The following is a 114,544-nucleotide window of genomic DNA, read 5'->3' on the forward strand; positions in this document are numbered from 1 at the left end:
CCCGCATCGAGCGCGATTTCGGGGTCGAGCGCGGCACGCTGCTGGCGCTATGGGGCGTCGAGTCCGCCTATGGCGATCCGCTGGTGCAGCAGAACCACATGCGGCCGGTGTTTCCCTCGCTCGCCGCGCTCGCCTGGAACGAGCCGCGCCGCAAGGCCTATTGGGAGACCGAGCTGATCAATGCACTGCGCATCGTCGACAAGGGCTGGTCCACGCCTGAGGACATGCGCGGATCATGGGCCGGCGCGATGGGTCATTCGCAATGGATGCCGGAGGTCTGGCTCAATGTCGGTATCGACTATGACGGCGACGGCAAGGTCTCGCCATTCGGCAAGCCCGACGATGCGCTGGGCTCGACCGCAAAATATCTCGTCAATCGCGGCAAGTGGCACCGCGGCGAGCATTGGGGCTACGAGGTGCGCGCGCCCGCCAACATGAGCGGCAGCCGGACGTTTGCGGCCTGGCAGGCGGCCGGCGTGACTCGTGCCGACGGCCAATCATTTCCGCAGCCCAATGCATCCGCGCAGATGTGGACGCCGGTTGCGGGCGGGCCGACCTTCCTGCTCGGGCCGAATTTCTACTCGGTGAAGAGCTACAACCCTTCCATGAACTACGCGCTGGCGATCTGCCATCTCGGGGATCGCTGCCTGGGAGCCCCGCCCTTCATCCAGCCCTTCCCGGGCTCCGAGCGGGCGTTGACGCTCGCCGAAGTGCAGGAGATGCAGACGCGCCTGACCAAGGCCGGCTTCGACACGGGCGGCACCGACGGCCGGGTTGGCAACGACACCATGAAGGCAGTCAAGGAGTTTCAGCAGAAGGTCGGGATCGCGCCCGCCGACGGCTACGGCGGGCTGAAGGTGCTGGCCAAGCTGCGGCAAACCAACTAGCACGGCTGGGAGCTCGGCGCTGGCGCCTCCGCCGCAGCTGCAGCCGACCCTTAAGCCGCGTTTCGCTGTTCTGTGAGCTTCAGCAGCTCGTCGACGAGGTCATCCACGGCACGCTCGGCCGCGGCAATCGACGCCTGCAACCGATCGTCGGCGAATTCGTCGTACTCGACTGCGATGCTGTGGAAGGCCGTGATCCCGATGAAAGCAAACACGTCCCGGACGGCTCCTTCGGCATGATTGACGGCGGCCATGCGCCCGCCCGGATCGTACCCGTAGTCTCCGCGCGAGCCGAGCAGGACAAGACGCTTGTCCATGCCCGCAAGCAGCGCCGAATATGGATCGTCCGGGCGTGATCGGTCGAAGCCGAACGTGCGTCCGACCCGAACGACGTTGTCTATGTATGCCTTGAACTGCGCTGGCACACCGAAGTTGTACATTGGCACGCCCGCGACGATCAGATCAGCTGAGATCAACTCGTCGACCAGCGCATCGCTTTCCGCCAAAGCCTCGCTCATCCATGGCTCGCGCCGATCGGGCTTCGCGAAGGCCGCTTTGACCCAGCCGTCCGTCACCGGGCCCGGTGCGAAGCGACCGAGGTCGCGGCTGACGACGCGATCCCCCGGCCGCGACTGTAGCCATCGCTGGACGAAACGCTGAGTTAGACGCCTGGTGTGCGAACCGCGCGGATTTGCATCTGAAGGCTCCAACCGCGCGCTTGAATCGATTTGTAGCAGTTGCATTGCAGCACTCCTCTCATCTGTTTGCCCAATAGATCGGTTCAGGCCCCGTCGTTGACAAACGAAAGTTGCTCAGCTTATGGATGAACTGCATTCATCCTCGAGTTCGCGATGAGAAGGCTTCCTCCGCTGGCGGGATTGCGTGCATTTGAAGCGGCGGCACGTCACCTCAGCTTCAAGCGCGCGGCCGACGAGCTTCACGTCACGCCGACCGCGATCAGCCATCAGGTGCGACAGCTGGAGCAGACGGTCGGGGTCAGGCTGTTCGAGCGCCGGACCCGGCAGGTTCTGCTCACCGCGGAAGGACAGGTCCTGCTTCCAGTCCTGCGCGACGGCTTTGATGCGTTTGCGCGTGTTCTGGAAGGATTGAGCCGGAAGCGACGCCGGGCGGTGGTCACACTTTCGGCGACGCCGGCTTTCACAGCCAAATGGCTGGTGCCGCGTCTTGCTGGGCTCCGAAAGAGCAGAGCCGACATTGATCTCACATTGCTTGCGAGCTTGGAGGTGGCCGATCTCAATTCGACCGCGGACCTCGCACTTCGCTACGGTTCCGGTCCTTATCCCGATCTGATTGCCGAGCCGCTCACGGTCGATCGTTTCGCGCCGGTGGTCAGTCCGCGCTTGGGCATCCGAAGACCGAGCGACCTGCGCTCAGCAACGCTGCTACATTTCGACTGGCACCGTCGTGATGCCCGAAATCCGACCTGGCGGCGCTGGCTCAAGACGGCCGGCATTAACGACGTTGATGCGCGCGCCGGCGTGCGTTTCAGCGATGAAACCCATGCCATCCAGGCAACCGTCGCGGGTGCTGGTATCGCTTTGCACAGTCTTGTGCTCGTCGCCGACGAACTTTCGCAGGGAACGTTGATCGCACCATTCGGGCCGGAGCTGGAAGGCTCTTCGCTGCACTTGGTCCGCAGCCGCGACCGGCCGCTCACCGAGCCGGTCGAGGCTGTACGACACTGGCTGAAGTCAGAGTTCAACGCGGCCCGCTGATACGCAGCGCAGCTCGCGCGCCGCGGAATGACATCGTGGTCAGTGCCGATATTGCGGCTCCACCGCATCGAGCTGCCGCCGGATCGCGGCGAGATGCAGCCGCGCGGATTCGGAATCGCCCTCGCGCATCTGCCTGTAGGTCTCCGCCGCAACGGCGGGATCGACCGGCAGCACCTTCCGCCCCGTCGACATCGCCAGCACCTGCACCTCAGCGGCGCGCTCGAGATAATACAAATCGTCCCAGGCCTCCGCGATGGTCGGCGCCAGCACCATCACGCCGTGATGCTTCATAAAAACGATGTCGGCATCGCCGACGGCGGACGCGATGCGGGCACCTTCGCGGCTGTCGAGCGCGAGGCCGCTGTAGTCGCGGTCGACCGCGGTGCGGCCGTAGAATTTCAGCGCGGTCTGGCCGGCCCAGATCAGGGGCTCGCCCTCGGTCATCGACAGCGCCGTCGCATAGGGCATGTGGGTGTGGAAGGCGGCCTTGGCGCGCGGCAGCAGCCTGTGCATCTCGGCATGGATGTAGAACGCGGTCGCCTCGGGCACGCCCTCGCCGTCGAGGACATTGCCGTGGAAGTCGCAGATCAACAGCTTCGACGCGGTTAGCTCGCGGAAGGCGTAGCCGTAGGGATTGACGAGGAACAGGTCGTCATGGCCCGGCACCACCGCCGAGAAGTGGTTGCAGATGCCCTCCTCAAAGCCGTTGCGCGCGGCCATGCGGAAGCAGGCGGCGAGATCCTCGCGCGCGGTGCGGATCGCGTCGGTGGCGAGATCGGGCCGGTTCGAACGATGCGGCGCGGGCGAGGACGCGTGAAGGCTGTGCGCCATGGCGAGTAAAACCTCTGTCGGTTGGCAGTTGCTCATCTTGTACAGGGGCAACGCCTGCGCGTCAGCCCCTGTGGCAGCCACCCTGCCCTGCGCAGCTCAAGCGCGCCGCGGCACGCCGCCGGCGTTCATGCCGCCGTCGATGACGAGCTCGCTGCCGGTGACGTAGCGCGAGGCATCGGAAGCGAGATACAGCACGCCCGAAGCGATCTCCGCGGCGTGGCCGGCGCGGCCAAGCGGCGTGACGACGCGGGCGCGCTCCTCCGGATCGATCGGAGCGTTCTGGCCGGCGCCGGCCGCCCCCGTCGGGATCTTGCCCCAGATCGGGGTGTCGATGATGCCGGGGTGAACCGAGTTGACCCGGATGCCATCGCCCGCAGCCGCGCATTCCATCGCGATCGACTTGGCGAACAGCCGCACGCCGCCCTTCGTCGCCGAATAGGCCGACAATCCGGGCGAGCCGCGCAGGCCCGCGAGCGAGGACATCATGATGATCGAGCCGCCGCCGGTCCTGCGCATCAAAGGCAGGCAATGCTTGACCGAGAGGAACACGCCATCGAGGTTGATCGCGTTCTGCTTGCGCCAGTCGGCGAGCGTCATGTCGACGATCGACGGCACGGAAATGCCGATACCCGCATTGGAGACGAGCACGTCGAGCCGGCCGAAGCGCTTTGCGATCTCGGCGACGATCTCGATCCAGCGCTCTTCGCTGGTGACATCCTGCTCCAGGAAGATCGCCTTGCCGCCCACGTTTGTTACGCGCCTAGCGAGCTCCGGGCCGCGCAGCTCGTCGATATCGGTGACGACGACACTCGCGCCCTCGCGCGCGAACAGCTCGACGATGGCCTCGCCTATGCCGGAGGCGCCACCCGTCACCAGCGCGACCTTGCCCTCAACCTGCCCTGCCATGCTCACTCCCTTTTCTTGTCGTTCGAGGCCGTTATTTTTTGCGCATGATCTTTGTCGGAAAACCGCTTCGCACTTTTCCGGATCATGCGTCATCTAATCACGGATGGCCCCTGGTCCGGTAGCGCGACGTCGACGACACGGAATTGCACACGCTCGGCGCCCTGGTAGCGATCGACCGAGAGCGAGCCCGCAACGTGCATCGGCTGGCCGCGATTGGCGAGCAGCGCATTGCCGAGCTTCTGGCCGACCGAACGGAACGCGATGCCGTTGACGATGGCGCCGTCGCCCGCCTTGAAGCGCAGGCGCAGATGCGCCTGCCCGACCTCGTCGGCAAACACGAGCTGGTGCGACGGCAGCGCCAGCACCGGCTCCGGATTGCCGCTGCCGAAGGGACCGGCGCGGTTGAGCGTCGTCGCCAGCTCCGGCGTCACCGCACGGGCGGTGACCGCGCCGTCAATATAGAGCTCGTTGACGTGGCGCGCCTCGGCGACGTCGCGCGCCAGCGCGCTCTCGATATAGGCGCGGAATTCGGCGAGCTTCTCCTTCCGCAGCGTCACGCCCGCAGCCATCGCGTGGCCGCCGCCCTTGAGCAGAATGCCGTCGGCGACCGCCTGCCGCACTGCTTTGCCGAGATCGACGCCGGCGATCGAACGGCCCGAGCCCGTGCCGATGCCGCCCGGCTCCAGCGCAATGGCAAAGGCGGGCCGCGAGAACTTCTCCTTCAGGCGGGAGGCAACGAGGCCGACCACGCCGGGATGCCAGCCTTCCGAGGCCGTGACGATCACGGCGAGCTTGTCCTCCAGCCCGATCGAGGCCAGCGCTTCGGCTTCGGCCTGGGCTTCCGCCGCCTGCTCGATGACGCGACGTTCGCTGTTGAGACGGTCGAGCTCGGCCGCGATCCGCGCCGCCTCGACGCTGTCGCCTTCGAGCAGCAGCCGCACGCCGAGATCGGCGCGGCCAATACGGCCGCCGGCATTGACGCGCGGGCCCAGCATGAAGCCGAGATGCCAGGCCTCCGGCGGGCCGTTGAGCCGCGCCACGTCCATCAGCGCCGTGTGGCCGACATGGTCGCGCCGACGCATCGCGATCAGCCCCTTGGCGACGAAAGCGCGGTTGAGGCCGATCAGCGGCGCGACGTCGGCGACGGTGCCGAGCGCGACGTGATGCAGCATGCCCAGGAGATCGGGCTCCGGCATTTCGCTGGTCCAGAAGCCACGCTGCCGCAGCTCGCGATTGACCGCGACCAGCGTCACCAGCACGAGGCCGACAGCGGCGAGATGACCGAGGCCGGAGAGATCGTCGAGCCGGTTCGGATTGACCAGCGCATCCACCACCGGCAGCTCCGTGCCAGCCTGGTGATGGTCGATCACGACCACGGACATGCCGAGGCGCTTGGCCTCGGCGAGTGGCTCGATGCTGGTGGTGCCGCAATCGACGGTCACGAGCAGCGTGGCGCCCTTGCCCGCGAGCGCGCGCACCGCTTCCGTGTTGGGGCCGTAGCCCTCGAAAATCCGGTCGGGAATGTGGATCAGCGGATCGAGCCCGCAATGGCGCAGATGCCAGGCCAGCAGCGCCGCCGAGGTCGCGCCATCAACGTCGTAGTCTCCGAAGATCGCGACCTTCTCGCCCCTGGTCGCGGCATCCGCGATGCGTTTGGCGGCGGCCTCCATTTCCGTCACCGTGAACGGGTCCGGCAGCAGCTTTCGGATGGTCGGATCGAGGAAGTCGGCGACGGCATCGATGTCGACACCGCGGCCGGCCAGCACCCGCGCCAGCAGTTCCGGCAATTGGTGCCGCTGCACGATGGCGAGCGCCTGGGCTGCCCCGCGCGCATCGAGCCGGTCGCGCCACAGCTTGTCGGTGAGCGAGCGCGCCACGCCCAGGAAGGCCTGGGGCGCTTCGACGGGGAGCGCGGATGCGGGAGGCGTCATGACGAGGGCTATCGATTGGGAACTCGGGTCCGGGCGACACGCTCGGGGCCGCGACTGGCTTGAAAGGATTGGCTGGGAAACCCCGGCGATTTGCAACGGCCGGGACGCACAAAGCGGTGGATGGCCAGCAGGCAGGCCGGAGTGACTATCATTTAGGCATCCCGCCAAACAGCAAATTAAGCAGGCGTTAGGCGGAATCCTCGAAAAAGAATCGTATTCGATCTGTAAGTCGTTGTTCCCCGTTCATTGCAGATCAGACCTCATTGCCAAGGGAAGTTCCCGATGTCTGCTGCGCTGGGTCTGAAAGCCAAGCCGATCGCCACCGAACCCGCGGACGATGATTCCGACGTCTCCGCGCTGATCAACCGTCTCACCGCCGAGGTCAACCAGATCGCGGTCGACAAGACCAAGTCGATCCAGCAGATCACCAACCAGATGAAGATGCTGGCGCTGAACGCGCTGATCGAGAGCTCCCGCGCCGGCGCGCAAGGCGCGGGCTTTGCGGTGGTGGCACAGGAGGTGCGCGGCGTCGGCCAGCAGGTCGAAACCATCGCCCGCGAGCTCGAGACCCAATTGACGAAACGCACCGGCGATCTCGTCGCCTCGATCGACCGCATGAGCCAGCGCTCCCGCGGCGAGCGGATGGTCGACCTGTCGCTCAACGCGATCGAGCTGATCGACCGCAATCTCTACGAACGCACCTGCGACGTGCGCTGGTGGGCCACCGATTCCGCCGTGGTCGATTGCGCAGCCTCGTCCAATGCTGCGGCCGTCTCCCATGCCTCGCAGCGCCTCGGCGTGATCCTCGGGGCCTACACCGTCTATCTCGATCTCTGGCTCTGCGACCTCGATGGCAACGTCGTCGCCAACGGCCGCGCCGACCGCTTCCGCGTCGTCGGCCAGAACGTCGCCCACACCAAATGGTTTCGCGACGCGAGAGCCCTTCGCTCCGGCGACGACTATGTCGCCGGGGACGTCGAGAACCAACCGCTGCTCGGCAATGCGCAGGTCGCGACCTATTGCGCCAGCGTCCGCGCCGGCGGCCAGGCCCATGGCGCGCCGATCGGGGTTCTCGCCATCCATTTCGACTGGGAGCCGCAGGCCCGCGCCATCGTGCAGGGCGTGCGCGTCGGCGACAGCGACAAGGCGCGCGTATTGCTGGTCGATTCGAATTTCCGCGTGATCGCGGCGTCCGACGGCCAGGGCATCCTCAGCGAGCGCATCTCGCTGTCGCTGAACGGCCAGCGCTCCGGCTTCTATCAGGAACGCACGGGCACACTGGTCGCGTTCCATGCCACGCCGGGCTACGAGACCTATCGAGGGCTCGGCTGGTACGGCGTGATCGTCTGCGGGTCGTGAGGCGAGCAGCGGCCGCCTCCCGGAATCGGAGGCCGTCGCCCGTCCCATCCAAAACTGCGAAACAACCCCATGCACAGTAGCCTGGGGATTGTTTTCATTAGCATTTTCAAGGGCCAGTCCGCCGCTTGCGGCGACCAAACATTTTGACACGTCGGGCAAAACGCTGGCAGCATTTTCCGGCAAGGTAAGCCCGCTACAGGCAAGAGCCTGCGCCATGGATCGGCTAGAGTCACTTCGCACCACATGAGTGACGTGGGAGGCGTGAGTTTCGATTGGCTTCGATCATCTCCCGCCCCACAATCGCAAGGAGACAAGCCATGAAGATCGTCGTGATCGGCGGAACCGGATTGATCGGATCAAGACTGGTGGCGAAGCTCAAGCAGCAGGGCCACGAAGCGGTGGCAGCTTCGCCGAAATCGGGCGTGAACGCCGTAACCGGGGAAGGCCTTGCCGCAGCGCTTTCGGGCGCAGATGTGGTCGTCGACGTCGCCAACGCGCCGTCCTGGGAGCCGGCAGCGGTGCTCGCATTCTTCCAGCAATCGAGCGAGAATCTCGTCGCGGCAGAAACCGCAGCAGGCGTGAAGCATCACGTGGCGCTCTCGATCGTCGGCACCGACCGCTCGCCCGACAACGCCTATTTCCGTGCCAAGCTGGCGCAGGAAACCGTCATCAAGTCCGCCTCGGTGCCCTACTCGATCGTGCGCGCCACCCAGTTCTTCGAATTCCTCGCGGCCATTGCCGACACAAGCGCAATCGAGGGGAAGATCGTCGTTCCCACGGCTCAGTTTCAGCCGATCGCGGCCGACGACGTCGTCGATCGCCTCGCGGAGGTCGCAAGCGGCCGGCCGCTCAACGGCACGATCGATATCGCCGGCCCCGAGAAGGCCCCCTTCAATGAATTCATCGCGCGCCGCCTGAAGGCGTCCGGCGACCCACGCCCCGTGATCGGAGATCGGACGGCGCTGTACTACGGCACTCCCATCGACGACACGTCGTTGAACCCACTCGGCGAAGCACGGCTCGGGGCGACGCCGCTCGCAAAATGGCTCGCGAGCCGCTGAGGCACCGGCGGGCACGCTAGATCAGCATGCGATCAGCCGGTGCGCCGCGCCATCTCCGCGGCGAGCAGCAGCGCGGCACGGCTGGCGCCGATCGAGGCGATGCCCTGCCCCGCGATGTCGTAGGCGGTGCCATGCGCGGGCGTGCAGATCGGGAACGGGAAGCCGCCGAGCAAGGTCACGCCGCGATCGAAACCCATTAGCTTCATCGCGATCTGGCCCTGGTCGTGATACATCGTCAGCACGGCATCGAAGGCGCCCGCCTTGGCGCGCAGGAACACGGTGTCGGCCGGAAACGGTCCCTCCGCGGCAATGCCCTCGCGCTGGCTTGCTGCGACCATCGGCGCGATCACGTCGATCTCCTCGCGGCCGAAATTGCCACCGTCCCCGGCATGGGGATTGAGGCCTGCGACCGCGATGCGCGGCCGCGCAAAGCCGGCGTTCCGCATGCAGAAATCGGTCAGCTTGAGCGCGCGATGGATGCGTTCGCCGGATAGATTCGCAGCGACGTCCTTGAGCGGGATGTGCGAGGTGACCCGTGCGTTCCAGAGCCGGTCGAGCACGTTGAATTCGCTTGCCGGCGTCTTGAGACCGACGACCTCGGCCGAGAACGCGATCTCGTCCTCGTACTCGGCGCGGGCAAGGCGCATCGCCTGCTTGTTGAAGGGCGTGAAGCAGACCGCGTCGACATGGCCGTCGCGGCCGAGCTCGAGCGCATGCCTGTAATTGGCCAGCGCGAATTTTCCGCCGGCAAGGGTCGCAGTCTTGGGCTCGACCTCCCTGGGAGCAAGGTGGCGGAGATCGACGAACAGCGCATCTTCCTGCGCTGCGCGAAGATCGGCGCCCTGCTCTAGCATCTTCAGCTCCGGCTTGACGCCCGCAATGCGCGCGCCCTCGTCGAAAATGCGGCGGTCGCCGATAACGACGAGCCGGCAGCCCGCGCGGATGTCGTCCTGCGCCACGAGCTTGGCCGTCAGCTCCGGGCTGATGCCGGCGGGATCTCCCATGGCCAGCGCAATCAGCGGCTTTGCGGTCATATGATCGCCCTTTCCTGGACTGGCGCATCGGTCGCGGGCGACGCAGGTTTGCGCCACAGCCGCGGCAGCTGCAACAGAAGCGGAAGCAGCAGCAGCGCGATGCCGCCCACGATCAGGCACGTCACCAGCTTGTTCGCAAAGAAAATGCCGAGAGATCCCTTGGAGATCAGCATCGACTGCCGGAAGGCGTCCTCGGCCTTGTCGCCGATGACGATCGCGAGCACGAGCGGCGCCAGCGGATAGAACAGCTTCTTGAAGAGATAGCCGACGACCCCGAAGCCGAGCATCATGACGACGTCGAGATAGGAGTTCGACACCGAATAAGCGCCGACGACGCAGATGATCACGATCAGCGGCGCGATCACCACGAAGGGAATCCGCATCAGGGCGGCGAACACCGGGACCGTCAGCAGCACCAGGGCGACGGCGACAATGTTGCCGACATACATCGAGGCGATCAGGCCCCAGACAAAATCCTTTTGGTCCACGAACAGCATGGGCCCGGGATTGAGGCCCCAGATCATCAACCCGCCCATCATCACGGCCGCGGTCGCCGAGCCGGGAATGCCAAGCGAGAGCATCGGCAGCAGCGCGCTGGTCCCGGCGGCATGATCGGCCGTCTCCGGCGAGACGATGCCTTCGACCTCGCCCGTGCCGAAATGTCGGCCGCGCCGTGAAAAGCGCCGCGCGATACCGTAGCTCATGAAGGAGGCCGCGGTCGGGCCGCCCGGCGTGATGCCCATCCAGCATCCGATCGCGGCACTGCGCAGCAGCGCAACGCCGTGCCGCGGCAGGCGGCCGACGGCGCGAAACACCTCGCGCCAATCGATCTTGGAAGAGACCGCGCGGGCGTGAAACTCCTCCTCGACGGCGACCAGCAGTTCGCCAATGCCGAACAGGCCCATGACCGCCACGACGAAGCTGACGCCCTTGACGAGTTCGTCCACGCCCATGGTGAGGCGGACGCTTCCGGAGACCGTGTCGATGCCGATGGCGGCGATGGCGAAGCCGAGCGCCAGCGCCACGACGGTCTTGATCGGCGCCGCACCGCCCATGCCGACGAAGCTGGCAAAGGCGAGAAAATAGACGGCAAAATACTCGGCCGGCCCGAACGCGAGCGCAGCCTGCGCCACCCAGGAGGCGAGGAAGGTGATCAGGATGACGCCGACCAGCGCGCCGAACGCCGCCGAACCGAAGGCGGTCGCGAGCGCGGTGGTCGGCCTGCCGTCGCGCGCCATCGGATAGCCGTCGAAGGTGGTCGCCACCGACGACGGCTCCCCCGGGATATTGAACAGGATGGAGGTCACCGATCCCCCGAACAGCGCGCCCCAATACATGCTGGAGAGCAGGATGATGGCCGAGACCGGCTGCATGCCGAAGGTGAGCGGCAGGAGCAGCGACACGCCGTTCGGCGCGCCCAGCCCCGGCAGCACGCCGACGAGAATGCCGAGCAGCACGCCGACCACCATCAGGACCAGATGCGGCACCGTGACCGCGATGGTGAAGCCGTGCAGGAGCTCCTGGAGATTGTCCATCCCGCCGCTCCCTCAGAACCCGAGCGCGGAAGCGAGCGCGCCGTGCGGCAGGCTGACCTGGAACATGCGCTCGAACACGAGGTAGAGCGCGAGCGCCGTGGCACCTGCCATGGCGAGCGCGCGCGGCACCGATTGGTGCTGGGGGATCGCCAGCACGGTGAAGACGTAGAGAGCCGAGGCGACGTACATCCCGGCGAGCGGGATCGCGGCGACGAAGATGGCAGCCGGCACGAACAGGCCGGCGAGCCGACGCAGCTCGATGGACGTGATCGCGATGGGAACGTTTGCGAGCGTCGCGGCCGGCAGCACGCCTCGTACCAGATTGGTGAGGCTCCCGACCACGATGATGATCCCGGTCAGGAACGGGAACGTGCCGGCGTCCACGCCTGCGCTCGACCAGCCGATGCCATTGTCGAGGCTGGAGACGACGACGGCCACGCCGAAGCTGCCGGTGAGCACGGCTGTCGCAAGTTCAAGCGTGCGGCGTGAGATCATGGCGTAATGCCTTACTTCACCAGCCAGCCCTGCTCGCCCGCGACCTGCTTGACGCGCTCGAGGTCCTCCTTGATGAATTTTTCGAGCTCGGCACCGGTGAGGAACGTGTCGACCTGGGAGGTCTTCTCGATGTAGTCCTTCCACTCCGGCGTCGCCTGCACCTTCTTCATGAGGTCGACATAGAACGCGGCCTGTTCCGGCGTGACCTTGCCGGGCAGCCACACCGTGCGCGGCTGCTCATATTGCTTGATGTCGAGGCCCTGCTCGACGCAAGTTGGAACGTCGCCCCAGCCATCCGTCGCAGTGACCTTCGGCCCCTGCGGCAGCCGCTTCGGGCTGAACACGCAGAGCGGTCGCTGCGTGCCCCCGCGCCATTGCCCGAGGCTTTCGCTCGGGTTGTTGACGTGGGAGTCGAGATGCCCGCCGGCGAGCTGCACGGCGGTCTCGGCGCCGCTCTTGAAGGGGATGTAGGTCAGCTTGACCTTGCCGGTCTTCTCGATCATGCGCGTCAGCACCTCGTCGGTGTCCTTCGACTGCGCGCCGCCCATCTTGAATTCGCCCGCTGCGGCCGCCTTCAGATAATCGCCTGCGGTCTTGTAAGGCGCGTCCTGCTTGACCCAGAGCAGGAATTCGTCCTGCGCCATCGCCGCGATCGGCGTGAGATCGGTGTAGTTGAAGGCGACCTTGGAGACGAGCGGTTGCTGCCAGGCGTTCGACGTGCCGAAGATGACCTTGTAGGGATCGCCCGCGGAGGCCTTTCCGTAGACATAGCCTTCGGCGCCGCTACCGCCGCCCTTGTTGACGACGACGATCGGCTGCTCGATCAGCTTGTGCTTAGTGATGATGTTCTGCACCGCGCGCGCGAGATTGTCGGTGCCGCCGCCGGGACCGGCGGTGGCGATGAACTCGATCGGCTTTTGCGGCTGCCAGGCGGCGAGCGCCGGCATGGTGCCGGCGAGCAGGACTGCGGCTGCCGAGAGCAGAAATGTTGACGTCCGACCCATGATTTCCTCCAGCTGATTTTTTGTCTTTTGTTGTTGTCGTATCGGCGTCCGGTCAGGCGACGTGTTCCTCACGTATTTCCTGGGCCGAGACGATCGCGCCTTCTTTTTCGAGCGCTTCGATTCGTGACTGGTCGAACCCGTGCTCGGCCAGAACCTCTCGCGTGTGCTCACCATAGACCGGTGCGCCTGATCGCACTTTCCCCGGGGTCTCCGAAAACTTGATGGGAAGCCCGATCGTCTTGACGGGACCGAGCGTGGAGTGCTCGACCTCGACGACCATCTCGCGCGCCAGCGTCTGCGGATCGCCGAGCGCCTCCAGCATGTCGTGCACGGGGCCGCACGGCACGCCCTTCTCGTCCAGCGCCGCCAGCCAATGCGCCCGCGACTTCGTGCGGAAGCGCTCGCTCAGGACGGCTTCGAGCTCTTTCAGGTTGGCCATGCGATCGGCACCGGTGACGAAGCGCGGATCGTCGGCGAGCTCGCTCGCGCCGAGCGCTTCCAGCATCAACAGCCAATGCTTCTTGTTGGCGCCGCCGACCACGAGCCAGCCGTCCGAGGCTTCGAACGCCTGATACGGCGCGTTGAGTGGATGCGCCGAGCCCATCGCGCGCGGCGCAGTGCCCGCGGCGAGCGCGATGGTCGACTGCCAATAGGTTTGCACCAGCGCAGCTTCATACAGCGAGGTCTCGACCCACTGCCCTTCACCGGTCTTGAGGCGATGCGTGTAGGCCGCCAGGATACCCATGCTCGCGAGCAGGCCGGCGGTGATGTCGGACAGCGGCGGTCCACATTTGACGGGCGGACCGTCGGGCCGCTCGCCGGTAAAGCTCATGATGCCGCTCATGGCTTGCGCGACGAGATCGAATCCCCTGCGATGCTTGTACGGGCCGGTGCGGCCGAAGCCCGACAGCGAGCAATAGATCAGCGCCGGGAATTCCGCGTGCAGCGCCTCGTAGCCGAAGCCGAGGCGTTCCATGGCGCCCGGCGCAAAGTTCTCGACCAGCACGTCGGCATTCGCGATCAGCCGGCGCAGCACCTCTTTGCCACCGTCGGTCTTCAGATCCAGCACGATGCCGCGCTTGTTGCGATTCATCATCAGGAACGAGGCCGCCTCGTCGCCGATCTTCGGCGGCACCGAATGACGGGTGTCGTCGCCGTTCGGCCATTTCTCGATCTTGATGACGTCGGCGCCCATGTCGGCGAGCATCAGGGTGCAGGTCGGTCCCGCCATGACGTGGGTGAGGTCAATGACCTTGAGGCCGGCCAGCGGGCCCGAGCGGCGGGAGGTGGATTGCGACGGATCGCTTTGCATCGGCTCGTCCTATTGGCCGCGCCATTGCGGCGCGCGCTTGTTGAGGAAAGCATCGAGCCCTTCGCGAAAATCCTGGCTCGTGTAGCACATCAGGATGAGGTCTTCGCCCTCGTCCTGCGTCAGCCGGCGTTGCAGACGCGCCACCGCCTGCTTGATCGCATTCAGCGTCAACGGCGCATGGCTCGCGACGAGCCGGGCGACCTCGTCTGCGCGTCGTTCAAGGGCGGCAAGATCGTCGACGACCTCGCCGAGCAGCCCGACGCTTGCGGCCTCCGCGGCGTCGACGAGGCGCGCGGTGAAGATGAGATCCTTGACGCGCGCGGCGCCGATCAGCGCGGTGAGACGGCTGACATTGGACATCGAAAGGCAATTGCCGAGCGTCCTGGCGATGGGGAATCCGATCTTCGCAGCTTTCGTGCCGATGCGGAGGTCGCAGGCCGCGGCAATGCCCGCCCCGCCGCCGGTACAGAAGCCGTTGATCGCCGCGATCGTCGGCACCCGGCACTGCTCGAGCGTGGTCAGCACGCGGTCGATGCGGTTCTCGTAATCGATGGCGTCCTGCGGCGACTTGAACTCGCGAAACTGGTTGATGTCGGTGCCGGACGCGAAGGCCTTGTCGCCGGCTCCGCGCAGCACCAGCACCTTGATGTCATGGTCGCGGTTGACCTCCTCGCAGATCGCGGCAAGCCGCTCGTACATGGCAAAAGTGAAGGCATTGCGGGCCTGCGGGCGGTTGAAGGTGATCCGCCCGATGCCGCCGTCGCGCTCGAACACGAGGTCTCCAGCCTCCACTTGCAGGTCCATTTCCTCACACCTTTCTGTTTTTTACATTTTTGAATGCAAAACTTGGAATTTTCAAGCTGGAACTTGACAGTTTCTGCATATAAGCTCGATTTTGCATTCAAAACTGAGCTCAGAGCCATGCTTCACGACGAGGTCGTCAACCGCATCCGCGCCATCCTGCTCGACGGCGAGATCCCGCCGGGCGCGCGGATTCCCGAGCGCGAGCTGTGCGAGCGGCTCGAAATCTCGCGGACGCCGCTGCGCGAGGCGCTCAAGGTGCTGGCGGCGGAAGGGCTCGTGCAGCTGCTGCCGCATCGCGGCTCGCGGGCAGCAAAGCTGACCGACAAGGACATGCGCGACCTGTTCGAGGTCTGCCAGGGCTTGGAGGCTCTCGCGGGCGAACTCGCCTGCGAGCGCATCAGCGACGCCGAGATCGACGCGATCGCCGCCGCACATGCGGACATGGTGCAGCATTATCGTGAGCGCGACCTGATCCAGTACTACCGTGGCAATCGCGCCATTCACGAAGCCATCGTGACTGCGGCAGGAAATCCCGTGCTCGCCGGGCTTTACGCCTCGGTGACCGCGCGCATCCGGCGCGCGCGCTATGTCACGCCGATGACGGCGCAGCGCTGGGCGCTCGCCGTGAAGGAGCACGAGGCGATCCTGAACGCGCTTCAGCGCCGCGACGGCGTTGGCCTCTCGCATATTCTGCGAGCACATCTCCGTCACAAGCGCGAAGAGGTGCTGCAGGCGGGCTTCGCCGAGACGGAAGGCAGTGAGCCCACGTTGCGTATTGCGTGAGTGGCGAGACACCGGCGGGTGGTCGCGCTGCCCGGAAAACAAGCAACCTTCTGTTGCCCCGCAATCACACCGCCCCGAAATCGTCAGTGAGGTCGGCGACGAGAAGTGGCGCCGGTGGTCCGCCGGCGGCGAAACAGCTACGTATGTCTCGCTCGGAACATTTGGCCACGCATTGCATCGGGGCGCCCTGTGGAATTGGCAATTGAGGTTGGCGGCTCGCGTACGAGGCGGAGAACGAGTTTAATCAAGGCGCTGTTGACGAGTACCGCATTGACGGCGGCGCTACCCGCCGTGGCGGCAATTCTGCTCACGGCGATCTCCGGCCAGGCGGCCGCCCAGACCTGGAATGGCGGCCCCGGATTTTGGGCCGTAGGCGGAAGCTGGACGCCGGCCATCGTTCCCAACGCAGTCGACGCTGTTGCGACATTCAATGCGACGGTCCCGAATCAAGGTCCACAAGTCAATCTGCAGGCCGGGACGTTCACGATTGGCACGTTGAATCTGAACTCTTCGGCCACGAACAGCAATTTCGGTTTCGTCAACGGCACCCTGATCATGCAGACCAGCGCGGGCTCGGCCGCGATCAATGTGCAATCAAGCAATCCGTTCCTGACCGGCGATATTACGGCCGGCGGCGTTCTTCAGCTCAATTCTAACACCGTCATCACGACGGCCTCCGCGAGTGCGGAGTTCCTGGTCGACAGCACCGGCCAGATCACAGGTCCCGGCAGCTTGACGGTCGCCGGTCCCGGCAGAGTCACGCTGAACAGCACCAACACCTATGCGGGCGGCACCGCGGTCACTGGCGGGACACTGACCGGCGGTCACGCAACGGCGGGCGCGATCGACGCGTTCGGGGGCGGTGCCATCACCATGAGCGGCGGCACATTACGCACGACCGTCACCGGGACGCTAGCGAACGATATCACCTTCACGACCGCCACGACCTCGACCCTGGCGGCGGGCGCCGGCACGACTCTGTTGGCCGCGGGCGGCATGAGCATGAACGACGCTCATGTGCAGTTCGGATCCGCAACGGATACGGGAACCGTTCAAGTGCAGTTCGCGGTCGGCACATCCGTCAGCACCGGTACGACGCTCGCGGTCAACGGCGGCACGTTGCAGGCAACCGACAGCATCCTATCGTTTCTTACAGGCAACGCCGGCTCAACGACGGTGGCCGCAGGCGCGGTCCTCGATTACAACGACCATACCAGCGCCCTGCGACCTGCTCGGCGCAGGAACGGTAAACACCGGATCCAGTGCCGCGACCACCATATCCATCATGAACGGCGATTTCGGTGGTGTCATCCAGGGCGCCGGGCGCCTGAGCCTGAGCTTCGGCCCATCCGGCACTGTGACGTTGACCGGCGCCAACACCTACACCGGTGGGACCAGCATCAATTCCGGCCACACGTTGCAGCTCGGCAATGGCGGCACGACCGGTTCGATTGTCGGCAACGTCGTCAACAACGGCACTTTCGCCGTCAATCGCTCGAACGTTCTCACCTTCACAGGCGTGATCAGCGGCACCGGCGCCTTCCAGCAGAATGGCAACAGCGCAACGAGCGTGACATTGCTGACGGCTGCGAACACCTACACCGGGTCAACAACCGTCAATAGCGGCGTCCTCGCCGTGATTGGCTCGATTGCATCCTCGGTCCTCACCACGGTGAACGCAAGCGGCCAACTGGTCGGCAGCGGCACCGTTGGCGCCACCCAGATCAACGCGGGTGGGCTTTTGTCGCCGGGCATTGTAGCCGCGCCAGGCACGTCCATGACCGTGGCAAGCCTCGCGATGCAGTCCGGGGCGCTGTATCTTGTCTACGTGGACCCCACGACGTCGACTTTTGCCAATGTGACCGGCAATGCGACCCTCGGCGGTGCCACGGTAGCTGCGAGCTTCGCGGCCGGAAGCTATGTCGCCAAGCAGTACACCATTCTCAACGCAGGCAGCGTCAGCGGCACATTCGATCCGACGGTCCTGAATGTCGGCCTGCCTTCGGGCTTCAATACCACGCTGAGCTACGACGCAACCCACGCCTATCTGAACCTTGCGCTGAACTTCGTGCCTCCATCGGGCAACCTCAACGTCAATCAGCAGAACGTCGGCAACGCGATCATCAACTATTTCAACACCAATGGCACGATCCCGCTGGTGTTCGGTAGCCTGACGCCCGCCGGCCTGACCCAGCTCTCCGGCGAGGTCGGCAGCGCGCCGCAGCAGACGACCTTCAACGCGATGAACCAGTTCATGGGCGTGATGACCGATCCGTTCATTGCGGGCCGCGGCGATCCCGTCAGTGCGGGCGGCACGCCGAATGCCTATGCGGATGAGACCGCCTTGGCGTACGCGCGCAAGCGCAAGCCGAACGACGCACTGGCTGCGATCTACACCAAGGCACCGGTTGCACCGTCGTTCGAGCAGCGGTGGAGCGTCTGGGCGGCAGGCTTCGGCGGCGCGCAGCAGACCGACGGCAACGCCATCGTCGGATCGAACACCACCACAAGCAACCTCTATGGCACCGCCGTCGGTGCGGATTATCGCATCTCGCCGGATACGCTGGTTGGCTTCGCGCTCGCCGGCGGCGGCACCAACTTTACCGTGGCGAACGCGCTCGGCGGCGGCCGGTCCGACCTGTTCCAGGCCGGCGCCTTCCTCCGGCACATCGTCGGCCCTGCCTACATCACCGGTGCGCTGGCCTATGGATGGCAGGACATCACCACAGATCGCACCGTGACGGTTGCCGGCGTCGATCGCCTGCGCGCCGAGTTCAACGCCAACGCCTATTCCGGCCGCCTCGAGGGCGGCTACCGCTTCGTCACGCAGGGCGTCGGCCTTACGCCTTACGCCGCAGCGCAGTTCACGACGTTCGACCTGCCGGCTTACGCCGAACAGGCCATCGTCGGCGGCAACCTGTTCGCGCTGGCCTATGGTGCCAAGAGCGTCACTAACACCCGCACCGAGCTCGGCCTGCGCACGGACAAATCCTTCGCCCAGGCTGACGGGATCGTCACCTTGCGCGGGCGGCTCGCCTGGGCGCACGACTTCAATCCGGACCGCGTCATCGGAGCTACGTTCCAAGCTCTTCCCGGCGCGAGCTTTGTCGTAAACGGTGCGGCGATGGCCTCGGACTCCGCGCTGGTGACGGGATCGGTCGAGAAGAAATGGCTCACCGGCTGGTCGGCTGCCGGGACGTTCGAGGGTGAGTTCTCGAACGTCACGCGCTCCTACGCAGGCAAGGGCGTGGTCCGATACAGCTGGTGATGCCGCGGGCACACGATCACCAGACACACCAGACACAAAGGTGACACAATTATTGGCGGGCAGCCGGAATGGCTTTCGCTTCGGCAGGCGGCTCTCATCGTCAAAACCAATTCCACTTGCTAGCTCATCTGAACCGGAGCAGCATCCGCCTATCGGCGCGCGCCGAACACAACGCGCACAACGCGTTGTGAAAAACGAAAGCGGAGAAAAAGGATGACATTCGACGTCTCGCGTCGGTCCCTACTCGCACTCGGCGCCGGCCTCGGCGCCAGCGCCATGCTCGGCAGCAGCGCGATGGCGCGGGCGCCCAAGCTCGGCACCCAGACGCCCTACTGGCACCGCTTCATTCTCGGCGATGCCGAGAGGTGACCGTCGTATCCGACGGACCACTTCCGCTCGGCGATCCCTCCGGGACCTTCACCGGCGTTTCCAAGGAAGAGGTCAAGAAGATGCTGGCCGACAATTTCCTGTCGCCGGACAATGTCGTGCTCGAACAGAATTCCCCGATCGTCAACACCGGAGACAAGCTCATCCTGTTCGACACCGGCATGGGCTCATCGAAAATGTTCGGTGCCAGCACCGGCCGCCAGCAAAAGAGCATGACCGAGGCCGGCATCAAACCCGGCGACATCGACGCCGTGGTGTGCTCGCATGCCCATATCGATCATATCGGCGGCATCGTCGACGAGGGCGGCAAGCCGCTGTTCCCTAACGCGCAAGTCTACATCGCCCAGAGCGATTTCGACTTCTGGACCGACGAAGGCAAGCTCGGCAGCGCGGCCAAGGACTTCGTCGTCCACGCCCGCAAGAACCTGCTGCCGGTCCGAGACCGGATCAAGTTCTTCAAGGACGGCGAGGAATTCCTGCCTGGCGTGCAGGCGATCGCTGCGCCCGGCCACACCGTCGGCCACACCATCTTCATGGTCTCGTCGGCAGGCAAGTCGTTCGCCTTCCTCGGCGATCTCTCGCACCATTCGGTGCTGCTGCTGGAGAAGCCACGGATGGAGTTCTCCTACGATTCCGACCCGAAGCAGGCGGCCGAATCGCGCGTCAAGCTGCTGACGATGCTGGCCGCGAACAAGATCCCGGTGATGTCCTATCACTTCGCCTGGCCAGGCTATGGTCATGTCGCCAAGGCCGGAGATGGTTTCCGCTACTATCCGGAGCCGATGAAGATGACGTTGTAGCCGTCAGTTCAGATCCGGGCGGCGCGGGGACCTGTGCGGTCCCTCGCGGCGAACCTTACAGGCACTCCAGGCGGGCCCGCAGCTGAGCGTCGGTCTCACGGCCCAATGCAAGCAATTCGGAATACGGGTCCCCGGCAATGCCGAGCGCGGCGGCAAACGCGGGCTCGGTCTTCATCCCGCGCGCCCTATGGTCGGCCACGGCTTTGCGCAGACGCCCGTCGCCGAGCGCGAGCAATCTGCGCTCGATCTCGAAGTGCAGCCAGCCTTCCTGCTGATCGACCGGCCTCGGGTCCCCGAACAGCTCGAACGGCCAGCCGCCCCATTCGAAGCGGGCCACCACCGGCCGTTGGCTGGAGCACCATTGGTAGAGCGCAAACCCGTCACAGGCGCGGTACCGTCGCCAAACCACTTCGGCGAAAGCCGCCGCGTCCGGAACGTGGCAGACGACATCGATGTCGCTCAATGGCGTCGAGAGCCCCAAGGGCAGCGTCCCGACCACGCGTGGATCGAACTCCCGCAGCTCATCGAGCAATCCCGAACTGCCGATCGCCGCTTCGTAGCTATCGATCGTTCCCGGCATCGCCGAAGACCTCGACCAGGCGAAAACGCTCGCACATCAGCATCATGTCGTCGCTATAGCGCCCGAGCCTGCCGAAATAGGATTGATGGGCACGGCGCCAATGACCCAGGCTCCGGTCGCCTTCTCCCTCATCATGTGCAAAGGCTGCGTCGACTTCATTGAAGCGCCGATATGTCACCTCGATGGTTTCGATGACGCAGCGCGGCTCTGCTCGCCCGTCGAGCACGACCCAGCGCTCACCTGGCGTAGACGTGTTCGGCTCATCTTCGGTGCTGCACGTCGCGGTCTTGATGCCCATGACGACGAGCTCGACCAATTCGTCAGCCAGCGCAGGATTGTCACCGAACGCGAAGGTTCGCAGATGCTGATACGGCTCGGGAATCCCCTTGCCCATCCTAGCAGCCGAGCTTGTCCGCGATGCCGCCAAAATCCCTCGCGACGATGTCCCATTGGCCGGTTGCTTCGAAATCGACCTTCTGAAGCGGGCCGTATTCGGTCGGCCGCGCCACGAAGGCGGTCTTCAACCCGTTCTTCTGCGCGGCGGCGAGATCGCCATTGTGGGCCGCGACCATCATCACCTCTTCCGGCCTGAGGCAGAGCAGCTTTGCTGCGCCGAGATAGGTCTCGGGATCGGGCTTGTAGTGCTCGAACAGCTCAGCCGACATGATGAGGTCCCACGGCAGGCCGGCGAACTTCGCCATGTTGGTGAGCAGCGCGACGTTCCCGTTCGAGAGCGGCGAGATCACGAATTTTGATTTCAGACGCCTCAAGCCGGCGACGCTGTCGGGCCAGGGATGCAGGCGGTGCCAGCCTTTGGTGAGGTAATCGAGATCGGCCTCGGTGAGGCCCTTGATCGCGAATTTCGCGACGAGCTGCTCCAGCGAGCGGCGGTGCAGGTCATCGAGCATGACGTAGCCGCGCTCTGGATGTTGGCGCACGTCGTCCATCGAGGCCATGTACATGCCACGCCAGCCGTCGACGAGCGCGGTCCAATCCGCGCTGATGCCGCGCTGCTTGCTCCACCACATGAAGTCGGTGATCAGGCTGGTGCGCCAGTCGACGACCGTGCCGAACACGTCGAACACCAGGGCTTTGACGGCGGAGAGATCGGACATGGGCGCTTCCTCCGATTGTTCTTATTGTCATTCCGGGGCGATGCGCAGCATCGAGCCCGGAATCCATTTCGCGTCGGAGTCTGCCGCCCGATGGATTCCGGGCTCTCGCTTCGCGAGCCCCGGAATGACGGCAGTTGGCGTGCCTGGATCAATCCAGATGGAACTTGGCCAGCTCGCGGTGCTCGGCCTTGATGTAGCGCACGGTGCCGGTGACCGAGCGCATCACCACCGTCTCGGTCTCGATCACGCCGTCCTTGCGGAACTTGACGCCCGAGAGCAGCGAGCCCGTGGTGACGCCGGTGGCGGCGAACAGGCAGTCGCCGCGCGCCATGTCCTCGATGCCGTAGATCATCTTGGGATCGTTGACGCCCATCTTGGCAGCGCGCTCGCGCTTCTCGTCGGAATCGAGGATGAGGCGGCACTGCATCTGGCCGCCGATGCAGCGCAGCGCCACGGCGGCGAGCACGCCTTCCGGTGCACCGCCGGTGCCGAGATACATGTCGACGCCGGTGTTGTCGGGGTCGGCGCAATGGATGACGCCGGCGACGTCGCCGTCGGTGATCAGGCGCACGGCAGCGCCGGTCGAGCGCACGCTCGATATGATGTCGGCATGGCGCGGACGGTCGAGCACGAGAACGGTGATGCCCTCAGGCTTCACGCCCTTGGCCTTGGCGAGGCGGCGGACATTGTCGGCCGGCGAGGCATCGAGATCGACGACACCCCTGTCGTAGCCGGGGCCGATCGCGAGCTTCTGCATGTAGACGTCGGGGGCGTGCAGCAGCGTGCCGCCGTCGGCCATCGCCATGGTGGCGATCGAGCCCGGCATGTTCTTGGCGCACAGCGTGGTGCCTTCGAGCGGGTCGACCGCGATATCGACCTCGGGACCGGCCTTGAGGCCGACCTGCTCGCCGATATAGAGCATCGGCGCCTCGTCGCGCTCGCCCTCGCCGATCACGATGGTGCCCTGGATCGGCAGCTTGTTGAGCTCGCGCCGCATGGCGTCGACGGCGGCCTGGTCGGCCGCCTTCTCGTTGCCGTGGCCGCGCAACCGCGCCGACGACACCGCCGCCCGCTCCGTCACCCGCACGATCTCCAGCGTGAGAATTCGCTCGAGCAAGGCGTGCGGGGGGACTTCAATATGGGTCGACATCGGCTTACTCCTTCGAAACGTTTCTGGGCGGGATTCCTGCCCGCGCTAACTCACAACGCCCACGGTTCGTTCGACCGAACGACCGCCTTATGGCTTGAGCATGACCTTTCCGGAAAAACGCTCAACACTTTGCGCTGCGCGGCCCTCCGGGTCCGAGGTCATGCTCTAGTTCTTCTCGATCCGGATCACCTGCGGCCGTCCGCTGATCACCTTGTCCTTCTGCACGGCGGCGAGCGCACGGCGCACGGCATCCTCGTGTGTGGCATAGGTGATCAGGATGACGGGCACGGGGACCGCCTTGCCGTCAGTGGGCGCAGCGCCGCCATTGGGATGACGCTGCACGATCGACTCGATCGAGATCTTCTGCTCGGCAAGCCGCGTCGCGATCGCGGCCGCAGTGCCGGGGAAATCGCGCGCGAGCAGGCGAATGTAATAGCCGCCCTCGTGGCGCTCCATCGGCGCCTTCTTGGTGTCGCGCAGCTGCCCGATCGGCCGGCCGAACGGATTGGCGCGGATGCCGCGCGCGACGTCGGCGATGTCGGCGACGACGGCGGATGCGGTCGCAGCACCGCCCGCGCCGGGGCCGACCAGCGTGATCGGCGGAATGCCTTCGCCATCGATCGTGACCGCATTGGTGACACCCATCACCTGCGCGATCGAGGAGGATTTCGGCACCATGGTCGGATGCACGCGCTGCTCGATGCCCTTGGCGGTGCGCACGGCAACACCGAGCAGTTTGAGCCGATAACCGAGATCGTCGGCGGCGCGAAGATCTTCCGGCGCGATGGAGGAGATGCCTTCGACATACACCGCACTTTGAGCAACTTTCGTGCCGAAAGCGAGGCTGGCGAGAATGGCGAGCTTTTGCGCGGTATCGTGGCCATCGACGTCGAAGGACGGATTGGCCTCGGCATAGCCGAGCCGCTGCGCATCCTTGAGGCATTCGGCGAAGGACAGGCCCTCCTGCTCCATCCGGGTCAGGATGTAATTGCAGGTGCCGTTGAGGATGCCGTAGACGCGGTTGATGCCGGTTCCGGCAAGGCCTTCACGTAACGTCTTGATGACGGGGATCGCGGCGCCGACCGCTGCCTCGAAATTCAGCGCACCGCCGTGCTTTTCAGCCGCCTTGGCCAGCTTGAGGCCGTGCTTGGCGAGCAGCGCCTTGTTGGCTGTGACGACCGACTTGCCGGCGCCGAGCGCGGCGTCCACCGCCGACAGCGCGGGATCGCCGGCGCCGCCCATCAGCTCGACGAAGCAATCGACCTCCGGATGCGTGGCGAGCGCGATCGGGTCCTTCGCCCAATCGAAGCCGCGCAGGTCGATGCCGCGCTTCTTCGCCTTCGAACGCGCGGTGACCGCAACCACGCGGATGCCCCGGCCGCTGCGCCCTGCGAGCACGCGCGCCTGTGTTTCGATCAAACGGATAACCTCGGCCCCCACGGTGCCGAGCCCCGCTATGCCCACTTTCAGCGGTGCGACCATGATACTTCAGAAAACCTGCAGAAGAGAATTACCGCCGATTGGCGAGAGGAACCACGTTGTGCAACGTTTCGATCCCGCTTTCAAGGAAGCGGCGGACGCCGCGCGCGGCCTGCCTGATCCGTTGCTCGTTTTCCACCATGGCGATGCGGACATATCCTTCACCATGCTCGCCGAAGCCGACGCCGGGCGAGACCGCAACGCCGGATTTCTCCACCAACAGGGTCGCGAACTGCATGCTGCCGACGCTGCGGAAGGCTTCCGGCAGCGGCACCCAGGCGAACATCGAGGCCTCCGGCGGCGGGATTTCCCACCCCGCGCGGCCGAACGATTCAACCAGCGCGTCGCGGCGCTTGCGGTAGGTGTCGCGCATCTCCTTGATGCAATCGTCCGGACCGTTCAGCGCCGCGGTCGCCGCGACCTGGACTGGCGTGAAGGCGCCGTAATCGAGGTAGGATTTGACACGGGCGAGCGCGGCGATCACGCGCTCATTGCCAACCGCAAAGCCCATGCGCCAGCCGGCCATCGAATAGGTCTTCGACATCGAGGTGAACTCGACGGTGCAGTCCATCGCGCCCGGCACCTGCAGCACCGAGGGCGGCGGGTTGCTCTCGTCGAAATAGACCTCGGCATAGGCGAGATCGGACAGGATCAGAATCTCGTGCTTCTTCGCGAAGGCGACGAGGTCCTTGTAGAAGTCCAGGCTTGCGACATAGGCAGTCGGGTTCGAGGGATAGCAGACGACGAGCGCGAGCGGCTTGGGGATCGAATGCACGATCGCCCGCTCAGCCGTCTCGAAGAATTGCGGCGTCGGCTCCGACGGCACCGAGCGGATGACGCCGCCCGCCATCAAGAAACCGAAGGCGTGAATCGGGTAGCTCGGGTTCGGACAGAGGATGACGTCGCCCGGCGCGGTGATCGCCTGCGCCACATTGGCGAAACCCTCCTTCGAACCCAGCGTCGCCACGACCTGGGTGTCGGGGTTCAGCTTCACGCCGAAGCGGCGGGCGTAATAGGCGGCCTGGGCCCGGCGCAGCCCGGGGATGCCGCGGGAGGCCGAGTAGCGGTCGGTGCGCGGCTTGCCGAGCGTCTCCTTCAGCTTCTCCAGCACATGCGCTGGCGCCGGCAGGTCCGGATTGCCCATGCCGAGGTCGATGATGTCGGCGCCGGCATTGCGCGCAGCCGCCTTGGCCCGGTTGACCTGCTCGAACACGTAAGGCGGAAGGCGGCGAATGCGGTAAAATTCTTCCATGGCTCTCTGGGCTCCGGGCAACCGGTCAGGACAGAATCGACAGGCCGCGAGGGCCGGCACGAAAGCACTCAGGCTCCATTGCGAAAATTACTCAAAATCAGATACTTAGAGCAATCGTCGGCAACGAAGATTGAAGTCGTTAGCCCTGACTCCAGGCTGAACCGAGGTCTTTTAGCACGGCAAAGCGGAGGCGCCAGCGATTACCTTGCCGGTCTCCCGGCCACGGGCCTATTTGGCGTCCTTGGCGGCGGCGGCCTGGCGATCGCGCGCGGCGGCGAGCTCGGCCTCGATCTTGGCGCGCTGCTCCAGCGGGATAATCGCCTGATCGCGATCCGGCGGCAGATCATGCACCGGCAGATAGGTCCCGGGCTCCCTGGCGCGCGGCGGCGCATCCGCGGGCGCCAGATCCGCGAGTTGACTCGAACACCCGCCCAGGGCGAGCGCGGCCATCAGCACCGCGCCGGAGATCGGCAGCGTCTTTTGCAGGTCCCATAACGCCAACACTTGGGAAATCCCCTACTCGTCCCAAAGCACGGCCCCGGGCAAGCTTACCCAAGACCGTGCGCAAGCTCAAACCATTGCTGCCCAAATGGTGCGAGCGAGAAAACAGCCGATGCCCAACAAACCGAGCCGTGCGGCCCGATTGTGACGGAACCAAGAAGATTTGTCGCAGTGCAACACATCTTCGAGAGTGTTTAACGTCAAACCTGCGAGCTTCGCGGTGACGAATACGGAATGAATCGTTACTGTTCTGCTCATGAGTATGGCCACGACCGATACGCCGAAACCCGAGACGAAGTTCGACGCCGAAGCCTTTGCGATGAACGTCGCGCGGGCGATGGAGAGCGGCGGCAAGGCGCTCGCCGCCTACCTCAAGCCGCGCGAGAGCGGCGAGGTGCAGGACCGTCCGCCGGCCGAGCTTGCCGAGGTCGTCAAGACGTTCACGTCGGTCGCCGAATATTGGCTGTCGGACACGTCCCGCTCGTCCGATCTCCAGACCAAGCTCGCCAAGGACTATCTCGACCTGTGGGGCTCGGCGGTGCGTCGCATGGCCGGCCAGGACGCCGAGCCGGCGATCGCCCCCTCGCCGCGCGACAAGCGCTTTGCCGATCCGGAATGGAAGTCGAACCAGTTCTTCGACTTCGTCATGCAGCTCTATCTGCTCACGACCAAATGGGCGCAGGAGCTGGTGCGCGACGCCGAAGGGCTCGATCCGCACACGCGCCGCAAGGCCGAGTTCTACGTCCAGCAGGTCACCAACGCGCTCTCGCCGTCGAACTTCGTGCTGACCAACCCCGAAGTGCTGCGCGAGACGGTGGCGTCCAGCGGCGAGAACCTCGCGCGCGGCCTGAAGATGCTGGCCGAGGACATCGCCGCCGGCAAGGGCATGCTGAAGATCCGCCAGTCCAACCCGGACAATCTCGTCGTCGGCGTCAACATGGCGACGACGCCGGGCAAGGTGATCTACCAGAACGAGATGATGCAGCTGATCCAGTATTCGCCGACGACGGAGAAGGTGCTGCGCACGCCGCTCCTAATCGTGCCGCCCTGGATCAACAAGTTCTACATCCTCGATCTCAAGCCGGAGAAATCCTACATCAAGTGGTGCGTCGACCAGGGCATCACCGTCTTCGTGATCTCATGGGTCAATCCCGACAAGCGGCTCGGCAACAAGGGCTGGGAAGACTACATGAAGGAAGGCCCGCTCACGGCGATGGACGTGATCGAGAAGATCACCGGCGAGATGAAGGTGCATACCGCCGGCTATTGCGTCGGCGGCACGATGCTCGCGACCACGCTGGCCTGGCTCGCCGAGAAGCGCCGCCAGCGCGTGTCGTCCGCGACGTTCTTCGCGGCCCAGGTCGACTTCACCCATGCCGGTGATCTGCTCGTGTTCGTCGACGAGGAGCAGATCGCGGCACTCGAGCAGGACATGAAAACGGTCGGCGTGCTCGAAGGCTCGAAGATGGCCATGGCCTTCAACATGCTGCGGTCCAACGACCTGATCTGGTCCTACGTGGTCAGCAACTATCTGAAGGGCCAGCAGCCGAGCGCATTCGACCTATTGCATTGGAACTCCGATGCGACACGGATGACCCAGGCCAACCATTCCTATTACCTGCGCAATTGCTACCTGGAGAACCGGCTCTCCACCGGCACGATGGCGCTCGACAACACCCTGCTCGATCTCTCCAAGGTGAAGGTGCCGGTCTACAATCTCGCCACCCGCGAGGATCACATCGCGCCCGCGGAATCGGTGCTCTACGGCTCGCAATTCTTCGGCGGCCCGGTGAAATACGTGCTGTCCGGCTCGGGCCACATCGCGGGCGTGGTCAATCCGCCTGCCGCGAACAAGTACCAGTATTGGACCAACGACAACATCAAGAACGTCAGCGTCGCGCAGTGGATGAAGGGCGCCGTGGAGCACAAGGGCTCGTGGTGGCCGGACTGGCGGGAGTGGCTCGGCGAGCTCGATCCCGAGGAAGTCCCGGCGCGCGCGGTCGGCAGCGACGCATTCCCGCCGATCGAGGACGCGCCCGGCAGCTATGTCAGAGTTCGCGCGTAGCGGAATCCGGCGCGCTTTCGTATAGGATAATTGTTTGAGCATGATCTTTTCGGAAAATCGCTACTCACTTTTCCGGATCATGCTCTCTCCTCAATCCAGCGACGACACAGGGGACCGGCACTATGACACGCGAATTGTTCTGGCTGACACTGACGGTGATCCTGACGGGAGTTCTGTGGGTTCCCTACATCATCAACCGCTGCCAGGTTCGCGGTTTGAGCGGTGCCATGGCCAACCCCGCGCGCGGCGACAAGCCGCAGGCGGAGTGGGCAAACCGGCTGATGTTCGCCCATGACAACGCGGTCGAGAACCTCGTCATCTTCGCCCCGCTGGTGCTGATCCTGAACGCGATCGACTATTCCACGAAATGGACGGTGCTTGCCTGCGCGGTCTATTTCTGGTCGCGCGTCGCGCACATCATCGTCTATGCGCTCGGAATTCCGGTGTTCCGCACCCTCGCCTTCACCGTCGGCTTCTTCGCCCAGGCCGTGCTGGTGCTGGCGATCTTCAGGGTGGTTTAGTCTCGTGTCCCGGACAAGGCGCGGCACATTGGTGACGTGCCGTAGAGCCGGGACCCAGAACGCAACAAGCGAAGCATAGATGGGCCCCGGCTCTGCAGCGCATCACTGAAGAAGTGCTGCGCTGCGTCCGGGGCACGAGCAGTGCCTGCCTCACTCCTCCGGCAGGCCGAGCATCAGCCGCATGTTCTGCACGGCTGCGCCGGATGCCCCCTTGCCGAGATTGTCGAGCCGGGCGACCAATAGCGCCTGGTGATATTTGTCGCTGGCGAAGACGTAGAGCTCGAGCATGTTGGTCTCGTTGAGCGCCTCCGGCTCGAGCCGGCCGCCCTTGCTCGCCTCGTTCTGCAGCGGCATCACCTTGACGTATTTCGAGCCGGCGTAACGCTTTGCCATCGCGGCCTGCAGGTCGGCGCCGCCTGGCTTGCCCGGCAACGTGTCGAGCTGGAGCGGCACCGAGACCAGCATGCCCTGGCGATAATTGCCGACCGAGGGAATGAAGATCGGCCGCCGTGTCAGGTTCGAATAGAGCTGCATCTCCGGCAGATGCTTGTGCTCGAAGCCGAGGCCGTAGAGCTCGAAGGACGGCGCGCTACCATCCTCGAAGCTTGCGATCATCGACTTGCCACCGCCGGAATAGCCGCTCACCGCGTTGACGGTGACGGGATAATCAGGCGGCAGCAGGCCGGCATCGACGATCGGCCGCAGCAGCGCGATCGCGCCGGTCGGATAGCAGCCGGGATTGGAAACCTTCTTCGCGGCCTTGATCTTGCCGGCCTGGTCAGGCGTCAGCTCCGCAAAGCCGTAAGCCCAGTCCGGCGCGACCCGGTAGGCGGTCGAGGCATCCAGCACCTTCGGCGCGTGAGCCCCCATGCCGTCGACCAGGGCAACGGTTTCCTTGGCGGCATCGTCGGGAAGGCAGAGGATGACAAGATCCACCTCCTCCATCAGCGCCTTCTTGGCCGCGGGATCCTTGCGCTTGTCGTCGGCAATGGTCTTCACCGCGACGTCGCTTTGGAGCTTCAGCCGCTCGTTGATGCCGAGCCCGGTGGTGCCGGAGCCGCCGTCGACGAAGACGGTGGCCGGCTTCTTGGCCGCGCTGGTGGCCGGAGCTTTGGTGGTGTCAGCGAGGCTCATGATGCGCTCCCTTCGAGCATGTTCGTGTCGTCTGCGAAAATCTGCGGCCTTGCCTGCCGCATCAATTGTGAGATCCGCTTGGCATCGGCATCGCCGCCGTCAAGCGCATTCGCGATCGCTGCATAATCGGCATCCGACTTGTGCTGGTTCAGCTTGAAGCTGCCTTCGACCTCCTCAACGGTCATGACCAGCCCAACGATCCCTTTCTTCATCGTCTCCAGCCGACCCGCCGTCATCTTGGCCGACGTCCACGGCTTTTTCGGCAACAGCCAGCTCTCGAACTTGGCGCTAAGCGTCTCGAGCTGCACCGCCAGCTCGTCATCCGACAACAGCCGAACCGGCCCGCTCAGATGCACCGACTGGTAGAGCCAGGTCGGAACCTGATCCGGCGAGACGTACCAGTCCGGCGATACATAGGCATCCGGGCCGTTGACCGCGAGCAGCCACGACGCCTCGCCGCCCGCCAGCTTTAGCAGCGGATTGTGACGGGCGAGATGAAAGGCAGCCTGCGGGGTGCCGTCCGCGGCATAGGTCAAATAGAACGGCAGCGGCGAGGCGATCGGCCGCTTGCCATCGAAGGCGCACATCGTACCGAAGCCGCGCTCCTCGGCAAATTTCAGGCTCGTGGCGCGGTCCTGCTTGAAAAAGGGTGGCGTGTACATCGTGGTCTCCTGCTGGGCCTCCTCGGGGGGCCGCCGGATCAGATCGCGCTGACAGGAGAGAGGATGCCGCGGATCGGGTCCAGCGGCAAAGACGATGATCTCAAACGCGATCGACCGCCCAAACCGCTAAGCTGCGGCGGCGGCGACGGGCGAACAGAATGGTCGCGGCGTTGATCATGGCGCGCGGCTATAATGCCAGCTGGTTCCATGGTCAAGAGTAAATCGGTTCAGTGGGACGGCAGGATGCGCACAGATGTCATCGGACCGCCGTGGAATTTCTACTAAAAGTAGGGGTTTTCGAGAACGACCGGCGGGACACAACCTCTTCGCCGGCCCCGAGCCGTTCGCACCCAGCCTCAGGACATCACCATGACCGAGATTACTCGTCGCGCAACGCTAGCAGGCGCCGCCGCATCGGCGCTCCTGCCTTTCGTGAAGATTTCGCCCGCGGGCGCCGCCGCGCCGCTGGCCGAGAAGCAGAATGCGAGCTTCTATCGCTACAATGTCGGCACCCACCAGGTCACGGTGGTCTGCGACGGCGTTGCGACCGTCAATCTGACCGACAATTACGCCGCCGGCGCCAGCAAGGATGACATCAACAAAGTGTTCGCCGAGCACCACCTGCCGGCCGACAAGGTCACCCACACCTTCAACCCGGTGGTGGTCAACACCGGACCGAAGCTCGTCGTCATCGATACCGGGCTCGGTCCCGACCAGTTCACACAGTCGAAGGGCAAGGTCGGCCAATTCCAAAACAATCTCGCCGCCGCCGGCATCGACCGCGCGGCGGTCGATACCGTCATCATCTCCCATTTCCATGGCGACCACATCAACGGCCTGCTGGCGGCCGAGAACAAGCCCGCCTTCCCCAATGCCGAGATCATGGTTCCGGCGGTGGAATGGAAGTTCTGGATGGATGACGGCGAGATGAGCAAGGGGATGGGCAATCCGATCCTCGAGAACAATTTCAAGAACATCCGCCGCGTGTTCGATGCCCTGGGCCGCAAGGTCACGCAATATGAGGCCGGCAAGGAAGTCGCGCCCGGGATCACCTCCATGGCGAGCCCCGGCCACACGCCGGGCCACAATTCCTTCATCGTCGCCTCCGGCGCCGAGAAGGTGCTGGTGCAGGTGGACATCACCGCGGGCGCAGCGTTCCTGTTCGTGAAGCATCCCGAATGGAACATCGCATCCGATGTAGACAAACCGCTGGCCCAGCAAACGCGCCGCAAGCTCTACGACATGGCGATTGCCGAGAAGATGCCGATCCAGGCCTTCCACGCCGCCTTCCCCGGTCTCGTCCGGGTCGAGAAGGAAAAGGACGGCTCCGGCTACCGCTGGATCCCCGCGATCTGGAACGCATCGCTGTAGGCTTGCGCAGTAGGCTTGGCCTGACGCCCTGACCGGGCAGCCCCGGTTGCCCGGTCAGATCACGCGCCAGATCCATTCCATGATCTTGGCGAGCACGTCGCCGAACAGCAGGAGCACGGCGGACCAGATCAGGGCCGAGACAAAGTTTGCGGCCTGGAAGGTCCAATAGGGCATCTCGAAGATGCCGGCCGCAAGCGGCACCGAGGCGCGCAAGGGGCCGAAGAAGCGCCCGATGAAGATGCTGGGAATGCCCCAGCTGCGCACGAAAGCCTCGCCCCTGGGCAGGAGTTCCGGATAGCGCGAGAGCGGCCACATCTGCGCGACCCGCTCCTTGTAGCGGAAGCCGAACCAATAGGAGACCCAATCGCCCAGCGCCGCACCGAGTGCGCCGGCAATCCAGACCGGGAAGAAATTGATGCCGCTGGCCCCGATCAGCGCACCGATCGCCACCAGCGCGCCCCAGGCCGGGACCAAAATCGAAATGAAGGCAAGCGACTCCCCGAATGCGAGCAGGAATACGATCGGCGCGGCCCAAGCCTGGTGAGCGCGCACGAATTCGACGAGGGCGTGCGCAAACTGCTCCATACCAGATTAGCCTTCCCGCCCCGTCTCAAGGTGCTGCTCGATGAAAAGGACTGGTAAGCCAAGGACTTGTGTGACATCAAGTCACATAACCCGACATCACCAGGCCGGAGCGTCAAATTGCCGGGAAATGGCGAGGCTGCGGCGTAAAATCGCCGGGATTGCCTCCCAACCCACAGCGCCCGACCGCCCTGCGGTAACCTTTCCAAGTCAGAAGTGGCATAGTCGGCCTAACCGATTCGCTGCCTCTGCAGCCCTCAAACCGCATCAAGATATATGTCCAAACAGTTGAAGCCAAAAGCAAAAGACGATTTTTTCGGCGGTGACGAGCCGAAGGCCCGCGCCGCCGTCAAGGCGGCGCCGCGCAGTGGCGGGGAAGCCGATTACACGGCAGCCGACATCGAGGTGCTCGAAGGGTTGGAACCGGTGCGGCGCCGGCCGGGCATGTATATCGGCGGCACCGACGAGAAGGCGCTGCATCATCTGTTCGCCGAAGTCATCGACAACTCGATGGACGAGGCGCTGGCCGGGCACGCGACCTTCATCGGAGTCGAGCTGAGTGCGGACGGTTTCCTGACCGTCACCGACAACGGCCGCGGCATCCCGATCGATCCGCATCCGAAATTCCCGAAGAAGTCGGCGCTCGAAGTCATCATGTGCACGCTGCATTCGGGCGGCAAGTTCGACAGCAAGGTCTACGAGACCTCGGGCGGTCTGCACGGCGTCGGCATCTCGGTGGTGAACGCCCTCTCCTCGCGTCTCGAGGTCGAGGTTGCGCGCAGCCAGAAGCTCTACCGCATGACCTTCGAGCGCGGCCATCCCAAGGGCGAGCTTGAGGACCTCGGCAAGGTCAACAATCGCCGCGGCACGCGCGTGCGCTTCAAGCCCGACACCGACATCTTCGGGCAGAAGGCCGCGTTCAAGCCGCAGCGCCTGTTCAAGATGACGCGCTCGAAGGCCTACCTGTTCGGCGGTGTCGAGATCCGCTGGAACTGCGCGCCCGAGCTGCTCAAAGGCGTCGAGGACGTGCCGGCGGAAGCGACGTTCCACTTCCCGGGCGGCCTCAAGGACTATCTCGCTGCCGCGATCCACGCCGACACGCTGGTGCATCCGGACATCTTCTCCGGCAAGTCAGGACGCAACGGCGCGCACGGCGCCTGCGAATGGGCGGTGGCCTGGACCGCGGATGCCGACGGCTTCCTCTCCTCCTACACCAACACCGTGCCGACGCCCGACGGCGGCACCCACGAATCCGGCCTGCGCAGCGCGCTGCTGCGCGGCTTGAAGGATCACGCCGAGCGCGTCGGCCAGGGCAAGCGCGCCGCCTCCGTCACCTCGGAAGACGTGATGGTGGGCGCCGCCGTGATGCTGTCGGTGTTCGTGCGCGAGCCCGAATTCCAGGGCCAGACCAAGGATCGCCTCGCCACCGCCGAAGCGCAGCGCATCGTCGAGCAGGCAATGAAGGACCCGTTCGACCATTGGCTGTCGGGCAATCCGAACATGGCCAACCGGCTGCTCGACTTCGTCATCGACCGCGCCGAGGAGCGGCTGCGGCGGCGGCAGGAGAAGGAGACCGCGCGCAAGACGGCCGGCAAGAAGCTGCGCCTGCCCGGCAAGCTCGCCGACTGCACCGATGCCGGCACCGAGGGCTCGGAGCTGTTCATCGTCGAGGGCGACTCGGCCGGCGGCAGCGCCAAGCAGGCGCGCGACCGCAAGACCCAGGCCGTGCTGCCGCTGCGCGGCAAGATCCTCAACGTCGCCTCCGCCGGCAAGGACAAGCTGACGGCGAATGCGCAGCTCTCCGACCTCGTGCAGGCGATCGGCTGCGGCACGCTCGCGCAATATCGCGAGGAGGATCTGCGCTACCAGCGCATCATCATCATGACCGACGCCGACGTCGACGGCGCCCACATCGCCTCGCTCCTGATCACCTTCTTCTACCGCCAGATGCCGCGGCTGATCGACGAAGGCCACCTCTTCCTCGCGGTGCCGCCGCTCTACAAGCTGACCCACGGCTCCAAGTCGGTCTACGCCCGCGACGACGCCCACAAGGAGGCGCTGCTCAAGAGCGCGTTCAACGCCAACGCCAAGGTCGAGGTGAACCGCTTCAAGGGGCTCGGCGAGATGATGCCTGCGCAGCTCAAGGAGACCACCATGGACCCGGCCAAGCGGACGCTGCTCAAGGTGGTGCTGCTGGCCGACGACCGCGACACCACGGCGGATTCGGTCGAGCGGCTGATGGGCACCAAGGCCGAGGCGCGCTTTGCCTTCATCTCGGACAAGGCCGAGTTTGCCAGCGACGAGCTGCTGGACGTTTGAGGCGGCAACCAAACCGGCTGCACGCCAACACAGCCCCGGCCCAAAGCCGGGGCTGTGTCTTTGGGGCAACGGCCGTTGTTTCGGACCAGTTTACCTTGTGTGCTGCCGGGATCTTCGTTGCTTCCGGGGATGCGCCTCGCGGCGACTCGGCCAGCGACTCAGCGGATGTTGCGGCCGGGAGCAGGATTGCCTCCGTCTCGGACAAAACCGAATTTGCTAACGAAACCTTACTCAAGATCAAGTCGCCAAAACTTGCTCAAGCCATTGAAATATAACAATTTTTCTAGATCTAGGAGACGCCGCCGCAAAATACCCGCGCACCGGCGTTTTCCGGCGACTGTGCCTGTCCGGCAACAGCATTTCGGCAAGAACCGTCTATAGTTCAGGCATCAGATGACACGGACTTCAGTGCGCTCGCGCCGACAAGGTTTGGGGATTTAAAATGAAGAAGACATTGCTCGCTTTGACCGCGCTCGCGGCGATGACCGGTTCGGCCTCGGCTGCCGACTTGGGCGCTCGTCCCTATGCGAAGGCTCCGATGCCGGCGCCCGTCGCCAACTGGACCGGCTTCTACGTCTTCGGCGGCGGCGGCGGCGGTCTCTCCAACACCGACCAGCATGTGCAGACCACGGTGGGCGCGGTTCCGCTGACGATCAATCAGCGTCAGGGCGGCTCGGGTTGGTTCGGCACCGTCGGCGCCGGTTACGACTGGCAGTTCAGCGGCACCTGGGTTGCCGGTGTGTTCGCTGACGGTCAGTTCGGCAGCATCAAGGGCACCATCCAGGATCCTATCTTTGGCCTCACGGGCAGCCAGAAGCTGGAAACCTCGTGGGCTGCTGGTGTTCGCCTCGGCTGGCTGGTCGCACCGAACGTTCTCTCCTACGTGAACGGCGGTTACTCGGGCGCGCATTTCGGCCGCACCAACTTCACCAACCTCGCCGGCACGCCCGCTGGTATCCACCTCGACGGTTACGATCGTCACGGCTGGTTCGTCGGCGGCGGCGTCGAGAACAGCCTGAACTTCTTCGGCATCACCTCGCCTGGCTGGTTCATGAAGACCGAGTATCGTTCGGCCTTCTACAGCGGCAAGACCAACACGGAGCTGACCGACGTCGGCAACGTTCCGCTCGCCAACAGCATCCGCACCACCCACTGGAACCAGACCATCAGCACCTCGCTGGTCTACCGCTTCAACTGGACCGGTCCGGTCGTCGCGAAGTACTGATCCGATCTCACGATCAAGCGTCAAAGCCCCGGCATCGCCGGGGCTTTTTCGTTTTGGGCTCTAGCGTCCTTGCGGCCACGGCCCATTGTGTCCGTACCAGAGCTACGGCTAGTCTGTCGGCAAGTTTTCGTGGCTGCGGCAGTCGTTGATGCCGTGGAGCGCGACAGAAGCGGACCGATGGGAGGAAGGCATGCGCAGATTTCTGCTGGTGGCAGGCCTGTTTGCAACCGCTCTCGGGCTGCTCTGGATCGGACAGGGCACGGGCACGGTTCCGTGGCCTCGATCGAGCTTCATGGTCAACCAGCTGCACTGGGCCGGCTATGGCGCAGCCATGGCCGGCTTCGGGCTGGTGCTGATCTGGCAGAGCAACCAATAGAAGAAACCAGGGAATACAAGCATGACATCCAGCCGGTTCGATCTCCGCGGCAAGGTCGCGATCGTCACGGGAGGCAATGGCGGCATCGGGCTCGGCATGGCGCGCGGCCTCGCCGATGCCGGCGCCGACATCGCCGTGGTCGGACGCAACGAGAGCAAGTCCGCCACCGCCGTGGCCGATCTCAGGCAGCGCGGCGTGAAGGCGATCGCCGTCGCCACCGACGTGACCGACAAGGCGGCGGTCGCAGCCATGATCGACCGTGTCGTCAAGGAGCTCGGCCGCATCGACATCCTCGTCAACAATGCCGGCATGAGCATCCGCAAGCCGCCGCACGAGCTCGAGCTCGACGAGTGGAACAAGGTGATCGACAACAATCTCACCAGCGCCTTCGTGTGCTCGAAGCTGGCCTATCCGGCGCTGAAGGCGTCCGGCAACGGCAAGGTGATCAACATCGGCTCGATGATGTCGATCTTCGGCGCGAGCTTCGCGACCGCCTATGCGGCCAGCAAGGGCGGCATCGTGCAGTACACCCGCGCCTGCGCCAATGCCTGGGCGCCCGACAACATCCAGGTCAACGCCATCCTGCCGGGCTGGATCGACACCGATCTCACCCGCGGCGCGCGGCAGCAGGTCTCGGGGCTGCACGAACGCGTGCTGGCGCGCACGCCTGCGGGGCGCTGGGGCGACATCGACGACTTCGCCGGCATCGCCGTGTTCCTGGCATCGCCCGCGTCGAATTTCGTCACGGGCACCGCGATCCCGGTCGACGGCGGATTCTCGGTAATGGCCTGAGGCCGGTCTGCGCGCCATCCAACAACGCAAAAAAAAGCCCCGGACGACGCCGGGGCTTTTGAATTGAGACAGTGCTTTTCTTGATCGTTGGTCGCGTTGCGTCGACGTGCTCAGTAGCGGGCGATGGTGGGTGCGTCGAACTTGTAGCTCGCGCGCACCACGGCCCATTGGATGTCGCGCGGCTTGGCATCGAAGGTGTAGTTTCCGGAGGTGCCGCCGAGCTGATAGGTCTGGCTGGTGAAGGCCGCGTAGTTGTATTCGAGGCCGACGATCCAATTGCGGGTGACGCCGTACTCCCAGCCGGCGCCCACGGTCCAGCCGTTGGCCCAGTGGGTTTGTCCGCCCGAACCCGTCGCCACACCGACGGTGTCGGTGACCGAGAGGCGGTTGTTCGCGCCGGCATAGCCGCCCTTGAAATAGAACAGGTTGTTCTGCACGGCGAATCCGGCGCGGCCGACCACGGTGGCGAGCACGTTGGTACGCCAGGAGAACACGTCATCCCCGGCGCCAAACGCGGTGTTCGTGAACGAGCCCTTGTTGTCGAGACCCGAAATCGTGCCTTCCACGCCGAACACATAGTTGTTGGCTTGCCAGTTGTAGCCGATCTGGGCGCCGCCCATGACGCCCGCGTTGCGCTGGCGATAGCCCTCTCCCGGCAGCAGATCGCCGAACGCCGCGCCGGTGCCGTTGTTGATGAACTGCTGGTTGGTCCATGCGCCACCGATATGGCCGCCGACATAGAAGCCGGTCCAGTTGAACAGCGGCTCGACATAGGCGGGCGCCTTCGTGTAGCGCGCACCGAGATCGGCGGCGGAGGCCGCACCGGTCGAAACCAGAGCCGTCGTGCAGGCGAAGGCGGCAATCAACTTATTACGCATGGTACACCCCGTGTCCTTGGATGGGCGCACGGTCACATCAGGCTCTTACTAAAATTGAAATCAACACGGTTAACGTGGCGGTTGGGCCAGCATCACGCCGTGAATCCGATGGCGATGTTGCAAGCGTGCAACGCATCGCGCGCGAATTCACGCCGCGTTATCCCTACCGAAGTCCTACGCTAGGATTGCGGTGCGGCGCGCGAATGCACGTGCTCGGGCCGCACGCCGAGCGCAAGCAGGCGCGCCGGGATGCCCTGCAGCCATGGCAGCGCGGTGATGAGACGCACGACCAGCGGCACCTTCAGCGGCCGATCGCCGCCCTGCAGGGCGCCACTGATGATGTTGTTCTGCACGACCACCTGCATGCGCTGTGTCATCTTCACCGGGAACGCGCGACGGCGCCTGATGGCATCGAGCTCGTGCTCGGACGGGCAGCCATGCTGCAGCTTGTCCGCCAGGAGGTTCGCGGTTGCAACCGCATCCTGCACGGCGAGATTGACGCCGACGCCGCCGATTGGCGACATCGCATGGGCGGCATCGCCGATGCACAACAGGCCTGGCTGCGTCCAGCGCGTCAGACGGTTGATCGCGACGGTGAGCAGCTTGACGTCGTCGAAGCTCTTCACCTCGGCGATGCCGGAGCGGAGGATCGGCGCCATGCGCACGACGTCGTCGAGCAGCGCCGAAAGTCCCCTCGCCTTCACCGCATCGTACTGTCCCTTGGCGATGACATAGGCGCACTGCCAATAATCGCCGCGGTCGAAGGTGATCATCATCTTGCCGGGCTCGACCCGCGCGAACACGTTCTCGGTCTCTTCGGGTCTGCGGCCGGCGCGAAACCACAGCACGTCCATGGGCGCGCCGATCTCCTCGACGCTAAGGCCGGCGCGCTCGCGCACCGTCGAATGCCGGCCGTCGCAGGCGATGGTGAGATCGGCCTCGATGTCGATGATGCCCTCAGGCGTCTTCGCCCGCACGCCGGCGATCGTCTCGCCGCGGCGGATCAGATCGGTCGCCTCCATGCTCATCATCACCTCGAGCGAGGCGAAGCGCCTGCCCGCCTCGCGCAGAAAATTCAAGAAGTCCCATTGCGGCATGAAGGCGATGAAGGGGTATTTGGTATGGAGCCGGCTGAGATCGGCAATGCGCACCGGCGTGCCGCCGAACAGGCCGTCCATCTTTTGCAGGCGCTGGTGCGGCAGCTTCAGGAAGCCGTCGATCAGGCCGAGCTCATCCATCACTTCAAGCGTCGAGGGATGCACGGTATCGCCGCGGAAGTCGCGGAAGAAATCGGCATGCTTCTCCAGCACCACGACGTCAATGCCGGCGCGTCCCAGGAGGTAGCCGAGCATCATGCCGGCAGGTCCCCCGCCGACGATGCAGCAGCGGACCTTCATGGTCTTCGCAGGTTGTTGGTCGGGTGTCACTGCAGACGCGAACCGCGAGGTGAGTATCGATGAAGAGATGTCCGCCGATACTAGCGCGATTCAGGTCAAAGACAGTCCTAATTATGCAGGGCGCAGGTGGATCAATGCCGGTTGGGAGCAGCAGACCGGCGTCAAATGAAAGGCCCGTTTCGTGCGAGCCTTCCGTGACAATCGCGTTCGACTATTTCTGATCCTCGCTGCTGGTCCCGGACCCCGGACTGCCGATCGGCACCCCATTCGGAGCGCGCCCGGCACCCATGTTTCGCTCGGCCTGAGCTGCCGTGGGCGACTTGCCGGCGGCAGTCGGCGCCTGAACGTTGGGATTGGTCGGGCTGTTATTGGTGTTGATGTTGGCGCCTGTGGTGGTGCCCTGCGTTCCCATCCCAGAGGGAGCCGACGGCCCGGAATTGGCACTGCTGGATGACGTCCCCATTCCGGCACCCGATGAGGCCGCAGATCCGCCGCTGGCTCCGCCGGTCCCCGTGCCTGCCGCGGCACCGGCGCCCGCACCTGCGCCACCACCACCGCCTCCGCCACCACCGCCTCCTTGAGCAAGGGCGGCCGTCGAAAGCGCAGCACAAGCGATCGTGACGAGGATGGATTTACGGATCATGGATCGTCTCCCTGGTTTGGCAGACAATCCAGCCCGGCAGGAGTTGTTCCTTCCGCAGGGGAAGCGAGCTTCTCGTCTCAGGACTTTGGCGGCTTGCGGTCCCACGGCCGTTTGCCCTCGGCGTCGCGATCCCATGGTCGCGTGGCCGGAGCCCCCTTCTCATCCTCGGCGGCCTTCGCGCGGTCCGCCTGGACGCGTTCGCGATCGGTGAGAGGTGGGGCTGTGGGAACTGGATTCGTTTGAGCCAGAACCGGAAGCGTCGTAAGGAGCGCGACAATAATGAATTTTGTCATTCCCGGCTCTAGCACTTTCACCTTGGCTTGTCCGATTTAAGTTCGGCCGCTGCGCAAGATCATCCCGTCACAATCGAACAGCGCATCAATTATTGCTCCGGTTCGCGCTGCGAAAGCTCTTGATCTCCGACACGCTGCCGTCGCGATAGGTCAGCTCCACCGAGACGGATTTCGTGCTTGGCGCGAGCTTCATGTAGAGCGGCATGCCGGCGCTGACCGCGCTGGGGTCGCGCATGTCGCAGGGCGGCATCTTCAGCACCTGGTTGGGCACGGCGGTGTCGACGCCGATGCGCACCTCGCGAATGGCGCAGCGGTAGGAGACGAGATGCGTGTAGTAGACGAGCAGCCCGTTGAACTCGCGGAACGACAGCCAGCTCGTCGAGGTCATGTCGAGGATCTTGCGCTGGTCGCGGATCAGCGCGGCCTCGGGATCGAACCTGATCGGGAACGGGCCCTGCATGTCGCCGGACTGATCGACATAACGGACCTCGATGGTCCCGGCCTGCGCATCCGGCGGCAGCTCGATCGACGGGTTCGGCATCCGCTTGCGGGTGCGCGGATCGAGTGTGTCGATGAAGCCGGTCTCGCGGAAATCGCCCGCGCCGGCCATGCGCCAGGAAATGCCGAGCGTCGGATCGGCGAAAGAGAAGGTCACGCTCCAGCCGCCATTGTGACGCGAGAAGCTCGCAATCGGCGCGTTGAGGGTCTCCTCCTTGGGCATCTGCGGCACCGACACCGGCGGCAGAGCCGCAAGCTTCGTGGGCGGCGGATCGTCCGAACGCGCGGCGATGTCCTTGGCGAGGCCGCTGAGGAAGACATCGTCGACCATCTGGTCGAAATAAACAGGCACCTGCCTGTGCTTCACGGTGTCGGCGAGCTCGCTGACGGCACGGCGGGTACGCTGCGCCACCTGCACCAGATTCTCGCCGGGCTTGAGCAGCTCCTTGGCGAAGGTGCGAGTAAACACTGAGTTTGGATTGGCGTCGTCATTGGAGAGCCGATCGAGCGCGGTCTGGCGGGGACCCGCGGAGAACACCGAGAACACGCCCTCGGGCAGCTGGGTCATCGGTGCGAGACCGCCGGCGCCGGCGACCGCACGGGTGCCCTTGCGCTCGAACGGATTGTTGCGGCAGGCGTCGAACACCAGGATCGAGGTCCGCGCCTTCTTGTTCTGCAGCCGCTCGACGATGCGGTCGGCCAGGATCGAGGCGTCACGCACCAGCTCCTCCTGCCCTTCCGTCGCAGCCGGCACGTCGGTCGGCAGCAGATAGTTCTGGCCCGCGATCTCGAAGCCGTGGCCGGCATAGAAGAAGAACGCGGTGTCGCCGGGCTCGATCGCCTTGTCGAAGGCGAGCAGCGTCTCGGAGAATTGCTGCCGGCTCTGGTTCTCGGCGACCATCACCGAGAAGCCGAGCTGCCTCAGCGTGTCGCCCATGGTGCGGGCGTCGTTGACCGCCTTGAGCAGCTTCGGCACGTTCCTGTAATCGTTGTTGCCGACGACCAGCGCGACGCGCTTCTCGGCACAGGCGGGCACTGCGAAGCCGCTCAGGCCTACCGCGAGGCCAAGGGCCGCCAGAATTCTGAAAAGCCGACGCGTCATCGCAAAATTTCCCGTTGCAGAACCGGCCCTGCCGCCGATCTTCGAACGGCAGTTCATGGGACCCCCTGCCGCTGTGTGATAGTCGGCCCAGACCTGACGACGGTTCAAGGACGCTGGGGCTCCGATTGTACGATCCGACTATGGCCGATTCCGCTGGAATCTGTTTCCTTTTGGACAATTTCGCCGGAAGCGAGGGGCTGCAGTGTTGCACTGGTGTACGGACGAGGTCGACCCGAAGGATCGATTCGACTATTGGCGCGAGGTGCGCGCCAAGGGTTTGTTCGGCGTCACCGCCGAGCTCGCGCGCGAACGGCGCGCGGACTTCTTCGGCGAATTCTCGCTGCGTAAGCTGGGCGGCGCCGGCCTCGTCGAGCTGAAGGCCTCGCCCTACGCGGTCGAGCGCAGCGCGTCGGACATCGCCTATGCCCCGGGTGAGGCGATCTGCGTCTATCAGCAGCTCGGCAGCGGCGGCTGGTTCGGCGGCATGCGCGCAAGCGACTTTGCCATTGCCAATGGCAGCTTCGCCACCAGCCATACCGACCTGCCGTACCGCACCGCCCCGCTGGGCACCGGGGGCTTCCACCTGCGGATCCTCAAGATCCCCGTGAGCCACATCCCGGTACAGGACAAGCGCATGCGCGAGCTGGCGCCCCGGACCTTCAACGATCTGGCCCTGGCGCCCCTGCTCGCGGCCTGCTTCGCCGATCTCGGCGAAATCGCCGCGGACGATACGGCCTCTGCCGTCCAGACCTCGTTGGTCCAGGCGTTGGCCCACCTGGCGCTGATCGAGCGCGGCATCGTGCGGCCCGGAAGCCGGCGAGGACAGGAGGCACTGCGGACCGCCCGCCTCTCGCAGGCCCGGCGGCTGATCGCGCGCCACCTTCAGGACCCCAATCTTGCGCCGGCCATGGTGGCCGACCTGCTCGGCGTCTCCGTTCGTCACCTGCACATGCTGTTCGAGATGGCGGAGAAGAGCTTTTCCCAGACGGTGACCGACGAGCGCCTGAAACAGAGCCGCCGCCTGCTGCGCGAGGCGCCGGAACGGCTGATCGCCGACATCGCGTCGTCGTGCGGCTTCGAGAGCCTGGCGACCTATTACCGGGTGTTCAACGCCGCTTATGGCATGGCCCCAGGTGATTTCCGGGCAAAAGGCTCGGACGGGCCTCAACTGCTGTCTTGGCGGTTGTGGCCAGGCGGAGGGGCTCGGGGGAAAACCCCAGCCGCGCCCGTGATTTGGGCAAAAACCTCAGGCTTTTTAGGCTCTTCCCGCGCCCGCTCCATTGACTTTGGCCAATTCCCGCCTATGTTCCGGGTCGACGCGGCTCAGATCGAAGAGCGATTCCTGAGCCTTGCGCTTTGTCCGCGTGAGTCAGCACCCCCAGCTTCTTCGAAAGCGCGCCGTTTCGGGGTGGAACGCGACAGCCTTATTACCCTCGATTCCGAACGGCGGTTTCGACCAGAGGCTCAATGTCCTTTTCAGATCTCGGACTGTCCGAAAAAGTCCTCGCCGCAGTGGCGGCCACCGGTTACACCACCCCCACCCCCATTCAGGAACAGGCGATCCCCCACGTCCTCGCACGCAAGGACGTGCTCGGCATCGCCCAGACCGGCACCGGCAAGACCGCGGCCTTCGTGCTGCCGATGCTCACCATCCTCGAAAAGGGCCGCGCCCGGGCGCGCATGCCGCGCACGCTGATCCTCGAGCCAACCCGCGAGCTCGCGGCCCAGGTGAAGGAAAACTTCGACCGCTACGGCGCCGGCCAGAAGCTCAACGTCGCCCTCCTGATCGGCGGCGTCTCCTTCGGCGACCAGGATGCCAAGCTGATGCGCGGTGTCGACGTGCTGATCGCCACCCCCGGCCGGCTGCTCGACCATACCGAGCGCGGCGGCCTGTTGCTCACCGGCGTCGAACTGCTCGTCATCGACGAAGCCGACCGCATGCTGGACATGGGCTTCATCCCCGACATCGAGCGCATCTGCAAGCTCGTCCCCTTCACGCGGCAGACCCTGTTCTTCACCGCGACCATGCCGCCGGAAATCCGGCGCATCACCGAAGCCTTCCTGCACAATCCGCAGAAGGTCGAGGTCTCCAGGCCCGCCACGACCGCCGTCACCGTGACGCAAGCCCAGGTGCCCGCCGGCCGCGAGGCGCACGAGAAGCGCGAATTGCTCCGCCGTTTGCTACGCGAGGCCAAGGACCTCAAGAACGCGATCATCTTCTGCAATCGGAAGCGCGAGGTCGCGATCGTTCACAAATCGCTGCAGAAGCACGGCTTCAGCGTCGGCGCCCTGCACGGCGACATGGACCAGCCGGCCCGCATGGCCGCGCTCGACCAGTTCCGCAAGGGTGAGCTGCCCCTCCTCGTCGCCTCCGACGTCGCCGCCCGCGGCCTCGACATTCCCGAGGTCAGCCACGTCTTCAATTTCGACGTTCCCCACCACGCCGACGATTACGTCCACCGCATCGGCCGCACCGGCCGCGCCGGCCGAACCGGCACCGCGATCTCGATCGTGACACCGCTCGACCAGAAGTCGATGGCGGCAATCGAGAAGCTGATCGGACAGAGCATTCCGCCCGCCGAGGGCGATTTCGAAATCCACACCGAAGCCTCCGATGCGACCGAGCGTCCGCGCGAGTCGCGTGGTCGCGAACGTTCACGCGGCGGGCGCGGCAAGCCGCAGCGCGGCCGCGACCGCGAGCGCAGCTCCGAGCCGCGCGAGTCGCGTGGCGAGGCAAGGCACGCTTCCGAAGCAAGGCCTTCAGCCGAAGCACGGCCCGCTGCCGATGCCAGGCCGGCGCGCGCGGCAAGGCAGCCGCGTGACGCCCGGCCATCATCCGAGCCGCGTCACGGCGCCCGCCAGCAAGCCAATAATTCGCATGTGCCCTCGATCGGCCGTCCCGAGCCGCGCCGCCAGCGCGAGATCGACAGCGAGCCGGGCGATCACTCGCATCTGCCGGCGTTTCTTCTGCGGCCGGTGCGCTCCCCCGCCGGCGCCTGAAGCGCGCACTGGCGCTCCAGATTTCGGTTGAAAATCCTCGATCTGCAATTTTTTGGATGCCCCGTGAACGTATATTTACGGGGCGTTCATGATCGTCCCTTAGCCTACGAACATAATTTAAGGATTGCTGCGGTCGATGGCGCGTCGGCCGCCGTGGGGATGTTCAGTGATCAAGGTACTCGACGAACACGAACGCACGCTGGCGTTCGCCGAGGTGGCGCTCGGTCAGATCCGATCGCTTCGACAGACGGCCATTCCCCGCAATTACGAGATCTGGTACGTCTACGCCACCGGCTACAACGCACCGCTCAACAAGATCATCAATGAGACGCTGGCGCGCAGCGGCAAGCTGACCGAGGCCGATCTCGAGCAGATCTACGAGACCTATCTCTCCCACATCAAGACCACCGACCGCATCGACAAGGTCGGCGCGCGCGTCGTCGGCGAGATCGACGACGTGGTGAAGGTGTTGGGCGAGGCGCTCGGCATGACCGGTGCCTACGATACCAGTCTGTCGGATGCGACCAAGAAACTGTCGTCGGCCGAGAACCGCGACCAGGTCAAAGCGATCGTCGAGGCGCTGCTGCGCTCCACCAGCGAGATGCGCGAGACCAACAAGGCGCTGGAAGACCGGCTGACGCTGTCGAAGAACGAGATCAGCAATCTCCAGCAGAGCCTGGAGGCGATCCGCGCCGAAAGCCTGACCGATCCGCTCACGGGCCTGGGAAATCGCAAATATTTCGACCGCATGATCGGCATGGCGGTGCAGAGCGCGCTCGCCTCGGGCGAGCCGCTATCGCTGCTGCTGTTCGACATCGATCACTTCAAGTCGTTCAACGATTCCTACGGCCATCTCACCGGCGACCAGGTGCTGCGGCTCGTCGGCCTTTCCCTGAAGCAGACCATCAAGGGCCAGGACATCACGGCGCGCTACGGCGGCGAGGAATTCGCGGTCGTTCTCCCCAACACCGCGATGCGCCAGGCACTGACGGTGGCCGATCACATTCGCCGCGCCGTGATGGCGAAGGAATTGAAGAAGAAATCGACCGGCGAGATCCTCGGCCGCGTCACCATCTCCGTCGGCGTTTCCATGCTCAGGGAGGGCGACGACACCGACGCGCTGATCGAGCGTGCCGATGCCTGCCTCTATGCCGCCAAGCGCAACGGCCGCAACCGGGTGATCTGCGAAGCCGATCCGGAATTCGCGATCGAGAGCCACAGCCGGGTGGCGTAGCGCCAAATTCATCTACCGCCGTCATTCCGGGGCGCACCTCTTGGTGCGAGCCCGGAATCCATACTCACGACGGTGGTTATGGATTCCGGGCTCGCGGCTATGCCGCGCCCCGGAATGACGGTGACAAGGAAGCGAGAGCTTGGCCTCAACAACGGGCGAGCTTCCGCCGTCGCTTTATGAGCTACGGCGACCCGCCTTACGCGCCGTTTTCTTGGCCGGTCGCTTCTTTGCAAGGGGCTTCTTCGCCGCCGCCTTCTTCGCCTTCGGTCGTTTCTTCACCTTGGCGCGCTGCGCGGCAGTGAGCGCCGCCCTCGCCCATTGCGCAAGCTCCTGGGAATCGTCGAACAGACGCGCCGGCAGCTCCCAGTAGGAATTCACAACCACGGTCTTGGCGCGAGTCGAATACTGGAACGGCTTTGAGCCTTCGGCTTCGAAGTCGGGAATGGTCGTCTCGTCGGCGCGAAAGAACAGGCCGGCGCGCAGTGACAGCGCGAAATTGACGCCGTCGGCGGAGATGCCGTAGCCGGAGAACATTTTCCGGATGGTGACCGGGCCGAAATCAGCGAACAGGTCGATCAGGAATTCGCGGTCCATGCTGACGCTCTCTCGTGCCCCGGACGCAGCGCAGCGTATCACGCTGCGCTGCTGAGCCGGGGCCCAGCCACTCCACAGCGAAGACTATAGCGTGGGTCCCGGCTCGGCGCAGCAGCGCAAGCGCGCTGCAGCGCGTCCGGGACAAGAGAGCAGAGCGTAGGCCGAAACTACCCGTCGATCTTTGCCGGCCGCAGCTCGACCGATTCGCCGCAACCGCAGGCGGAGACCTGGTTGGGATTGTTGAACACGAACTGGGCCTGCATCTTGTCGGCCTTGTAGTCCATCTCGGTGCCGAGCAGGAACAGCACGGCCTTGGGATCGACCAGGATCTTGACGCCCTTGTCTTCGACGACCTCGTCGGTCGGGCGGATGTCGTGGGCGTATTCGACCGTGTAGGACTGGCCCGCGCAGCCGCCGTTCTTCACGCCGACGCGCAAGCCCACGATTTCCGAGTCCGCACGCTGGGTCAGCTCGGTGATGCGCTGGGCAGCGGCGTCCGTCAGCCGCATCACCTGCGGGCGCGGCCGCCGCGGCTTCGGCGTGGATGCTGGTGTCGAGCCTGACGAAATCTGGGTCATGTTGTCTATGTGGTCCGTTGCGGAGCGAATTCAATGCGGGCCGAGGCCGTCACCACATGTTCAGCACGAGGCGGGCCTCGTCGCTCATGCGCTCGGGCGACCACGGCGGCTCCCAGACGACCTTGACATCGACCACGCCGACGCCGGGCACGCTCGCCACCGCGTTCTCGACCATGGTCGGCAGCTCGCCGGCGGCCGGACAGTTCGGGGTCGTCAGCGTCATCTGCACGTCGACGGAACGGTCGTCCTTGATCTCGACCTTGTAGATCAGGCCGAGTTCGTAGATGTCGGCCGGGATTTCCGGGTCGAACACGGTCTTGAGCCCGGCGATGATCTCGCGGGTCAGCCGCTCAGTCTCCTCCGGCGGCAATGCCGAATGGGTCTCCATCGGATTGGCTTTGATTTCGGCCGTGTCACTCATGCAAACAAATCCCGCGCCTTCAGCAGCGCCTGTGCCAGATGATCGACTTCTTCCCGCGTATTATACATGCCGAACGAGGCCCGGCATGTGGCCGTGACGTTGAACCGCTCTAAAAGCGGCATGACGCAATGGGTGCCGGCGCGCACCGCGATGCCCTGGCGGTCGATCACGGTGGCGACATCGTGGGCGTGTGCGCCCTTGAGCTCGAAGGAAATCACGGGGCCCTTGCCCCGCGCCGTGCCGATCAGCCGCAGCGAGTTGATCTCGCGCAGGCGCTCCTGGGCGTAGGCGGTGAGGTCGGCCTCGTAGGCGGCGATGCGCTCCTTGCCGATCGAATTGACGTAGTCGATGGCGGCACCAAGGCCGACGGCTTCGACGATGGGCGGGGTGCCGGCTTCGAACTTGTGCGGCGGATCGCCATAGGTGACCCAGTCCTTCGCAACCTCGCGGATCATCTCGCCGCCGCCGTTGAAGGGCCGCATCGCGACGAGGTGCTCATGCTTGGCATAGAGCGCGCCGATGCCGGTCGGGCCGTAGATCTTGTGGCCGGTGAACGCGTAGAAATCGCAGTCGAGATCCTGCACGTCGACGGGCAGATGCACCGCGCCTTGCGCACCGTCGACCAGTACCGGAATGCCGCGATCGTGGGCCAGCCGCACCACCTCCTTGATCGGAACGAACGTTCCGAGCGCGTTCGACATCTGGGTGATGGCGACAAGCTTGGTCTTCGGCGTGAGCAGCTTCTCGAACTCGTCGATCAGGAAATTGCCCTCATCATCGACGGGCGCCCACTTGATCACTGCGCCATGGCGTTCCCTGAGGAAATGCCAGGGCACGATGTTGGAATGGTGCTCCATAATCGAGAGGACGATCTCGTCGCCTTGCTTGATGTTCGGCTCGCCCCAGGACGACGCCACGAGGTTGATCGCCTCGGTGACGTTGCGGGTGAAGATGATTTCCTCTGTCCGACGGGCGTTGACGAACTGCGCGACTTTTGCCCGCGCGCCCTCATAGGCCTCCGTCGCCGCATTGGCGAGGTAGTGCAGGCCGCGATGCACGTTGGCGTATTCGGACGTATAGGCCTGCGTCATCCGGTCGAGCACAGCGCTCGGCTTTTGCGCCGAGGCGGCGTTGTCGAGATAGACGAGCGGCTTGCCGTAGACCTGCATGGCGAGCGCCGGAAAATCCTGGCGCACGCGCGCAACGTCATAGGCGCCGTTCTTGACCGCCGGATGCGTGCTCATGACCGCCGCTCCAGCCAGCGCTCGGCGATGCCGATCACGTGCTCGCGCAAAGTATCATCGGCGATCTGCTCGATCGCCTCGCCGACAAAGGCCTGGATCAGCAGCGCCTGGGCCTGCTTCTCCGGCAGGCCACGGGCCTTCAGGTAGAACAGCAGGCTGTCGTCGAGCGCGCCGGCGGTGGCGCCGTGGCCGCAGGAGACGTCGTCGGCAAAAATCTCGAGCTCGGGCTTGTTGTCGGCCTCGGCCTCGTCCGAGAGCAGCAGCGCGCGCGTCATCATCTTGCCGTCGGTCTTCTGCGCGTCGGGACGGACAATGATGCGGCCCTGGAACACCGAATGGGCGCGGTCGTCGATCACCGCGCGGAAGATCTCGCGGCTGACGCAGTTCGGCACGGCATGGTCGACCACCAGTGTGGTGTCGCCATGCTCGGTCTTCTTCAGGAGGTTGACGCCGTTGACCGAGAGCTCGCTGCCCTCGCCCGCCAGCGTAATGAAGCCCTGCAAGCGGCTGACCGCAGCGCCGCTGGTCATGTTGAAGACGTTCAGCTTGGTGTTGGCGCCGACGGTGACGAACTGCGAGGTGATGTTCACCGCATCGGCCGCATCGTCCATCAGGCGGATATGCGCGACGTCGGCGTCGTCGCCGATCGAGACGATGACGGCGTCGTTGACCTGGTAGGCCGCAGCGCCGGCGGCGACGAAGCTCTCGATGATGGTGGCGCGGGCGCCCTTCCCGATCGCCACCTGCGAGCGGGTGAAAGCCGAGGCCGATGCGGCGGTCGCAACATGGATGATCTGGACCGGCGCAGAGAGCTGCGTTCCATCCGCGATCGACAGCACCACGCCGTCGGTCGCCAGCGCCGCGTTGACCGCGATCACGGCATCGGTGGACGCGGTCTTGAGGAGACCGGCATCCTTATCCAGCGTCTCGCGCAGAGTCTTGAAGCTGACCTCGGACGCAAGCGCCTTCACGTCTGAAAGCTCGGCCGCGAACACGCCATCGACCAGCACCAGCTTGTAGGCGCCCGCGATTGCATGCGCCTTGACCGCGTCCGCGGCGCGCTTCAGCGCGGTCGCATCGGGCACGGCGGCCAGCGGCAGCACCTCGCCGACCAGCGCGCGCAGGTCGGTGTATTTCCATTCCTCGATCCGGCGGTGCGGCAGACCGAGACGCTCATAGGTCTCGAATGCCTCGCGGCGCACTGCTGCCACATCAGGCGAACCCGGCAGGCGGCCTTCGGCGCTGGCGAAGAGATCGCTCACCGCGCGGCCGCTCCCGGTCTTTGCCACAGCAACGTTCATCTTAAGAATTCCTTACGCGGCATCCTCGAACTGGGCATAGCCGGAGGCTTCCAGCTCCAGCGCCAGTTCCTTGCCGCCGCTCTTCACGACGCGGCCCCTGGACATCACGTGCACGAAATCGGGCACGATGTAGTTCAGCAGCCGCTGATAGTGGGTGATGACGACCATCGCGCGCCCCGGCGAGCGCAGTGCGTTGACGCCGTCGGCCGCGATGCGCAGCGCGTCGATGTCGAGGCCGGAATCCATCTCGTCGAGGATGCACAGGCTCGGCTCGAACAGCGCCATCTGCAGCACCTCGTTGCGCTTCTTCTCGCCGCCGGAGAAGCCGACATTGACGCCGCGCTTGAGCATGTCCTGCGGGATGTTCAGCGACTTCGAGACTTCGCGGACCTTCTTGAGGAAATCAGGCACCATCAGCTCGCTCTCGCCGCGCGCCTTGCGCTGCGCATTGAGAGCGGTGCGCAGGAAATTCATGGTGGTGACGCCGGGAATCTCGACCGGATACTGGAACGCCAGGAACACGCCCTTGGCGGCGCGCTCGTCGGGATCCATCTCCAGCAGGTCCTCGCCCCTGAACAGGATCTGGCCGTCGGTGACCTCGTAGCCGGGCTTGCCGGCGATGACATGCGAGAGCGTCGACTTGCCGGAGCCGTTCGGCCCCATGATCGCGTGCACCTCGCCCTCGTTCACGGTCAGCGTCAGCCCGTGGAGGATCTCACGCTCCTCGACACGAACCTTGAGGTCTTTCACTTCAAGCAAAGCCATAATGTTTTTCCATCTATCCCCTCATCCTGAGGAGCGCCGCAGGCGCTTCTCGAAGGATTGAGGCCACCAATCTTTCCGGTATCCATCCTTCGAGACGGCCGCGTGCGCGGCCTCCTCAGGATGAGGTCCGAGCTAGCCGACCGATCCTTCCAGCGAGATCGAGATCAGCTTCTGCGCTTCCACCGCGAATTCCATCGGCAGCTGCTGCAGCACGTCCTTGACGAAGCCGTTGACGACGAGGCCGACCGCTTCTTCCTGGCTGAGCCCGCGCTGGATGCAGTAGAACAGCACGTCCTCGGAGATCTTCGAGGTCGTCGCCTCGTGCTCGAACGTCGCGGACGAGTTCTTCGCCTCGATGTACGGCACGGTGTGCGCGCCGCATTTGTCGCCGATCAGCAGCGAGTCGCAGGCGGTAAAGTTGCGCGCGCCCGTCGCCTTGCGATGCGCGGTGACGAGACCGCGATAGGTGTTCTGCGACTTGCCGGCGGCGATGCCCTTGGAGATGATCCGGCTCGACGTGTTCTTGCCGAGATGGATCATCTTGGTGCCGCTATCAACCTGCTGGAAGCCGTTCGAGATCGCGATCGAATAGAACTCGCCGCGCGAATTGTCGCCGCGCAGAATGCAGCTCGGATACTTCCAGGTGATCGCAGATCCCGTCTCGACCTGGGTCCAGGAAATCTTCGAGTTGGCGCCCCGGCAGTCGCCACGCTTGGTGACGAAATTGTAGATGCCGCCCTTCCCTTCGGAATTGCCGGGATACCAGTTCTGCACCGTCGAATATTTGATCTCGGCGTCGTCGAGGGCGACGAGCTCGACCACGGCGGCATGCAGCTGGTTTTCGTCGCGCTGCGGCGCGGTGCAGCCTTCGAGATAGGAAACGTAGGAGCCCTTGTCGGCGATGATCAGCGTGCGCTCGAACTGGCCGGTGTTGCGCTCGTTGATGCGGAAATAGGTCGACAGCTCCATCGGGCAGCGCACGCCCGGCGGCACGTAGACGAACGAGCCGTCGGAGAACACCGCCGAGTTCAGCGTGGCATAGAAATTGTCCGAGGTCGGAACCACCGAGCCCAGATATTTCTGCACCAATTCAGGATGCTCGCGGATGGCTTCCGAGATCGGCATGAAGATCACGCCGGCCTTCTTCAGCTCGGCCTTGAACGTGGTCGCAACCGAGACCGAATCGAACACGGCATCGACCGCGATCTTGCGGCGGGCGGGATCCTCTTCGCCGGGCTTCGGCTCGACGCCTTCGAGCATCGCGACTTCCCGCAAGGGAATGCCGAGCTTCTCGTAGGTCTTCAGGATCTCCGGATCGATCTCATCCAGTGACGAGACCGTCTTCTTCGGCTTCGGCGCCGCATAATAATAGAGGTCCTGGAAGTCGATCTTGGGATAGTCGACGCGGGCCCAAGTCGGCTCCTGCATGGTCAGCCAGCGCCGATAGGCCTCCAGCCGCCACTGCAGCATCCAGGCGGGCTCGTTCTTCTTCTCGGAGATGAACTTGACGGTCTCTTCCGACAAACCCTTGGGGGCCTTGTCGGACTCGATCAGGGTCTCAAACCCATAACGATATTGGTCGACGTCGATGCGCTTCACGCGCTCGACCGTCTCTTGTACGGCTGGCATTCCATCCTCCGCTCGCGGTTTCAAGGACCGCGGTGGATCAAACTCGGACGAGTATTACGATATTTCTCTGCGGAAAGCACGGGCTTAGAACCGTTCAAGCCGTGTTTCATCGCTCAACCCTTAAGTAGGGTATTACCAAGCTTTCGCCAAGCCTCTAACGCCCTATTGATGTCATCCGGTTCCGTGGACCAGCCCAGACTGAGACGCACCGCTCCCTGGGCCACCGCGGGATCATAGCCCATCGCCGACAGGACGTGAGAAGGCTGGACCTTTCCCGAGGAACAGGCGGAGCCGGAAGAGACCGCGATGCCCTCCAGATCGAAGCCGATCACGGCGGTTTCGGCCTTCAAACCCGGCGCCGTGAAAAGCACGGTATTCGGCAACCGTGCCACGTCTTTCGCAAAGACAGTCGTCCTGGGAATATCACGAAGGCCATTTTCCATGCGATCTCTGAGACTTGCCATACGCTTCACATCCTCCGGCAGAGCCTGAAGCGCAGCCTTCACCGCCGCGCCAAAGGCGGCGATCCCGACAATGTTCTCGGTTCCAGCCCGGCGGCTCTGCTCTTGCCCCCCGCCCCGCAGCACCGGCTCCAGCCCGCCTATCCCCTCAGTCATCGCCAGGGCGCCGACCCCCTTGGGCCCGCCGATCTTGTGCGCAGAAAAGGTCGCAAGGTCTGCGCCTACCGAATTGATATCGAACGGGATTTTGCCCATCGCCTGGATCGCGTCGACATGCAGCAGGCCGCCGGCCTCGTGGACGATGGTTGCAGCCTCCGTGACGGGCTGAAGGGCGCCGGTCTCGTTGTTGGCGGCCATGATCGAGACCAAGGCCGGCGGGCCGCCCTTCAGCAGCGCCTTCAGATGATCGAGGTCGACCACGCCGGAGCGCGTGACCTGGATCAGGCCGATCTTGTCCGCCGGGAACCGGCCGCCTGATAGCACCGAGGCGTGCTCGACCGCCGAGACCAACAGCCGCTCGACAGGTCCTCCGGACGGGCCCCGCAAACCCGGCGAGAGCGCCAGCGCATTGGCCTCGGTTCCAGCGGAGGTGAAGACGACGTTGCGCGGCTGCGCCCCGACCGCGGCCGCAACCCTCGCGCGGGCTTCTTCGACCAAACGCCGCGCCTCCCGCCCCTCGGCATGGACCGAGGATGGATTGCCGACCAGGTCGAAGGCCGCGACCATCGCCGCCCGCGCCTCGGGGCGCAGCGGCGTGGTCGCATTCCAGTCGAGATAGACACGGTTCGGCATCTGGCCCTCTTAGCACCTTTTGTCGTCCGGCCAATCGGAGGGCGCGCGCTCGTCAGGCCGGTTGATGCTGCTCCATCCTTGCAACGCTTCGCGGCACCGCCTGCAATCCGAACAGCGGCCGCAGCCAGGCAACGCGCCGGACGATCTCATAGGTCGCCACACATGTGAGCGCGGTTCCGGCGATGACAATGGACGCTTCGATCCCAGCCGACAGACCGCTGTCATGCAATTGATGCGCGATCACGATGATCGCGGTCTGATGCACGATGTAGTACGGGAAGATCGCGTCGGTCAGATAGCGCCGTGCCGGGCTGTCGGCTGTGAAGGTGCGCCGCGCAAAGCCCAGCACAACGGCGATCGCGAGCCATTGATAACAGCCATAGGCCGAGGCGGCGAACCACTTCAGCATGGGCGACGGCGCAAACAGGCCGGCGCGTACCAGGATGAAACCAGCGAAGCAGGCGGCGGCCGCCAGCAGGGCCGCCCAGCGCAGGCGTTCGAGTTCGCGCCAGATCCCGTCCTGCTTGGCCAGCAGGAAACCGATCAGGAAGGCCGTGGCGTGGTCCGCGTGGTTGTACCAATCGTCGAACAGCGCGTGTGTCGACGGGAAAGCCGGGAACAGCACCAGGCGCCAGGCCGCATACAGCAGGCAGGGCGCGATCAGGAGCCATGGGCCGGTGAGCGCACGAGCCAACTTTCGGCCAAGCCAGTCAGCGCCGGCCGGCCATAACGCGAGCACGCCGATCAACGCCATGGTGTAGACCCACAGATAGACCACGAACCAGAGATGGTTCCAGGTCGGCAACACGATGCACGGCTTCGGACAGAATTGCGCGCCGAAGGCAAAGTAGTGCCTGGCGTAGAAATCGAAGAAGCCCGCGGGGTAGCCGAGGCTTTCGACGATCTGGAGATAGGCCTGCGGCGGCACGATCACGAGCATGCCGAAGATCAGCGGGATCAGGAGCCGTGCCGACCGCGCGCCGGCGAGCGAGGCGAGGCTCCACTTCCCGAGCATGAAGCGGGTGGCAACCCCTGACACCAGGAACAGCAGCGACAGCCGCCATGGGTTGAGGAAGAGCATCACGGGTTCCAGCCACGTCAGCCGGTGCGCGCTCTTGATGTGAAATCCCCAGGACACGTAGAGCATGCCGACGTGGTAGAAGATGAGCAGCGCGAAGGCTAAAATCCGCACCCAATCCAGGTCGATACGCCTTTCAGAGCTTTGGGATTGCTGTGGTGTTGTCATGGTTTTCTGCTCCTTGACGGGACGACAAACGCGGTTTTGGGGCCAGGGCTGACATCGAAAATGGCTGACACCGAAAATGCTCCGCCTGCGGCGCGCGTCGAGCCGGTTTGGGATCAGAATCGGACAGGAGGGGATGAGCCGCCGGCGGCTGGGACGAGTCGCGGGTCTTTCGGGATCAGCGGCGGCGACCGGATGATGTTCGCAGCGATCGCGGCCGTCGCGCTCGTGATCGGAGTAGTCAATGCGTTTTCGTTCGCCCAGGACGCGGCCTGGCGCGGCGACAGCTACGACATCGGCCGGCGGCTGTTCTGGGAGATGTCGAGCATCGCCGTCATCCTGCTGTTGCTGCCGATCCTGGTCTTGGCGGTCCGCCGCATGCGCCGGACACCCGGCCTCGCCGCCCAGGCGGCCATCGGGGCGATCGCCCTGCTCGGCTTCTCCACCCTTCACATCACCGGCATGGTCTGGGTGCGGAAGCTCGCGCTCTGGCTCGCCGGCGGCGCCTACGATTTCCGTTTTTCGCTCGCGACGGTCCTATACGAATTCCGCAAAGACGCCGTGGCCTTTGTCCTGATCGCCGCCACGATCTGGCTGCTCGAAAGCCGGCGTGAGCTGAAGAGCGCGGCAGTCGCACCGTCGGCGCCGCCCACCCCGCCGCAGCCATCGTCCCCCGATCTGATCTGGCTGCGCGACGGCACCAGCCGCATTCGCGTGGTGCCGCGCGATATCCTCTGGGTCGCGTCAGCCGGCAATTACATCGAATACAGCCTCGCCGACGGCACCCAGCACCTCATACGGGGCACGCTGGCGGCGGCGGAAAGCGAGCTGGCGCGCTTTTCCATCGTTCGTGTCCACCGGACCAAGCTCGCCAATCTCGACCGGGTGCGCGGCGTAGAGCTCAAGCCATCAGGGGATTTCGAGCTCGCCTTCGACAATGGCCAGACGCTCGGCGGCAGCCGGCGCTACCGGCCGGCGGTCGCCTCGCTCGGAAGCCGAACCGCGCCGGCGGGAATCGCCCCAGGCGCCCCCTAAACAATCGTGATTTCAATGAGTTGGATAGCGCCCTTCGGCAGGACGGCCGGCTCTTGCCGTGCTTCGGTTGATTCAGGCGGGTCCAGGTCGCGGCAGGCACCCAGAGATGACATTGGAATGACTGGCTAAGCTCTTGAGCTGATTGAGAGATGTCGAAGAAGCTTGCTTTTTGACCCTGGCCTTGTGTTAGAAGCGCGCGTCAGTTCACCTGCGCGCCACTCGCGCATCATCCGAGGGCGCGCCTCTCCACCCTTCATCCGTGCTCTCGTCGGCGGCAACGCTGCGAGAGCCACAATCGGACGATTGCGCAGGGATCACCTCCAAGGGACTTAAATCAGAGATCATCGATGCCTGAAGTCATTTTCACCGGCCCTGCCGGCCGCCTCGAAGGCCGCTATCACCCGGCCAAGCAGAAGAACGCGCCGATTGCGATGATCCTGCATCCGCATCCGCAGTTCCACGGCACGATGAACCATCAGATCGTGTACCAGTGCTACTACGCCTTCGCCCATCGCGGCTTCTCGGTGCTGCGCTTCAACTTTCGCGGCGTCGGCCGCAGCCAAGGCTCGTTCGACCACGGCACCGGCGAATTGTCCGATGCGGCCGCCGCGCTCGACTGGGCGCAGACCATCAATCCCGAGGCGCGCGCCTGCTGGGTAGCCGGCTTCTCCTTCGGCGCCTGGATCGGCATGCAGCTCTTGATGCGCCGCCCCGAGGTCGAGGGCTTCATCTCGATCGCGCCGCCGGCCAACCTCTACGACTTCTCGTTCCTCGCGCCCTGCCCGTCCTCAGGCCTGATCGTGCATGGCGAGAAGGATGCGGTGGTGCCGCCCAAGGACGTTAACACGCTGGTCGAGAAGCTGAAGACGCAGAAGGGCATCGTGATCGATCAGCAGATCATCCCCGGCGCCAACCACTTCTTCGATTCCAAGCTCGAGCCGCTGATGGAAACCATCACGGCGTATCTGGACATGCGGCTCGCCAACGTGCGGTAATATCTTCCGACGTGGATGGGTTCGCGGCATGGCTGCGGACCCATCACGCTGGAGATTGCGAGCGATGAAGGCGTATCTGGTTCTTGATCTCTCGGTGAACGACTACGCCGGATTCAAGACTTACATCGCTGAAGTTTCGGCGTTCATCGCCAAGCACGCAGGGCGATACCTCGTCCGCGGCGTCGAGCCGACAACGATTGAGGGCGACTGGGCGCCCGAACGTCTCGTCATCATCGAATTTGCGGACCGCGAGAAGGCTCAGGCCTTCTTGGATGATCCTGACATTCAACCCCTGTTCAAACTGCGTCAGGCGACGACGACCAGCAGGCTGCTGCTCGCGGATGGGTGCATCTGATCGCAGCAACTGACTACGCCAGCTTGAGCGCGACGATCCCCATCAAGACGAGCGCGATGCCGGCAAGCTTCATCGCGCTCAAGGTCTCACCGAACAGCACCACGCCCATCAGGAAGGTGCCGGCCGCGCCAATGCCGGTCCACACCGAATAGGCGACGCCGACCTCGAGCACCTTCAAGGCGCGCCCGAGCAGGAACACGAAGGCGGCGAGCAGCACGAGCGAAACGATGCTCCATCCTGCGCGCGTGTAGCCTTCCGCGTATTTCATCGAGATCGCCCAGCCGACATCGAGCGCGCCGGCGATCACCAGCATCAGCCAAGCCATCGACGGTGACATCGGCGTGGCCTCAGGCCGCCAGCTTCAACAGATGGGCGTCGTGCTGCACGAGGAAGGCCCGCAGCAATTGCGGATAGTCCGTGCCCACTGCCGTGCGCACGCTCTGCCGTTTGGCGAGTTCGGCGCGCCAGGCACGGACCTTCGGCACGTCACGGAAGATGCCGTGCTCGGTCAGCTCGTCGAACAGGTCGAAATAGCGGAAGACAGGTGCGAACACCGCATCGACCAGACTGAACGCCTCGCCGGCGAAGTACGGGCCCGCGCCGAGCGCGGCCTCGACCCGCGCGAACTTTGCGACGAGCGCCTGGCGCTTGCTCTCGAAGATCGCCGGATCGGTCGTGGTTTCCAAGCCCCAGAGGTCGCCGAGGATCGCCGAGCCGAACTCCATCCAGGCGCGGTGCTCGGCCCGCTTCAGCGCGTCGACCGGATGCAGCTTCGCGGCGCCTTGGGTTTCTTCGATGTATTCGCAAATCACGTTGCTCTCGAACAGCGCGACCTCGCCCTGCTCCGTCGTCACCACCAGCACCGGCACCTTGCCGAGCGGCGAGAGCTTCAAGAACCAGTCGGGCTTGTTGCCGAGATCGATGTCGATCCGCTCGAACGGCACGCCCTTCTCCTTCAGCGCGATCACCGCGCGCTGCACGTAGGGACAAAGCTTGTGGCTGATCAGTTTCAGTGAAGCGGGCGTATTAAGCGAAGATGTCATGGCAACGATCCCGGCTGTTAGATGCAATTGCATCCAATATAGATGCATCTGCATTAACTCGTCAAGATCAATGCATTCGCATCAACCGAGCGTGATCCTCAGGCAGTCATCTTCAGGGCCTGGCGATCACCCCGCCGGTCATCGGCATCGGCACGCCGGTGGTCGCCGGATAGGACAGCGGCAGGCCTTTCATGCCGCGGACGGCGAGAAAGCCGAAGGCCTGCGCCTCGATCGCGTCCGAGGCCCAGCCGAGCGTTTCGGCCGCCTCGACGGTGGCCGAGCCCACCCGCTCCCGCAGCATCCGCAGCATGGTGAGGTTGCGGGCACCGCCGCCGCAGACGATCCAGCTCCGCGGCCGCCGCGGCAACAGCGGAATGATTCGGGCGATCGCGGCGGCGGTGAAGGCGGTCAGCGTCGCCGCGCCGTCGGCAGGCAGCACGTCGCCAAGCCGCAGGGCCGCGAAATCGTTGCGGTCGAGCGATTTCGGCGGCGGGCTTGCGAAGAAGGGCAGCTCCAGCGCCCGCGCAATCCAGGCATCATCCACCTTGCCGAGCGCAGCGAATTTGCCTTCGGCATCGAATGCCTGGTTCATGGTGCGGTACATGAAATCGTCCAGCAACGCGTTGCCGGGGCCGGTGTCGCAGGCGATCAACGCATCGTTGCCGTCGATATAGGTGATGTTGGAGACGCCGCCGATATTGACCACGACGATGGGCCCTTCGCGCTCCAGCGAATGGGCGAGCGCGCGGTGATAGACCGGCACGAGCGGGGCGCCCTGCCCGCCGGCCTCGACATCGGCGGCGCGGAAGTCGTGCATCACGGGTATATGGATGGCCCTTGCCAGCGCCGGCCCATCGCCGATCTGCACCGTCAGCCGTCTTTCGGGCCGGTGCAGCACGGTCTGGCCGTGGAAGCCGACAATGTCGACGTCCTCCGCCCTCATCCGGTTCTGGGCGAGGAAGGCGGCGACCGCCTCGGCATGGGCCTGCGTCACTGCGCGCTCGGCATCGCCCAGAATGCCCGGGCGGGCGTCGCGTTGCTGCAGATGCACGGCTTCGCTCAAGGCCTGGCGCAGCAGGTTGCGCTCGGCCGGGCCGTAGGGCCGGTAACTGGATGGCCCGAACGCCTTCACCTGCTTTCCGTCGGTCTCGATCAGCGCGACATCCACCCCGTCCAGCGAGGTGCCGCTCATCAAACCGAGTGCTGTCAACATCATGGACCAGCATCCTCAAGAGACCCGCGCTGGCATGCCGATCTTGTGCCAGAGGGGCACATCTTATAATGCCAACGCGCCAAGTGGCGGGCGGCCAACCGGGTTCCCGCGGAAGACCCTTAAATTGCCCCCAAAACGGTAAACCAAGAATTGTCAGGCACGCCGACAGATGACTGCATTTAAATCGGATTTCCTCAACACCCTGCAGGAACGTGGATTCATCCATCAGTGCTCCGATTTCGAGGGGCTGGACGCGCTCGCCGCCAAGGGCGAGGCCACCACCTATGTCGGCTACGATTGCACCGCCCGTTCGCTGCACATCGGCAACTACCTGACCATGATGATGCTGCATTGGCTGCAGCAGTCCGGCAACAAGCCGATCACACTGATGGGCGGCGGCACCACCATGGTGGGCGATCCCTCCGGCAAGGATGAGACGCGCGCGATGCGCACCATCGCCGAGATCGAGGCCAACAAGGAATCGATCCGCGGCGTGTTCGCGAAGGTGCTGCGCTACGGCGAGGGCAAGAGCGACGCGGTCATGCTCGACAATGCGGAATGGCTGACCAAGCTGAACTGGATCGAGATGCTGCGCGACGTCGGCCGGCACTTCTCGGTCAACCGCATGCTGACCATGGATTCCGTGCGGCTGCGCCTCGAGCGCGAGCAGGAGATGAGCTTCATCGAGTTCAATTACATGGTCTGCCAGGCCTACGACTTCGTCGAGCTGGCCAAGCGCACCGGCTGCCGCCTCCAGATGGGCGGCTCGGACCAGTGGGGCAACATCATCATGGGCGTCGATCTCGGCCGCCGCATGGGCACCCACCAGCTGTTCGCGCTGACGACGCCGCTGCTGACGACCGCCTCGGGCGCCAAGATGGGCAAGACCGCGCAAGGCGCGGTGTGGCTCAACGCCGACCAGTTCAGCCCCTACGACTTCTGGCAATACTGGCGCAACACCGAGGACGCCGACGTCGGCAAGTTCCTGAAACTGTTCACGACGCTGCCGATGGCCGAGATCAGGAAGCTCGAGGCGCTCGGCGGCTCGGAGATCAACGAGGCCAAGAAGGTGCTCGCAACCGAAGCGACCGCGCTGCTGCACGGCCGCGACGCCGCAAACGAAGCCGCGGAGACCGCGCGCCGCACCTTCGAGGAAAGGGCAACCGCGGAGACTTTGCCTACGGTCCTAATACCCGAACACGAGCAGAAGTACCTGTTTGGTGAGGGGCTATCGGTTCTCATTGCGGTTCAACTCACCAAACTGGTTCGATCGAACGGCGAAGCTCGCCGCCTGATCGATTCCCGCGGCGTGAAAATCAATGACGAGACGGTCGATAGCATCATGAAAATGCTCACTTCGGCGGACCTCAAGGACGGGGCTATCAAAGTCTCACTAGGCAAAAAGAAGCACGTGCTACTCAAGCCTGCATAGGCGTATGAGCTTTTCACTGCTTGTCAGGGCGCACGGATGCGCGCTCCCTGACGGCAATGGACCAGAACACGCCCAGGGAAACGAAAGCGGGAACGACAGCGGAAACGAGCAAGGAACGGATCGGTAGCACCGGGCGGGACGCGGTGCGCACCGCACTCGTCGTGCTCGGCCTCTGCTTCACGCTGGCTGTTCTTGGTCGGGGCTTGAGCGAGAGCTTCACGGTCTTCCTCAAGCCGATCTCAGAAAGCCTGGGCTGGGACCGCGCCCAGGCCGTCTCGATCTACTCCCTCACCTGGCTCGTCAGCGGGCTGACCGCACCCTTGGTCGGGCGCCTGTTCGATCATTCCGGGCCACGGCTCGTCTATGCGGTCGGCTTGCTCCTGCTCGGTTCGGCCTTTCTGATCGCGAGCCATGCGCAAGCGCTCTGGCAATTCCAGCTTTCGATCGGCATCTGCGTCGGCATCGGCGTTGGCTTCATCGGCAATGTGCCCAATTCGATCCTGCTCGGCCGCTGGTTCGGACCACGCCTGCCGACCGCCATGGCGGTGGTCTATTCGGCGATGGGCGGCGGCGTGCTGGCCTTGCTGCCGGCCTCGCAGCTCCTGATCGATCATCTCGGCTGGCGCGAGACCTATCAGCTGTTCGGCCTCGCCGCGCTCGCCCTGCTGGTGCCGCTGCTGCTGCTGCCCTGGCGCATGTTCGCGGCCGGCTCGCCGCACATCGCCAAGAAGAGCGATCCTGACTTCGTCGACAGCGGCTGGACGCTCGCGAGCGCGATGCGCCACCACGCATTCTGGGCGCTGTTCTCGACCTTCTTCTTCACCGCGGTCGGCATGTATGCGATCGCGGCGCAGATCGTGGCCTATCTGATCGACGCCGGCTTTCCGCCGCTCCAGGCTGCGACCGCCTGGGGCTTCTCCGGAATCGTGCTGGTATTCGGCATGCTCGGCGTCTCCGCGCTCGACGGACTGATCGGACGCCGGCCGTCGGTGCTGCTCAGCTACGCGATCTCGATTCTCGGCATCGTTCTGCTCTGGCTGCTGCAGTACTATCCCAACGTCATTCTGCTCACCGGCTTCGTCATCTGCTTCGGCAGCATGATGGGCTCCCGCGGGCCGCTGATCAGCGCCACCGCGATGAAGATCTTTCGCGGAGAACGCGTCGGCACCATCTTCGGCACGATCTCGATCGGCAGCGGCCTCGGCTCGGCCTTCGGCTCATGGAGCGGCGGCTTGATCCACGATGTCACACACGGCTACGATCTCCTGCTCGCCTTCGCACTTGCGAGCGTGATCCTCGGAATGATTCCGTTCCTGGTCGTCCCTGCTTTGCGGGAGTAGGTCTCCCCGACGTAACCTGCACACCCTGGTTTCACCGGAATCCTACGGACGAGCGCGAGGCGAACATGCGCCAAAAGGAGGGTCGCGTGCCGCTGGCGGCGGGCCTTGCGGTGTTTTGTCCGACATGACGAAAATGTCAGTGCTGAATTGATCCGGGGTGGCTTGCGAGGCGGAAGCGAATGCGGTCCAAGTCGCAGCATTGGGTCCAGCATTGGATGGAGGGCAAACCAATGGACTTTCCTTATCTCACTCGCTTTCAACCGGTTCTCCTGAGCCTGTTTCGCTTCATCACCGGCCTGTTGCTGTTCCAGTACGGCGTCGCCAAGCTGTTCAAGTTTCCGGCTGTTCCGATGTTCGCCAAGGTCGAGCTGATGTCGCTTTACGGCGCGGCCGGCGCGCTCGAACTGGTGCTCGGCGGGCTGCTCATGATCGGCCTGTTCTCGCGACTGTCGGCCTTCATCCTGTCCGGTGAAATGGCGTTCGCCTATTTCATGGGCCACATGTTCAGGGGCGAGACGCCGGTGTTCCTGCCGCTGCTGAACAACGGCACCCTGGCGATCCTGTTTTGCTTCGCCTGCCTGTATCTCTCGGCGGCGGGCGGAGGCCCGGTCAGCGTCGACGCAGCGATGGGCAAGAAATAGCCGCGGGACCGGCCGCGCATCCGCGCCCGCTGAAGCACATCTCATCCGCTAAGCACGACGACGGCACCGGCAGATCTCCGGTGCCGTCTCAGCGCGTCCCCAGCACGTTCCAGATCAGAACGAGGGCGGCGACGAGCAGCAGAGACATGATGATGCGATGAACGAATCGATTCATTGCAGGTCCGTCCAGACGGTCTAGCTGCCAAAACCCAAGACCGATTCCCTTCTCCCGGAAGGACTGGAGCCCATCGGCAAGGCGATTGGCCTGCACGATTGCGCACGCGCCTGCGCCGTCCTCGCAGCAGGCCGCCGCATGCCTCCATTCATGATTGGTAAGAACTTCATGCTACCGGTGCGAGCAATAACAACCATTCCGTAGGGGCTGTGATGAAACTGCTGAGTCATCTGAAGATCCGTACCAAGCTTGCCAGCATGGTCTGCCTTGCGGCTCTCACGGTCACAGCCATCATCGGCGTATCGGCCGTGCTCAGCAAGAGCCGGATGATGGAAGACCGCGTCCAGCAGATGCGGACCGCCGTCGAGCTCCTCTACAACTACGCCCAAGCGCTCCAGGACGAAGTGACTGCCGGCAAGCTGACGGTGGCCGAGGCCAAGAGCCTGTTCCACCAGCGCGGCCGCCGCATGAACTTCAACGGCAACCAGGGCTATCCGGTGGTTTACAATCCGGACGGCTCCCTGGTCGTGAACGGCGCCAATCAGCAGCTCGAAGGCAAGATCACCGGCACCAAGGATTCCAACGGCGTGCTGATCGCCGACGCCATCATCAAGGCCGGCAGCGAGACTGCGCAGGGCGGCGTCACCTCCTATCTCTATCCCCGTCCCGGCCAGACCGAGCCGGTCCGCAAGACCGTGTTCGCGCGCAAGTTCGCGCCCTGGAACGTGATCATCAGCTACGGCCTATATGTCGACGACATCGACGCCGACGTGCGCGCCCTGACGCTGGAGCTTGGCGCCATCGGCATCGGCCTGATGCTGCTGATGGCGGCGCTGTCCTGGCTGATCGCGCGCGACGTGCTCGGCGCGCTCGACCGTCAGAAGAGCCGCATGCAGGCGATTTCCGAAGGCGCCATCGACAAGCCGGTCGAGGAGACCGACCGCGGCGATGAGATCGGCCGCATGGCCGAGACGCTCGAAATCCTCAGGCAGACCGCGCTCACGGCCCGCACGCTGGAGGCCGAGCAGGTCGCGGCCAAGGCCCGCAGCGAGCAGGAGAAGCGCGAGGCCCTGATCGCCCTTGCCGACCGCTTCGATGCCTCCGTCGGCCAGCTCGTCGGCCTGATGGCTTCCGGCTCCGGTGAATTGGAGACCACGGCCAAGTCGATGTCGTCGACCGCCGAAGGCACCAATCGCCGCGCCGCATTGGTCGGCTCGGCCGCCAATGAGGCCAGCCAGCGTGTCCAGACCGTCGCCTCCGCCGCCGAGGAGCTCTCCTCCTCCATCACCGAGATCAGCCGCCAGGTCGCCCAATCCGCCGAGGTCACGGGACGTGCGGTGGACAGCGCCCGCCGCACCGACACCATCGTCCGCGCACTCTCGGACGGCGCCCAGCAGATCGAGCATGTCGCCGAGCTGATCTCCAACATCGCGGCGCAGACCAACCTGCTCGCGCTCAACGCCACCATCGAGGCTGCGCGCGCCGGCGAAGCCGGCCGCGGCTTTGCCGTGGTCGCCTCCGAGGTGAAGTCGCTGGCGAGCCAGACCGCGGAAGCCACCCGCGAGATCGGCGACAAGATCGCCCAGATTCAGGGCGCCACCAAGGAAGCTGTCGATGCGATCGGCGGCATCACCGCCACCATCGAGGAGGTCAGCCGCATCGCCACCTCGATCGGCGCGGCCATCGAGGAGCAAGGCGCCGCCACCGCCGAGATCGCCCGCAGCGTCTCGCAGACCGCGGAGGCGACCAAGGAGGTCACCACCAATATCGGCGGCGTCTCCACCGCAGCCAACGAGACCGGCAACGCTGCCGGCATGGTGCTCGCGGCAGCCAGCAACCTCTCCAAGCAGGCCGAGCAGCTCTCCGGCGAGGTCGGCACGTTCCTGAAGGGCGTGCGCGCAGCGTAGCCTTCAGGCCCGAATATCTCCACTTGCGTCATGGCCGGGCTTGTCCCGGCCATCCACGTTTTTGGCTCCCCGCACGAAGAGCGTGGATGCCCGGCTTTCGCCGCGCCGAAGCGGCTTCGGCCGCGCAGGCGGGACAAGCCCGGCCATGACGTCGGAGAGAAGCAGATCGCCGCTACCGCCGCGCGAGGGTGCAACCGCTCGACAGCTGGCGCGTCGATCCGGTCGAGCCGTCGTTCGAATGCGAGGGGAATTCCTCGAACGGCGAGTTCTGCTTGCCGGTGTTGAACTCGAAGATCTTGCGGAACAGGCCCGGCGCCATCGCCGAGATCGGATTGACGCGCATCACGGGCGCGGCTGGCGTGCCGACGACCTCGTAGGTCACGCCGATCAGCCCCTCATTGTTGCCGCCACCGAGGAAGATGCCGAACAGCGGGATCTGGCCGAAGATGTTGTTGACGCCGTACATCGGCACGAAGGTGCCGCTCATGCAGACCTGGTTGCCGGGATAGTCGATCGAGCCCTCGATGGTGGCGCCGATCATCGGCCCCTTGACCACGCCATCGCGGATCGTGAGTGCGCCGTTTTGCCGGGTGAACTCGGCGCGCAGCGCGCTGAAGGAGACACCGTTGCCGGTGCCGTTGGGCGCGCCGGCAGCCACGCGCTCGAGCTGCGCCTCGCCCTTCACGGTGAAGTCGCGCACGTTGATCAGGCCTTCACGCGCGGTGTTCGGCTCGGAGGCCGGCGGCTCCATCGCCACCACCATCTGGCCGCCGACCGCCTTGGTGTAGGTGTCGGTGAAGCGCAGCAGCGCGCCGGCATCATTGGTCTGCAGGTAGATCACCTCGCGGCTGCCCTGGGCGCGGCCACCGCGCAGATCTGCCGCGACAGGCGTGTCGCGGCCGATCTTGCCGCTCAGCGTCAACGCCTTGATGGCACCGTTGCGCTTCGACATCTTGGCGTCGAGGCTGCGCATGGCTTCGCCGTTGAAGCCGGCGACCGCACCGAGCTTCACATCGATGTCGAAATCGACGTTCTTCAGCTTGTTCTTGTCGTCCTTGGAATTGCCCGAGATCGCCGACTTCAGGAAGCCGCGGCCGTCGAACACGTCGCCACGCATGGTGCCGCGCAGCACACCGTCCTGGCTGCGCTCCACCCTGAGCGAGGCCTTGTCGCCGTCGGACGGCGCGTAGGTCGGGAAGTTCGCGTTCACGAGATCGCTGTTCGCGTCGAGCTCGAGCGAGCCCTTGATCGAGGCGCCGCCGCCTTCGATGACGATGTCCTCGAAACGCGTCGATTGCGCCGTCGGCACCACCTTGAAGCTGGCCTTGCCGGACTTGCCCGGCAGCTTGACCCAGCCAGGCAGGATGTTGTCGAGCCTGACCGAGGTCAGATCGGCCTCGACGCCGAGCTTCGTCGTCTGATCCGCGCCGCTCGCGATCTTGCCCGACAGCTTGATCGGCAACGATCCGATGACGGCGGGGCTGAGATCGAAGCCGAGCCGCGCGCGGCTGGCATCGTCCAGCGTCGCCTGCAGCCTGACATCCGCGTCGCCCTCGGCCGGCTTGCGATAATCGAGCGAGGCCGCCTGGCCGTTGATCTTGACGTCGCCCTTGACCTGATAGCCCTGGTTGTTGGCTGATATCTTGAGGTTGTTGGCTTCCAGCTTCTGGTTCATCACCAGCTTGTCGGCGGCAAAGCCGTTGAGATCGGCGGTGACGGCGTAGGTGGTGTCGGCCTTGGTCAGCTCGCCCTTGACCGGCATGCCAAGCTGAATGTTCGCCGAGAACGTTCCCTTGCTGGTGTTGGGATCGACGACGGTCGCCGACAGGTCGCTCAGCCGATCATTGGCGAGCATTTCAGCGGCCGCGGGCACCGGCCCCTCCACACGGAACCTGCTCCGCGACGGCGACGGCTTGGGCGCCATGTCCGGCACCTCGAAGACGAAGTCGGAGATAGTGACCTTGCGGCCCGCGGGGGTATCGGCAATGCCCTGCCCGATGTTGACAGTCGCGGTACGACCGGTCACGCGCGCCTTCAGATCGGCATCGCGCACCACCGGCATGCCGTCCACGGGCCGGACCGCAACGCCGCTCGCCACGATGTTGACCGACAGGCCGTCGTCCGGAATGGGCGGACCCTTGCGCGGCAGGTTCCTGGTCGGCGAGTTGACGCCGATCTCGATGCGCTGGAGCGTGCCGCGCTCGATCCGCTCGATCACCCATTCACGCAATTCGGGGACGATCAGCGTCGGCCACATCCGCTTCAAGGCCGAGGCCGACATCGGCGTGCCCGCAAAACCGAGGGTGAGCCGCGGCTCGCCCGAATAGTCGATGGCGCCGGTGCCGGCGACGCCGATCTCGCCGTTGGAGACGTCGGCCTGTGTCAGCAGGATGCGCTTGTGGTCGGTGTCGAAGCGGAAGCCGATCGCGATGCGGTTGAAGACGAGCGGCGGCTCGTTGTCGATGCCGCCGAGCAGGATCGAACCGCCGCTGAAGCCGAGCTGCCAGTCGTTGATGTTGCCGTTGGGTGGCTCGACATGGGCCAGCAGCGTCAGGCGGTTCGCGCCGGAGAGAACCTTGAACGGCGCGACCAGCACCCGCCGGTTCGCATCCCACTCGACGTTGATCTCGGCCGAGTCGATTGCCATCGGGTAGTCGGGCGTGTCGGTATCGATGATGTTGCCGGCGCCGACCGCGATCTTGCCGCGGAAGAAGGTCGGCACGCCGTCGCGGCCGAGCTCGCCCTTGAGCTCGCCCGTCAGCGGCAGGTCGGCAGTGTAGGTGAGGTCCTTCACCCGCAGCGCCAGCAGGATGTTGGAGGTCGAGACCTTGTCGGCCTTGATGTCGACCGAGCGCACGCCGTTCTCGGCCGGGCCGATCGTGGCGCGCAGCATCCACGGGCGCGCGCCCTGCTCGCCGAGGCTGAGCGCGACGCCGCCGCGGCTCGGCCGGCGCAGGCTGAGCGTGATGTTCTCGAACGACCATTTGCTGCCGCGCTGCTGATCGTCGACGATCAGGACGCCGTTCTTCAGACCGATCTCGTTGAGGTTCTGACCGTCGAGGCCCGTCATGCTCAGGCTGTCGAGCCAGTCGAGGCCCTGAAGGATGCCGCTCTGCGCGGTCGCCTGCGGTGCAGCCTGCGATGCGTCCGGGCTCGCAGGCGCGGTCGCGAATGGCGGCGGGGGGACACCGCTGCGTGGGAATGTCGGCGGCAGGCCCGCGTCCTTCTTGGACGCGACACCGGTCGCCAGCGGCTTTGCGGTGTCGCCGGCCGACACGGTGACGGTGCCGTCGGGCGCAATGCGGATGGCGAGCTCGGCATCGACCAGGTTGAGACTCTCGGCACGCAGGTGCCCCATCAGGAGGGCCGCACCCGACAGCCTCACCTCGGCCTTCGGCGCGCTGGCGACGACGGCGTGATCGCGGTCGCGAACGATGATGTCTCGGATGCGGACGGCGACGCGGACCCGGCCCGCCCGCTCGATCTGAGTGCCGCCGACCTCAACGGTGTTGCCGTGGCCGATATTGTCCTCGATCGCGGCTGCGAGCCACGGGGTTGCGATGTCCAGACTGATGGGACCGGCACCGAGCCGCCACCACAGCGCACCGAAACAGCCGATGAAAATGACGATGACGGTGGCGACGGCCACCGCAAGGCGCTTCAGCCAGCGTCCCCCACCCGTCCAGCGGCGCAGCGCGCCAAATCCACCACCGAAGCGAAGAAAGCCCGAGCCGGAACGCGCCAGCAACCGGCGTGCGCGATTGCGTGCAGCCGCTTCCTGATCCGGATCCCAGTCGGCGTCGTCCCACTCCTGCGGCTCGAATTGGCCGCCGCGCCGATCAAAATCCCGGTTGTAGTCCTGGGGCGACGTATTCCTTGCCATTGCCTCTCGATACAGGCGCCCGTCATAGGATTGAGCGCCGCCGGGACCGCAGCCGTTCGCGGGAAGTGACGCTCCCTGCGCCGGCACTGCCGCCATACCTCGAATATTCCTGCTGTTCGTCATTTCGCCCCGGGAGCGCGTTCAACGAGCAGTGGGGTGGTGCGTGGAATTCCTTGTAACCATACTCCGGCGTCGCCAGACTTGCCCAGCCGAGGGCACGATTCCGGCTCGCCGGACAAGAGCTGCAATACCGCTTCGGTTGACCTGTCGAAAGCGTCGAAAGGAAGGCGTATGTCCAAGAAATCCCGAAAGAAATCGTCCAAAACGCCCTCCGGCAGTCCGACCGCTACAACGAAGTCCGCAAAAACGCGGGCATCGACTCAAACAAGATCCGCGAAAACGCAGCGGACACCGGCACGCAAATCAGCTGCGACCATAGCAAAAGCAGGATCACATAAGGCCCCATCGAAACAGTTAAAATCCTCCAAATCCGCCTCCTCTCCGGCTGCGGTCAAGTCGGGCTTGAAGTCCGGCTTGAAGTCCGGCTTGGCCGAGGGCCAAAAGGCCCCGGCCTTCCGCCTGCCGCGCGATGGCGGCGACGTGGTCACGCTGGCCGACTATGCCGGCCGAAAGCTCGTCCTGTTCTTCTACCCCCGCGCAGACACCCCCGGCTGCACGCGGGAGGCGATCGACTTCACGCGCCTCGCGGGCGCCTTCGCTGCCGCCGGCACCGCCGTGCTCGGCATCTCCGCCGATCCGTTAAAGGCCCAGGAGAAGTTCCGCGACAAGCACAAGCTCGGCGTGCCCCTCATCTCGGACGAGACGCATGAGATGCTGGAGGCGTATGGGGCCTGGGGCGAAAAGTCCATGTATGGCAAGAGCTTCCTTGGGATTCTTCGCACCACGATCCTGGTTGGGACCGACGGTAAGATAGCGCGGATCTGGCGCAATGTCCGGGTCGATGGCCATGCCGACGAAGTGCTGGAGGCGGCAAGGAGCCTTTAACCAATCCTTTAAATTCGCGCGTTCCCATTTGCGGAAAATTAACCATGCGCGGCCCAGATTGCGGCGGCAATTGAGCCGCAAGGAACCCATCCGACCGGCGCGGGAGTGCCGATGTCGAAAAGTTCTGCCCAATACTCGCAGTACCCCCAACATCATCCTCACGACCACGGACGGGCTTTCCGGCGCCCCCTGGGTGCCCCGGCGGCGGTGACCGCGATTCCCCTGCCCGCCACCGACGATGCCTACACCATCGTGCATGCCGGCAAGCAGGTCCGCTTCGGGCCCGTGGTGTTCTGGATCGTGGTCGGCACCGTCGTGCTGCTCGGACTGTGGTCGGCCGCCACCGCCACCTATTTCGCGTTCCGTGACGACGTCCTGACCCGGCTGATCGCCCGCCAGGCCGAGATGCAATACGCCTATGAGGACCGCATCGCCGAGCTGCGCGCCAAGATCGATCGCACCACCAGCCGTCAATTGCTCGACCAGGAACAGTTCGACCAGAAGCTCGACCAGATCATGAAGCGCCAGACGGCGCTGGAGTCCCGGGCCACGGCGCTTGGCGCCATGCCCGACGTGACCGGCTCGATTCCCCGCACCGCCCCGCAGCGGAGCGATGCAAGCCCGACCACGCCAAAACCGTCGCCGATCAGCGACACCGTGATCTTCGTGGCGCCGCCGGATCGCGAAGCGCGCCTCGAATCGCGCGCGCCGAACGTATTGGCGGCGCCGACCAGACAGTTCGCCAAGAACCAGGGGTTCGACAACGTGCTGGTACGGCTCACGGCCTCGCTTGATCAGGTTGAGCGTCGCCAGATGGCGGCGCTCAACGCGGCCGAGGAAAGCATGGATTCGCGCATGCGCCGGATGCGCAGCGTGGTCAGCGATCTCGGCCTGAACCTTGCCCATCTCGAAGCCGCGGTGCCGCGCAGCGCGATGGGCGGACCGTTCGTCCCCGTCAAGCTGACGGCGAATGCCGGACCGTTCGAGAAGCAGCTTCACCGCATCCACACCACGCGCGCCGAGATGGACCGTCTCAACCGCACGCTGGCGCTGGTGCCGTATCGCAAGCCCGTCATCGGCGAGGTCGAGTTCACGTCCGGCTTCGGTGTGCGCAGCGATCCTTTCCTGGGTCGGCCCGCGATGCACACCGGCCTCGATTTCCGCGCCGCCAGCGGTGATCCCGTCCGCGTCACCGCCTACGGCAAGGTGGTTTCCGCCGGCTGGTCCGGCGGCTACGGCCGCATGGTCGAGGTCGACCACGGCAACGGGCTTTCGACCCGCTACGGCCATCTCTCCGAGATCAACGTCAGGGTCGGCGAAGTCGTGAAGATCGGCCAGGTCATCGGCCTCGTCGGCTCGACCGGCCGCTCCACCGGTCCGCACCTGCACTATGAGACCCGCATCGAAGGCGAAGCGGTGGATCCGCAGAAGTTCTTGCGCGCCGGCGTACGGCTCAGCGCGGGTTAGGCCCGCCCCTTTCAGTTTCGCAGCGCCGGGTTTCCCGAGAGCCAGAGGAGCGACCGGCGGCCGAGAGCCTGCGCAGTGAGCCGAGTGCACGCCCGTCGATCACCAGCAGCGCGCTGCCGATGACGATTGCGCCCGCGATCTCGCGCGCGGAGATCGGCTCATCCAGCAGCAGCCATCCCAACAGGATGGCGGTTACGGGAATGAGCAGCGTCACCAGCATCACGTTGCTCGCACCCGAGCGCCGCACGATCTGAAAGAAGACGATGTAGGCGAGCGCCGTCGAAAGCGCGGCGAGGCCGAGCACGGCGAGCCAGGTCGTGAGGCGCGGCATCGGTAGCTGCCAAGGCCGCTCCACCACGCCAGCGACGACCGCCATCATGACGGTCGATGCCATCAGTTGGAACGTGGCGGTCCCGAGCGGCACTGCGTCCTTCGGCAAGCGCCGCGCCGCCAGCGCCGCAAAGCCGTAGCTCAGTGCGCCGCCGAGGCAGAGCAGGATGCCGAGCCCCTGCCCCGGCCTCGTCTCAAAACCCCATCCGCGCAGAAGGATCACGCCGGCAAGGCCGAGCGCCACCCCGGCCGTGCGGCGAACCTGGAAGCCCTCCTGGCCCGCCGCAATCATCACCACCACCGTGAACATCGGCGTGGTCGCGTTCAGAATCGAGGCCAGCCCACTCGGAATGAAAGTCTGGCCGATCGCGATGAGCGAGAACGGGATGACGTTGTTGAGCAGCCCGATCGCGATGAACGGCGCCCAGCCCGCCGCGCCCTTGGGGAAGCCGATCCCCTGCATGCGGAGCAACAGAACGAGAATGGCCGCGCCAAGCGCGACACGCAGGAACACCAGCGTTAGCGGCGGCAATTCCCGCAGAGCCGCGCCGTTGAAGAAGAACGAGCCGCCCCAGAGGATCGAGAGCACCGCGAGGAGCGACCAGTCGCGCGCGTCGATCCTGTGGTCGCTTGGGGGCATGAGGTCTTACATCCCTTGGCCGAGCCCGCTGACCTAGGGCGACGGGGCGAACAGTGCCACCCGATTTCCGATGCAGAGCCGTTTTACGAAGCTGATGCCGGCAATGAATTGGGTGATCGAATTGTCCCACGCGATGCTGGCCGACCAGGACTCGAACCCATACACCCCATTCGCGAATCGAGCGGCAAGAACGGAGCCGTGCTGCTCGCCTCGCCTTATCGAACCGTCACCGGCAGACTCGTGAACCCCCGCAGCACGTTGTTGACGGCCCTGGTTGGCATCCCCAGTTCAAAGCGGGATACCCGGCGTGCGAAAGCCGTCATCAACGCAGTGATCTCCAGGCGCGCTAGATGCATCCCGGCGCAAACATGCGCTCCGATTCCGAAACCGAGGTGATCACGGACATCCCGTCTCACGTTGAATTTCTCTGGTTCTTCCCACTTACGCTCGTCGCGATTTGCTGACGCGTAAAGCACGAGGACTCGCGATCCGGCGGAGAGTTTCACTCCGTCCAAAACCGTGTCTTCCGCCACGACCCGGGTGAAGCCCCGAATCGGAGACTCCAGCCTTACGGCTTCGTTGATGGCTGCGGAGATCAGCGACGGATCCCGTCGCACCAAGTCCCACTGGTCGGGATTCTCGCCGAAGAACCAGATCAGGCTGCCCGTGGCGAAGATCGTGGTGTCCAGGCTCGGGCTGATATAATCACGCATCATCGCCGGGCATTTCTCCATCGAAATTTCTCCGCCTTTTGCAGCCTTCCAGATCGCGGCCGCCCAGCCGTCGGGTCTGAGACGGGCGATGGTGGAAGGATCGCGACAATAAGCGTGAAGCTCCTGTATCTGCGGCAAGGCCGCCGTGCCGCGCGAATTCATGGCACCAAGCGCATCGAACGTCGCAGCCGCCCAGCGCAGCATGTTCGCACGTCCATCCTCGGGCAGCCCCACCAGATCGGACACGATCGACACCGGTAAATGTCGAGCACAATCTTCTATCGCATCGAAACTCCCCCGCTTCACCAGACGCGCGACCAGCGCATCGGCTTCGGCCTCGATCCGCGGGGCAACATCCTTTAGCGCTGGCGCCGTCAACGGCGCGCGTATGATTCGTCGCATTTTGGTGTGTTCGGGTGGATCACTGGTGATCGTGTTGCCGATCGAAGAAGAATTGATCAATTCATTGGCGGCGACCCCGCGGGCTGAGGAGAACTTCGTGTGATTCATCAACACCGAGCGTACATCGGCAAAGCGGCCGACCGCCCACAGTCCGTTCCTGGGCAGCCATACCGCCGGGCCTGCATCGCGAATGGCCTGATAATGGCCGTAGGGCTCGGCGATCACCTCATCGCTGTAGATGTCGACGTCGTATGACGCAGCATCAACAAGGGTATGTTTCGTAACCTCCGCGGGTGGAGCGAAGCGCATGCCAGGGTCAGACACCATCGCACCACCGATCGATCTTCGCGCCGTCGAGATTGTCGCGCAGGCGATTTGCGAGCCGGCTCGAATCGACGTCGTGTAGGGACTTGCCGCCGGAAATATCCAGAGCGTGGGCAGCTGCCTGCCCCATCGCAAAGCAGGGTCCCATGACACGGACCGAGGCCAGAGCCGCGACGTCGCCATCTATACATCGGCCTGCCGCGATCAAGTTGTCGCTATCCCGATGCACGAGGCTGCCCAACGGCACATAGTGCATGTGGTTGCGATCCTCGAAAGTTTCCCAATGCACTGTCTCGGCGCTGTCATGCGCCTCGACCGGCCATGAGCAGCGCGCTACGGCATCGGCGGGGCGATGGCCGGTCCGGACTTCATCGATGGTGAGTTGGTGCGCGCCGACGAACCAGCGGGTTTGCCTGATTCCGGGCAAACCGTAGGCCCGGATACGGACCTGGCCCATCGACCTCGGAAACTCCCGCCGCAAAAATTCCAGCACCTTGTCGGCTTGGTCCCTGCCCTCGAGCGTAGCGCGCGTGGCCGCGATTGGCTCGGTCGGATTGGGCATGTGCGTCATGTTGACGGTCGCCACGCCGCGGCCGGGAAATGCGAAGATGAATCCATCCTCGCGGCTCAGACCGTATTCGGCCTTCTTGTTCTTCAGAACCTCTGCGACATGGAATCCGTCGAAATTGGGGATCGCATCTTCCGCGAAGCCCTCTAGCAAGATCATCTGCGTGCCCCATTGGGGTTGATGGGGTTCGCGCACAGGTAATCCGGCGTGCCATGCAACGGCAGCATCGCCCGAGGCGTCGACAAATCCATCCGCGCGGACGGCCAAATCGCCCCATCGCGTCGACACATCAAGCTCGACAACGCGACGACTTTCAACACGGGCCGAGCGCAGGACGGCACCCAGCACCAGGTTCACATTTGCACGCGAGAGTGCCCGTTCGCTCCAGCGACCGCATAGCATCTCGTCGTACTGTAGAACGATCGTGTCCAGCGCACGGCGGGCGTGGATTGCGCCGGCGCGATGCAGTTCGTTCAGCATATCGTCGACCGCGCCGAACGTAACGCGGTATGGCCGCGGGCCGTTGGAATAGAGGCCGCATATCGTGCCGAGCAACGTCCCGACAAGCTGGCCGCCGATCGTCGGCATGGCGTCGAGCAGGACGGTCTTGCGGCCTAGGCTGGCTGCCGTCAGGGCCGCCATGATTCCTGCGGCACCGCCTCCAACGACGCAGACTTCCGCGTCCAGGGTCATTCGTTCTCGCGCCCTGGTGACAGTGCGGGTGGCAAGATTAAGGGTCATGGACTTACTCGGCGGAGATGCCGCGGGCTTTCACCAACGCGGTTGACTTGCCGGCTTCGTTCTTGACGAATTCGCGGAATTCCGCGCGCGTCATGTTGAGAATCTGAAAGCCGAGATCGAGAAATCGCTTGGTGACCTGCGGCTGCCGCATCGCATAGCCGACCTCTTCGCTGAGCCGCTGGACAACTGGCTCGGGTGTACCCGCCCGTACCACAACCCCGAGCCACAAAGACATCACGACATTGGGCAGCCTGACCTCGTCTGCAGTGGGTACGTTCGGTAATTGCGGCAAGCGCTGAGGCCCCGCAACGAAGAGCGCCTTGATATTGTTCGCACTGACGTTAGGCAGCCCGGGTCCCAAACCGTCGAACAGCAGGTCAACTTGCGAACCTATCAGGTCTTGCATCGCCGGCGCTGAACCTCTGTAGGGGACATGAACCAGCTGGATGGCCGCGTCCGCCTTGAGCATTTCCCCGAGCAGGTGGCCTAGGCTGCCGTTGCCTTGCGAAGCATAATTCAGCGCCTTGGACTTTGCTGCGGCAACAAGATCGGCGGTTGAATTGAACGGGCTGGATTTTGGCACATAAAGCAGCATCGGCATCAACATCAGTGGAGCAACCGGCTCCAGATCTGTCAGCGGGTCGTAGCTGAAATTCGCATAGACGGCCTTGTTGATTCCGAGCGAAGCGGTGTCACCGATGAGAAGCGTGTGTCCGTCCGCCGGCGCGCGGATCAGGGCGGTGCCCGCGATCTGACCGCCGGCACCCGGCTTTGTTTTCGACGATTACTGGCTGGCCGAGGCGCTCTCGCAATACTTCCGCCAGCGCACGAGCCATCAGATCGGCGGGACCACCGGCAGGATAGATCACCAGGATGGATAGCGGTCGCGACGGAAATTCCTGCGCCTTCGCCCTGCCCGGCACCGTCATGGCAATTGCGAGCATCAGTGCCGTTGAAATCGCTCCTGCGCGCGTAAGCATTAGCGCCTCCCCTTGCTGAAGTTCGGCTCGAACGGCCGATTTTCAGTTTCCTCAAATGCCGCCCTTCGTTGGCACGTGACGTCAGGACTCTAGGAGCAGTATGAGTTATCCTTATAATGCCAATTGACTATGACTGTTATTCACTGGCTGTATAACCCTCGAGGTCGTGATGACTGTTGAAGTACGCCTGCTGGAATTGTTCCTGCGCGTGGCTGAACTCGGCAGCATCAACAAGGCAGCTGCGAGCGTGCATCTGTCGCAGCCGGCGTTGTCGCGGCACATTGCGCTCCTCGAACACCAGATGGGCAACAAGCTGTTCATCCGCACTCCGGGCGGCGTCGACCTCACGGAGGCTGGCAAGATGCTCTCTGATCGCGCCCGTCCTCTGTTGCGCCAGCTTACTCTCCTCAGAGAGCAGGTCGGCGAAAAGGCCTCGGGCCAACTTGCCATCGGCACGCCGCCCGCATGGCAACAGGTGGTGACATCCCCCTTCGTGGAGAAGCTTGCGGAGCGGCACCCCGGTATCACGCTCCGTGTCTACGAGGGTGTCAGCAATATCTTGCGCGAGTACATGTCCGCGCGCCTGCTCGACATTGCCATTGTGCCGTACGACTCCTCGCCTACCGCCAGCTACCGCAAGACGCCGGTGGTGCGCGAACCGATGGTGCTGGTCGGTCGAAGAGAGGATGCACTACACCCCGAAAAACCGGTCGCACTTTCTAGGCTTGACGGCTTGCGGCTGGTGCTTCCGGGACGTCCGAATGTGGCGCGGATCCAGATCGAGCACGCCCTGGAACGCAAAGGTATGCAGTTTCGATTGGCCGTCGAGACCGACACGCTGAGCCTTTGCCTCGACCTTGCACGCCGCGGAGTCGGATATGCCGTCGTGCCAGCCTCTTCGGTCTTTGAGCATGGCTTGGGGGATGCAATCAGTTGGGGACCGATTAAGGGGCAATTCGTAACCTGGGCACTCTGCGAGAATTTGGACCGAACTCACTCGCAAGCGGTGCGCGAGGGCCGCGCGCTCCTGATCAAGGCGGTGTCCGACGCGCTCGAGCTCAAGGTCTGGGCGCGCGCCGAACGTCCAAAAGCCAAAGCCTAGCGAAGCGTACGCGCCGATCCATGGGAACGTCCGTTTTGGATCCACAAGCCGCCGAACACCTGAAGGCGGAGACTTCCGCTCTGCGTTGCTAATCTGAAGTATGAGGACACGCCCTAGCCAGGCTTCTTCGGCCGCGACACCAGCTCGATCATCTGCCTTCATCCTCATCAGGCATCACCGCGTGCGCGTAGGCTCCTCACGAATATCCAGCGCGCCAGCAGCACTTGCACCGCAACCGCGTGCGGACCTCTACGCGGCCAGAAACGGTATCTGGACCGCCAGTGTGAAGCCGTTGACCATCAGCAGGCCACCCGCAGCACCGACAATGCCGCCGACGATCGCAAGCCACGGCAGCGTCGCGACAATCGAGACCGAGATCAGCACGATGGCGATCTGCAGGAGAGCTTCGGCATAGTCGAAGTAGGGATCCTGCTTCAGTGCATGGTCGCGCTTGCCCTCGTAGTCCTTGGCCTGCGCCATCAGTTCTTTCTTGCCCTCCTGCGTCTCGGGCTCGGACTCGTAGCGTGCTGCCGTCTTGCGATAGGCCTCCGCTTTTGCCTTCAGGGCCGTCCTGGCCTCGGCATTGAGGCTTTCGTCCTGCAGGAACGCCAGTTCGATCGCGTCGGCCGCGAGGTTATAGTCGGTCTGGCGAATGGTCTTGGCCTGGTAGAAGGCATAGTGGTTCGCGGCATAGATGTTGTTGTTGGTCGCCTCCTTGCCGGCGTTGGCTCCGCCAAGCGCGGTGATGGCGAGCAGCATCGCCAGAATGGCGATGCCGACCGCCGCGCGCTGCTTGAAGCGGTCGTTCACCTGCTCCTGATCCATCATATCCGCGGCGTCTTCAGCTTTCATCGATCGGCTCCTCCTCGCTCCTAAAAAGCGCAGGCACGATAAACAACGGCGTTATGTCACTATCGCGACGAACGAGCCCGGGTCAGAAGCCGAACACCTGCAAGGCCGGAGTCCGCCGCCTTGCGTTGCTAGGCCGAAATTATGAGGCAGGCGTCTTTGGCCGCGACACCAGCTCGATCATCCTGCCTTCGTCCTCATCCGGCATCGCCGCTTTCGCCTGCGCGTAGGCCTCGACTGCGGCGCGCGCGACTAGCGGCTTGCCCGCGAGCAGGCTCTCGGCGAGCTTCACGGCATAGGCGGCATCCTTGTGCCGCAGCGCTGCAGTGAAGGTCGCTCCGGAAAAATCCCGGGCGACCATGCGCTTGGAGTGACGCGCGACCTGCGGGCTTGCCGCGACGCCTGCCTGGATCGATTCCAGCACCAGGTTCATGTCGAGCCCGGCCTGCTCGGCAATCGCAAGACCCTCGGCGAGGCCGGCGATCTGGATCGCGCCCATGAGATTGTTGATGAGCTTGTAGACCGTGCCGGAGCCGACCGCGCCGAAATGGCGGATGGTCGCGCCGATCGGCGTCAGATAGGGCCGCGCGCGCTCGAGATCGGCCGCGTCGGCGCCAACCAAGAGCGTCAACTTCCCGGCCGCCGCCGCGTCCGGCAATCCCGTCACGGGGCAATCGATGTAGATCAGCCCGCGCGCGTTGAACTCGCGGCCCATCTCACGGGCATGGTCATAGGAGACGGTGGAGCATTCAATCGCGATGGTGCCGGCCTTCGCCGTCTTGGCCGCTCCTTGCGGCGCCAGCCAAACCGCGCGCGAGGCCTCGTCGTCGGCGACCATGGTCACGACCGCGTCGGCATCGATCGCGGCGTCCTCCGGCGAGGTCGCCCAAATCGCGCCGCGCGCGATCAGGTCCGCTGCCTTTGTCTTGCTGCGATTCCACACCGTCACCGTGAAGCCGGCATCGAGATAGCGGCCGGCCATGCCATGGCCCATCCGCCCGAGCCCGATGAAGGCGACACGCGGCACGGCTAGTCTACGTCCTCGATGTCGCCGGTCGTGGTGCCGAAGGCACGCTGCGCCAGCGTCGCGGCCATGAACTCGTCGAGCTCGCCATTGAGTACACCCGACGTGTCGGAGGTCTGCACGCCCGTGCGCAGATCTTTCACCATCTGGTAGGGCTGCAGCACGTAGGAGCGGATCTGGTGGCCCCAGCCGATGTCGGTCTTGGCGGCCTGGTCGGCGGCGGCCTTCTCCTCGCGCTTCTTGAGCTCGATCTCGTACAGGCGCGCGCGCAGCATGTCCCAGGCCTGCGCCCGGTTCTTGTGCTGGGAGCGGCCGGCCTGGCAGACCACGGCAACGCCGGTCGGGATATGCGTCAGGCGCACCGCGGATTCGGTCTTGTTGACGTGCTGGCCGCCGGCACCGCCCGAACGCATCGTGTCGACGCGGACGTCGGATTCCTTGATGTCGATCTTGATGCTGTCGTCGATGACGGGGAACACCTGCACGCTCGAGAACGAGGTGTGCCGCCGCGCGTTGGAATCGAACGGCGAGATGCGCACCAGGCGATGCACGCCGGCTTCGGTCTTGAGCCAGCCATAGGCGTTGTGGCCGGAGACCTGGATGGTCGCCGACTTGATGCCGGCCTCTTCGCCCTCGGACTCTTCGAGGTACTCGACCTTGAAGCCGTGGGTTTCGGCCCAGCGCGTGTACATGCGCAGGAGCATCTGCGCCCAGTCCTGGCTCTCGGTGCCGCCGGCGCCGGCATGGACTTCGAGATAGGAATCGAAGCGGTCGGCCTCGCCCGACAGCAGCGCCTCGAGCTCGCGCCGCGCCACTTCCTTCTTGAGGTTCTTCAGCGCAGCTTCGGCTTCGGCGACGACGCCGTCATCGCCCTCGGCCTCGCCGAGCTCGATCATGCCGATGTCGTCTTCGAGCTCCTGCTCGACCTTGCCGATTCCGCTGAGCGCATCCTCCAGCGAGGTGCGCTCCTGCATCAGCTTCTGAGCTTTCTGGGGATCGTTCCAGAGGTTGGGATCTTCTGCGAGCTTGTTCAGCTCAGCGAGGCGCGCCGTCGATTTCTCGACGTCAAAGATGCCTCCTCAGCAGCCCGACCGACTGCTTGATCTCTTCTACCAACCGTTCGATTTCGGCGCGCATGTTGTTCTCTGTCTTGCGGAATCCCGCGTGCAGTTCGAGAGGGGATGTAGCGGCGGCAGCCGCAAAGCGCAACTGCCCGAACCGTGATCGTCGGTCTTATCCGCGGCCTACCACAACCCGCCAGTGCCCGGCCGGAAGAGGAAGCCGGAATCCGGCTGCTGCTGCTGCACCGGCATGCCGCGTCCGTCGGCGTCGGCAACGCCGATGACCGAATAATTGTCCGGCGGCGCCGTGCCGGGCTTGAAGGCTTCGAGGATGGTTCCGCCGGTCTCGCCGGGGCCGGCGCGCATGCCGGTCTTGGCGACGACGCGGACGAGCTTGATGCCGGCGGGCACCTTGAACGGGACCGCAGGCTTGTCGGCGAGCGCGAGCTTGAGGAAGTCGCGCACGATCGGAGCGGCGAGATGGCCGCCGGTCGCGGCATTGCCCTTGCCGAGCGGGCGCGGCTTGTCGTAGCCCATGTAGACTGCGACTGCGATGTCCGGCGAGAAGCCGACGAACCAGGCATCCTTCGCCTCGTTGGTGGTGCCAGTCTTGCCGGCGACGGGCTTGCCGACCTCCTTGATCACCGTGGCCGTACCGGACTGCACCACACCCTCCATCAGCTCCGTGATCTGATAGGCGGTCATGGAATCCAGCACCTGCTCGCGGCGATCGATCAGCTGCGGCTCGGGCTGGTTCTTCCAGCCGCCCGGCGCGTCGCAGCCGCGGCATTCGCGCTGGTCGTGCTTGAAGATGGTGCGGCCGTAACGGTCCTGGATACGGTCGATCAGCGTCGGCTTCACGCGGCGGCCGCCATTGGCGAGCATCGAGTACGCCGTGACCATGCGCATCGCCGTCGTCTCGCCGGCGCCGAGCGCGTAGGAAAGATAGTTCGGCAGTTCGTCATAGACCCCGAAGCGGCGGGAATATTCGCCGATCAAGGGCATGCCGATGTCCTGCGCGAGCCGCACCGTCACGGTGTTGAGCGACTGCCGCAGCGCATTGCGCAGCGTCACCGGTCCCTGGAACTTGCCGGAGGAGAAGTTTTCAGGCCGCCACACGCCGGCGCCCTGCCCCTGGTCGATCTCGATCGGCGCGTCGAGCACGACGGTCGAGGGCGTGTAGCCGTTGTCGAGCGCGGCCGAATAGACGATCGGCTTGAACGACGAACCGGGCTGCCGGTAGGCCTGCGTGGCGCGATTGAACTGGCTCTGGTCGAACGAGAAACCGCCGACCATCGCGAGCACGCGGCCGGTCCAGGGATCCATCGCCACCATCGCGCCGGAGACTTCCGGAATCTGGCGAAGCCGGTACTGGCCCTCGACGGGGTGGCCGTCCTTGTAGAGGGGATCGGCATAGATGACGTCGCCGGGCTGGAGCACCTGCGACACCGCTGTCGGCGTCTTGCCTCTCGTGCCGCCCTGCAGCGCCCGCGCCCAGCGCACGCCGTCGACCGTGATGATGCCGGTCTCGCGCTGCTTGCTCACCGCGCCGCCGAGCTCGCGGCCAGGCTGAAAGCCGATCCGTGCCGACTGATCGCTGGTCTCCAGCACCACCGCCATGCGCCAAGGCGAGATGTCGGACAGCGACTTGATCTCGGCGAGCTTCACGCCCCAGTCGCCCGAAATGTCGAGCTTGCTGATGGCGCCGCGATAACCCTGCTGCTCGTCGTAGTTCACGAGGCCGGCGACCATGGCCTTGCGCGCCATGACCTGGATCTTCGGATCGAGCGTGGTGCGAACCGACAGGCCGCCCTCGTAGAGCTTCTTCTCGCCGTAGCGCTCGAAAATGTCGCGGCGGACTTCCTCGGCGAAATATTCGCCGGCAAAGGTGTGGGCGCCGTTGGAACGGCTGGTGACGGCGAGCGGCTCCTTGCGCGACTTGTCGGCGTCGGCCTGCTTGATCCAGCCGTTTTCCAGGAGACGGTCGATCACGTAATTGCGGCGCTCGATGGCGCGGTCGCGGTTGCGGACCGGATGCAGCGTCGCCGGCATCTTCGGCAGCGCCGCCAGATAGGACGCTTCCGCCACTGTCAGCTCGTTCACCGACTTGTCGAAATAGACCAGCGAGGCCGCCGCGATGCCGTAGGCGCCGAGGCCGAGATAGATCTCGTTGAGATACAGTTCGAGGATCTTGTCCTTCGAATAGGTCTTCTCGATGCGCATCGCCAGCAAGGCTTCCTTGATCTTGCGCGAGAATGAGACCTCGTTGGTGAGCAGGAAGTTCTTGGCGACCTGCTGGGTGATCGTGGACGCACCCTGCGGCCGGCGGTTGGAGCCGTAGTTCTGCAGATAGAGCAGGCCCGCGCGCGCCATGCCGGTGTAGTCGATGCCGCCATGCTCGTAGAAATTCTTGTCCTCGGCCGCGAGGAAGGCGTTGATCACGAGCTTCGGCACCGCCTGGATCGGCAGATACAGCCGCCGCTCCTTGGCGTATTCGCCGACCAGCGAACCGTCGACCGCGTGCACACGCGTCATCACCGGCGGCTCGTAATCCTGAAGCTGAGAGTAGTCCGGCAAGTCTTTGGAGAAATGCCAGATCAGGCCTGCCACGGCCCCGACGCCAACAAGGAACACCACTGTTCCCGCGGCGAACAGGAAGCCCATGAACCGCACCAGCAAGCGCATTATCTGTTTATCCGTTCAAACTCTGGATCAGCCCAGTATCAGCCCTTTGGCACACAAAACGGCACCAATCTCACGTCGCGAATTCACCGGCTTACGCAATCACATCGAGGCCGGACTTAAGACGCTTGCCGAACAGGTTCTCGCCGATTCCGGAACCCTCTACCGGTTTCTATAAAGCGTCCGCTGTGGCCAAACTAGGGCCTTTGGGCCGGGACGAACAAACCGGCTCAGTTCGACGTCCCGGCCGTGGCCATCCGCTTGGTCAAAAATCCGTCGATCGCCTGGGCCATCGAGCCCACGGCGCGGGACCGCCAGCCCTCGGAGACCAGGTGCTCGAGATCTGCCTTGTTGGAGACGTAGCCGATCTCGACCAGCACCGATGGCACGTCGGGCGCCTTCAGGACCCGGAAGCCGGCGGATTTCAGAGGATGCTTGTGCATCCGCACGGTCTGCTTCATTTCGCTCATCAAATGGCGAGCAAAACGGTTTGAAAAGGTGCGGGTTTCCCGCTGTGTGAGGTCGATCAGGATGTCGGCGACGTCGGTCGGCTCTTCCGCGAGGTTGAAGCCGGCGATCGCATCGGCGCGGTTCTCCGCATCCGCCAGCCGCTGGGCCTCGGCGTCGGAGGCCTTGTCGGAGAGCGTATAGATGGTCGCGCCCTGCGCATCCCCTTCCGCCCGCGGCAGCGCATCGGCGTGGATCGAGACGAACAAGGCCGCCTTGAGATTGCGGGCGATCTTGGTGCGGTCATTGAGCGGAACGAAGGTGTCGTCGTCCCGCGTCATGACCACGCGGTACTTGCCGGCTTTTTCCAGCTTGTCGCGGAGCGCCAGGCCAAAGGCCAGCACCAGGTTTTTCTCGCTCTCGCCGCTCGACTGCGTCCCGTTGTCGATGCCGCCGTGGCCGGGATCGATCACCACCACCGGTCGAGTATCACCCTTCTGCTGCGCGCCATCCGGGGCCGCGGCGCTGGGAACCGTGGCAGGCGGCGCTTCAGCGATCGCGGGCCGCAGCTCGGGACGGTTTTCGGGGCCACGTGACGACACGAAGGCGGTGCGGTCGACCTCCTCCAGCTCGAGCACGAGCCGGGCCGGTTGGCCGTTGGCCGCCTCCAGCACGTAGGATTTGGCGATCTTCGCCGGTCCGGACAGGTCGAACACGATTCGCGAGCCGCCGGGCATGACGAGCCCGTAGCGGAAGGCCTTGACCAGCCCCCGCCCCCCACTTCCGGTCCCCGCGGGCAGCTGAAAATTGACCTGCGGCACGTCCACCACCACGCGGTAGGGGTCGGCCAGCGTGACGGCGCGGAAGGTGACGGTCTGGTCGAGGTCGAGGATGAAGCGGGTCTGCTTGCCGTCGCCGGCCAGGCGGGCGGCCGAGGCGACCGGAAAATTCGCCGCAACCGCAGCAGGTTGCAGCCGGCTCTCCGCAGCGATCAGGCGCGCGGAATCGGCACAGGGCAATGCCGCAGTGCACAGCAACACGCCCCCCAGCAAAATCCGTCGATTTGTGCGGCTCGCCACCGATTCCGTGCCTCCGAGCAGCTCTCTTAACGCAATAGAACCACAGGGTTAATCGATCCTTAATGACGGAAACGCGAAACTCGGCGACTGTGACCGCCGTGCGACGCTCCCTTGCACGGATGGCTCATTCCTCGTATGTACGGAATGCTGACGGCCGATATTTCCGGTTGTGTCGCATTCAGCCTCCCGGTGCAGCGCCGGAACTCTCAAGGTTTGAGAATTCCAGCGTTTTCCGCTTCCCTCTATGACCAGCGCGGTGCGCGGCAGCGAGGTGGAGCGGGTCAAGCCCCGGCGGCGGACGGTCTCGGGCTACCACTCATGTTGCCGGGACGGTTCTGACAGCGGCGTAACCCATTACCCGGTCCCTTGATCCCAAGGGGGCGGTTCGTGATCCCCAAGGCGAGCGCGCGCGCCGTGCCTGGCCAGCAGCAACTGATTGAAGGGCGGCCTCGCCGCCCAGTGTTTCATACGGGCCGACGCTTGATGCGCCAGACTGTGCCGACGAAATCTGAAGGAGCATTCGCGACGCTGCGGAGTGACAATCCCGTGCGTCGCAATGGTCCTGAAGCTTCCGGTTCGGCAAGGCGCGAGAGACGGCGTTTCGGCCTTCCCCTCAGCCCCGAATCAGGTGGACCGTCGCGTCACCCGCCGGCGCGATACGCGCCCACGGCTTATCGCGTCCGCCGCCGCCAAGAGTTAAGACATGCCCAACAAGATGTTGATCGATGCCACCCACCCGGAGGAGACCCGGGTCGTCGTGGTCCGCGGCAATCGCGTCGAAGAGTTTGATTTCGAGACCGCGCAACGCAAGCAATTGCGCGGGAATATCTACCTCGCCAAGGTCACAAGGGTCGAACCCTCGCTCCAGGCCGCTTTCGTCGAATATGGCGGCAATCGCCACGGCTTTCTCGCCTTCAGCGAAATCCATCCCGACTACTACCAGATCCCGGTCGCCGACCGGCAGGCGCTGATCGAGGCCGAGGAACAGGCCCATCGCGAGGCCGAGGAAGAAAGCGAGAACCGCTCGCACGGCCGTCGCCGCTCGCGGCACCGCAACGCCCGCCGCCGCGGTCATGGCGAGCGCGTGCGCAGCGACATCGTCGAAGGTCTCGAAGCCGGCGCCGATCCCGCCGCCCAGCCGGTCGACGGCGCCGCGCTGCCGGAGCATGCCGAGGGCGAGCATCTGCACGCCGATAGCGAGCATCACGGCGAGCACGAGGGCCACGATCATGGCGACCACGATCATGGCGACCATGATCATGACGAACATCGTCATGCCCGCGATGACGAGCACCATCACGCTCACGATGATGCCCACGGCCGCGAGGACGAACGCGATCATCACGATCATGAACACGCCGACGAGACGCCCGCGCCTGTCGCGGCGGTCGGCGCCGAGCCCGCGGTCGAGACCGTTGCCGAGCCGCAGCCGGCTCCAACCTTCGAGACTTCCGCTCCCGAGGCTCATGCCGCGGAAGCGCAGGCGGAGCCTCTGGCGGAAGCCGAGACATCGGCCGCCGAACCGGCCGATGCCGTCTACGCCGCCGGCGAAAGCACGGAAGCCCCGCAAGCGGACGCCGGGGAAGCAGCCGAGGAGGACGACGAGGACGAGGACGGCGAGGATGCCGAAGAGGAAGTCGTCGAATCCGTCGGCGGCGACGACGTGCTGGAGGAAGTGCCGGAGCGCACCTTCCGCCCGCGCCGCCAGTACAAGATCCAGGAAGTCATCAAGCGCCGCCAGGTGATGCTGGTGCAGGTCGTCAAGGAAGAGCGCGGCAACAAGGGCGCGGCGCTGACGACCTATCTCTCGCTCGCCGGCCGCTACGCCGTCCTGATGCCGAACACCGCACGCGGCGGCGGGATCAGCCGCAAGATCACCAGCGCGCAGGATCGCTCGCGCCTGAAGGAAGTGGTGCAGGACCTCGACGTGCCCGAGGGCATGGGCATCATCCTGCGCACCGCGGGCGCCGCCCGCACCAAGCCCGAGATCAAGCGCGACTTCGAATATCTGATCCGGATGTGGGAGACGGTGCGCGACCTCACGCTGAAATCGCAGGCCCCGACCCTCGTCTACGAGGAAGGCTCGCTGATCAAGCGCTCGCTGCGCGACCTCTACAACAAGGAGATCGACGAGATTCTGGTCGCCGGCGAAGCCGGCCACCGCGAGGCCCGCGACTTCATGAAGATGCTGATGCCCGCCAATGTCGGCGCGGTGAAGCAATATCGCGACGGCCAGCCGCTGTTCTCGCGCATGGGCGTCGAGAGCCAGCTCGATGCGATGTTCTCGCCGACCGTGCAGCTGCGCTCCGGCGGCTACATCGTCATCAACCAGACCGAGGCGCTGGTCTCGATCGACGTCAACTCGGGACGATCGACGCGCGAGCACCATATCGAGGACACCGCGCTCAAGACCAACATGGAAGCGGCCGAAGAGGTCGCCCGCCAGCTGCGCCTACGCGACCTCGCCGGCCTGATCGTCATCGATTTCATCGACATGGACGAGAAGCGCAACAACCGCGCGGTCGAGCGCAAGCTGTCCGATTGCCTCAGGCAGGATCGCGCGCGCATCCAGGTCGGCCGCATCTCGCATTTCGGGCTGCTCGAGATGTCGCGCCAGCGCATCCGCGCCAGCGTGCTGGAATCCTCGACCGATCCGTGCCCGCATTGCGGCGGCACCGGCCACGTCCGCTCGGTGTCCTCGGTGGCGCTGCAGCTCCTGCGCGGCCTCGAAGAGATCCTGATGAAGGGCGCCACCCACAATCTCGTGGTCCGCACCCGCACCGACGTCGCGCTCTATGTGCTGAACCACAAGCGCGGCCATCTGCGCGATCTCGAGAACGGTTTCAAGGTCACGCTGTCGGTGATCGCCGACGCGAGCGTCAGCGGCCCGCAGGCCTATGTGATCGACCGCGGCGAGCAGGTGCATACGCTCGAAGCCGCCAAGGCGCTGCTCGTTGCGCAAGCCGCTGCGAGCCCGCCGCCACCGGCCGAAGAGGCCTATGACGACGAGGACGTCTTCGACCTGGAGACGGAATCCGAGATCGAAACCGACGAGACCGAAGGCCTTGCCGACGAGCAGGGCGGCGGCGAGGCAGCCTCGGAGCAGGACGGCCAGCGCCGCAAGCGCCGGCGCCGCCGGCGCGGCCGCGGCGGCCCGCGCGAAGGAGAGTTGCGCGAGGATACGGCGCCGACCGTGCCTGAGCCCGCGATGATCGCCGGCGAAAGCGAGGAGGAGACCGAGGCCGAGCAGGACGGTGAGGAAGGCGAGGAACAGGCCGCCCGTGGCGAACAGCAGGGCAGCGGTGATCGCCGGCGCCGGCGTGGTCGCCGCGGCGGTCGCCGCCGTCGCGGTAGCGGCGAGGAAGGTCTTGCCGGCTCCATCAGCGACGAGCTCGGCACCAACGCGCCGCCGGAAGCTGCCGATGCAGTGGCCGATTTCGACGGCCTCGGCAGCCAGGCTTCGCCCTCGATCGCGCAGGCCGAGCCGACCGGCGAGCCGCAAGTTGCCGAGCCTGAGCCGCACGCCGAGATCCGGACCGAGGCGCCGGCCCAGCCGGAGCCCGCTCCCGCCGCGACGACCGCAACGCCGGACGAAGAGCCAGCCGGCGACAGGGCCGCGCGGCGCCGCTCCACCGTGCGCGAAAAGGTGAGCTTCCTGGCGAACAGCCAGGCGGAGCCCGCAACGCCGGCGGCGGAGGCGACCGAGCCGGTTGCTGCACCCGCGCCGGCACCTGAGCCCGCGCCGGAGGCGGCAAGCGAAACCCCGGCCGCCCCACGTCGTGCCGGCTGGTGGTCACGCCGTTTCGGCGGCGGCGAGTAAAGGGACAAATAGAATTGAAACCGCCCGGCCCAACCGGGCGGTTTTGATTTGATGAGGTCAGCTGCGATGCAAAGCGCGATCATTCTCGGCGGCGGCATGGTGGGCGTGGGCGCCGCGCTGCATCTGCAGCGGCGCGGCTGGTCGGTGACGCTGGTCGATCGCAGGGAGCCGGGCCGCGAGACCAGCTACGGCAATGCCGGAATGATCCAGGCCGAGGCGGTACGCCCCTATCCGATGCCGCGCGACCTCGCTTCGCTCTTGAAGATCGCGACCGGCCGCACCAACGACGTGCGCTACAGCCTCTCTTCGCTGCATCTCCACGTCGAGCCCCTGCTCCGCTATTGGTGGCATTCGGCGCCGAAGCGGCATCGCGAGGCGATCGAGGCCTGGGCACGGCTGATCGCCTACGCAACGGCCGAGCACGACACCCTGATCCGCGAGGCGCATGCCGACAATCTCATCCGCCGCGCCGGCTACCGAGCGCTGTTTCGCGATCGCGCTTCGTTGGATCTCTCGATCAAGGCGGCGGAAGAAGATCAGCGTGAATTCGGCGTGAACTATCGCGTGCTGTCGGGCAGCGAGCTTGCCAGAGCCGAGCCGATCCTGCGTGACGATCTCCCGGGAGCGATCCATTGGCTCGACACCTGGACCGTGTCCGACCCCGGCGCGCTGGTCACGGCCTATGCCGAGTTGTTCGCGCGCCTCGGCGGCAGGATCGTGCTCGGTGATGCGCAGTCGCTGCGACAGACCGCGACCGGCTGGTCAGTGGACACCGACCAGGGCCGCATCGACGCTGCCCACGCCGTCGTGACGCTCGGGCCGTGGTCGCCTGATTTATTGTACAAATTCGGCTATCGCATCCCGCTGGTGCGCAAGCGCGGCTACCACATGCATTACAGCGGCGGCGCTTCGCTCGACCTTCCGCTGGTCGACAAGGCCCGTGGCTACGCCATGGGGCCGATGGCCAAGGGCATCCGCATCACCACCGGCGCCGAATTGACCGGCGCGGACGCACTCGCAACACCAGTGCAGCTCGCCAGCGCCGAAGCCTCGGCGCGCGAGCTGATCGACCTCGGCAAACGGGTCGAGCCGGATCCGTGGTTCGGCACGAGGCCCTGCACGCCCGACATGCTGCCGGTGCTCGGCCCCGCCCCGCGCCACCCCGGCCTCTGGATGAATTTCGGCCATGGCCATCAGGGCTTCACGCTGGGCCCTGCGACCGGACGCCTGCTCGCGGAGATGATGAGCGGCGAAACGCCTGCGGTCGATCCCACGCCGTATCGGCCCGAGCGATTTTAGCCCACAGAAGAAGGGCTGATCGAGCAGTTCGATCAGCCCTATTGCTTTAAGTCTGATAGCGCAGCTCGCGCTGCCAGAGCCCGATCAGTCCGTGGTGATCGCCGTCTCCATGTCGGTCGGATCGATCTCCTTGGCGAGATTGGCGTTGAGCTTGTCGCGGTCGAGCTCGCCTTCCCACCAGGCGACGATCACGCAGGCGACGCCGTTGCCGCACAGATTGGTCAGCGCCCGGCACTCGCTCATGAACTTGTCGATGCCGAGCACGATCGCCATACCCGGCACGAGGCGCGGATCGACCACCGCGAGCGTCGCCGCCAGTGTGATGAAGCCGGCGCCGGTGATGCCGGAGGCGCCCTTCGAGGTCAGCATCGCCACGACCAGGATGGTCATCTGCTGGGCGAAGGAGAGTTCGACGCCGAGCGCCTGCGCGATGAACAGCGTCGCCAGCGTCATGTAGATGTTGGTGCCGTCGAGGTTGAACGAATAGCCCGTGGGCACGACGAGGCCGACCACCGACTTGGAGCAGCCGAGCCGCTCCAGCTTCTCCATCATGGACGGCAGCGCGCTTTCCGAGGATGAGGTGCCGAGCACGATCAGCAGCTCGTCCTTGATGTAGGCGAGGAACTTGAAGATCGAGAACCCGGCCATGCGCGCGATGAGGCCGAGCACGACGAACACGAACAGCGCAGCCGTGACGTAGAACGTCGCGATCAGACCGAGCAGATTGAGGATCGCGCCGGTGCCGAACTTGCCGATCGTGTAGGCCATCGCACCGAACGCGCCGATCGGCGCCGCGCGCATCACGATCGAGATGACGCCGAACACCGCGTGCGCGGCATCGTCGATGAAGCTGCGGATGGTGTGGCCGCGCTCACCGAGGCTCATCAAGGCAAAGCCGAACAGCACCGCGAACAGCAGCACCTGAAGGATCTCGCCTTGCGCGAAGGCGCCGACCACGGTGTCCGGAATGATGTGCAGCACGAAGTCGACGGACTTTTGTCCAGCGGCCTGCTTGGCGTAATTGGCCACCGCCGCTTCGTTTGCCGCTCCGCCACCGAAGCCGGACCCCGGCTTGACGAGATTGCCGACGACGAGGCCGAGCACCAGCGCGAAGGTCGAGACGACCTCGAAATAGACCAGCGCCTTGACGCCGATGCGTCCGACCTTCTTGGCGTCCTGGATGTGGGCGATGCCGGAGACCACGGTGCAGAAGATGATCGGGGCGATCACCATCTTGATCAGCTTGATGAAGCCGTCGCCGAGCGCCTTGATCCAATCGTTGGTGGCGACGGACGGCCACAGCCATCCGACGATGGCGCCGAGCACGATGGCGATCAGCACCTGGATGTAGAGGACTTTGTACCACGGCTTGGCGGCGGGCGGCGCGACCGGCGCCTCCGCTATTGTTGTCGTCGTCATCGTTTCACTTCCCCTCAAAGCGCTGGGCCAGCCAAGATCAACTTGGCCGGCCCGTTAATTGGAGCTGCAAATTGTGGCAGGTTTAACCGCGGCGATCGACGATGCGGCGCGCGGCCGGCATCAACGCCGCGCCGAGCGCATTCTTGACCAGCGAACCCGCAATGAACGGCACGATGCCGACCTGCCAAGCTTTCGCTGCGCCGAGATCGAGGCCAAAGGCCAACCAGCCGAAGCCGGCGGCAAGAATGACCACATGGCCGGCGGCCATCGCTGCAAACAGCAGCACGACGCTGCGATCCCAGCCGCGCTCGGCGAGCCAACCGGTCACGAAAGCTGCCACAACGAAACCGAACAGATAGCCTGCGGTCGGCCCGACGAGCGGCGCGATCCCACCCACAGGGCCTGCAAACACCGGAAGTCCGAGCGCGCCCTCGGCGAGGTAAGCGATCATGGTTGCGCTGCCAAGGCGCCAGCCATAGGCGGCACCGATCATCAGCACCACCAAAGTCTGCAGCGTCATTGGCACGTAGGGCAGCGGCAGATTTACCTTGGCCGACAGCGCCATCAGCGCGGTGCCGAGCGCAATCAGCACGACGGCACGCAGCGTGCCGACGGCTTCGCCCGGTTGCGTCGGCCACATCAATGCGGCGAGAGAGGAATGTGGCGTTGCCGCGGACGGGGTGGAACGGTCAGGCACGTCGAACTCCGGAGGGCTGTCGAAACTGGCGGCTATTTAAGCCAGTGAGCGATCCGGTCAACTGCCTCCCGCATCTCATCGAGCGAGCGTGCATAGGAAAAGCGGATGAATGAACGGCCATGGACAGGATCAAAGTCGAGGCCGGGCGTTGTCGCCACGCGCGCCTGCTCCAGCATCTGCTTTGCGAATTCAAAACTGTCCGAGGTGAAATCCGAGACGTCGGCATAGAGATAGAAGGCGCCGTCAGCCGGCAGGAATCTCGTCAGTCCGGCCTTGGGCAAGCCATCGATCAGGACGCGCCGGTTTTCCTGGTAGCCGTGCTTGATCGCCTCCATCTCGGCCGTGCCGTCGAAGGCAGCCTCCGCTGCGATCTGCGACAGCGCGGGCACCGAGATCGAGAGGTTCTGCTGTAGCCGCTCGATCGGCCGCACAAGGATCTCGGGCACCACCATCCAGCCGACGCGCCAGCCCGTCATGCAAAAATACTTCGAGAACGAATTGATCACGAGCGCGTGCTCGGATAGCGCGGCCGCCGTCACGGCCGGCAACGCGTAATCGAGCCCGTGATAGATCTCATCGGAGATGAAGCGGATGCCGGCATCTTCCGCCGCCGCGATCAGGCCGGCGAGCGCTTCACGGGACATCATCGTGCCCGTCGGATTGGCGGGGCTGCCGACCAGAACACCCTTCAGCGGTGCCTTGCGATGCGCCGCGAGCAGGGCCTCGCCGGTCAGCGCGTGACGCGTTTCGTTCGTGGTCTCGATCAGCACCGGCTCGCAGCCGAGCGCGGTCAGGATATGTCGATACGGCGGATAGCCCGGCACCGTCACGGCGACGCGATCGCCAGGTTCGAACATCGACAGGAAGGCCAAGATGAAGCCGCCCGATGAGCCCGTCGTCACCACGATCCGCTCGGGGCTGACATCGCAGCCATAGGTGCCGCGATAATGGCGCGCGATGCGCGCGCGCAGACCGGGGATGCCGAGCGCGGAGGTGTAGTCGATCCGTCCGGCCTCGAGCGCCGCATGGGCGGCCGCGATCGCAGTCCTGGGGGCGCCGGCCGCGGGCTGGCCGACCTCCATATGGATCACATGACCGCCGGCGGCCTCGATTCGGGCCGCCGCGGCCATGACGTCCATCACCATGAACGGGGGAACATCGCTGCGGCGGGAGGGCTCGAGCCACTGCCCCAACCGGTTCCTCAATGTCGCGTCGCGCATCGATTTCTGCTATTGGCTGGCGAACCGGTCCGTCCGGTCCGTAAACGGGGCGCTTGTGCCCCAGACTGGCCGCATTGTACGGCTCATAAGGGCACCGTTCACAAGGGCATATCGCGTATCCGGTCCGCCGCCAATCACCAAAACCAATCACTGAACTGCTTGACCAAGATCACTTGACCGAGCCCCTTTTGACCAAGACCGCTTGATGTCGCTCCAGATCGCATTGCGCAAGAAGGCCTCCGCCCTCACCGCCCTCGTCACGGCCACGGCGATCGCGCTGACGCCGTTCTCGGCCGCGCGCGCTCAGGCCAAGGGGCCGCCGGTCCTGCGCGACACCGAGACCGAGCAGCTGCTGCGCGAATACACGCGTCCGATCCTGCGCGTTGCGGGTCTGGAGAAGCACAACATCCAGATGGTGATCATCAACGACGGCTCGTTCAACGCCTTCGTCGCGGATGGCCGCCGCATCTTCGTCAATTGGGGCGCGATCCTGCAATCGGAGACGCCGAACCAGATCATCGGCGTGCTCGCGCACGAGACCGGACATCTGGCGGGCGGCCATCTGTCCAAGCTGCGAGAGCAGCTCGCCGCCGCCCAGACCCAGATGATCATCGCGATGCTGCTCGGCGCCGGCGCGATTGCGGCCGGCAGCACGCAGCGCAGCGGCGTAGGCAACAACGGGCTCGCCAATGCTGGCGCGGCCGCCATCGCCGCTCCGCAGGAGGTGATCCGCCGCACGCTGCTGTCCTACCAGCGCCAGCAGGAGGAGAATGCCGACCGCGCCGGCGTGAAGTTCCTGGCTGCGACCCAGCAATCGCCCAAGGGCATGTACGAGACGTTCAAGCGCTTCACCAGCGAGAGCCTGTTCGCTGCGCGCGGTGCCGATCCCTACCTGCAGTCGCATCCGATGCCGGCCGAGCGCGTCGCCGCGCTACAGGAGTTCGCAAGCTCCAGCCCCTACTGGAACAAGAAGGACGATCCCGCGCTCCAGCTTCGGCACGACATGGTCCGCGCCAAGATCTCCGCCTTCATGGAGCGGCCGGAGACGGTGTACCGCCGCTATCCCCAGACCAACGACAGCCTGCCGGCGCGCTATGCCCGCGCCATCAGCACCTATCTGCACGGTGATCTACGCAGCGCGCTCGCCCAGATCGACGCGCTGATCCAGGTGCAGCCGAACAACCCGTATTTCTACGAGGTGCGCGGCCAGGCGCTCCTGGAAAGCGGCAAGGCGGCCGAAGCGATCGCTCCCTTGCGCAAGGCCGTCGCCCTCTCGAACAACGCCCCCCTCATCGAGATGTTACTTGGGCAGGCTCTGGTCGGAACCGATAATAAGGCCTACACCGACGATGCCGTTCGGATTCTCCGCGCCGCGGTGGCCCGGGAGCCCGAGGCGGCGCTCGGTTATACCCAGCTCGCGATGGCCTATGGCCGGAAGGGAGATTATGCGGAGGCAGATCTCGCCTCGGCCCAGGCCGCATATTTGCGCGGCGACAACAAAACCGCCCGCGAGCTTGCCACGCGCGCGAAAACACGTTTCGCCGTCGGCACCCCCGGATGGGTCAAGGCCGACGACATCGTGGCGGCGAAGCCGCCGCGCAACTGACGCAAACTCGAACGACGCCCGACCACGACGTCACGACACCGGGCTTGAATCCGCCGGGACGTTCTCGAAACCTGCTTTGGATAAGAGGATTTGACTATGCCTTCGCTGCGCCTGCTCGCTCCTGCCCTGTTCGCGCTCGCCATGTTCGGCGCAGCCGTGCCCGCCTCGGCCGACAGTTTCTCCGACAGCCAGCGCACCGAGATCGAGAAGATCATCAAGAACTATCTCGTCAGCCATCCCGAGGTGCTCGAGGAGGCCATGGCCGAGCTCAGCAAGCGCCAGGCCGCGGCCGAAACGCAGAAGCACCAAGCCAGCATCGCGCAGAACGCCGAGGCGATCTTCAACTCGCCACGCCAGGTCGTGCTCGGCAACAGGGACGGCGACGTCACCTTCGTCGAGTTCTTCGACTACAATTGCGGCTATTGCAAGCGTGCGATGGACGACATGCTGACCATCATGAAGGGCGATCCGAAGCTGAAGGTGGTGCTGAAGGAATTTCCGGTGCTGAGCCAGGGCTCGGTGGAAGCGGCGCAGGTCGGGGTCGCCGTGCGCATGCAGGATCCCTCCGGCAAGAAATATCTCGACTTCCATCAGAAGCTGCTCAGCGGCCGCGGCGCCGCCGACAAGGCCCGCGCGATGCAAGCCGCCAAGGAAGCCGGTCTCGACACGGCTCGCATCGAGAAGGACATCGCCAGCCCCGAGGTGCGCGCCACCCTCGAGGAGAATTTCAAGCTCGCCGAAGCGATGGGCATGAACGGTACGCCGAGCTACGTCATCGGCAAGCAGATCGTGATCGGTGCCGTCGGCGTCGAAAGCCTGAAGGAGAAGATCGGCATTGCCCGTTGCGGCAAGGCGACTTGCTGATCACACGTTTTACGATAGCGAGAACAGAAAAGGCCGGCAGACATGCCGGCCTTTTTTCTTGCGCGGAACGTTGGCGCTTTCGTGCAAAGTCATTCATCTGGCGTTCAACAAACAAATGCCGCGGAACAGTCCAAGTTCCGGAACAACTCAAATCTCCTTTCGTTGTCGGCGCGGGCAATGACGCGAATGAACACGTGAGGAGAATTTCGATGTTGAACCGCTTTATGATTTCGGTTGCCGCAGTCGCGCTGGTGGCGGGTACCGGTCTGGCGAACGCACAAGACAAGGGCCGCGACAGCGGCGCTGGCTCGCAGCAGATGCAGCAGTCCCAACCCTCCGGCGGCGCAGCCGAGCGCGGCGGGTCGATGGGCCGGGACTCCATGAGCCATGACAAGGGGACCGTTGGCCAGGCCGGCGGCTCCGGCGCGATGAAGTCCGAAGACAAGTCCGGCGCGATGAAGGACGAACGCCCCTCCGGCGGCGCGATGAACAAGAACGCGGCCGAGGACAAGTCTGGCACCACCAAGGGCCAGCGCACCGACGACCGCGCGCAGGGTCAGATGGACAAGTCCCAGCAGGACAAGTCCAAGAGCATGAGCCAGGACACCAGCAAGTCCGGAGCTAAGGACCAGAAGGACATGAAGGCCGAGGGCAGCAAGAGCGGCACCTCGACCACCGAGACCCAGAAGGGCACCGGCACGAGCACCAACCAGAATGTCCAAGGCCAGACCGGCACGAGCACGAACCAGAACGCGCAGGGCCAGACTGGCACCAGTTCGACCCAGAACGTCCAGGGCCAGAGCTCGACCACGGTTGGCCAGGCGGGCGCCGCTGCCAAGCTCTCGACCGAGCAGCGGACCCAGATCACCTCGGTGATCCGCGAGCAGCGCGTCGCCCCGGTGACGAACGTGAACTTCTCGATCTCGGTCGGCACCCGCATTCCGCGGGAGGGCATCACCCTTCACGCCCTGCCGTCGCGGGTCGTGTCGATCTATCCGGAATGGCGGAGCTACAAGTACGTCCTGGTCCGGGAAGAGATCGTGATCATCGATCCGGACACCTATGAGATCGTGGCCGTCCTGAACGTCTAAGGCCGGACACCGGCAAGCTCTTGGGGGCGGGCAGCGATGCCCGCCCCTTTGCATGCACCCGGCAGCCATGCTTCAGCCTGGTTAACAAGCAAATTCCGTAGTTTCCGCACAGGTTTTTGCGCACTGGATGAGGTGGCTGACCCCGCCCCTGAGGCCCTTCAAGGCTTCCCCTCACGCGCTTTGTTACCTATAACCCCCGCCACGCCGAAACACCTCTTTCCGGGATTGGAATGGCCGAACCTGCAACCGACACGATCCTCGTCCTGAACGGGCCGAACCTCAACATGCTGGGGACCCGCGAGCCCGACAAGTATGGCCATGCGACGCTGGCCGACGTCGAGGCGCTGTGCCGGGACACGGCCGCGACGTTCGGCCTGAAGGCGGACTGCCGGCAATCCAACCGCGAAGGCGAGCTGATCGATTTCATCCACGAGGCGCATCGGCGCAAGATGAAGGGCATCATCATCAATGCCGGCGGCTATTCCCACACCTCGATCGCACTGCACGATGCGCTGCTCGCGGTGCAGATTCCGACGGTCGAGGTGCACGTGACCAACATCCACGCCCGTGAGAGTTTTCGTCACCATTCCTACACTGCGCGCGCGGCTTTCGCCTCGCTCTGCGGTTTCGGCATCGAGGGCTACCGCCTCGCCATCCAGGGCCTTGCCGCCAAGCTCGGCATCAAGCCCAACGCCTGACGCTCCCTTCCAACAGAACATTCGGATCAAACAACATGGCGCGCCAGCCAGACGACAAAGCAGCCGCAAAGTTTTCCAGCGAGGATTCCGCGCTCGTCCGCGAGCTGGCACTTCTGCTCGATGAGACCAGCCTCACCGAGATCGAGATCGAGCGAGCGGGTCTGCGCCTGCGCGTCGCCCGCAACATCAGCGTTGCCGCGACCATGCCGATGCAGGTGACGGCTCCTCCGGCCGCCCTGCCGCTGGCAGCAAGCCCCGCGGTCCCTGCCGCGGCCGATCTGTCGAAGCATCCCGGCGCCGTGACCTCGCCGATGGTCGGCACGGCCTATTGGGCGCCGGAGCCGGGCGCAAAGCCGTTCATCGACGTCGGCGCCAAGGTCTCGGTCGGCCAGACCCTGCTGATCATCGAAGCCATGAAGACGATGAACCAGATCCCCTCGCCGCGCGCCGGCACGGTGACGCAGATCCTGGTCGAGGATGGCCAGCCGGTCGAGTACGGCGAGCCGCTGGTGATCATTGAGTGACGCGAATGGGGAATAGCGAATAGCGAATGGCGTCAGCCTTCCCTACTCGCCATTCGCCACTCGCCATTCGCTGCAGGACAACATGTTCGACAAGATCCTCATAGCCAACCGCGGCGAGATCGCCCTTCGCATCCTCAGGGCCTGCAAGGAGCTCGGGATCGCCACCGTCGCCGTGCACTCCACCGCCGACGCCGATGCCATGCATGTGCGGCTGTCGGACGAGAGCGTCTGCATCGGGCCGCCGGCGTCCAAGGACAGCTATCTCAACGTGCCCGCCCTGCTCGCGGCCTGCGAGATCACCGGCGCCGATGCCGTGCATCCCGGTTACGGCTTCCTCTCCGAGAACGCGCGCTTTGCGGAAATCCTCGCCGAGCACAATCTGCACTTCATCGGTCCGAAGGCCGAGCACATCCGCCTGATGGGCGACAAGATCGAGGCCAAGAAGACCGCCAAGCGCCTCGGCATCCCCGTGGTGCCCGGCTCGGACGGCGCCGTCGGTCCCGACGACGATGCGATGGCGATCGCGAGGAAAATCGGCTTCCCCGTGCTGGTGAAGGCGGCGGCGGGCGGCGGCGGCCGCGGCATGAAGGTCGCGCACAGCGAGGCCGACCTGCAGCTGGCGCTGTCGACGGCGGCCAACGAGGCCAAATCCGCCTTTGGCGATGCTTCCGTCTATCTGGAAAAATACCTGCAGAAGCCGCGCCACATCGAGATTCAGATCCTCGGCGATGGCCGCGGCGGCGCGATCCATCTCGGCGAACGCGACTGCTCGCTGCAGCGGCGCCACCAGAAGGTCTGGGAGGAAGGCCCCTCGCCCGTGCTCGCTGCCGCCGCGCGCGCCAAGATCGGCGAGACCTGCGCGAAAGCGATGCGCGAGATGAAATATCTCGGCGTCGGCACCATCGAATTCCTGTTCGAGGACGGCGAGTTCTACTTCATCGAGATGAACACCCGCATCCAGGTGGAACATCCCGTCACCGAGAGCATCACCGACATCGACCTCGTGCTGGAGCAGATCCGCATCGCCGCCGGCGGCGACCTGCCGGCCAGGCAGGACGAAGTCCAGGTCATCGGCCATGCGATCGAGTGCCGCATCAACGCCGAGAATCCGCAGACCTTCCGCCCCTCGCCCGGCCGGATCCTGCAATATCATCCGCCCGGCGGCCTCGGGGTGCGGATCGATTCCGCCGTCTACCAGGGCTACACGATCCCGCCCTATTACGACTCCCTCGTTGGCAAGCTGATCGTGCACGGCAAGACCCGCGCCGAATGCCTGATGCGGCTGCGCCGCGCCTTGGACGAGATGGTGGTCGAAGGCATCGAGACCACGCTGCCGCTGTTCCGCGCGCTGGTGCGCGAAGCCGACATCATCAACGGCGACTACCACATCCACTGGCTGGAGCAGTACCTGGCCGGCAAGGCGGAACCAGCGCCGCGATAATCACATGCTCTCATGGAACCCCTTGCCTCCAATCGCGTTCTGGATGGTTGGGGCAGTTCCAAGGGGGCGTTTTGAACTCCATTGCCTGCAGACAGGTGAACCGTCGTGACGGCTGAAGGCCAGCGACGGCGCGCATTCTGGCAGATCCTGCTGTTCGCGGCGGGCCTTTTGGTGCTGACCGTGATCAGCGCCGGTTCCGTCTACCTCGTCAACAAGGCGCGGGAGGATAGCAAATGGGTGGTTCACACCATCGAGGTGGAGAACCAGATCAATGCCCTGCTGCTGGAGATCCGACGTGCAGAGAGCGGCGCCCGTGGCTACCTGTTGACCGGGGAAGACAACTTCAGGACTGATCATGAAAAGGCCGTGGCCGCCATCATCCCGGCCCTCGACAAGCTCACCCGCCAGAGCGTCGACAATCCGGGGCAACGCGAGAATGTCGAGAAGCTGAGCACGGCGATTGAAACCCGGCTCAGCCAGTTCGCGCAGGAAATGGCCTTCATTCGGCAAGGCCAGGCGGACAAGGCCACGGCACTGGTGCGTGAGCTGGCAGCCCAGGACGCCACGGCGAGGATCGCCAGCGTCGCCAACACGATGATGCGGGAGGAGGAGCGGCTGTTCCGCCTCCGCACGACCAACTCCGACCGCAGCCAGACCCTGGCCGCCTCGATGACCGGAATCGGCTCCGGCCTCGTTGTGGTGCTGGCGCTGATCTCGATCTGGCTGGTGCGGCGTTCGGCACGCGTGCGCGACGAAGCCGAAGCGCGCCTGCGCGAGGCCTACGCCAACCTCGAGACCGTCGTCGACGAACGCACGGCGGACCTGCGCGAGGCCAACGACGAAATCCAGCGCTTTGCCTATATCGTCAGCCATGATCTGCGCTCGCCACTCGTCAACATCATGGGCTTCACCAGCGAGCTCGATGAGCTCGGCGGCGACATCTTCCGCCGCATCGGCAGCCTCGCGCACGCCCCCGCGGAAGGAGCGCCGCTCGCGCCCGCCGCGCCGGGTGAGATCGCGCTGGAGGGCGGCGACAAGCAGCTCCAGGAGGATTTCTCCGAAGCGCTCGGCTTCATCAAATCGTCGATCGCCAAGATGGACCGGCTGATCTCGGCCATCCTCAATCTCACCCGCGAGGGCCGGCGCGAATTCCAGCCGGTGAAGGTCGACACGCGCGAGTTGATCGAGGCCATCGTGACGACGCTGGCGCACCAGGCCGCCGAGGCGCAGGCCGAGATTCACGTCGAGCCCCTGCCGGACCTCGTGAGCGACCGTCTCGCCCTCGAGCAGATCTTCTCCAACCTGATCGACAATGCCATCAAGTATCTCAAGCCCGGCGTGCCCGGCGAGATCAGAATCCGCGGGCGGACCAAGCTCGGCTACGCTATCTTCGAGGTCAGCGACAACGGCCGCGGCATCGATCCCAAGGACCACCAGCGGATATTTGACCTGTTCCGCCGCGCGGGAACCCAGGACAAGCCCGGCCAGGGCATTGGTCTTGCCCATGTGCGTGCACTTGTGCGTCGCCTCGGCGGCACCATGTCGGTATCATCGGAACTCAACACGGGCAGCACCTTCACGATCACGCTGCCGATCGCCTGGAACGTGAGCAACCGGAACAGAGATCGATGACCCAGCCTGTCACCATCATCATGGTCGAGGACGACGAGGGCCATGCCCGTCTGATCGAGCGCAACATCCGCCGCTCGGGCGTCAACAACGAGATCGTCTCCTTCACCACCGGGACCGACGCCATGCGGCACCTGTTCGGCGCCGACGGCTCCGGGCTCGTGCAGAAGGGCAACGCGCTCCTGATCTTGCTCGACCTCAACCTCCCCGACATGACCGGGATCGACATCCTGAAGCAGATCAAGGAGAACAAATACCTGAAGGCCTCGCCCGTGGTGGTGCTGACCACCACCGACGATTCCCAGGAGATCAAGCGCTGCTACGAGCTCGGCTGCAACGTCTACATCACCAAGCCCGTCAACTACGAGAATTTCGCCAACGCCATCCGGCAGCTCGGTCTGTTCTTCTCGGTCATCCAGGTCCCGCCCGCCGCCACATGAACCAGCGCACGCCGACACTGCTCTACATTGACGACGACGGGGCGCTGGCGCGCCTGGTCGATCGCGGCCTGACGCGGCGCGGGTTCCGGGTCGTCCATGCCGCGAGCGGCGAGGAAGGGCTCGCGCGCATCCGCCGTGCCGCCGCCCAGAACAGCACCGAAGGCGGCATCGACGTCGTCGCGCTCGATCAGTACATGCCGGGCCTCGACGGGCTCGAGACGCTTGAGCAGATCATGGCGATCCCGGACGCGCCGCCCGTCGTGTTCGTGACCGCCTCGCAGGATTCCAGCATTGCGGTGACGGCGCTCAAGGCCGGAGCGGCCGACTATCTGGTCAAGGACGTCCAGGGCGACTTCATCCCGCTCCTCCACGTCGCGGCCGAAGGCGCGCTACGCCAGGCCGAGCTGCAACGGGCGCGCGAGGAAGCCGAGGCCGAGATCCACGCCTCGCGCGACCGCTACGCGGCGCTCGCCGCCGAACGCGAGCTCCTGCTGCGCGAGGTCAACCACCGCGTCGGCAACTCGCTTCAGATCATCGCCTCGCTGCTGCACCTGCAGGCAAGCTCCGCCGCGCAGGACGAGGTCAAGGCGGCGCTGACCAACGCGATGGGTCGCGTCGCCGCGGTGGCCCAGGTGCACCGCCGCCTCTACACCTCGCAGGACCTCAAGAGCGTGGTCCTCAATCAATATCTGGACTCGCTGCTCGAGGATCTCAGGCGGTCGGCCGAAGGCAACCGCATGTCGCGCCTGACGCTGAAGGCCGAGCCGATCGAGATCGATCCGGACCGTGCGGTCGCCGTCGGCATCATCGTCAACGAGCTGGTGATGAACGCGGTGAAATACGCCTACCCCGACGGCGCCGGCCCGATCCATGTCGAGCTGATCTCGCAAGGCGACGACCTCCTGCTCTCGATCACCGACGACGGCGTCGGCGACAACGCCAAGGCCGATCCGCGCTCCACCGGCATGGGCCAGCGCATCGTCGCGGCCATGGCCACCAAGCTCGACGCCACGGTCGAGCGCGATCCCGCGCATTCCGGAACCCGGGTCGTGCTGAAGTTCGGCCGCTTGCCCGCCAGCGTCGGCAAGACCAGCACCGCTGCCGCGAGCTGAGCGGTCCGGCCGCACCCATCGCAACTGCATTGCGATCCTGCTATGATGGCAAGCCATGACTTCGCGCGACTCCGCCCCGTCTGAAATCACGCCGGCCGTGCTGCTGCGCGCTTATGCCTGCGGCATCTTTCCGATGGCGGAAAGCGCCGACGATCCGACCCTGTTCTGGGTCGAGCCGGAGCTACGCGGTGTCATCCCGCTCGACGGCTTCCGCGTCGCCTCGCGCCTTGCGCGCACGGTGCGCTCGGATCAGTTTCGCGTCACCGTCAACACCGCGTTCAAGGCGACCATCGCCGGCTGCGCGGCGCCGCAAGTGGGCCGCGAGGACACCTGGATCAACAAGCGCATCCGCGACCTCTATGGCGGGCTGTTCGAGCTCGGCCATTGCCACAGCGTCGAAGCCTGGCAGGGCGACGAGCTCGTCGGCGGTCTCTACGGCGTCAGTCTGGGGCGGGCCTTCTTCGGCGAGAGCATGTTCCACACCGTGCGCGATGCCTCGAAGGTCGCGCTGGTGCATCTGGTCGCGCGGCTCATTCACGGCGGCTTCGAGCTGCTCGACACCCAATATGTCACCGAGCACCTGAAGAGCTTCGGCGCCGTCGAGATCTCACGGCGACGCTACACCGCGCTGCTCGACAGGGCGCTGGCCGGCGAGCCCGGCGATTTCCTGAAGCTCTCCGCCGGCGAAGCGATCCCGGGCGCGAGCGCCCTCGAAATCATCGCTTCGCGGCAATAACGAACGCCTCGCTAGCGGCCAAATCCGGGGATGCCGAACAGGCCTGGGCGCTGCTCCGGTGGTGGCGGCGGTGGCGGCGCCGGTTGCTGCTGCTGGATCGGCGGCAGCGGCTGCGGCGGGCGCTGCTGCACCTGCTTGGGCGCGGCCTTCTTCTGCGTGGGCGGCGGTGGCGGCGGCTTGGCCGCGGCCGGATCCGGTGCCGCCGTCGCCACGGTCTGCTGCGGCTCTTTACAGTCGGTCAGCCAGATGTCGTAGATCGGATGCTCGACGCCGTGCAGGCCGGGGCTCGCCGCGTACATCCAGCCCGAGAAGATCCGCTTCACCTCGCCCTGCAAGGTGATCTCGTCGACCTCGACGAAGGCGTCGGTGTTGGCCGCTTCAGTCGCCGGACGCGTGTAGCAGGCGTTGGTCTTGACGCGGAGCGCACCGAACTGGACGGTCTCGCCGATCTCCTCGTCGAAATTGATGATGCGCCCGGTGATCTTGTCGAGGCCGGAGAAGGTCGCCTTCTTGTTCACGATCTTCTGGGCCGGCGGCTCCGTCACGACCTCGTCGCCCGGCTGGAGGCTGGCCGGCGTCTGCGGCACGCCGCCCTTCTGCTGGGGCTGCCGCTGACCGGGCGCTCCGGGAGCGCCTTGCGGACCCGGCGGATTGATCGCGGCTGAGGGCGGCTGGTTCGGCGGCGCGAGGGTCGAGCCCGGCGGCGGTGCTAGGGGCTGGGTCTCGACCGGCCCGGGCATCACGTTGCCCTGCCGGCCCGGAGGCGGCGGCATCGGGCGCGACGGCAGCACCCGGCCCTGCGGCGGCAGCTCCGGCACCTCTTCGTCGTCCTCGGGCATCTGCTGCGGCTGGGGCTGGCCGCGCGGAATGCTGCCGGGCGGCCGCAGTGGCGGCGGATCGGAGAAGATCGTGCCGATCTGCGCACTTGCCGGCGTCGCAGCCGTCAGTGCGGTGGCGGCCAAAAGCGCCGCAAGACCGGTCAGGGAAAAGGTTTTGAACATTTCGCGCGGCTTCAACAGCGAATCGGGCTCGTTGGACATTCTACAGGGGATACCGCCGCTCGCAGGCCCTCCGGTTAACACGCCGAATACGGCGGGGGAAGGGCGGCATCCCTGCCCTTCCCGGCCCGGTCTGGCCAGGCCGGCTCCCGGATGGGATAGTCGTGAGCCCCCTCCCCGGGGCCGAATGCGGGTATGCCCCCGAACCGACAATCCCGACAGAAATGCCCTCCCTCCTCGAAGCCGCCCTCGCCCTCCCCCTGCGTGCCCTCGCATGGCTCGGTGGCCAGGGCACGCGCGCGGTGGCGGCGATTGCCTTCATCGCGGTCGCGGTGCCGCCGCTCGGCGCGCTGCTGCGCCCCTACGTCACCGAGGCGATCTTCCTTCTGCTCTGCATCTCCTTCATGCGCGTCGATCTCGTCGCGCTGTACGGACATCTGCGCCGGCCGGCGCTGGTCGCGGCCGCCACGGCCTGGACCACGATCGGTGTGCCGCTGATCGTCGCCCTCCTCGCCCAGGGAAGCGGGCTCGACAAAAGCTCACCCGGTCTCTTCCTCGCGCTGATGCTCCAGGGCATGGCTTCGCCGATGATGGCAGCGCCCGCGCTCGCCGCGCTGATCGGCCTCGACGCCACGCTGCCGCTGGTCACCCTGGTCACCGCGACCGCGCTCGTGCCCTTCACCGCCTCGCTGTTCGCGAGCCTCTTTCTCGGCGGCATGCTCAGCATCTCGCCGCTCGCGCTCGGCCTGAAGCTGCTCGGAATCCTCGCCGCATCGCTGCTGGCCGCGACCGTCATCCGCCGCCTGTTCGGCACCGAGGCGATCCAGCGCCACAAGCGGCCGATCGACGGCTTCAACATCCTCATCCTGCTGGTCTTCGCATCCGCCGTCATGGGCGACGTGGCGCACGATTTCGTCGCTGATCCGCTGTTTGCGATCACTGTCGCACTGCTCGCCTTCGCGGTCTATTTCACCCTGCTCGCGGTCACGACATTGATCTTTCGGCGCGCCGGCACCGAGCGCGCCTTCGCCATCGGCCTGATGGTGTCACAGCGCAATCTCGGCCTGATGCTGGCGGCAACCGCCGGCGCATTGCCGCCCACCACCTGGCTCTATTTCGCGCTGACGCAGTTTCCGATTCACCTTGCGCCCTACATGCTGATGCCGATCGCGCGGCGACTGAGAGTGCGCGCAAATGCGCCCGACGAGGCAACCAAGACTGACGCACCCTCGTTCGCGTCGCACCGACGCAGGGGAGGAACATCCGTTCAGGACCCCGGTTGAAGCCTCTAACCGCAAGGAGGTTAGCGATGAAGTTCGCCATGATTCTGGTTCTCGGCTCGCTTGCCATGGGCTCGGCAGCGAGGGCCGATCAACCCGGACCTGACTGGATGCCGATGGAACAAGTGAAAGCCAAGCTCATGGAGTCCGGCTATTCACAGGTCACCAAGCTTGAAGCCGACGATGGCCAGTGGGAGGGCGAGGGAGTCAAGAACGGCCAGAAGATGGAATTCCACGCCGATCCCAAAACTGGCGCCATCGTGAGCGAAAAGCCGGATAAGTGAACATCGCCGCAGTCCGCTTGAGCAAGGCGGACTGCGCAAGTTCACTTGATTCCCATCCTCTTGCATTCGGCCAATATCCACTGCCGGAATGCCTGCATCGCGTGCGTGTGCCGCTTTGATTTGAGGGACGTGAGCCAGTACGACCCAAGATGGACGCGCGTGTTGTAGGGACAGGCCAGGCGTTTCCGGGCGACCTCCTCCGAGAACAAGATGACCGGCAAAAGTGCGACCCCGCCTCCGCGAGCCGCAGCATGCGCCAAGGAAATCGATGAATCGAACATCGGACCCGTCATGCGCGGCTGGCTGCATTTCGCTGCCTCGAACCACTGTGTCCACTCGCCGGATCGGTAGGACCGCAGCAGCACTTCTTGATGGAGATCGATCGGGTCTTTGAGACGCTTCGCCATCGCTGGCGTGCACATCGGAGTGAAGGGAGCATCGACCAAGCGCTCTGCGTTGGTACCGTGCCAGGCGCCGTCGCCAAATCGAATGGCGAAGTCCAAACCCTCGGCGCCGAGATCGACACGATTGTTGTTCGCAAAGATCCTGATATCGACCTGCGGGTGGCTCGAGGTGAAAGTCTTGATGCGAGGAACGAGCCAGCCTGCTGCGAACGTTCCGACGACGCCGATCATCAGCGTCTCCCGCATGCGGCCATTTTCGAAACGATCCAGCACCTGGTTGATGCGACCGAAAGCATCGGAAATGGCAGGCAACAGCGCCTCGCCTTCCTCCGTAAGGGCAAGCCCTCGCGTGAGCCGCCTGAACAGCTCCACACGCAGGCTTCGCTCCAGAGTTCGCACTTGCTGGCTCACTGCGGCCTGCGACACACGGAGTTCCAGGCCGGCCTTGGTGAAGCTGAGGTGGCGCGCTGCCGCCTCGAAAGCACGAAGTGCGTTCAGCGGAAGATTGGAAACGCTGGGAGGTCGGCGGGCCACGTCTGATCCAAGTTTTACTTATGGTTGGCCTTACGAAGCATCGTTTGTCAATCGCGGGAGCACGCAGCAAAAAAGCGCAGTTTCAATGGGAGTTCACGATGCTAACGCGACGTCAGTTCGGATCATCCACACTTGTGCTCGCGGGACATTTCTTCCTCTCGAACGCTTCGAGCGCTGCGACACTCGAAACAACACGACTGTTGGAGGCCATCAGACAACTTGAAAGCGGCGGCCGGCTCGGCGTCACCGTGCTCGACACGCAAACCGGCGCGTCGATTCATCATAGGGGAGACGAACGATTTCCGATGTGCAGCACCTTCAAGGTGCTTGCGTCCGCAGCAATATTGAAGAGGCTGGGAGACAAGCTGGACGGCCTCGATCGCCGCGTCCGCATCGAACAATCCGACATCGTCGAGAATTCGCCGATCACCCGTGAGCATGTCGGTCCGGAAGGCATGTCGCTGCGCGAACTCTGCGAGGCTGCCATTACGAGGAGCGACAATACGGCGGGGAACCTGCTTCTCAGGAACATAGGAGGCACCGCCGGCTTGACCGCCTTCGCGCGCAGCCTCGGTGACGACGTGACCCGATTGGACCGCGTAGAGACCGAGTTGAACGAAGCTGCGCCCGGCGATGTTCGCGACACGACGAGTCCAAACGCGATGGCTGAGAATTACAGGCGTCTGGTGCTCGGCAACGCGCTCCCGCCGGCAGGTCGGGAGCAGCTGTCCAAATGGATGATCGCGAACAAGACAGGCGACAGCCGATTGCGCGCCGGCTTGCCGCAGGGCTGGCGCGTGGGCGACAAGACCGGAACGGGCGGCCACGGCACCAACAACGACGTCGCGATCGCATGGCCACCTCAGCGTTCGGCGCTCATCGTGGCAGTTTATCTCACGGGCGCCTCTGTCGATTTCAGCGGCCAGAATGAGGTGATTGCCTCCGTCGGACGAGAGGTCGGCAAGGAATTCGGCTGACCGCAGAGCTGACGTTCGTGCCGAAGCGGCCGGCGTCCTGGAAGGGAGGTCTGTGCCGGGTGCCCCTACCCCGCCCGCGCCGCGCGCCGCAGGGCCTGCGGCGGCTGGCCATAGGCGCGGATGAAGGCGCGCCGCATGCGCTCGGGGTCGCGGAAGCCGGTCACCTCCGCCACGCGCTCGATCGCCTCGCGCGAGGACTGCACGCGCTCGCGCGCGACTTCGAGCCTGAGCCGCTCGATCGCCTTGGACGGCGTCGTGCCTGTCTCGGCGGCGAAGGCGCGGGCAAAATGCCGTGCGCTCATTCCGGCGCGATCGGCGAGCTCCTCCACCGTCAGCGGCGCGTCGAGATTTTCGCGCGCCCAGGATAGCAGTGCACCGAAGCGACCGTTCGGCGCCTTCAGCTCCAGCAGCGACGAGAATTGCGACTGGCCGCCGCTGCGGCGATGGTACAGCACGAGCTGGCGCGCGGTCGCTTGCGCGATCTCCTCACCGTGGTCCTCGGTGACCAGCGCGAGCGCGAGGTCGATCCCTGCGGTGATACCTGCGGATGTCCACACATTACCGTCGCGGGTAAAAATCTGGTCCGGCTCGAACTTCACCTTGGGAAAACGCGCGATGAAATCGCGCGTCCGTCCCCAATGGGTGGTGGCGCGGCGGCCATCGAGAAGCCCCGCCTCGGCCAGCACGAAGGCACCCGAGCAGACGCTCGCGACCCGCACGCCGCGCCGCGCCAGCCGCTGCACGAAGGCCCGCGTGATCTCGCAGCGCGCGGCCTCCGCGACGCCCATGCCGCCGGCCACGACGAGCGTCGTGATCGCGTTCGCGGTCTTGAAGTCACGCGCCATCATCTCGACGCCCGACGAGCTGCGCACCAGCCCCGGCTTGGCAGCGAGAACGCGGATAGCTGGCGCCTTGCCGATGCAGCGCGCTGCAATCTCGAACGCCGAGATCGGGCCCGAAGCATCGAGCAGCTGGAAGTCTGGAAAGATCAGGATGCCGATCATGGGCCAACCCGTAACGCATGTCCGAAAGCGAGGGAATTATGCCATTTCTGACAGAAAGGCACCATGCCATTCTGCCGGCGTCAAGCGCATTATCGGAGGCTCCCATGTCGTCACCGCTCCAGATCGGAATCCTGGTATTTCCGCGCGTCACCCAGCTCGACTTCACCGGCCCCTTGCAGGTGTTCGCCATGGTGCCGGACGCAAAGCTGCACTTGATCTGGAAGCGGATCGAGCCGGTGCCGAGCGATTCCGTGCTGACGCTGACGCCGACCACGACCTTTGCGGATTGCCCCCAGCTCGATGTCATCTGCGTGCCGGGCGGCCAGGGCACCAACGACCTTCTCAACGACGAGGACGTGCTCGAATTCCTGCGCAGGCAGGCGGCAGGCGCCAAGTACGTCACCTCGGTGTGCACGGGATCGCTGGCCCTTGGCGCCGCGGGCCTCTTGAAGGGCTACCGCGCCGCCACCCATTGGAGCGCAATGGAGATGCTCGCGCAGTTCGGCGCGACGCCGACCAAGACCCGCGTCTGCGTCGATCGCAACCGCATCACCGGTGGCGGCGTCACCGCAGGCATCGATTTCGCGTTGACGCTGGTCTCGATCATGGTCAATCGCACCACGGCCGAAGCGATCCAGCTGCAGATGGAATACAATCCAGCCCCGCCGTTCAATGCGGGATCGCCCGACACCGCGCCGGCTGAAGTGCGGGCGCTGCTGAGGGAGCGCGGCGCGCAAAACCAGGCGCAACGGCTCGAGGCGGTGAAGCGCGCGGCCGTGCGGGTGAACTAGCTGCGACCCTCGTGTCCCGGACGCGCTGCAGCGTGCAACGCTGCTGCGCAGAGCCGGGACCCAGGAAGCTGCGGGGTCCGTTGCAGCATGGGCCCCCGGCTCTGCAGCACATCGCTAAAGAAGCGCTGCGCTGCGTCCGGGCACGTGACCCTTCCTGGACCTCTCCCAAAGAAAAAGGCCGCTCGGTTTCCCGAGCGGCCTTTCCTGTCTCACGGTGGCTGCACATTCACATCGGGCGATGTCGGAGCTTCCAGACCGGGGGCCTATCTCCCGATCGAGTCCTTCCTCGGCGGCCGCTGCATCTCGGGACAGTCGCGAACTGTTGCCCGAACCGAACGCGATGGTCTCCCATCTCCGTAAGATGGGATCATTGAGCCGCATCGCCCGCCCCGAGGCAACGGCCGCGCAAGCGGCGTCCCCGCTGTTCCCGTTGTCCACAGCGGCGCGGCGCGGATGCATATGCATCCGCTTTTGACGATGGTTCGTGGGTGGGACGAAAGGACTAGCCGGGCGTCCAGGGCTGATAGTCGCCGGTCGCCTTGGGACGCCTGCCGCTGGCGAGCGTCGAGCCGGAGGGCCGATAGGCCTTCGCTGTGCCGGTGAGATTCGGCTGGTGCGGCTTTTCCCACTCGCGCGGCTGGTAATCGATCTCGGTCGGCGGCTTGTCGACGACATGGTGGATCCAGCCATGCCAGGACGGCGGAATCCGGCTCGCTTCCGCATAGCCGTTATAGATCACCCAGCGCCGCTCGAAGCCGAGCGTTGGATCGATCGCCCCGCCCTGCGTGCGGTAGTAACGGTTGCCCTGCTCGTCCTCGCCGACCAGCTCGCCATACCGCTTGGTCCAGAGCTGGGTGCCAAAGGTCTGGCCATTCCACCAGGTGAAGAACTTGAGAAAGAATTGTTTCATGCGGCAAGGGCCCTGCTTCGTGGGGTCCTGATGCCATCCGGGGGGCGAAATGTCCAGTTCGGCAGGCGCGTCGGCGCCCCCGGCAAGTCCGCCTGCCGCGCACACCCCTGCCGCAAAGCGGACGCGATTCATTCATGCCCGATACAGCGGCGGGACCTGAGGCTCCATGCGCGCGCAAACCGGCGTGATCCCAGGAACCCACGCGCTTTCGCAGGGTTGCTTTCCGGGAAAGGAGTTTACCATGAACAATCTGAAATTATTGAGTGCCGCTGCGACGGTGGCGTTGGTTCTTCCCTTGGCGAGCCCGAGCATTGCGCAGCAGAGTCGTGCCGCCGCGGTCGGAGCGGGCGGTGGCGCCGCGGTCGGTGGCGGAGGTGCCGCGATCGGCGGCGGAGGTGCCGCAGTCGGTGGCGGAGGCGGCGGCTTCGGTGGCGGCGCCCGCATGGGCGGCGGCGGCGCCGCGTTCCAGGGCGGTGGCGGCGGTTTCGGGGGCGGAGCCGCGATGCGCCCGGGCGGTGGCAATTTCGCAGCCGGGGGCGCGGTTCGTCCGGGCGGTGGCAGTTTCGTCGGGGGCGCGGCAGACCGTGCCGCTATCTCGCCAAGCTTCAGTGGGACCCGTAGCGCTGCAGTCGCGGGCAACTGGCAGGGCGGCAGCGGCAGCTGGCAGGGCGGCAGCGGCAATTGGAGCGGTCGTCACTGGCACGGCGGCCGCCACCATCACCATCGCCACGGCGGCTTCTGGCCGGGCTTCGCGGCTGGCGCCGCGTTCGGCGGCCTCGGCTCCTACGCCTATTACGGCAGCGGCTACGGCTATTACGATGATCCCTACTACTACGGCTACTATGACGAACCGACGGTGGCCGTGGTGCAGGATGGCGGCGGCGACCCCGCCTATTGCGCGCGGCGGTTCAAATCTTACGACCCGGCCTCGGGCACCTATCTCGGATACGACGGCCGGCGGCATCCTTGCCCGTAAGCAGATCGCCGAGACGAGAGGCGAAAGGCGTCGCAGCGATGCGGCGCCTTTTGCGCGACCGGCGTCTTCCTCACTCGCTTCGGCTCGATCTCGCGTGCACGGATAAATACAAATCGATGCAAATGGACCTTTATGCACCAAACCGTGCATACCTTGCGCGATCCAATCGCAAATTGACCGGACCCACGATTCGCGGATATCACAAACCACAGTGGGGACTTCGATCTTCTGGGAAGTGTCATGCCGCGTATTCTCGTGGTTGATGACGATCCGATGGTCGGCGCGACCATCGAGGTCCTCCTCCAACGTCAGGGCTTCGACGTCACGCTGACCGACGGCGGCGAAACAGGACTGGCTGCGCTGGAATCGCAAGCCTTCGACGTCATGCTGGTCGACATCTTCATGCCGCATATGCGCGGCTTCGAATCCATCCGCATCTTTCACGAGCGCGCCCCTGCCACGCCGCTGATCGCGATGTCGGGCTATGCCTTCGCCTCGTCCGCCTCGCCCTCTCCCGATTTTCTCCGCATGGCGCTGGAACTCGGCGCAACGCGCTGCCTGCGCAAGCCGTTCACGCCGGAAGCGTTGCTGACCACGATCCGGGAATGCCTCGCCGGCGCGGACGCGAGCGCGCCGCCGAAGGACCAGAAAGAAGCCCCTTGATCCCAACGCAGCGCGTCATTCTCGGTGCTGGACTTGCCATCCTCCTGATCATCACCGCGGCGTCGATCGCCCTCGACGTCAAGTCGCGGTCCGACGCGGCGTCGGTGAACCACACCGTCCAGGTGCAAAAGAAGATCTCCGATCTGCGCGTGCTGCTGCGCCGGGCCGAGAGCGCCGCGCGCGGCTACGAACTCTATCGCAGCCAGGGCTTCAGCGACGAGTTCCAGGCGGTGCACGCCAAGATCGCGCCGGCCCTCGCCGAGCTCAAGCGCGACGTGCGCGACACCCCCGATCAGGTCGCCCTGCTTGAGGGCACCGAGCCGCTGGCGCTGCGCCGGATCGAGATCGCCGCCACCGCGATGCGCCTGCGGGCCGCCGACGACCAGGCCGGCATTGCCGCGCTCAACAGCAAGGCCGAGGGCCGCGGCCTCATGGACACGGTGATGCGCAATCTCGACCGCCTGAGCGCGGAGGAAGAACGCCTGCTCGCCGCCCGCTCCCAGGATTCGCGCCGCACCGGCGTCGTGCTGCTCGGCATCGACGTCGCCGGCGCCGTGCTGATCCTGCTCCTGGTCGCGTTGGTGATGCGCGAAAGCCGCCGCACGACCGGTGAGCTCCAGAGCTCGCTCGAGCAGACCCAAGCCGCCAAGGCGGCGCTCGAGGCGGCGGTGGCCGAACGCACCGAGCACCTCGTCGCCGCGCATGACGAATTGCGCCTGTCGGTCAACGTGCTCCAGAGCACGTTTCGCAGCATGGCGGAGGCGGTGCTGGTCATCGACGCCGAGGGCACCGTGCTGCTCTCCAATCCGGCCGCCGAGCGCATGCTGCTGCATCGCACCGGCATGAACGTCGGCAATCTGCGCGCGCTGTCCGACGTGTTTCACGGCGACGGCGTCACGCCGCTTCCGGCCGACGAGCTGCCATCGACGCGCGTGCTGCGCGGCGAGCAGTTCGAAGAGCTGGAGATGATCGTCCGCCCGCACAGCGGCAACCCGCCGCGCCATCTCATGGTCAGCGGCCGGCCGATGCGGGACGGGCAAGGCAACATCTCCGGCGCCGTGCTGGTCTATCACGATGCGACGACCTCGCGCGAGACCGAGCGGCAGTTGCACCAGTCGCAGAAGCTGGATGCGATCGGCAAGCTGACCGGAGGCGTCGCGCACGACTTCAACAACATGCTCACGGTCATCTCCGGCAACACCGAGACACTCGTGGAGAACCTGAACGACCAGCCCGAGCTGCAGCGCACGGCCCGGCTGATCGACGATGCCGCCGAACGCTGCGCCGAGCTGATCCAGCACCTCTTGGCGTTCGCGCGCCGGCAGCCGCTCGAGCCGCGCAACGTCGACATCAACGCCGCGATCTCGGACATCGCAAAGCTCCTGCGCCCCACCCTCGGCGAGCAGATCCAGATCGAGACCGTGCTGGAACAGGGGCCGATGACGACGCATATCGATCCGTCCAGGCTCACCAACGCCGTGCTCAACATGGCGATCAACGCCCGCGACGCCATGCCGGGCGGCGGCAAGCTGCTGCTGGAGACCCACCGCGTCGTGCTCGACGAGGCCTATGCGCTGGCCAATGCCGACGTGGCAGCGGGCCCCTACATCATGCTCGCGGTCAGCGACACCGGCACCGGCATGCCCCCTGACGTGCAGCAGATGGCGTTCGAGCCCTTCTTCACCACCAAGGAGGTCGGCAAGGGATCCGGCCTTGGCCTCTCCATGGTCTACGGCTTCGTCAAGCAATCCGGCGGCCACATCAAGATCTACAGCGAGGAAGGCCACGGCACCACGATCAAGCTCTATCTGCCGCCGGGCGAAGGCGCCGCGGACGTCGCAGCCGGCGTCACGCCGACGGCCGAAGGCGGCGCCGAGACTATTTTCGTGGTCGAGGACGATCCGCTGGTCCGCAACTTCGTCACCGCGCAGCTGCAGAGCCTCGGCTACAAGACGGTCGCCGCGCCCGACGGCAAGGCGGCGCTGGACCTGATCGAGGCCGGCCAGAGCTTCGACCTGCTCTTCACCGACGTCGTCATCCCCGGCGGCATGAGCGGCCGCGAACTCGCCGAAGAGGTGGCAAGGCGCCGGCCGGGCGTGAAGGTGCTCTACACCTCCGGCTACACCGACAACGCCATCGTCCATCACGGCAAGCTCGACGACGGCGTGCTGCTGCTGACCAAGCCCTACCGGCGCAACCAGCTCGCGGAGATGATCCGGAAGGCGCTGACCGGCGGCGGGATGGCGCCGAGCTAGCGCGTGAACTCTTAAATCCGCGATGTCTGCTTATCCCCCAACAGCGGCGCAGTAGCGGACATAACAGGAGGTCCGAGAAGGGCCTATAGCCGACCTTCGCAGCAACGGATCG

96 protein-coding genes and 4 pseudogenes (1 of these 100 only partly in view) are annotated in these 114,544 nt (G+C 65.0%); 47 read left to right on the forward strand and 53 right to left on the reverse strand.

What is annotated here, in order from left to right; all coding sequences use genetic code 11:
* A protein-coding gene (locus ABIA40_RS12535) for a lytic murein transglycosylase (RefSeq protein ID WP_404541275.1) crosses the window boundary here: on the forward strand, positions 1-887 show its 3' portion. Its footprint begins 343 nt before the window's first position; only the last 887 of its 1,230 coding nucleotides appear in the window; its start codon lies beyond the left edge, outside the window; it ends in the stop codon at positions 885-887.
* Positions 888-937: 50 nt separating this feature from the next.
* On the opposite strand, the gene ABIA40_RS12540 is transcribed toward ABIA40_RS12535, so the two are convergent.
* Positions 938-1,627 (reverse strand): FMN-dependent NADH-azoreductase, encoded by a 690-nt coding sequence (locus tag ABIA40_RS12540; protein WP_404541277.1) that lies wholly within the window; start codon positions 1,625-1,627, stop codon positions 938-940.
* A 108-nt stretch (positions 1,628-1,735) separates the two neighbouring features.
* On the opposite strand from ABIA40_RS12540, the gene ABIA40_RS12545 reads away from it, so the two are divergent.
* Complete coding sequence (locus ABIA40_RS12545) at positions 1,736-2,620, forward strand: LysR substrate-binding domain-containing protein (RefSeq protein WP_404541279.1); 885 nt, start codon at positions 1,736-1,738, stop codon at positions 2,618-2,620.
* 39 nt (positions 2,621-2,659) lie between these two features.
* Here ABIA40_RS12545 and ABIA40_RS12550 read toward each other — a convergent pair whose 3' ends face one another.
* From ABIA40_RS12550 to recJ, 3 genes are all read right to left on the reverse strand, one after another.
* Positions 2,660-3,451 carry an aldolase gene (locus ABIA40_RS12550; RefSeq protein WP_404541281.1) on the reverse strand — a complete coding sequence of 264 codons (792 nt, stop codon included), beginning with the start codon at positions 3,449-3,451 and terminating at the stop codon, positions 2,660-2,662.
* Positions 3,452-3,547: 96 nt separating this feature from the next.
* Positions 3,548-4,357 carry an SDR family NAD(P)-dependent oxidoreductase gene (locus ABIA40_RS12555; RefSeq protein WP_271546613.1) on the reverse strand — a complete coding sequence of 270 codons (810 nt, stop codon included), beginning with the start codon at positions 4,355-4,357 and terminating at the stop codon, positions 3,548-3,550.
* 89 nt (positions 4,358-4,446) lie between these two features.
* Complete coding sequence (gene recJ, locus ABIA40_RS12560; protein ID WP_404541284.1) at positions 4,447-6,288, reverse strand: single-stranded-DNA-specific exonuclease RecJ; 1,842 nt, start codon at positions 6,286-6,288, stop codon at positions 4,447-4,449.
* A gap of 282 nt (positions 6,289-6,570) precedes the next feature.
* Here recJ and ABIA40_RS12565 point away from each other — a divergent pair, with 282 nt between their 5' ends.
* On the forward strand, positions 6,571-7,647 hold the full coding sequence (locus ABIA40_RS12565) for a methyl-accepting chemotaxis protein (RefSeq protein ID WP_404541285.1): 1,077 nt from the start codon (positions 6,571-6,573) through the stop codon (positions 7,645-7,647).
* 317 nt (positions 7,648-7,964) lie between these two features.
* Positions 7,965-8,708, forward strand: a complete 744-nt coding sequence (locus tag ABIA40_RS12570) for an SDR family oxidoreductase (RefSeq protein ID WP_271546619.1) — start codon at positions 7,965-7,967, stop codon at positions 8,706-8,708.
* Positions 8,709-8,740: 32 nt separating this feature from the next.
* Here the strand turns inward: ABIA40_RS12570 and ABIA40_RS12575 are convergent, their stop codons facing one another.
* Genes ABIA40_RS12575 through ABIA40_RS12600 form a run of 6 tightly spaced genes read right to left on the reverse strand, consistent with a single transcriptional unit; the run spans position 8,741 to position 14,892 of the window.
* Positions 8,741-9,742: a 4-hydroxythreonine-4-phosphate dehydrogenase PdxA gene (locus ABIA40_RS12575; RefSeq protein ID WP_271546621.1), complete on the reverse strand. Its 1,002-nt coding sequence runs from the start codon at positions 9,740-9,742 to the stop codon at positions 8,741-8,743.
* On the reverse strand, positions 9,739-11,277 hold the full coding sequence (locus tag ABIA40_RS12580) for a tripartite tricarboxylate transporter permease (RefSeq protein WP_057029102.1): 1,539 nt from the start codon (positions 11,275-11,277) through the stop codon (positions 9,739-9,741). Before ABIA40_RS12580 ends, ABIA40_RS12575 begins: the two co-directional genes overlap by 4 nt.
* Before the next feature lie 12 nt (positions 11,278-11,289).
* Positions 11,290-11,772, reverse strand: a complete 483-nt coding sequence (locus tag ABIA40_RS12585; RefSeq protein ID WP_157285863.1) for a tripartite tricarboxylate transporter TctB family protein — start codon at positions 11,770-11,772, stop codon at positions 11,290-11,292.
* An 11-nt stretch (positions 11,773-11,783) separates the two neighbouring features.
* The gene (locus tag ABIA40_RS12590) at positions 11,784-12,776 is read right to left on the reverse strand and encodes a tripartite tricarboxylate transporter substrate binding protein (RefSeq protein ID WP_271546623.1); all 993 of its coding nucleotides are present in this window, start codon (positions 12,774-12,776) and stop codon (positions 11,784-11,786) included.
* Positions 12,777-12,828: 52 nt separating this feature from the next.
* Positions 12,829-14,088 carry a CaiB/BaiF CoA-transferase family protein gene (locus ABIA40_RS12595; protein ID WP_271546625.1) on the reverse strand — a complete coding sequence of 420 codons (1,260 nt, stop codon included), beginning with the start codon at positions 14,086-14,088 and terminating at the stop codon, positions 12,829-12,831.
* 9 nt (positions 14,089-14,097) lie between these two features.
* Positions 14,098-14,892, reverse strand: a complete 795-nt coding sequence (locus ABIA40_RS12600; RefSeq protein WP_271546627.1) for an enoyl-CoA hydratase/isomerase family protein — start codon at positions 14,890-14,892, stop codon at positions 14,098-14,100.
* Positions 14,893-15,009: 117 nt separating this feature from the next.
* On the opposite strand from ABIA40_RS12600, the gene ABIA40_RS12605 reads away from it, so the two are divergent.
* The 4 genes and pseudogenes from ABIA40_RS12605 (at position 15,010) to ABIA40_RS12620 (ending at position 20,130) form a co-directional block, all read left to right on the forward strand.
* Complete coding sequence (locus ABIA40_RS12605; protein ID WP_271546629.1) at positions 15,010-15,675, forward strand: GntR family transcriptional regulator; 666 nt, start codon at positions 15,010-15,012, stop codon at positions 15,673-15,675.
* Between the two features lie 555 nt (positions 15,676-16,230).
* Positions 16,231-16,482 (forward strand): annotated as a pseudogene (locus ABIA40_RS12610) (hypothetical protein); the annotation flags it as partial.
* Positions 16,483-17,032: 550 nt separating this feature from the next.
* On the forward strand, positions 17,033-18,943 hold the full coding sequence (locus ABIA40_RS12615; RefSeq protein ID WP_404546219.1) for an autotransporter domain-containing protein: 1,911 nt from the start codon (positions 17,033-17,035) through the stop codon (positions 18,941-18,943).
* Between the two features lie 213 nt (positions 18,944-19,156).
* Positions 19,157-20,130: pseudogene (locus ABIA40_RS12620) on the forward strand (MBL fold metallo-hydrolase).
* 55 nt (positions 20,131-20,185) lie between these two features.
* On the opposite strand, the gene ABIA40_RS12625 reads toward ABIA40_RS12620, so the two are convergent.
* From ABIA40_RS12625 to ABIA40_RS12655, 7 genes are all read right to left on the reverse strand, one after another.
* Positions 20,186-20,710, reverse strand: a complete 525-nt coding sequence (locus tag ABIA40_RS12625) for a DUF4269 domain-containing protein (protein WP_404541289.1) — start codon at positions 20,708-20,710, stop codon at positions 20,186-20,188.
* Positions 20,691-21,104, reverse strand: coding sequence for an ASCH domain-containing protein (locus ABIA40_RS12630; RefSeq protein WP_275517256.1), 414 nt, complete (start codon positions 21,102-21,104; stop codon positions 20,691-20,693). Before ABIA40_RS12630 ends, ABIA40_RS12625 begins: the two co-directional genes overlap by 20 nt.
* A gap of 1 nt (position 21,105) precedes the next feature.
* Positions 21,106-21,825 (reverse strand): haloacid dehalogenase type II, encoded by a 720-nt coding sequence (locus tag ABIA40_RS12635; protein ID WP_404541292.1) that lies wholly within the window; start codon positions 21,823-21,825, stop codon positions 21,106-21,108.
* A gap of 148 nt (positions 21,826-21,973) precedes the next feature.
* Positions 21,974-22,975: a class II fructose-bisphosphatase gene (gene glpX, locus ABIA40_RS12640; RefSeq protein ID WP_157285871.1), complete on the reverse strand. Its 1,002-nt coding sequence runs from the start codon at positions 22,973-22,975 to the stop codon at positions 21,974-21,976.
* Between the two features lie 165 nt (positions 22,976-23,140).
* Positions 23,141-24,457 carry a homoserine dehydrogenase gene (locus ABIA40_RS12645; protein ID WP_157285872.1) on the reverse strand — a complete coding sequence of 439 codons (1,317 nt, stop codon included), beginning with the start codon at positions 24,455-24,457 and terminating at the stop codon, positions 23,141-23,143.
* Between the two features lie 28 nt (positions 24,458-24,485).
* Positions 24,486-25,706 carry an LL-diaminopimelate aminotransferase gene (locus ABIA40_RS12650; protein ID WP_271546642.1) on the reverse strand — a complete coding sequence of 407 codons (1,221 nt, stop codon included), beginning with the start codon at positions 25,704-25,706 and terminating at the stop codon, positions 24,486-24,488.
* Between the two features lie 228 nt (positions 25,707-25,934).
* Positions 25,935-26,210 (reverse strand): hypothetical protein, encoded by a 276-nt coding sequence (locus tag ABIA40_RS12655; protein WP_404541295.1) that lies wholly within the window; start codon positions 26,208-26,210, stop codon positions 25,935-25,937.
* Between the two features lie 253 nt (positions 26,211-26,463).
* Here ABIA40_RS12655 and ABIA40_RS12660 point away from each other — a divergent pair, with 253 nt between their 5' ends.
* Both ABIA40_RS12660 and ABIA40_RS12665 read left to right on the forward strand, forming a co-directional pair.
* Positions 26,464-28,272 (forward strand): PHA/PHB synthase family protein, encoded by a 1,809-nt coding sequence (locus tag ABIA40_RS12660; protein ID WP_404541297.1) that lies wholly within the window; start codon positions 26,464-26,466, stop codon positions 28,270-28,272.
* Between the two features lie 122 nt (positions 28,273-28,394).
* A complete protein-coding gene (locus ABIA40_RS12665; RefSeq protein WP_271546649.1) occupies positions 28,395-28,793 on the forward strand; it encodes an MAPEG family protein in 399 nt (132 codons plus the stop codon).
* A gap of 150 nt (positions 28,794-28,943) precedes the next feature.
* Here ABIA40_RS12665 and argC read toward each other — a convergent pair whose 3' ends face one another.
* Complete coding sequence (gene argC, locus ABIA40_RS12670; RefSeq protein ID WP_036022938.1) at positions 28,944-29,927, reverse strand: N-acetyl-gamma-glutamyl-phosphate reductase; 984 nt, start codon at positions 29,925-29,927, stop codon at positions 28,944-28,946.
* The gene (locus tag ABIA40_RS12675) at positions 29,924-30,589 is read right to left on the reverse strand and encodes an FMN-binding negative transcriptional regulator (RefSeq protein WP_275509733.1); all 666 of its coding nucleotides are present in this window, start codon (positions 30,587-30,589) and stop codon (positions 29,924-29,926) included. The genes argC and ABIA40_RS12675 overlap by 4 nt, the downstream gene beginning before the upstream one ends.
* A 369-nt stretch (positions 30,590-30,958) precedes the next feature.
* Here ABIA40_RS12675 and ABIA40_RS12680 point away from each other — a divergent pair, with 369 nt between their 5' ends.
* On the forward strand, positions 30,959-31,960 hold the full coding sequence (locus tag ABIA40_RS12680) for an MBL fold metallo-hydrolase (protein WP_404541299.1): 1,002 nt from the start codon (positions 30,959-30,961) through the stop codon (positions 31,958-31,960).
* A gap of 54 nt (positions 31,961-32,014) precedes the next feature.
* Here the strand turns inward: ABIA40_RS12680 and ABIA40_RS12685 are convergent, their stop codons facing one another.
* Positions 32,015-32,545 carry a DedA family protein gene (locus ABIA40_RS12685; RefSeq protein WP_271546656.1) on the reverse strand — a complete coding sequence of 177 codons (531 nt, stop codon included), beginning with the start codon at positions 32,543-32,545 and terminating at the stop codon, positions 32,015-32,017.
* 273 nt (positions 32,546-32,818) lie between these two features.
* Between ABIA40_RS12685 and parE the strand changes: the two genes are divergently transcribed.
* The 4 genes from parE to ABIA40_RS12705 all read left to right on the forward strand — a co-directional run bounded on the left by parE (position 32,819) and on the right by ABIA40_RS12705 (position 37,254).
* Complete coding sequence (gene parE / locus ABIA40_RS12690) at positions 32,819-34,861, forward strand: DNA topoisomerase IV subunit B (protein WP_404541301.1); 2,043 nt, start codon at positions 32,819-32,821, stop codon at positions 34,859-34,861.
* A 442-nt stretch (positions 34,862-35,303) separates the two neighbouring features.
* Complete coding sequence (locus tag ABIA40_RS12695) at positions 35,304-36,086, forward strand: outer membrane protein (protein WP_404541303.1); 783 nt, start codon at positions 35,304-35,306, stop codon at positions 36,084-36,086.
* Between the two features lie 190 nt (positions 36,087-36,276).
* A complete protein-coding gene (locus tag ABIA40_RS12700) occupies positions 36,277-36,462 on the forward strand; it encodes a hypothetical protein (protein WP_036000069.1) in 186 nt (61 codons plus the stop codon).
* 21 nt (positions 36,463-36,483) lie between these two features.
* A complete protein-coding gene (locus tag ABIA40_RS12705) occupies positions 36,484-37,254 on the forward strand; it encodes an SDR family NAD(P)-dependent oxidoreductase (RefSeq protein WP_404541305.1) in 771 nt (256 codons plus the stop codon).
* 110 nt (positions 37,255-37,364) lie between these two features.
* On the opposite strand, the gene ABIA40_RS12710 is transcribed toward ABIA40_RS12705, so the two are convergent.
* The 4 genes from ABIA40_RS12710 to ABIA40_RS12725 all read right to left on the reverse strand — a co-directional run bounded on the left by ABIA40_RS12710 (position 37,365) and on the right by ABIA40_RS12725 (position 42,065).
* A complete protein-coding gene (locus ABIA40_RS12710) occupies positions 37,365-38,132 on the reverse strand; it encodes an outer membrane protein (protein WP_404541307.1) in 768 nt (255 codons plus the stop codon).
* A 179-nt stretch (positions 38,133-38,311) separates the two neighbouring features.
* A complete protein-coding gene (locus ABIA40_RS12715) occupies positions 38,312-39,529 on the reverse strand; it encodes an FAD-dependent oxidoreductase (RefSeq protein WP_404541308.1) in 1,218 nt (405 codons plus the stop codon).
* 211 nt (positions 39,530-39,740) lie between these two features.
* Positions 39,741-40,172 (reverse strand): hypothetical protein, encoded by a 432-nt coding sequence (locus ABIA40_RS12720; RefSeq protein WP_404541309.1) that lies wholly within the window; start codon positions 40,170-40,172, stop codon positions 39,741-39,743.
* Between the two features lie 378 nt (positions 40,173-40,550).
* Positions 40,551-42,065 (reverse strand): caspase domain-containing protein, encoded by a 1,515-nt coding sequence (locus tag ABIA40_RS12725; protein WP_404541310.1) that lies wholly within the window; start codon positions 42,063-42,065, stop codon positions 40,551-40,553.
* Between the two features lie 202 nt (positions 42,066-42,267).
* Between ABIA40_RS12725 and ABIA40_RS12730 the strand changes: the two are divergent.
* From ABIA40_RS12730 to ABIA40_RS12740, 3 genes and pseudogenes are all read left to right on the forward strand, one after another.
* Positions 42,268-43,230 (forward strand): annotated as a pseudogene (locus tag ABIA40_RS12730) (helix-turn-helix domain-containing protein); the annotation flags it as partial.
* A 302-nt stretch (positions 43,231-43,532) separates the two neighbouring features.
* Positions 43,533-45,065, forward strand: coding sequence for a DEAD/DEAH box helicase (locus tag ABIA40_RS12735; protein WP_404541312.1), 1,533 nt, complete (start codon positions 43,533-43,535; stop codon positions 45,063-45,065).
* A 166-nt stretch (positions 45,066-45,231) separates the two neighbouring features.
* Entirely contained in the window at positions 45,232-46,299 is a 1,068-nt protein-coding gene (locus ABIA40_RS12740) for a GGDEF domain-containing protein (protein WP_404541314.1), read from the forward strand.
* Positions 46,300-46,473: 174 nt separating this feature from the next.
* Here the strand turns inward: ABIA40_RS12740 and ABIA40_RS12745 are convergent, their stop codons facing one another.
* From ABIA40_RS12745 to ABIA40_RS12785, 9 genes are all read right to left on the reverse strand, one after another.
* Positions 46,474-46,893, reverse strand: a complete 420-nt coding sequence (locus ABIA40_RS12745; RefSeq protein WP_225125543.1) for a TfoX/Sxy family protein — start codon at positions 46,891-46,893, stop codon at positions 46,474-46,476.
* Between the two features lie 167 nt (positions 46,894-47,060).
* Positions 47,061-47,471, reverse strand: a complete 411-nt coding sequence (locus ABIA40_RS12750) for an iron-sulfur cluster assembly accessory protein (protein WP_074447904.1) — start codon at positions 47,469-47,471, stop codon at positions 47,061-47,063.
* Positions 47,472-47,520: 49 nt separating this feature from the next.
* Complete coding sequence (locus tag ABIA40_RS12755) at positions 47,521-47,892, reverse strand: SUF system Fe-S cluster assembly protein (protein ID WP_018641712.1); 372 nt, start codon at positions 47,890-47,892, stop codon at positions 47,521-47,523.
* Positions 47,889-49,136, reverse strand: a complete 1,248-nt coding sequence (locus ABIA40_RS12760; RefSeq protein ID WP_157285888.1) for a cysteine desulfurase — start codon at positions 49,134-49,136, stop codon at positions 47,889-47,891. The genes ABIA40_RS12755 and ABIA40_RS12760 overlap by 4 nt, the downstream gene beginning before the upstream one ends.
* Complete coding sequence (gene sufD, locus ABIA40_RS12765; RefSeq protein WP_404541317.1) at positions 49,133-50,437, reverse strand: Fe-S cluster assembly protein SufD; 1,305 nt, start codon at positions 50,435-50,437, stop codon at positions 49,133-49,135. Before sufD ends, ABIA40_RS12760 begins: the two co-directional genes overlap by 4 nt.
* A gap of 12 nt (positions 50,438-50,449) precedes the next feature.
* Positions 50,450-51,202, reverse strand: coding sequence for a Fe-S cluster assembly ATPase SufC (sufC, locus tag ABIA40_RS12770; protein ID WP_157285890.1), 753 nt, complete (start codon positions 51,200-51,202; stop codon positions 50,450-50,452).
* A 132-nt stretch (positions 51,203-51,334) separates the two neighbouring features.
* Positions 51,335-52,831 carry a Fe-S cluster assembly protein SufB gene (sufB, locus tag ABIA40_RS12775; protein WP_275499138.1) on the reverse strand — a complete coding sequence of 499 codons (1,497 nt, stop codon included), beginning with the start codon at positions 52,829-52,831 and terminating at the stop codon, positions 51,335-51,337.
* A gap of 113 nt (positions 52,832-52,944) precedes the next feature.
* Positions 52,945-54,084 (reverse strand): cysteine desulfurase family protein, encoded by a 1,140-nt coding sequence (locus ABIA40_RS12780; RefSeq protein ID WP_404541320.1) that lies wholly within the window; start codon positions 54,082-54,084, stop codon positions 52,945-52,947.
* A gap of 52 nt (positions 54,085-54,136) precedes the next feature.
* Complete coding sequence (locus ABIA40_RS12785) at positions 54,137-55,330, reverse strand: acyltransferase family protein (RefSeq protein WP_404541322.1); 1,194 nt, start codon at positions 55,328-55,330, stop codon at positions 54,137-54,139.
* Between the two features lie 192 nt (positions 55,331-55,522).
* Here ABIA40_RS12785 and ABIA40_RS12790 point away from each other — a divergent pair, with 192 nt between their 5' ends.
* The 3 genes from ABIA40_RS12790 to ABIA40_RS12800 all read left to right on the forward strand — a co-directional run bounded on the left by ABIA40_RS12790 (position 55,523) and on the right by ABIA40_RS12800 (position 57,712).
* Entirely contained in the window at positions 55,523-56,362 is an 840-nt protein-coding gene (locus tag ABIA40_RS12790) for a LytTR family DNA-binding domain-containing protein (protein WP_404541323.1), read from the forward strand.
* Between the two features lie 347 nt (positions 56,363-56,709).
* Positions 56,710-57,357 (forward strand): alpha/beta hydrolase, encoded by a 648-nt coding sequence (locus ABIA40_RS12795; RefSeq protein WP_025036034.1) that lies wholly within the window; start codon positions 56,710-56,712, stop codon positions 57,355-57,357.
* Between the two features lie 64 nt (positions 57,358-57,421).
* Positions 57,422-57,712 carry a DUF1330 domain-containing protein gene (locus ABIA40_RS12800; RefSeq protein WP_404541325.1) on the forward strand — a complete coding sequence of 97 codons (291 nt, stop codon included), beginning with the start codon at positions 57,422-57,424 and terminating at the stop codon, positions 57,710-57,712.
* Between the two features lie 13 nt (positions 57,713-57,725).
* Here the strand turns inward: ABIA40_RS12800 and ABIA40_RS12805 are convergent, their stop codons facing one another.
* The 3 genes from ABIA40_RS12805 to ABIA40_RS12815 all read right to left on the reverse strand — a co-directional run bounded on the left by ABIA40_RS12805 (position 57,726) and on the right by ABIA40_RS12815 (position 59,971).
* Entirely contained in the window at positions 57,726-58,049 is a 324-nt protein-coding gene (locus ABIA40_RS12805) for a multidrug efflux SMR transporter (protein ID WP_275499148.1), read from the reverse strand.
* A gap of 10 nt (positions 58,050-58,059) precedes the next feature.
* Positions 58,060-58,755, reverse strand: a complete 696-nt coding sequence (locus ABIA40_RS12810; RefSeq protein WP_404541327.1) for a glutathione S-transferase family protein — start codon at positions 58,753-58,755, stop codon at positions 58,060-58,062.
* 112 nt (positions 58,756-58,867) lie between these two features.
* Positions 58,868-59,971 carry an anhydro-N-acetylmuramic acid kinase gene (locus ABIA40_RS12815; protein ID WP_404541329.1) on the reverse strand — a complete coding sequence of 368 codons (1,104 nt, stop codon included), beginning with the start codon at positions 59,969-59,971 and terminating at the stop codon, positions 58,868-58,870.
* 166 nt (positions 59,972-60,137) lie between these two features.
* Between ABIA40_RS12815 and tyrS the strand changes: the two genes are divergently transcribed.
* The 4 genes from tyrS (at position 60,138) to ABIA40_RS12835 (ending at position 65,463) form a co-directional block, all read left to right on the forward strand.
* Entirely contained in the window at positions 60,138-61,400 is a 1,263-nt protein-coding gene (tyrS, locus tag ABIA40_RS12820) for a tyrosine--tRNA ligase (protein ID WP_404541331.1), read from the forward strand.
* Between the two features lie 56 nt (positions 61,401-61,456).
* Positions 61,457-62,740, forward strand: coding sequence for an MFS transporter (locus ABIA40_RS12825; protein WP_404546221.1), 1,284 nt, complete (start codon positions 61,457-61,459; stop codon positions 62,738-62,740).
* A 230-nt stretch (positions 62,741-62,970) separates the two neighbouring features.
* Positions 62,971-63,381: a DoxX family protein gene (locus ABIA40_RS12830; RefSeq protein ID WP_271546697.1), complete on the forward strand. Its 411-nt coding sequence runs from the start codon at positions 62,971-62,973 to the stop codon at positions 63,379-63,381.
* A 387-nt stretch (positions 63,382-63,768) separates the two neighbouring features.
* On the forward strand, positions 63,769-65,463 hold the full coding sequence (locus ABIA40_RS12835) for a methyl-accepting chemotaxis protein (RefSeq protein WP_404541333.1): 1,695 nt from the start codon (positions 63,769-63,771) through the stop codon (positions 65,461-65,463).
* Positions 65,464-65,635: 172 nt separating this feature from the next.
* Here the strand turns inward: ABIA40_RS12835 and ABIA40_RS12840 are convergent, their stop codons facing one another.
* Positions 65,636-69,442 carry a DUF3971 domain-containing protein gene (locus tag ABIA40_RS12840; RefSeq protein WP_271546701.1) on the reverse strand — a complete coding sequence of 1,269 codons (3,807 nt, stop codon included), beginning with the start codon at positions 69,440-69,442 and terminating at the stop codon, positions 65,636-65,638.
* Between the two features lie 195 nt (positions 69,443-69,637).
* Between ABIA40_RS12840 and ABIA40_RS12845 the strand changes: the two genes are divergently transcribed.
* Complete coding sequence (locus ABIA40_RS12845; protein WP_404541335.1) at positions 69,638-70,351, forward strand: peroxiredoxin; 714 nt, start codon at positions 69,638-69,640, stop codon at positions 70,349-70,351.
* A gap of 111 nt (positions 70,352-70,462) precedes the next feature.
* Positions 70,463-71,818, forward strand: coding sequence for a peptidoglycan DD-metalloendopeptidase family protein (locus ABIA40_RS12850; protein ID WP_404541337.1), 1,356 nt, complete (start codon positions 70,463-70,465; stop codon positions 71,816-71,818).
* On the opposite strand, the gene ABIA40_RS12855 is transcribed toward ABIA40_RS12850, so the two are convergent.
* The 4 genes and pseudogenes from ABIA40_RS12855 to ABIA40_RS12870 form a co-directional block, all read right to left on the reverse strand.
* Positions 71,805-72,788 (reverse strand): DMT family transporter, encoded by a 984-nt coding sequence (locus ABIA40_RS12855; RefSeq protein ID WP_404541339.1) that lies wholly within the window; start codon positions 72,786-72,788, stop codon positions 71,805-71,807. The two genes, ABIA40_RS12850 and ABIA40_RS12855, sit on opposite strands and share 14 nt — an antisense overlap.
* 215 nt (positions 72,789-73,003) lie before the next feature.
* Positions 73,004-74,212 carry a cytochrome P450 gene (locus ABIA40_RS12860; protein ID WP_404541341.1) on the reverse strand — a complete coding sequence of 403 codons (1,209 nt, stop codon included), beginning with the start codon at positions 74,210-74,212 and terminating at the stop codon, positions 73,004-73,006.
* 7 nt (positions 74,213-74,219) lie between these two features.
* Positions 74,220-75,488, reverse strand: a complete 1,269-nt coding sequence (locus ABIA40_RS12865) for an FAD-dependent oxidoreductase (RefSeq protein ID WP_404541343.1) — start codon at positions 75,486-75,488, stop codon at positions 74,220-74,222.
* 52 nt (positions 75,489-75,540) lie between these two features.
* A pseudogene (locus tag ABIA40_RS12870) lies at positions 75,541-76,299 on the reverse strand (Bug family tripartite tricarboxylate transporter substrate binding protein); the annotation flags it as partial.
* A 386-nt stretch (positions 76,300-76,685) separates the two neighbouring features.
* Here ABIA40_RS12870 and ABIA40_RS12875 point away from each other — a divergent pair.
* Complete coding sequence (locus ABIA40_RS12875; RefSeq protein WP_404541345.1) at positions 76,686-77,618, forward strand: LysR family transcriptional regulator; 933 nt, start codon at positions 76,686-76,688, stop codon at positions 77,616-77,618.
* A gap of 249 nt (positions 77,619-77,867) precedes the next feature.
* On the opposite strand, the gene ABIA40_RS12880 is transcribed toward ABIA40_RS12875, so the two are convergent.
* The 5 genes from ABIA40_RS12880 to ABIA40_RS12900 form a co-directional block, all read right to left on the reverse strand.
* Entirely contained in the window at positions 77,868-78,470 is a 603-nt protein-coding gene (locus ABIA40_RS12880) for a DUF4337 domain-containing protein (RefSeq protein ID WP_404541347.1), read from the reverse strand.
* A gap of 139 nt (positions 78,471-78,609) precedes the next feature.
* Positions 78,610-79,494, reverse strand: a complete 885-nt coding sequence (locus ABIA40_RS12885; protein ID WP_404541349.1) for an NAD(P)-dependent oxidoreductase — start codon at positions 79,492-79,494, stop codon at positions 78,610-78,612.
* Positions 79,495-79,496: 2 nt separating this feature from the next.
* A protein-coding gene (gene prfB / locus ABIA40_RS12890) for a peptide chain release factor 2 (RefSeq protein WP_100213343.1) occupies positions 79,497-80,628 on the reverse strand; the annotation gives its coding sequence in 2 pieces (ribosomal slippage) (positions 79,497-80,558 and positions 80,560-80,628; 1,131 coding nt in all).
* Positions 80,629-80,735: 107 nt separating this feature from the next.
* On the reverse strand, positions 80,736-83,237 hold the full coding sequence (locus tag ABIA40_RS12895) for a penicillin-binding protein 1A (protein ID WP_404541351.1): 2,502 nt from the start codon (positions 83,235-83,237) through the stop codon (positions 80,736-80,738).
* 227 nt (positions 83,238-83,464) lie between these two features.
* Positions 83,465-84,760, reverse strand: coding sequence for an N-acetylmuramoyl-L-alanine amidase (locus tag ABIA40_RS12900; RefSeq protein ID WP_271546719.1), 1,296 nt, complete (start codon positions 84,758-84,760; stop codon positions 83,465-83,467).
* Positions 84,761-85,463: 703 nt separating this feature from the next.
* On the opposite strand from ABIA40_RS12900, the gene ABIA40_RS12905 reads away from it, so the two are divergent.
* A complete protein-coding gene (locus ABIA40_RS12905; protein ID WP_404541353.1) occupies positions 85,464-88,580 on the forward strand; it encodes an Rne/Rng family ribonuclease in 3,117 nt (1,038 codons plus the stop codon).
* Between the two features lie 66 nt (positions 88,581-88,646).
* The gene (locus ABIA40_RS12910; RefSeq protein WP_271546725.1) at positions 88,647-89,879 is read left to right on the forward strand and encodes an FAD-binding oxidoreductase; all 1,233 of its coding nucleotides are present in this window, start codon (positions 88,647-88,649) and stop codon (positions 89,877-89,879) included.
* 84 nt (positions 89,880-89,963) lie between these two features.
* On the opposite strand, the gene ABIA40_RS12915 is transcribed toward ABIA40_RS12910, so the two are convergent.
* From ABIA40_RS12915 to ABIA40_RS12925, 3 genes are all read right to left on the reverse strand, one after another.
* Complete coding sequence (locus ABIA40_RS12915; protein WP_404541356.1) at positions 89,964-91,298, reverse strand: dicarboxylate/amino acid:cation symporter; 1,335 nt, start codon at positions 91,296-91,298, stop codon at positions 89,964-89,966.
* Between the two features lie 82 nt (positions 91,299-91,380).
* Positions 91,381-91,938: a biotin transporter BioY gene (locus tag ABIA40_RS12920; protein ID WP_404546223.1), complete on the reverse strand. Its 558-nt coding sequence runs from the start codon at positions 91,936-91,938 to the stop codon at positions 91,381-91,383.
* A gap of 89 nt (positions 91,939-92,027) precedes the next feature.
* Entirely contained in the window at positions 92,028-93,215 is a 1,188-nt protein-coding gene (locus ABIA40_RS12925) for a pyridoxal phosphate-dependent aminotransferase (protein WP_404541358.1), read from the reverse strand.
* 205 nt (positions 93,216-93,420) lie between these two features.
* Here ABIA40_RS12925 and ABIA40_RS12930 point away from each other — a divergent pair, with 205 nt between their 5' ends.
* The 10 genes from ABIA40_RS12930 to aat all read left to right on the forward strand — a co-directional run bounded on the left by ABIA40_RS12930 (position 93,421) and on the right by aat (position 103,356).
* Positions 93,421-94,821, forward strand: a complete 1,401-nt coding sequence (locus ABIA40_RS12930) for a M48 family metalloprotease (protein WP_404541360.1) — start codon at positions 93,421-93,423, stop codon at positions 94,819-94,821.
* Positions 94,822-94,917: 96 nt separating this feature from the next.
* A complete protein-coding gene (locus ABIA40_RS12935; protein WP_036022886.1) occupies positions 94,918-95,685 on the forward strand; it encodes a DsbA family protein in 768 nt (255 codons plus the stop codon).
* Positions 95,686-95,894: 209 nt separating this feature from the next.
* Entirely contained in the window at positions 95,895-96,776 is an 882-nt protein-coding gene (locus ABIA40_RS12940; protein ID WP_404541362.1) for a DUF1236 domain-containing protein, read from the forward strand.
* Between the two features lie 230 nt (positions 96,777-97,006).
* A complete protein-coding gene (aroQ, locus tag ABIA40_RS12945) occupies positions 97,007-97,474 on the forward strand; it encodes a type II 3-dehydroquinate dehydratase (protein ID WP_157285922.1) in 468 nt (155 codons plus the stop codon).
* Between the two features lie 35 nt (positions 97,475-97,509).
* On the forward strand, positions 97,510-97,998 hold the full coding sequence (gene accB, locus ABIA40_RS12950; RefSeq protein ID WP_157285923.1) for an acetyl-CoA carboxylase biotin carboxyl carrier protein: 489 nt from the start codon (positions 97,510-97,512) through the stop codon (positions 97,996-97,998).
* An 82-nt stretch (positions 97,999-98,080) separates the two neighbouring features.
* Positions 98,081-99,439 (forward strand): acetyl-CoA carboxylase biotin carboxylase subunit, encoded by a 1,359-nt coding sequence (gene accC, locus ABIA40_RS12955; RefSeq protein WP_157285924.1) that lies wholly within the window; start codon positions 98,081-98,083, stop codon positions 99,437-99,439.
* Between the two features lie 105 nt (positions 99,440-99,544).
* Positions 99,545-101,071, forward strand: a complete 1,527-nt coding sequence (locus tag ABIA40_RS12960; protein WP_404541365.1) for a CHASE3 domain-containing protein — start codon at positions 99,545-99,547, stop codon at positions 101,069-101,071.
* Entirely contained in the window at positions 101,068-101,508 is a 441-nt protein-coding gene (locus tag ABIA40_RS12965) for a response regulator (protein ID WP_036000093.1), read from the forward strand. Before ABIA40_RS12960 ends, ABIA40_RS12965 begins: the two co-directional genes overlap by 4 nt.
* Complete coding sequence (locus ABIA40_RS12970) at positions 101,505-102,620, forward strand: sensor histidine kinase (RefSeq protein WP_404541367.1); 1,116 nt, start codon at positions 101,505-101,507, stop codon at positions 102,618-102,620. The genes ABIA40_RS12965 and ABIA40_RS12970 overlap by 4 nt, the downstream gene beginning before the upstream one ends.
* 55 nt (positions 102,621-102,675) lie before the next feature.
* Positions 102,676-103,356, forward strand: a complete 681-nt coding sequence (aat, locus tag ABIA40_RS12975) for a leucyl/phenylalanyl-tRNA--protein transferase (RefSeq protein ID WP_271546745.1) — start codon at positions 102,676-102,678, stop codon at positions 103,354-103,356.
* An 11-nt stretch (positions 103,357-103,367) separates the two neighbouring features.
* Here the strand turns inward: aat and ABIA40_RS12980 are convergent, their stop codons facing one another.
* A complete protein-coding gene (locus tag ABIA40_RS12980; protein WP_404541369.1) occupies positions 103,368-104,396 on the reverse strand; it encodes a DUF2155 domain-containing protein in 1,029 nt (342 codons plus the stop codon).
* Between the two features lie 182 nt (positions 104,397-104,578).
* On the opposite strand from ABIA40_RS12980, the gene ABIA40_RS12985 reads away from it, so the two are divergent.
* Both ABIA40_RS12985 and ABIA40_RS12990 read left to right on the forward strand, forming a co-directional pair.
* Entirely contained in the window at positions 104,579-105,637 is a 1,059-nt protein-coding gene (locus tag ABIA40_RS12985) for a Na+-dependent transporter (RefSeq protein ID WP_404541371.1), read from the forward strand.
* A gap of 26 nt (positions 105,638-105,663) precedes the next feature.
* Positions 105,664-105,918 carry a PepSY domain-containing protein gene (locus ABIA40_RS12990; RefSeq protein ID WP_404541373.1) on the forward strand — a complete coding sequence of 85 codons (255 nt, stop codon included), beginning with the start codon at positions 105,664-105,666 and terminating at the stop codon, positions 105,916-105,918.
* A 41-nt stretch (positions 105,919-105,959) separates the two neighbouring features.
* Here the strand turns inward: ABIA40_RS12990 and ABIA40_RS12995 are convergent, their stop codons facing one another.
* On the reverse strand, positions 105,960-106,856 hold the full coding sequence (locus ABIA40_RS12995; protein ID WP_404541375.1) for a LysR family transcriptional regulator: 897 nt from the start codon (positions 106,854-106,856) through the stop codon (positions 105,960-105,962).
* A gap of 98 nt (positions 106,857-106,954) precedes the next feature.
* On the opposite strand from ABIA40_RS12995, the gene bla reads away from it, so the two are divergent.
* Positions 106,955-107,833 (forward strand): class A beta-lactamase, encoded by an 879-nt coding sequence (gene bla, locus ABIA40_RS13000; protein ID WP_404546225.1) that lies wholly within the window; start codon positions 106,955-106,957, stop codon positions 107,831-107,833.
* 65 nt (positions 107,834-107,898) lie between these two features.
* Here the strand turns inward: bla and ABIA40_RS13005 are convergent, their stop codons facing one another.
* On the reverse strand, positions 107,899-108,837 hold the full coding sequence (locus ABIA40_RS13005) for a GlxA family transcriptional regulator (RefSeq protein WP_404541377.1): 939 nt from the start codon (positions 108,835-108,837) through the stop codon (positions 107,899-107,901).
* A 104-nt stretch (positions 108,838-108,941) separates the two neighbouring features.
* Here ABIA40_RS13005 and ABIA40_RS13010 point away from each other — a divergent pair, with 104 nt between their 5' ends.
* Entirely contained in the window at positions 108,942-109,628 is a 687-nt protein-coding gene (locus ABIA40_RS13010) for a DJ-1/PfpI family protein (protein WP_404541379.1), read from the forward strand.
* 502 nt (positions 109,629-110,130) lie between these two features.
* Here the strand turns inward: ABIA40_RS13010 and ABIA40_RS13015 are convergent.
* Positions 110,131-110,538 (reverse strand): NADH:ubiquinone oxidoreductase subunit NDUFA12, encoded by a 408-nt coding sequence (locus tag ABIA40_RS13015; protein WP_157288059.1) that lies wholly within the window; start codon positions 110,536-110,538, stop codon positions 110,131-110,133.
* A 241-nt stretch (positions 110,539-110,779) separates the two neighbouring features.
* Between ABIA40_RS13015 and ABIA40_RS13020 the strand changes: the two genes are divergently transcribed.
* The 3 genes from ABIA40_RS13020 to ABIA40_RS13030 all read left to right on the forward strand — a co-directional run bounded on the left by ABIA40_RS13020 (position 110,780) and on the right by ABIA40_RS13030 (position 114,432).
* Positions 110,780-111,514: a BA14K family protein gene (locus tag ABIA40_RS13020; RefSeq protein ID WP_404541381.1), complete on the forward strand. Its 735-nt coding sequence runs from the start codon at positions 110,780-110,782 to the stop codon at positions 111,512-111,514.
* Between the two features lie 240 nt (positions 111,515-111,754).
* Positions 111,755-112,177 (forward strand): response regulator, encoded by a 423-nt coding sequence (locus ABIA40_RS13025; RefSeq protein WP_157287617.1) that lies wholly within the window; start codon positions 111,755-111,757, stop codon positions 112,175-112,177.
* A complete protein-coding gene (locus ABIA40_RS13030; protein ID WP_404541383.1) occupies positions 112,174-114,432 on the forward strand; it encodes a CHASE3 domain-containing protein in 2,259 nt (752 codons plus the stop codon). Before ABIA40_RS13025 ends, ABIA40_RS13030 begins: the two co-directional genes overlap by 4 nt.
* The last annotated feature ends 112 nt before the right edge of the window (positions 114,433-114,544 follow it).

The sequence above is a fragment of the Bradyrhizobium sp. USDA 223 genome (assembly GCF_044909005.1).
Classification (GTDB): domain Bacteria; phylum Pseudomonadota; class Alphaproteobacteria; order Rhizobiales; family Xanthobacteraceae; genus Bradyrhizobium; species Bradyrhizobium yuanmingense.

Excerpts from the sequence above, each read along its gene's own strand:
- ABIA40_RS12780 (WP_404541320.1), bottom strand. The coding sequence starts at position 54,084 with ATGCCGAACCGTGTCTATCTCGACTGGAATGCGACCACGCCGCTGCGC.
- ABIA40_RS12650 (WP_271546642.1), bottom strand. The coding sequence starts at position 25,706 with ATGGAAGAATTTTACCGCATTCGCCGCCTTCCGCCTTACGTGTTCGAG.
- ABIA40_RS12800 (WP_404541325.1), top strand. The coding sequence starts at position 57,422 with ATGAAGGCGTATCTGGTTCTTGATCTCTCGGTGAACGACTACGCCGGA.
- ABIA40_RS12760 (WP_157285888.1), bottom strand. The coding sequence starts at position 49,136 with ATGAGCACGCATCCGGCGGTCAAGAACGGCGCCTATGACGTTGCGCGC.
- ABIA40_RS12575 (WP_271546621.1), bottom strand. The coding sequence starts at position 9,742 with ATGACCGCAAAGCCGCTGATTGCGCTGGCCATGGGAGATCCCGCCGGC.
- ABIA40_RS12550 (WP_404541281.1), bottom strand. The coding sequence starts at position 3,451 with ATGGCGCACAGCCTTCACGCGTCCTCGCCCGCGCCGCATCGTTCGAAC.
- ABIA40_RS12930 (WP_404541360.1), top strand. The coding sequence starts at position 93,421 with ATGTCGCTCCAGATCGCATTGCGCAAGAAGGCCTCCGCCCTCACCGCC.
- ABIA40_RS12980 (WP_404541369.1), bottom strand. The coding sequence starts at position 104,396 with ATGTCCAACGAGCCCGATTCGCTGTTGAAGCCGCGCGAAATGTTCAAA.
- ABIA40_RS12565 (WP_404541285.1), top strand. The coding sequence starts at position 6,571 with ATGTCTGCTGCGCTGGGTCTGAAAGCCAAGCCGATCGCCACCGAACCC.
- ABIA40_RS12835 (WP_404541333.1), top strand. The coding sequence starts at position 63,769 with ATGAAACTGCTGAGTCATCTGAAGATCCGTACCAAGCTTGCCAGCATG.
- accC (WP_157285924.1), top strand. The coding sequence starts at position 98,081 with ATGTTCGACAAGATCCTCATAGCCAACCGCGGCGAGATCGCCCTTCGC.
- ABIA40_RS12985 (WP_404541371.1), top strand. The coding sequence starts at position 104,579 with ATGCCCTCCCTCCTCGAAGCCGCCCTCGCCCTCCCCCTGCGTGCCCTC.
- tyrS (WP_404541331.1), top strand. The coding sequence starts at position 60,138 with ATGACTGCATTTAAATCGGATTTCCTCAACACCCTGCAGGAACGTGGA.
- ABIA40_RS12965 (WP_036000093.1), top strand. The coding sequence starts at position 101,068 with ATGACCCAGCCTGTCACCATCATCATGGTCGAGGACGACGAGGGCCAT.
- ABIA40_RS12700 (WP_036000069.1), top strand. The coding sequence starts at position 36,277 with ATGCGCAGATTTCTGCTGGTGGCAGGCCTGTTTGCAACCGCTCTCGGG.
- ABIA40_RS12865 (WP_404541343.1), bottom strand. The coding sequence starts at position 75,488 with ATGACCCTGGACGCGGAAGTCTGCGTCGTTGGAGGCGGTGCCGCAGGA.
- ABIA40_RS12635 (WP_404541292.1), bottom strand. The coding sequence starts at position 21,825 with ATGTCCGATCTCTCCGCCGTCAAAGCCCTGGTGTTCGACGTGTTCGGC.
- ABIA40_RS12905 (WP_404541353.1), top strand. The coding sequence starts at position 85,464 with ATGCCCAACAAGATGTTGATCGATGCCACCCACCCGGAGGAGACCCGG.
- ABIA40_RS12580 (WP_057029102.1), bottom strand. The coding sequence starts at position 11,277 with ATGGACAATCTCCAGGAGCTCCTGCACGGCTTCACCATCGCGGTCACG.
- ABIA40_RS12675 (WP_275509733.1), bottom strand. The coding sequence starts at position 30,589 with ATGTACACGCCACCCTTTTTCAAGCAGGACCGCGCCACGAGCCTGAAA.
- ABIA40_RS12940 (WP_404541362.1), top strand. The coding sequence starts at position 95,895 with ATGTTGAACCGCTTTATGATTTCGGTTGCCGCAGTCGCGCTGGTGGCG.
- ABIA40_RS12915 (WP_404541356.1), bottom strand. The coding sequence starts at position 91,298 with ATGACGACGACAACAATAGCGGAGGCGCCGGTCGCGCCGCCCGCCGCC.
- ABIA40_RS12910 (WP_271546725.1), top strand. The coding sequence starts at position 88,647 with ATGCAAAGCGCGATCATTCTCGGCGGCGGCATGGTGGGCGTGGGCGCC.
- ABIA40_RS12830 (WP_271546697.1), top strand. The coding sequence starts at position 62,971 with ATGGACTTTCCTTATCTCACTCGCTTTCAACCGGTTCTCCTGAGCCTG.
- ABIA40_RS12750 (WP_074447904.1), bottom strand. The coding sequence starts at position 47,471 with ATGACCCAGATTTCGTCAGGCTCGACACCAGCATCCACGCCGAAGCCG.
- ABIA40_RS12880 (WP_404541347.1), bottom strand. The coding sequence starts at position 78,470 with ATGAAAGCTGAAGACGCCGCGGATATGATGGATCAGGAGCAGGTGAAC.
- ABIA40_RS12590 (WP_271546623.1), bottom strand. The coding sequence starts at position 12,776 with ATGGGTCGGACGTCAACATTTCTGCTCTCGGCAGCCGCAGTCCTGCTC.
- ABIA40_RS12595 (WP_271546625.1), bottom strand. The coding sequence starts at position 14,088 with ATGCAAAGCGATCCGTCGCAATCCACCTCCCGCCGCTCGGGCCCGCTG.
- sufB (WP_275499138.1), bottom strand. The coding sequence starts at position 52,831 with ATGCCAGCCGTACAAGAGACGGTCGAGCGCGTGAAGCGCATCGACGTC.
- sufD (WP_404541317.1), bottom strand. The coding sequence starts at position 50,437 with ATGAACGTTGCTGTGGCAAAGACCGGGAGCGGCCGCGCGGTGAGCGAT.
- ABIA40_RS12855 (WP_404541339.1), bottom strand. The coding sequence starts at position 72,788 with ATGCCCCCAAGCGACCACAGGATCGACGCGCGCGACTGGTCGCTCCTC.
- ABIA40_RS12600 (WP_271546627.1), bottom strand. The coding sequence starts at position 14,892 with ATGGACCTGCAAGTGGAGGCTGGAGACCTCGTGTTCGAGCGCGACGGC.
- ABIA40_RS12695 (WP_404541303.1), top strand. The coding sequence starts at position 35,304 with ATGAAGAAGACATTGCTCGCTTTGACCGCGCTCGCGGCGATGACCGGT.
- ABIA40_RS12715 (WP_404541308.1), bottom strand. The coding sequence starts at position 39,529 with ATGAAGGTCCGCTGCTGCATCGTCGGCGGGGGACCTGCCGGCATGATG.
- glpX (WP_157285871.1), bottom strand. The coding sequence starts at position 22,975 with ATGTCGACCCATATTGAAGTCCCCCCGCACGCCTTGCTCGAGCGAATT.
- ABIA40_RS12990 (WP_404541373.1), top strand. The coding sequence starts at position 105,664 with ATGAAGTTCGCCATGATTCTGGTTCTCGGCTCGCTTGCCATGGGCTCG.
- ABIA40_RS12735 (WP_404541312.1), top strand. The coding sequence starts at position 43,533 with ATGTCCTTTTCAGATCTCGGACTGTCCGAAAAAGTCCTCGCCGCAGTG.
- ABIA40_RS13020 (WP_404541381.1), top strand. The coding sequence starts at position 110,780 with ATGAACAATCTGAAATTATTGAGTGCCGCTGCGACGGTGGCGTTGGTT.
- bla (WP_404546225.1), top strand. The coding sequence starts at position 106,955 with ATGCTAACGCGACGTCAGTTCGGATCATCCACACTTGTGCTCGCGGGA.
- ABIA40_RS12810 (WP_404541327.1), bottom strand. The coding sequence starts at position 58,755 with ATGACATCTTCGCTTAATACGCCCGCTTCACTGAAACTGATCAGCCAC.
- ABIA40_RS13015 (WP_157288059.1), bottom strand. The coding sequence starts at position 110,538 with ATGAAACAATTCTTTCTCAAGTTCTTCACCTGGTGGAATGGCCAGACC.
- ABIA40_RS12665 (WP_271546649.1), top strand. The coding sequence starts at position 28,395 with ATGACACGCGAATTGTTCTGGCTGACACTGACGGTGATCCTGACGGGA.
- ABIA40_RS12705 (WP_404541305.1), top strand. The coding sequence starts at position 36,484 with ATGACATCCAGCCGGTTCGATCTCCGCGGCAAGGTCGCGATCGTCACG.
- ABIA40_RS13025 (WP_157287617.1), top strand. The coding sequence starts at position 111,755 with ATGCCGCGTATTCTCGTGGTTGATGACGATCCGATGGTCGGCGCGACC.
- ABIA40_RS12605 (WP_271546629.1), top strand. The coding sequence starts at position 15,010 with ATGCTTCACGACGAGGTCGTCAACCGCATCCGCGCCATCCTGCTCGAC.
- ABIA40_RS12545 (WP_404541279.1), top strand. The coding sequence starts at position 1,736 with ATGAGAAGGCTTCCTCCGCTGGCGGGATTGCGTGCATTTGAAGCGGCG.
- ABIA40_RS12795 (WP_025036034.1), top strand. The coding sequence starts at position 56,710 with ATGCCTGAAGTCATTTTCACCGGCCCTGCCGGCCGCCTCGAAGGCCGC.
- ABIA40_RS12745 (WP_225125543.1), bottom strand. The coding sequence starts at position 46,893 with ATGGACCGCGAATTCCTGATCGACCTGTTCGCTGATTTCGGCCCGGTC.
- ABIA40_RS12895 (WP_404541351.1), bottom strand. The coding sequence starts at position 83,237 with ATGCGCTTGCTGGTGCGGTTCATGGGCTTCCTGTTCGCCGCGGGAACA.
- sufC (WP_157285890.1), bottom strand. The coding sequence starts at position 51,202 with ATGGCTTTGCTTGAAGTGAAAGACCTCAAGGTTCGTGTCGAGGAGCGT.
- ABIA40_RS12825 (WP_404546221.1), top strand. The coding sequence starts at position 61,457 with ATGGACCAGAACACGCCCAGGGAAACGAAAGCGGGAACGACAGCGGAA.
- ABIA40_RS12725 (WP_404541310.1), bottom strand. The coding sequence starts at position 42,065 with ATGACGCGTCGGCTTTTCAGAATTCTGGCGGCCCTTGGCCTCGCGGTA.
- ABIA40_RS12585 (WP_157285863.1), bottom strand. The coding sequence starts at position 11,772 with ATGATCTCACGCCGCACGCTTGAACTTGCGACAGCCGTGCTCACCGGC.
- accB (WP_157285923.1), top strand. The coding sequence starts at position 97,510 with ATGGCGCGCCAGCCAGACGACAAAGCAGCCGCAAAGTTTTCCAGCGAG.
- ABIA40_RS12790 (WP_404541323.1), top strand. The coding sequence starts at position 55,523 with ATGATGTTCGCAGCGATCGCGGCCGTCGCGCTCGTGATCGGAGTAGTC.
- ABIA40_RS12815 (WP_404541329.1), bottom strand. The coding sequence starts at position 59,971 with ATGATGTTGACAGCACTCGGTTTGATGAGCGGCACCTCGCTGGACGGG.
- recJ (WP_404541284.1), bottom strand. The coding sequence starts at position 6,288 with ATGACGCCTCCCGCATCCGCGCTCCCCGTCGAAGCGCCCCAGGCCTTC.
- ABIA40_RS12555 (WP_271546613.1), bottom strand. The coding sequence starts at position 4,357 with ATGGCAGGGCAGGTTGAGGGCAAGGTCGCGCTGGTGACGGGTGGCGCC.
- ABIA40_RS12570 (WP_271546619.1), top strand. The coding sequence starts at position 7,965 with ATGAAGATCGTCGTGATCGGCGGAACCGGATTGATCGGATCAAGACTG.
- ABIA40_RS12850 (WP_404541337.1), top strand. The coding sequence starts at position 70,463 with ATGTCGAAAAGTTCTGCCCAATACTCGCAGTACCCCCAACATCATCCT.
- aroQ (WP_157285922.1), top strand. The coding sequence starts at position 97,007 with ATGGCCGAACCTGCAACCGACACGATCCTCGTCCTGAACGGGCCGAAC.
- aat (WP_271546745.1), top strand. The coding sequence starts at position 102,676 with ATGACTTCGCGCGACTCCGCCCCGTCTGAAATCACGCCGGCCGTGCTG.
- ABIA40_RS12920 (WP_404546223.1), bottom strand. The coding sequence starts at position 91,938 with ATGTGGCCGACGCAACCGGGCGAAGCCGTCGGCACGCTGCGTGCCGTC.
- ABIA40_RS12805 (WP_275499148.1), bottom strand. The coding sequence starts at position 58,049 with ATGTCACCGTCGATGGCTTGGCTGATGCTGGTGATCGCCGGCGCGCTC.
- argC (WP_036022938.1), bottom strand. The coding sequence starts at position 29,927 with ATGAGCCTCGCTGACACCACCAAAGCTCCGGCCACCAGCGCGGCCAAG.
- ABIA40_RS12840 (WP_271546701.1), bottom strand. The coding sequence starts at position 69,442 with ATGGCGGCAGTGCCGGCGCAGGGAGCGTCACTTCCCGCGAACGGCTGC.
- ABIA40_RS12720 (WP_404541309.1), bottom strand. The coding sequence starts at position 40,172 with ATGATCCGTAAATCCATCCTCGTCACGATCGCTTGTGCTGCGCTTTCG.
- ABIA40_RS12685 (WP_271546656.1), bottom strand. The coding sequence starts at position 32,545 with ATGGAGCAGTTTGCGCACGCCCTCGTCGAATTCGTGCGCGCTCACCAG.
- ABIA40_RS12755 (WP_018641712.1), bottom strand. The coding sequence starts at position 47,892 with ATGAGTGACACGGCCGAAATCAAAGCCAATCCGATGGAGACCCATTCG.
- ABIA40_RS12970 (WP_404541367.1), top strand. The coding sequence starts at position 101,505 with ATGAACCAGCGCACGCCGACACTGCTCTACATTGACGACGACGGGGCG.
- ABIA40_RS12845 (WP_404541335.1), top strand. The coding sequence starts at position 69,638 with ATGTCCAAGAAATCCCGAAAGAAATCGTCCAAAACGCCCTCCGGCAGT.
- ABIA40_RS12860 (WP_404541341.1), bottom strand. The coding sequence starts at position 74,212 with ATGCGCTTCGCTCCACCCGCGGAGGTTACGAAACATACCCTTGTTGAT.
- ABIA40_RS12630 (WP_275517256.1), bottom strand. The coding sequence starts at position 21,104 with ATGGGCAAGGGGATTCCCGAGCCGTATCAGCATCTGCGAACCTTCGCG.
- ABIA40_RS12875 (WP_404541345.1), top strand. The coding sequence starts at position 76,686 with ATGACTGTTGAAGTACGCCTGCTGGAATTGTTCCTGCGCGTGGCTGAA.
- ABIA40_RS12925 (WP_404541358.1), bottom strand. The coding sequence starts at position 93,215 with ATGCGCGACGCGACATTGAGGAACCGGTTGGGGCAGTGGCTCGAGCCC.
- ABIA40_RS12710 (WP_404541307.1), bottom strand. The coding sequence starts at position 38,132 with ATGCGTAATAAGTTGATTGCCGCCTTCGCCTGCACGACGGCTCTGGTT.
- ABIA40_RS12785 (WP_404541322.1), bottom strand. The coding sequence starts at position 55,330 with ATGACAACACCACAGCAATCCCAAAGCTCTGAAAGGCGTATCGACCTG.
- ABIA40_RS12645 (WP_157285872.1), bottom strand. The coding sequence starts at position 24,457 with ATGGTCGCACCGCTGAAAGTGGGCATAGCGGGGCTCGGCACCGTGGGG.
- ABIA40_RS13010 (WP_404541379.1), top strand. The coding sequence starts at position 108,942 with ATGTCGTCACCGCTCCAGATCGGAATCCTGGTATTTCCGCGCGTCACC.
- ABIA40_RS13005 (WP_404541377.1), bottom strand. The coding sequence starts at position 108,837 with ATGATCGGCATCCTGATCTTTCCAGACTTCCAGCTGCTCGATGCTTCG.
- ABIA40_RS12625 (WP_404541289.1), bottom strand. The coding sequence starts at position 20,710 with ATGCCGGGAACGATCGATAGCTACGAAGCGGCGATCGGCAGTTCGGGA.
- ABIA40_RS12935 (WP_036022886.1), top strand. The coding sequence starts at position 94,918 with ATGCCTTCGCTGCGCCTGCTCGCTCCTGCCCTGTTCGCGCTCGCCATG.
- ABIA40_RS12540 (WP_404541277.1), bottom strand. The coding sequence starts at position 1,627 with ATGCAACTGCTACAAATCGATTCAAGCGCGCGGTTGGAGCCTTCAGAT.
- parE (WP_404541301.1), top strand. The coding sequence starts at position 32,819 with ATGTCCAAACAGTTGAAGCCAAAAGCAAAAGACGATTTTTTCGGCGGT.
- ABIA40_RS12660 (WP_404541297.1), top strand. The coding sequence starts at position 26,464 with ATGAGTATGGCCACGACCGATACGCCGAAACCCGAGACGAAGTTCGAC.
- ABIA40_RS12680 (WP_404541299.1), top strand. The coding sequence starts at position 30,959 with ATGACCGAGATTACTCGTCGCGCAACGCTAGCAGGCGCCGCCGCATCG.